A 113,647-nucleotide genomic window follows, 5' to 3' on the forward strand; every position below is an offset into this window, starting at 1 on the left:
AGTTCTCCCGCGTGGACGGCTCCCTGGCGATCCTCTTCGGCGGCCAGGCCGGCATGTTCCGCACCGTGGTCCACGCCGGCGGCAGCGAGGAGCAGCTGGCGCGGTGGGGAGCGGACATGGCGTCCTTCAGAATGACCGGCTGCTTCGCGCTGACCGAGCCGGACCACGGCTCGGACATCGCCCGCGGTGTCCAGACCGAGGCCCGGCAGGAGGGTGACGGCTGGGTCCTGAACGGGGCCAAGCGGTGGATCGGGAACGCGGCGTTCTCCGAGTACGTGGCTGTGGCTGCGAAGGACGCCGACGACGGCCAGGTCAAGGTCTTCCTGGCCCGCACTGATGATCCGGGCCTGGAGATCGCCAAGATCGAGGGCAAGACCTCCCTGCGCATGGTCCACAATGCCGACATCCGCCTGGACGGGGTGCGGGTCCCGGAGAGCCACCGGCTCCAGCGGATCAACTCGTTCGCTGACCTGAACCGCACCTTCGAGACCTTGCGGCCGGACGTGGTCTGGAATGCCACCGGGCTTCAGATCGGCCTGTATGAGGCCGTGCTGGAGTACACCAGACGGCGCGAGCAGTTCGGGCGGCCGATCGCGTCCTTCCAGCTCGTCCAGGACCACCTCGTGACCATGCTGGGCAACGCCAATGCGTCCCTTGCCCTCGCGGTCCGACTGTCTCAGCTCGCGGATGCCGGCGGTGTCAGCGGGGAGCAAGCTGCCCTGGCCAAGACGTGGGTCTGCCGCCACATGCGCCAGAGCGCGGCCCTCGGCCGGGAACTGCTCGGCGGCAACGGCATCCTGCTGGAGTACAAGGTCGCTCGATTCCATGCCGACGCGGAGTCCCTCTACACCTTCGAGGGCACCGACCAGATCAACACCCTCATCGTGGGGCGGGCCATCACCGGCCACAGCGCCTTCGTGTAGAGGTCTGCGCCGCAAGCCTGAAGAGATGATCCAGAAATCTGCCGCAGGGTGTTGCCTGGATCACAGTGAGATACCTATGCTCATAGGTATACGGCAGTTGTCACCCCTCGTTCAGGAGATCAAGTCATGTCAGACCAGAAGTCGCTGCAGCAGGCCATGGAGGCCGCGGGCAATCCCGTGGAGATGATGCGGAACTCGAAGGTGGGTGCCTACGTCTACCCGGTGGTGGCTCCCGAGTTCACCAACTGGCGGGACGAGGTCATCGCCTGGCGCGAGTCCGCCGTCATGTTCGATCAGACCCACCACATGGACAACCTGATCATCAAGGGTCCGGACGCCAAGAAGCTCGTCTCCTACACTGCGATCAACTCGCTGGAGAACTTCCCCGTCAACCGCGCCAAACAGTACGTCCCGGTCACCCCGGCCGGCCACGTCATCGGAGACGGCATCCTGTTCCACGAGGACCAGGACCAGTACACCTACGTGGGCCGCGCCCCCGCCACCAACTGGCTGAAGTTCCATGCCGAGACCGGTGGCTATGACGTCGAGCTGGTCGAGGACCGGCGCTCGCCGTCGCGTCCCATGGGCAAGGCCGTGAGTCGTGAGTACTGGCGCCTGCAGATCCAGGGCCCCAAGGCCTGGGACGTCATCGAGAAGGTCAACGGCGGTCCGGTGGAGCAGCTGAAGTTCTTCCACATGGACACCATGAACGTGGCCGGCACCCGGGTGCGGACCCTGCGCCATGGCATGGCCGGTGCCCCCGGTCTCGAGCTGTGGGGCGCCTACTCGGACTACGACCGGGTCCGCGAGGCCATCATGGAGGCCGGCGCCGAGTTCGGCCTCGCCGCCGTGGGAGCCCGTGCCTACTCCTCGAACACCCTGGAGTCCGGTTGGATCCCGTCCCCACTGCCGGCCATCTACTCCGGGGACGGCATGCTCGCGGACTACCGGGCCTGGCTCGGCGCCGACTCCTACGAGGCCAACAACGCCATCGCCGGCTCCTTCGTCTCGGAGAACATCGAGGACTACTACACGACCCCGTGGGAACTGGGCTACGGCAACTTCATCAAGTTCGACCACGACTTCATCGGCCGCGAGGCGCTCGAGAAGGTCGACCCCTCCACCCAGCGCCACAAGGTCACCCTCGCCTGGGACGATGCGGACATGGCCACCATCCACGCCTCGATGTACGGCAAGGGCGAGATCGGCTACAAGTTCTTCGACCTGCCCAACGCCAACTACGGTTCCTCGAACTTCGACTCCGTGGTGGACTCCTCCGGCAAGGTCGTGGGCCTGTCCATGTTCACCGGCTACTCGGCGAACGAGCGCACCGCGCTCTCCCTGGCCGTCGTCGACCCCTCCGTGCAGGTGGGGGACCGGCTGAAGGTCGTCTGGGGCGAGCCCGACGGCGGCTCCGGCAAGACCACGGTGGAGCGTCACCGCCAGATCGAGGTCAACGTGACCGTCTCCCCGGTGCCGTACTCCTCCGAGGTGCGGGACAACTACGAGGGCTCCTGGCGCAAGGCTGGCCAGGTCTGAGCTGAATCGTCGCTGAGCGGGTTCGGGCCAGTGTGGGCCGGACTCGTAAGGAGTCCACTTCCTGCCGGCAGCACTGAGGCCGTGCCTCCCTCCAACCTTCGAGGGAGGCACGGCCTCAGTGCTGATGCGGATCAGGCCGTGCGCAGACGGTCTTCGGGTAACGCCTCCTCGGGCCCATTGAGGGCGCGGGAGATCCTCTGTGCGGTGGAGACCAGCGGGGGGATGAGCTGGTGCGGGGTGAAGCGGTCCTTCGGTGCCGTGATGCCGACAGAGGCCACGGGGTGGCCGTGTGGTCCGACGATCGGAGCGGCCAGGGCGATCACCCCGACGGCGATCTGATCATAGGCAACGGCGACGCCGCGCTGCCGAACCTCGGCCAGAAGTTGGCGAAGCCGGTTCGGGTCCGTGTCGGTGTGGGGTGAATAGGCGGCGAGCGGCTGGCGCAGCAGGTCGTCGAGTTCGTCGGGGGGCAGGGACGCCAGCAGGACGCGGCCGGTGGCCGTGGCATGCATGGGCCAGCGCCCGCCGAAGCGGCTGGTGACCGGGGCCCCGCCCGGAGCCAGCATCGACTCCAGGTAGAGCACGTCCTGCTGCACAGAGACCGAGAGGTGGATGTTCGTGTTGGTCGCGTGGTGCAGGCCGTGGAGGTAGGGGTGGGCCAACTGCTTCAGGCGCAGGCGGTGCCCGGCGAGTGAGCCGAGTTCCAGGACCTTGAGGCCGATGGTGTACTCCCCGTCAGGCTGACGGTGGAGGGCCCCCCATGCGGTGAGCTCGCCGACGAGACGATGTGTGGTGGGGAGGGTCAGCCCCGACCGCCGGGCGATCGAACTCAAGGTCTGGCTGTCGTGCCGGTCGGTGAAGGTGTCCAGGATGGCCAGGACGCGGCCGGCGGCGGTGGGTTTGGATGGAGATGCCAAGACGACTCCTTTGGCGTGATCTGAGTCACATCAGTCTAAGGATGGATCCACTATAGGGATAGGTATGGCTTGCGTCGACCGGAGGGCGACGGTGGGTGCACTCAGACCGCGAAGGGCTGGACTGTGGACCCGGGGGCGCCTGGCGGCGAGATCCCCGAGGAGGCCGAACCCAGGGCCCGGGACAGGGCGCGCGCCGTGGCATTCAGCGCCGGCAGAACCTGGTGCACAGTCCGTGACCCGTCGATCTTCAGCGTGACGCTCAGGGCGGCCACCACCCGGTCGCTGGGCCCTCGGACGGGCACTCCCACGGCGAACGTGCCGAGGGTGATGGTCTCCGTCAGCACGGCCACCCCGGTGCGGTGCACCTCCGCCAGCATTCGGCGCAGGGTGTCCGGATCGGTGATGGTGTGGTCCGTGTAGCGCTTCAGTGGGCTGGCCAGCACGTCCTGGCGGACGGCCGCTGGCGCGGAGGCCAGTAGGACCATGCCCGTGGCGGTGGTGTGCAGGGGCCAGCGCCCGCCGAGCCGGCTGAGCACGTGGGCACCGGAGTGCCGTTGCAGCGACTCCACGTACACCACGTCATGGCCGTCCCGGACGGAGAGGTGCACGTTGGCCCGGACCGCAGCCTGGAGGTCCGCAAGGTAGGCCGGGGCCACGTCCCGCAGCTGCAGCATCTGCGGCTCGAGGCTGCCCAGTTCCAGTACCCGCAGTCCGACGGCGTACCGCCCCTCCGCGGTCCGCTCGAGTGCGCCCCAGTCCCGGAGTTCACCGACGAGTCGATGCGCCGTGCTCAAGGTCAGGTCCGCGCGGCGGCTGATCTCGCTCAAGGTCAATTCGAGATGGTCCTGGTCGAAGACGTCCAGGACGGACAGGACGCGGCCCGCGGCCGTGCGATGGTCCTCAGCGGCGAGGGCCTCGTGCAAGGCGGGGTGTTCCCCGGTTGATGGGTGCATCGAGTGGACTCCTCCCGGGATGTGATGTCCCTCACCATGGTGGGACGTCTCCGGACGATCAGACCTCGGCTTCCGTCGGGCGGAAGCCCTCGGTGCCTCAGTGCCGACCGTCTTCCGCGGGAAGGAATCCGGACTGTGGGCCGGAGGCAGAACACCTAGATTCGCTGACCATGACCGACGAGCACCACACACCACAGCGCCAGGATCCCGCGGGGCGGACGGAAGGGGCCTCGGCGAATGCGGGCGGTTCACACCGGCCCCTGGCCGGGCAGGTGGCCCTCGTCACCGGCTGCGGCAAGCCGGATGGCATGGGGCAGGGGATCGCCGGGGCGCTGGCCTCCCGTGGTGCATCGCTCGTCATCACGGACCGCGAGCCCCGCGGTGTCGCCAACGACCGCCAGCGGAGGCTCGGGCAGGTTCCATCCAGTGGCCTGGACGAGTTCGCGGGCCAGTTGCGCCGGGCGGGTGTGGATGTGGTCACCGCACTGGGGGACATCTCCCAGCGGGCCGACGTCGCCGGAATTCTGCAGACCGTGCAGGACCGCTTCGGGCGGCTGGACATCCTGGTGAACAACGCGGCGGCTCCGCAGGGCCCGGACCGCCGGGACATCGAAGAGGTGCCGGACGAGGCCTTCGACCTGCTGATCGACGTCAATGTGCGTGGTACCTACGCCATGTGCCGAGCGGCCGTACCGCTCATGCGGTCCGCGCGCTACGGGCGGATCGTCAACATCTCCTCCATGGCCGGGCTCTCGGCGGCACCGTTCTCCGTGGCCTACTCCGCCTCCAAGGCCGCAGTGATCGGCCTGACCCGCGCCCTGTCCATGGACGTGGGGCCGTGGGGGATCACGGTCAACGCGGTCTGCCCCGGTCTCGTGGCCACCAGCAGGGCCATCCTGGACCCCTCCGCGGACCTTGATGTGGACTCCACGCTGGCGCAGCGCGGCCGGAACATCCCGGTCGGCAGGGTGGGCCAACCGGCGGATATCGGCGAGCTCGTCTCCTTCCTGGCCTCGCCGGGCGCCGGCTACGTCACCGGCCAGGCCATTCCCGTGGACGGCGGCGGCCTGACCCCCTTTCCGCTCCGCCAGCCACCTTCTGACACCTGATCACCGTGATCGTCAGGGCCGCTCCCGACTCCGGGCGGTCGACGATGCGGATCTCGCAGCCGCGCACCACAAGTCGGTCCATATAGTTGCCTCAGGCAACTAGATGGGCGTAGGGTGCGGACCATGGACACCGAGGACCTGGACCTGCATCGCAGTACCCTCCGCGCGCTGACCAGGCTCATGTCGCAATGGTCCTCGCTCGAGCTGCAACGGCAGATCACCGCCGACTGTGGTGTCTCCCTGGACCCGGTCTCGGTGCGCGCCCTCTACGGCCTCGGCACCGCCGGCGGCACCTCCAGCCCCAGCGCCCTGGCCGACGAGTTGCACCTCACCCGGCCCTCCACCTCAAAGCTCATCGCGCGCCTCGTCGACGCGGGCCTCGTGGACCGCCACCCCGACGAGTCCGACGGCCGCTCCGTGCAGCTGGAGCTGACCGAGGAGGGCCGCCGGACCTTCGAGACGCTCTTCGACGCCGGCGTCGACATGCTCGTCACAACCACCGCCGGCTGGGACAGGGCCGACCTGCGGGCCCTGGCCACCCTGCTCACCCGCTTCACCGGTGGAACCACCACCGACCGCCCCACGCCCTGATCGAAAGGCCATCACCATGTCCCGCACCTACGTCATCACCGGAGCCGCCTCCGGCATCGGCAAAGTCACCGCCGAGATCCTTCGCGAGCGCGGGGAGACCGTCATCGGCGTCGACCTGAAAGACGTCGAGGTTGCCGGCGATCTCTCGAACCACGAGGGCCGCCTCGCTGCGGCCGCGGAGGCCGCGCAGCTCGCCGGTGGAACCGTCGACGCCGTCATCCCGTGCGCCGGCCTCTCCGTGATGAAGCCCGTGACCGTCGCGGTGAACTTCTTCGGCATGGCCGAGTTCCTCGAGGCACTGCTGCCCGCTCTCGGTCGGTCCGAGGCGCCGCGAGTCGCCCTGGTCTCCTCCATGGCCTCGTTACAGCCCGTCTCCACCGCTCTGGTCGACGCCATGCTCGCCGGTGACGAGGAGCAGGCCCTGTCCATAGCGGGCTCGCTCGCGGAGGCGTCGCCCGAGTCGAACCCCATCTACTCGTCCTCGAAGCGCGCCATCTCCCGCTGGGTGCGCCGAGAGGCCCCCACCGAGGCGTGGGGCGGCGCCGGCATCCCGCTGAACGCGGTCGCGCCCGGCACCGTCGTCACACCGATGACCAAGGACCTGCTGGCCAGCGAGCGGGGCCGTGCGATGACCGACGCCTACGTGCCGATGCCACTGAACTCCCATCAGGGTGCGGAGAGCATCGCCCACCTCCTGATCTGGCTGACCTCCGTGGAGAACACCCACTGCACGGGTCAGACCGTCTACTGCGACGGCGGCGCTGACACCGTGCTGCGCGGCGACGACGTGTGGTCCTGGAACGACGAGGCCATGGCCCGGAAATTCCGGGAGATCGGGGCGCGCCTGCGGGGCTGACACCTCGGGCCTACCGGGCCGGTGCGTACTGCGGTGCCGGTTTCCGGCGCTCCTCGTCATAGACGGGTGAGGACAGCAGGAACGGGATGGCGGCCTTCCGCTCCTCGTGCAGCGGCTCGTCGGGGAAGGATTCCTCGATCGCGCGGTGACGTTGCACGACCCCGGCCTTGAACTCGGGGTGCGTGAGGATGAACATGTCACCACGGCGGATCCCCTCCAGGACCCTCTCGCCGGCCTCCTCCGCACTCATGTACGGCTGTGTCAGCTGGAACGCGGTGGCCTCCGGGCCGGGAGCGGTATATCCCGAGGCGCCGTACTCGGCAGGCCGTTTGGCTACCGAGGAGGCGATGTTCGAATGAGTGGGCCCGGGACAGTAGGCCGAGACGCCGATGCCCTCGGCCAGCAACTCGATGTGCAGGGCCTCGGACAGGGCGATGATCGCGGCCTTGGACATCGAGTAGAGGCCGGCCACCACCGGCATCAGCCCAGCCATGGAGGAGGTGTTCACGATGTGCCCGCCGTGGCCATGCCGGCGGATGGCCGGCAGGAAGGTCTGGATGCCGTGGGCCACGCCCTTGATGTTCACGTCGATCAACCAGTCCCAGTCGGCGGGAGTGGCGTCCGAGACGGCTCCGGCCAGGCCGATCCCGGCATTGTTGACCAGCAGGTCCACGCGTCCCTGTTCGGCCTCGATGCGCTGAGCGGTCTGCTGCATGGCGGCCAGGTCCGTCACGTCCACCTGAAGGGTGGCGACCTCGAGACCCCGAGCGGAGAACTCCGCCTGGGTCTCGGCCAGATGGTCCGTGCTGCGTCCGGTGACGTAGACGGTCATGCCCGCGCGGGCGCAGGCCAGGGCGATACCGCGGCCGATGCCGCTGCTACCGCCGGTGATGACGGCAACGCGACCGGTGAGTTCGTGCATGGGAGATCCTCTCGATGGTGCCGGAGGTGCCGGCTGGCGGTTCAGGGGGTGGACGGAGAGCCGGATGCAGTGGCGGTGCCCGGCAGCCGGAGCAGCCGGGCGGCATTCTCCCGCAGGATCAGGGGCCTCACGGAATCCCTGAGGGGCAGCTGGTCGAAGGCCTCCATCCACCGCTCCGGGGTGATGACCGGGAAGTCCGAGCCGAAGAGCACCTTGTGCTTGAGCAGGGTGTCCGCATATTGCACCAGCTGCGGCGGGAAGTACTTGGGCGACCAGCCGGAGAGGTCGATGTAGACCCGCGGCTTGTGGAGGGCGATGGACAGGGCCTCGTCCTGCCACGGGAAGGACGGGTGGGCCATGATGATGTCCATGTCCGGGAAGTCCGCCGCCACATCGTCGATGGCCAGCGGGTGGGAGTACTTCAGCCGCACCCCGCCCCCGCCGCGGGAGCCGGCGCCCACCCCGGTCTGTCCCGTGTGGAACAGCGAGATCAGGCCGAACTCCTCGATGACCTCGTACAGGGGGTAGACCGACCGGTCGTCGGGGTAGAACCCCTGGACGCCGGGATGGAACTTGAAGCCACGCACGCCGTAGTCGCGGGCAAGGATCCGTGCCTCCCGCACGCCGGCCGCGCCCCGGGCCGGGTCGATGCTGGCGAACGGCACCAGCACGTCCGGATGCTCGGCTGCCAGTTCGGCGATCTCGCGGTTCCCAGGAACGGGCTCGTCGCCGGTGGCGGAGATCGAGTCCACGGTGAAGACGACGGCGGCCATGCGGCGCTCGCGGTAGTAGGCGGCGAGCTCGGGGACGGTGTATCCGTGCATCGTGCCGATCCCGAAGTACTCGCCCATCTGCTCGCCGGACTCGACCGGGCCGGCGTCGTCCTTCACCGAACGGTGGACGTGGACGTGGACATCGATGGCGGCCAGGTCCTGCCACTGCTGCAGGGACGGCGCGCCCGCGCCCTGCTGGGAACCGGTGCTCATGCCGGGACCGCCACGACGTAGTCGGCCTCGGTCTGCAACCGGACGTCCTCCGCGGTGACGCCGGGGGCGCACTCGACGAGCGTCAACACCCCGTCGAGCACGTGGAAGACCGCCAGGTCCGTGTAGACCCGGGTGACGACGCCGCGGCCGGTCAGCGGGAAGGTGCACTCCTGGACGAGCTTGGACTGACCCTTGCGGTCGACATGCTCCATGCAGACCCAGACCTGAGGGGTCCCGGCCACGAGGTCCATGGCACCGCCGACGGCCGGATTGCGTCCCGGCACGTACCAATTGGCCAGGTCGCCGGCCTCTGACACCTGCAGTGCTCCCAGGATGGTCACATCCAGGTGGCCGCCGCGGATGATCGCGAAGGAGGTGGCCGAGTCCACGATGGCCCCGCCGGGGATCATACTGGTCGGCTGCTTCCCCGCGTTGGTCAGATCCGGATCCTCGGCGCCGGGCTCGGGTGCGGGGCCGAGGCCCAGGATCCCGTTCTCGGACTGGAGGAAGACCTCCCGGTCCGCGGGGATGTGCTGGGGCACCGCCAGCGGGATGCCCACCCCGAGGTTGACGGTGTAGCCGTCCACCAGATCCGCGGCCAGACGCTGGGCGATCTCGTCCCGTGTGCGCCCGGTGATCCGGGGCGATGCGGTTTTGGTCATGGACATGGTCAGCCCTTCTGGAGCGAGGCGGCCCGCCGGGGCAGGTCGGCCGGGATGGGTGCTGCAGTCATCACCACGTGGTCCACGAAGACCCCGGGGAGGTGGATGTCATCCGGGTCCAGCGACCCGGTGTCCACCAGCCGTTCGACCTCCACGAAGGTCGTCCGCCCGGACATGGCTGCCAGCGGATTGAAGTTGCGGGCGGAGAGATGGAAGCGCAGGTTGCCCTTGGGATCGGCCTGCTGCGCCTTGACGAGGCCGAAGTCCGCCGTGATGCCGTACTCGAGGACGTGTGCCCGTCCGTCGAACACCCGTTCCTCCTTCGCCGGCAGCAGCTCGCCCGGGGTCCCCCCGGAATAAGAGGCCGGGAACGTCCCGTCCGAGAGCATGGTCTCCGCACCGGAGGGCGTGAAGAAGGCGGCGATCCCGGCGCCACCGGCCCGCATGCGCTCCGCCAGGGTGCCCTGCGGGATCAGCTCCAGCTCGACGCGACCCGCGAAGTACTCGTCGTAGAACTCGGGCAGCACGGGGAAGGATCCGGTCAGTCGGCGGACCCGGCCCTCCATGACGAGCCGGCCGATGCCGGTGAAATCGTCACCCACGTTGTTGACGTAGAGGTGCAGGTCCTTCTTGCCGAGATCGGACAGGGCGTTGAGCAGGGCGTCCGGGCGTCCGGAACTGCCGAAGCCGCCGACGGCGATCGAGGCACCGTCCCAGACAGCATCCAGGTGCTCGTGGAGGTCGGTGCGGAACTTGTTCATCACGGTGCGTCCTACTTCTCTTCTGGTTCTCGAGAGGGGAAGGCCGGGTCTGGCGCCGGCGGATGGTGGCATCGACCGGTGATGGTCCGGTCATGCAGTAGTCAATCCCCACTGGCCCCTGGGGGTCATCCCGGTTTCCGCGCGGTAGAAGACGGAGGTCCGGCGGGGTCCTGCAAGCTGGGATTGTGACCCTGATCACGGTGAATCCTTCCATGCGGCGGAAAGCCCGTGGCAGCGTGCCGGCGGACGGAGCACCGTGGAGGCAGCAGCACCACCGGCATCTGAATCCGGTGATGCGCCCACCTCACCCGCCGGCGCCTCGTCCTCGGCGCCACCTGCCAGAAAGGGACCCCCTGAGCATGAAGACTCGTGCGGTCGTATGCCGCGAACCCGGAACGCCCTGGGAAGTCACCGAACTCGACCTCGACGAGCCGAAGGCCAACGAGGTCCGCATCAAGATGATGGCCGCGGGAATGTGCCATTCGGACGACCACATCCAGAAGGGTGATGCCGCCATGCGCATGCCCGTGGTGGGCGGGCATGAAGGTGCCGGCATCATCGATGCGGTGGGCGAGGGCGTGACCCGCGTGCAGGTGGGAGACCACGTGGTGTGCTCCTTCATCCCGGCCTGTGGCTCCTGCCGCTACTGCTCCACGGGTCACCAGAACCTGTGTGATTCCGGGAAGAACGCCGCCACCGGCGAATTCCCGGACGGCACCTTCCGTTTCCACCAGGACGGTGTGGACTTCGGCGGCCTCTGTGTGCTGGGGACCTTCTCGCAGCACACGGTGGTCTCCGAGTACTCCGTGATCCCGATCCCGAAGGACCTGCCCTTCGACGTCGCCTGCCTGGTGGGCTGCGGTGTTCCCACAGGATGGGGTTCAGCCGTCCACGCCGCCGGTGTCCAGGTGGGGCAGACCGCGGTCATCTTCGGAGCCGGCGGGGTCGGCATGAACGCCGTCCAGGGTGCGGCCATGTCCGGCGCCAATCGCGTGGTGGTGGTGGACCCGGTGGAGTTCAAGCGGGACAAGGCCCTCGAGTTCGGGGCCACCCAGGTGTTCGCCACGGCGCAGGAGGCCACGGACTTCGTCATCGAGGCCACCTGGGGTGAACTGGCCGACCACGCCATCATCACGGTCGGCAGCCTGCATGACCAGGTCATCCATGACGCCATCAACATCGTCGGCAAATCCGGCCAGGTGACCATCACCGCCGTCGGCAACGGGTCCATCAAGGAGCACCCGGGCGCGCTGATCGGCTTCCAACGCCGGATCCAGGGCGCCATCTTCGGTGGCTGCAACCCTCTGCATGACGTGCCCCGCCTGGTCAGCATGTACCAGAACGGCAAGCTCAAGCTCGACGAGCTGATCACCAACCGCTACTCCATGGCCCAGGTGAACGAGGGCTACCAGGACATGCTCGACGGCAAGAACATCCGCGGCATCATCACCATCGACCACTGAGCCAGCGCCCGAGACGGAAGAGAACACCATGACCGCAGTCATCGATCCCCAGGCCACCCTCGACACCCCGTTACTGGCGGACAACGTCCAGCTGATCGGCGGGGACTGGGTCCCCGCCGCCTCCGGCGAGACCATCGACGTCATCAATCCGGCCGATCGCGGCCTCCTGGGCCGGGTGCCCCGGAGCAACGCCGAAGACGTGGACGCCGCCGTCCAGGCCGCCGAGCGCGCCCTGCCGGGCTGGCGTGACACGAATGCCACGGCCCGTGCCGGGCTGCTGTTGCGCTGGGCATCCCTCGTGGAGGAGAACGCCCAGGTCCTGGACCAGCTGGAATCCCGCGACGTCGGCCGCCCCCACTGGGGGCCCTCGCCCCTGGCGGGGATGATCCGCTTCATCGCCGGGCAGACGGACAAGGTCCAGGGCGTCTCGCTGCCGACCTATTCGCCGGACGTCCTCGGCTTCACCCTGCGCGAGCCCTACGGAGTGGTCGGGGCCATCATCCCGTGGAACGCCCCCGGCCCGATGTTCACCAACGAGGTCGCCGCGGCGATCGCCGCGGGCAACACCATCGTCATCAAGCCGGCCGAGGATGCTCCCCTGGCACCCCTGGCCTTGGCCCGGCTCGCCATGGACGCCGGGATCCCGGCCGGCGTGATCAACGTGGTCACCGGACTCGGATCCGAGGCCGGTGCCGCCATCCCGAGGCATCCCGGAATCCGGCGTGTGGGATTCACCGGCTCGCCGGCCACGGGCTCACTCGTGATGGAGTCCTGTGCCCGGAACCTCATCCCCCTCCATCTCGAACTGGGCGGGAAATCGCCCCAGGTGATCTTCCCGGATGCTGACCTCTCCGTGGCCGCACCTGCCATCGCCACCGGCATCACCCTCAACACCGGGCAGATCTGCGCCGCGGGCTCCCGCGTGGTGGTGCATCGCAGCGTCCACCAGGAAGTGGTCGAGCGGTTGGCCGAGGCCATGCAGAAGGTCACCGTGGGTCCCTGGCACCAGCAGGTGAACATGGGCCCGTTGATCAACGGTCGCCAGCACGAGCGGGTCATGGGATACATCGAGGCCGGTAGGGCCGGCGGTGCTGATGTGGTTGTGGGGGGTGACGCGCCCTCCGGTGCCGACTACGGTGACGGATTCTTCGTCAACCCCACCCTCTTCGACAACGTCAGCCCGGACATGAGAATCGCCCAGGAGGAGATCTTCGGTCCGGTGCTCTCCGTCATTCCAGTCGACAGCGAGCAGGAGGCCATCGAGGTGGCCAACGGCGTGGACTACGGGCTGGTCGCCTCCGTGTGGACCCAGGACGTGGGCACCGCCGTCCGGATGTCCCGGGCGCTGCAGGCCGGCCAGGTGGGCGTCAACAACGCCCTGGGCGCCGGCGTCATCGGCGGCCCCTTCGGCGGCTACAAGAGCAGCGGCTTCGGCCGGACCATGGGCGCCGACGCCGTCCTCAACTGGACGCAGATCAAGACCGTCTCGATGCGTGGCGCCACGCCCGCGGCCCACTGAACGAAAGGCAGACCGACATCATGGCTATCACCACACCCACGGCGGCCAGCGACCAGCCCACCAGCGTGCGCGCCAGCGGGGGCACCATCACCACCCGGGCGGCCGTCGCCCGGGGACCCCATGACGGCTGGCAGGTCACCGACCTGCAGCTGGACCCGCCGAAGGCGCACGAGGTCCGGGTCAAGCTCCATGCCTCCGGCCTGTGCCACTCGGACCACCACATCACCGCCGGGGACGCCCCGGTCCGCTTCCCGATCGTGGGCGGCCACGAGGGCGCAGGCATCGTGGAGTCGGTCGGCCCGAGCGTCACCCGGGTGAAGCCGGGCGACCGCGTGGTCTGCGCCTACATCCCGGCCTGCGGCTACTGCCGACCGTGCTCGACCGGGCATCAGAACATGTGCGTCAAAGGGCTCAACGCCGGGACGGGCATGTTCCTGGACGACACCTTCCGGTTCCACGACGGTGACGGACAGGACGTCGGCGGGTTCTGCACCCTGGGCACGTTCTCCCAGTACACGGTGCTCTCCGAGTACGCCGCCGTCCCGCTGCCGGATGACATCCCGTTCGAGCTCGGCGCGCTCGTGGGCTGCGGCGTCCCCACCGGGTGGGGATCCGCCGTCTATGCGGCCGAGGTCCGCGCGGGGGACACCGTGGTGATCTTCGGAGCCGGCGGAGTGGGCTCCAACGCGGTCCAGGGGGCCCGCTACGCCGGGGCCAAGAACGTGATCGTCGTGGATCCCGTGGCCTTCAAGCGGGAGTCCGCGCTCGAGCTGTTCGGGGCCACCCATGCGTTCGCCACGGCCCAGGAGGCCCATGACTTCGTGGTGGAGACCACCTGGGGGCAGCTGGCTGACAAGGTCATCATCACCGCGGACGCCGTCACCCAGGAGATGGCCAACGCCGGCATCGCGATGACCGGCAAGGGCGGCAAGCTCACCATCACCTCGGTCGGCCACCTGAACGAGCAGGCCGTGACCATCCATGCCGGACTGCTCATCAGTTACCAGCGGCAGATCCGCGGGGCCCTGTTCGGTGACTGCAATCCGTTGTATGACATCCCGAAGCTGCTGGGCCTCTACCGGACCGGAGACCTCAAGCTCGAGGAACTCATCACCCGGAAGTACACCCTCGACGAGGTGAACACGGCCTACGAGGATCTGCTGGCCGGCCGCAACATCCGCGGCATCATCGTCCACGAGCAGTAGGAGCGCGTCCATGACCCAGACCATCCTCGATCCCACCGGCAGGGGGGCCCAGCACGCGGACGCCGCCGCAGGCACTGCCGGCCAGCAGGACCGTCCGACTCCGGAGCTGGCGCCCCGGCCGGCGTCGTTGGCCGGCGCCCGGATCGGACTGCTGGACAACACGAAGCACAACGCCCTGCTGTTCCTGACCGTGGTGGGGGAGCTCCTCGTGGAGGAGCACGGTGCCGCGTCCGTCGGCATCGTGGAGACCAAGAAGAACTTCTCCATCCCCGTGGACGAGGAGATCGTCTCCCGGTACCGGGAGTCGTGCGACGTGGTGGTCACCGGAGTCGGTGACTGTGGTTCCTGCAGTGCCGCCGCCGTGGCGGACGGGATCAACTTCGAGCGTGCCGGCCTGCCGGCCGCCGTGGTCCTCACCGATGCCTTCGACATCACCGGCCGCACCATGGCCGGCGTGCAGGGGGCGCCGGACTATGAGTGGATTAGGACCGAGCACCCGATGGCCGTGCTGACTGAGGAACAGGTGCGGGAACGTGCTCGCCTGCTGCTGCCGGAGATCCTGTCCACCCTGACGGACCCGGACCAGGAGGCGCGAGCATGACAGCGGCGTCCGTGCAGCACGAGCAGCCCGTTCAGTCTCTCGATCCGGTCGCCGCCCAGAGCGCGATCGAGCACGCCTACGAGCAGGGGTGGACGGACGGGCTGCCCGTGGTGCCGGCCACCCAGGACCTCGTGGACCGGTTCCTCGCGGCCGCTGGCCGCCCCGCCGGCGAAGTGCTCAGCCACCTGAAGCAGGTCGACCGCACCGTGACGGTCGAACTGCTGGCCATCAACGCGGCCATGGCAGGCTGCCGGCCGGAGTACTTCCCGGTGGTCCTGGCCGCCTGGCAGGCGCTCTCCCAGGAGCGGACCACCGGTGGCGGCGGCTGGCAGTCCACCAGTGGACCGGCCCCGTTGATCATCGTCAACGGACCGCTGCGCCAGGAACTCGGATTCAACAGCACCGGCGGGGTGTTCGGGCCCGGCTTCCGGGCCAATGCCACCGTGGCCAGGGCCATCGGCCTCACCGTCCGCAACGTGTACGGGATCCGCCCGCACGAGCTCGAACAGGCCACGCAGGGCCTGCCCGGGCGGTGGTCCATCTGCCTCGCGGAGAACGAGGAGGAAAGCCCCTGGGCACCTCTTGCGGAAGACCTCGGGATCAGCGGCAACGCCGTGACATCCACGTTGTTGCGCACCAGCGAGTTCGTGGACAACCGGCATACGTCCGATCCGGCGCAGTTGCTCGCCGACTTCGCCGACACCATCGGCCGTTCCGGCCCGTGGATCTTCAGGAATGCCGGCGCCGGAGTGGTGCTGTGCCCCGAGCATGCCAACCAGCTGGCGAAGGCCGGGTTCTCCCGTACCGACGTGGCGGCCTGGCTCGCCGAGCACGCCGGACGCACCACGGGACAGCTCGCCGCCGTGGGCAAGGACCGGGCCAACGAGAACGGAGTCCGGTTCCCGGGGGCCACCGGGGACACCACAGACCCGGAACAGTTCCAGCGCACCATCGCCGACCCGGCCTCCATGATCGTGGCCGTGGCAGGGTCCCGCAACGCCGGGATCTCCATGGTGGTGCGGTACTTCGCCGACTGGTCCGGGAAGCCCGTGGCCATCACCACCGGAACACCGGAATCCACCGGCACGTCACCACAGAAGGACGATCGATGACCAGCACTGACGTCGAGGAACGACTGGCGGGCACACCGCTGGAGGATCCGCTGGCCGCTCAGGGCACCGCCCGGATGGCCGGGCGCCGAGCCCTCGTCACGGGGGCCGGACAGAACGGGGACCTGCCCGGCGTCGGGTACGGCATCGCCCGGCTCCTGGCGGCCCGCGGCGCCTCCGTGGTGGTGCTGGACCGCAGCGACGAGGCGGCCCAGCGCACCGTCGACCGGATCACGGCCGAGGGCGGCACGGCCCATGCCCTGACCGCGGACGTGACCACCGACGCCGCGTGTGAGCAGGCCGTGACCGAGGCCACCGGACTCCTCGGCGGATTGGACACCCTGGTGAACAACGTGGCGAGCGGGGACCGGGCGGGGATCTTCGAGGTCACCCCCGAACGGCTCGACGAACTGATGAACATCAACTTCACCTCCGCCTGGTCCGTCACCCGCCACGCGGTGCCCCACCTGCCCCCGGGCAGCGCCATCCTCAACATCTCCTCCGTGGGCGTGAGCGCTCGCGGGCCCGGAATGCCGTACTGCGTGGCCAAGGCCGGGCTGGAGAACTTCAGCGTGGGAGCGGCCTCCACGCTCGGACCGCAGGGCATCCGCGTCAACTGCATCGAGGTGGGGGCCATCTGGGGCTCCTTCGCCGCCGCCAACATGGACGAGCGCTTCCGTGAGGCTCGCCGGGAGAGCACCACCCTGAAGAAGGAGGGCAGCGCCTGGGACATCGCCCATGCCGCCGCCTTCCTGCTCAGTGACGAAGCCCGGTGGATCACCGGCCAGATCCTGGCGGTGGACGGCGGCCCCTTCGGGCGCAGCGGTCCCGCCACCCCACCCGTGGCCACCGTGGCCCGCTAAGGAGAGACTGACGATGACACAGCGTTTGCATGACCACCTGCCGGACACCGTGAGGGCCGTGGTCCAGACCGGACCCAGCGCCCTCGAGATCCGGGAGTTCCCCCGGCCGGTGATCGGACCGGACGACGGCCTGATGAGGGTTGAGGCCAACGGCATCTGCGGTTCGGACGTGGAGATCTTCCGCGGCCATCTCCAAGGCAGGTCCAGGCCGCCCTTCATCCCCGGGCACGAGCCGCTGGGCATCATCGAGGAACTCGGCGAACGTGCTGCCGAGCGGTGGGGCGTCCAGGTGGGTGACCGCGTGGCCCTCGAGGTGATCGTGCCGTGCCGGTCCTGTGCCGACTGCCTCGTGGGCCGCTACCAGGCCTGCCGCAACAAGCAGAACGGCCATGGCGTCACTCCGGTGGACGTGGAGCCGTCCCTCTACGGTGGTTTTGCCGAGTACCTGTACCTCTCGCCCAACGCGGTGATGCACAAGATCGACCCGTCCCTGCCCATCGACATCGCCGCCATGTACAACCCCCTGGGAGCCGGGGTCCGGTGGGCGGTGGACCTGGGCGAGGTCGGCCTGGGGGACACCCTGGTGGTCCTCGGGGCCGGCCAGCGAGGGCTGGCCGCCGTGATGGCAGCCAAGGCCGCTGGCGCCCGCACGGTCATCATCACCGGGCTGGAGTCCGACCGGCACAAGCTGGCGGTCGCCGAGGAGCTGGGTGCGGACCACACCGTGGTGGTGGACGGGCCGGCCGGCCGGGACATCGTCGAGGCCGTCACGGAGATCACCGGCGGCCGGATGGCGGATGTCTCACTGGACCTGACTCCCATGGCGGCCGGACCGGTCACGGACGCCCTGAAGGTCGTCCGCCACGGCGGCCGCGTGGTGCTGGCCGGGCTGAAGGGCGGGCGCGAGATACCGCTCAGCACGGACCTGCTGATCAACCGGGGACTCACCGTCCGGGGTGCCTACGGCGTGGACTCGGCGGCCAACGAGAAGGCGATCGCCCTGCTGGAATCCGGGCGCTTCCCGCTGGAACGCCTGCACACCCACACCTTCGGCCTGGAACAGGTGGCCGAGGCCATCGAGACCCTCGCCGGAGACCGTGAGGACAAGAGCGCCATCCACGTCACCGTCCAACCCCATCTCGGCCGAACCCTTGATCCGGTGGTGGCGCCGCACCTCCTGACCACGAGCCACTGAGTCATCCCCGAACGGGAGAAGGACACCCCCATGATCATTGACGCCCATGCCCACGTGCTGCCAGACGGCTACCCCGAAAACGCCCCGTCCTGCTTCCCCTCCATGGAGTCCGTGGCGGGTTCCACGGACCGCACCCTCGCCTTCGGCGAGATGCGGTTCCGGGCCAAGGACGTGTTCTTCGCCGCCGAACGGCGCCTTGAGGCGCAGGACGCCTCGGGCGTGGACCGGGAGGTGGTCAGCCCGATGCCGCCGCTGCTGAAGTACGACCTCCCTCCGGCCGACGGCCTGGCCCTGGCCCAGCACGTGAATCACTTCACCGCGGAACTGTGCGGCCATGACCCGGATCGGCTGACCGGTCTCGGCATGGTGCCGTTGCAGGACCCGGACGCCGCCACCGGCGAACTGGCCGCGATCAAGGAGGCCGGTCTGGCCGGCGTCGAGATCGCCTCGAACATCCTGGGGGACTCGATCGGGCACGAGAGGTTCCTGGGCTTCTTCCAGGAGGCTGAACGGCTCGGCCTGTCCGTATTCGTCCACGCCATGCCCGCACCCATGAACCGGCTGCCGCCGTCCGCCATGGGGACCTATGTCGTGGGGGTGGAGGGCATGTTCGCGGCCGGTTCCATGGTGCTGGGCGGCACGGCCGCCGCCTGCCCGGACCTACGCATCTCCTTCAGCCATGCCGCCGGGGGCTTCGCCATGATGCTGCCGCGGGCCAACTACTTCTGGGGCGGCGCCTGGAACGAGGGTCCGGTGGACCTGGACCGGGCCGTGATGCACGACGACGGCCCCTCGCCTCTGGAGATCGCGCGGCGGTTCTACTACGACTCGATGGTCTTCGACCACCGGGCGCTGCGCTATCTCATCGACCTGCTCGGAGCCGACCGGCTGATGGTGGGATCGGACTTCCCCGCGATGCTCCGCGAGGACCCGGTGGCCAAGACCTTGCGTGACATGGATCTGCCCGCGGAGCAGTGGGAGGACATCAGCTCACGCAACGCCCTGCGCTGGCTGGGAGAGGGCTGACCGGCCACCTGTCCTGATGGCTTCCGACTGGCTTTCACCCGATGGAATTCACCTGTGAGCGACTCTCTGACTGGGCCAGACTTCTTGCAAGCGAGATGTGCTGTAGGTCACATCCCGGTCCTGTCGTCCACCACTGTGGGGAGTCGTCATGAGCTGTAGACCACGCCAGAAGGGCCCGCGCCGCGGGGTCCTGGGAACCGTCGCCCTGGCGTCGAGCCTGGGCCTCGTCCTCGCCGGCTGCGGAGCCGGGGATGCCGGCACCAACGCCTCGGACAACGGGGAAGCCGCCGTGGGTGAACCGCAGTCCGGCGGTGACCTGACGGTGCTCCTGGACGCCGGGTACTCCGGCGGCTGGGACACCGGGCTGGACCCGGCCACCTCCAACTCGGTGGGGGCGAACCAGTCGCTGAACTCGGCGATCTTCGGAGGACTGTTCACGCTCGAGGCGGATGAAAACGGTGAGAACGCCGAGATCGTTCCCCACCAGGCCGAGAGCTATGAATTCTCGGAGGATGGCTTGACCCTGACGGTGAAGCTCCGGGAAGGCATCACCTTCTCGGACGGGACGCCCATGGACGCCGAGGCCGTCCTGTGGAACTGGATCCGCAACCTCAGCTCGGGGAGTACAGGAGCCCCGCAATTGGACCTGGCCCAGGACCTGCCGGTACCGGAGCTGGACCAGCAGTTCCTGGACGATCTCTACGCGGCCCTGCCCGAGGACGTGGACCAGGAGTTGATCGAGCAGCGGCTGGGAGCCATCCGTGCCGTGGATGACGTGACGCTGGAGATCCAGCTGGCCACGGCGAACGGCGCCCTCGTGAACGCCATGCCCTACAACAACCTGAACCTCATCGCCTCGCCGACGGCGTATCAGGAGATGGGTGCCCAGGAGTTCAGTCAGGCCCCGGTTGCGGCAGGTCCGTTCACGGTGGAGGCCAACCGCATCAGCGAACGTCTGGACCTGGACAAGAACGAGGACTACTTCAAGGACGGTCTGCCGTACCTGGACGAGCTGTCCTTCCAGTCCGTGGCCGGAGACCAGGTCATGTATCAGACGTTGCAGGCCGGCCAGGGGGATGCCATCGAAGGTCTGAGTTCCCTGACCCTGATCGAGCAGGCCCAGTCCAATCCGCAGGTCACCACCACCCTTGGGGCGCCGACCTCTCCGTACGTGATCCAGCTGAACACGCGTCAGGCGCCGTTCGACGACAAGAAGGCGCGGGAGGCGATCTACTACGCCACGGACTTCGAGGCCATCAATGAAGGACTCTTCGGAGGTCAGGGTGACATGTCGCAGTCCTTCACCGCGTCCGGCGGCCTGTTCCACCAGCCGGAGGTCGACGGGTACCGCACCTACGATCCGGCGAAGGCCCGGGAGCTGGTCGAGGAGATCGGCGGGCTCACGGTGGAGCTGGGCACCACGGACATCGTGACCGCCCGTCAGGTCACCACGGCGCTGCAGACCCAGTGGCAGGAGGCCGGGATCGACGTCACGATCGACTCCAAGCCCCTTGGCGACGTGATCACCAAGTTCGGCACCGGGGAGTGGGAGTCCATGCTCCAGACCGCGGGCGCGTGGGACCCGGCTGCCGGGATCGGCGTGGCCGTCCGCTTCGGCTCCACCTCCACGTACAGCGGCACTCCACTGCCGGAGGGAGCCAGCACCGCGGCCGAGGCCCTGGCCGGCGGGCTGCAGACCGACCTGGACCAGGTCATCCAGGACGCCGCCGGCACGGTGGACGAACAGGAACGTGAACAGCTCTACCAGCAGGCCGCGAAGATGATCTCCGACGAGGCCTATGGCCCCTTCGGCATCGCCTTCTCCCCGGCCCAGGTGGTCCGCAAGGGCGTCCACGGCCCCGGGCTCACCACCCCGATTCCTGCCCTGGCGGTCAATCCGGGGGTCATCTACGAGCGCGTGTGGGTTGAACAGTGACTGACACCGCCGTCCACCCGCACGCGGCCCGGCCGGAGGGGACTGAACCGCCAGGCAAGCAGAGACGCAGGGACACCCGGGGCACCGGCGGCGGCTCGCCCCTGCTGAGGCTGTTCGGCCGCCGCCTGCTGATGACCATTCCGCTGCTGCTGGCCATCAGCGTCCTGGTCTTCGTGCTGCTGGAGTTGATGCCGGGAGACCCGGCGCGCAACCAGGCCGGCATGGATGCCTCCGAGGAGCAGGTCGAGGCAGTCCGTCAACGGATGGGCCTGGACCGGCCCGCTCCGGAGAGATACTTCGGCTGGCTCTTCGGCCTCTTCCGCGGGGACCTCGGCCAGTCTTCCGTCAGCGGCCAGTCGGTGGCGGACATGATCGCCGATCGCGCTCCCGTCACCCTGGAGCTGGTCGTCCTCGCCTTCGTGGTCTCCCTCGGGATCGCGATCCCGGTGGCCCTGATGGCCGCACGCAAGCCCGGCGGGCTGTTCGACCGGGCCACCATGGTGGTCGCCATGACCATGTTGGCGGTTCCGAACTTCGTGCTGGCCATGCTGCTCGTCCTGGTCTTCGCCATCACGTTCCAGATGCTGCCCGCCATCGGGTTCGTCCCGCTGGAGGACGGGCTGGTGCCCAACCTGAGATCGGTCGCCATGCCGGTCCTGGCCCTGGCCGTCCCCCTGGCGGCCTTCTATACCCGTTTCCTGCGCGGCGACCTCGTCGAGCAGATGAACTCCGCCGACTACGTGGACACGGCCCGGTCCAAGGGCGTCCGCCCCGGGATGGTCCTCTGGCTCCATGCCTTCCGCAATTCCTCCTTCGGGCTGCTGACCATCGTGGGCCTGAACATCGGCACCCTGGTGGGTGGCACGGTCATCATCGAACAGATCTTCGCGATGCCGGGGATGGGCATGATGATGCTGGAGGGTGCCATGTCCCAGGACGTGGCCGTGGTGCAGATGTGCGTGTTCATCTTCGCGGCCGTGGCCGTGCTCGCCAACCTCGTCGTCGACCTGATGTATGCCGTCCTCGACCCAAGGATCCGTTATGGCAGTCACTGAAGCCCCCGCAGTCCTCGCCGCGTTGCCCGAGGTTCACGACGATTCCGACCTGCGCTGGGGCCGCCTGCGCCAACGGCTGGTGGTCGGCCTGCCGGTGGCCTTCGTCAGTCTGCTGCTGTTGGCCTGCTTCGTGGCCCCGTACGTGTTTCCCGTACCGGCCCCGGTCGGCGGCAGCATCCTGGAAAGCGCCCTGCCGCCGGGCAGCCCCGGCCATCTGCTGGGCACGGACATCAACGGCAACGACGTGCTGGCCCGGTTGCTGCACGGTGGCCAGTCGTCGCTGATCGTGGCCATCTCCGTCAACTTCATCGGACTCGCCGTCGGCGGGGGTATCGGGGCCTTGTCCGGCTATGTCGGCGGCCGGGTGGACAACCTCATCATGCGGGTTCTCGACGTGTTCATCGCCTTCCCCTCCCTGGTCCTCACCATCTTCATCGCCCAGGCCCTGGGGCCGAGTATCCCGAACACCATCCTGGCGCTGTCCGCCTTCAGCATCCCGGCCGTGGCCCGAGTGGCCCGCTCGGCCACGCTGAGGGTGATGACCATGCCGTACCTGCAGGCCGCCGAGCTCAGCGGAAGCCCGGCCTGGCGCATCCTGCTGCGGCATGTGGCGCCGAACATCACCCCGCAGATGCTGAACTTCGCCATGCTCGGCATGGGCATCGTGATCGTGACGGAGGGCGCCCTCAGCTTCCTCGGCCTCGGTATCCCACCGCCCGCACCGAGTTGGGGGAACATGATCTTCGAGGGCCAGCAGTCAATGTCCGCCACACCACTGCTGGTGCTGTGGCCCAGCCTGGCCCTCCTGGCCACGGTGCTGTCCTTCAACCTGTTGGGTGAGAACATCCGCGACGAGATGAGTGGGCGATGAGCACGACCATGACCATCACACCAGAACCGGCCACCTCCGACGGGATCGGAGACAAGCCGGTCCTCAGGGTCAGAGACCTGCAGGTCACGTTCACGCGCGCCGGCAAGCGCATCCGAGCTGCCAAGGGAGTGTCCTTCAACGTCCGGCCCGGGAAGATGCTGGCCATCATCGGTGAATCGGGCTCCGGCAAGTCCGTCACCGTCCGAGCCCTGATGGGCCTCTTGCCGCCCAGCGCCAAGGTCTCGGGGTCCGCGGACCTCGACGGCAAGGAACTGGTAGGCCTGAGCGACCGGAAGATGCGGTTGGTGCGAGGCCAGGAGATCTCCATGGTCTTCCAGGACCCGGCACGCTCCTTGAACCCGACCATGTCGGTCGGTGCGCAGATCGTGGAATCGGTCCGGACGCATCGAACCGTCAGCCGCAAGCACGCTGCCGAGAGGGCCATCGAACTCCTCAAACTCGTGCGGCTGCCGGCTCCGGAGAAGCGGTTCCACCAGTATCCGCACCAGCTCTCCGGCGGCATGCGCCAGCGCGTCATGATCGCCATCGCGCTGGCCTCCGACCCCAAGGTGCTGATCGCGGACGAGGCGACCACGGCCTTGGACGTGACCACACAGGCCCAGATCATGGAGCTGTTGGTGGACCTGCGCGAACGTCTGGGGACCGCGGTCATCATGATCAGCCACGATCTGGGACTGGCCGCCAGCTATGCCGACGAAGTGCTCGTGATGTATGCCGGCCAGGTGGTGGAGCAGGCCGAGACCTCGGAACTCTTCGCCAACGTCAGGATGCCGTATACCCGCGCCCTCCTGGAAGCCATTCCCCAGGTGTCCCGGCCCTCCCACTCGGCCTTGACCGTCATCGGCGGGCACCCGCCGGATCCCTCCCAGCGGATCGAGGGCTGCCCGTTCCGGCCGCGATGCGTCCGGGCGACCGAGACCTGCATCACGGCACCGGCACTGCTGGAGCATGACGCCGGCCACTGGTACGCGTGCTGGCATCCGGTGACCGGCGATCCCCGAGAGGAGACTGAGTCATGAACGAACCGTTGCTGTCCGTCAGGAACATCGTCCAGGAATTCGAGAGCCGTGGACCCGGGGGAGTGAAGGAGGGCGTGGTCCATGCCGTCTCCGACATCTCGTTCGACCTGATGCCCGGCGAGACCCTGGGGATCGTGGGGGAGACCGGTTCGGGTAAGTCCACCCTGGCACGTGCCGTGATCCAGGTGGACCGGCCGAAGTCAGGATCCGTCGTGTTCAGGGGCGAGGACCTCACCGGGCTCAGCCGCAAGGAACTGAAGAAGGTCTGGTCCAATTTCCAGATGGTCTACCAGGACCCCTTCAGCTCCCTGAACCCGCGATGGCGGATCGAGGACGTGGTGGCCGAACCACTGGACAGCCACCGCTCGCTGAGCCGGCCGGAACGGCGGGCGAAGGTGCGGGAGCTCCTGGACCTCGTGGGCCTGGACCCGGACACCTACCTGCGGCGCAGGCCCATGGAACTGTCCGGCGGACAGGCTCAGCGCGTCGCGATCGCCAGGGCCATCGCCCTGGACCCGGCGGTCATCATCTGCGACGAGGCCATCTCATCCCTGGATGTCCTGATCCAGGCACAGGTGATCAACCTGTTCGAGAAGCTCCGCGTCGAACTGGGGCTGTCCTACCTCTTCATCGCCCACGACCTCGCCACGGTGAAGCAGGTCAGCGACAGGGTCGCGGTGCTTTATCTCGGCCAGTTGGCGGAGATCGCCCCCTCGGACCGGATGTACGAGGCACCGCGCCACCCCTATACGCGTGCACTGCTGGACTCGGTTCCCGGTCTCGACCCGGAGACCGGCGTGGCCAAGCGGCCCATCACCCTGCCCGGTGACGTCCCGAGCCCGTTGGATCCGCCCTCGGGTTGCCGGTTCCGCACCCGCTGCCCCTTTGCCCAGGATGTCTGTGCGGCGGTGGAGCCGAAGTTGGAACCGTGTTCCGGCGGTGGCTACGTGGCCTGTCATTTCCCCCTGGACGACGACGGGCTGCCCACCAACGGGCATCCGGAGGGCACCAGGGCTGCCCTGCCCGCGTAGCACCTTTCGTCCGACGGAAGGTGCATGGTAGCCGCCGTCCACCTGGGACAGACTTCCGTGAAGCCAATGTGACGTGAGTCACTACGGCTGATCCTCCATCACCGTCCTCTTGGGAGTCGTCATGAATAGCTTGCCCCGCCAGAAGGGTCCGCGCCGCGGGCTCATCGGCACCCTGGCCCTGGCGGCCAGCCTCAGTCTCGTCCTCGCCGGTTGTGGTGGGGGAGAACCCAACGCGGAAGGCGAAGCCGGTGAAGCCGCCGCCACCATGGGCGAGCCGCAGACCGGCGGTGATCTGACGGTGCTGCTCGATGCCGGCTTCGCGGGCGGGTGGTCCACAGGTCTGGACCCGGCCACCTCCAACACGGTCGGAGCCAACATGCCTCAGAACGCGGCGATCTTCGGTGGGCTGTTCACCCTCGAAGCCGATGAGAACGGCCAGAACGCGGAGATCGTACCGAACCAGGCCGAGAGCTATGAGTTCTCGGAGGACGGGCTGACCCTGACCGTGAAGGTCCGGGAAGGCATCACCTTCTCGGACGGTTCCCCGTTGAACGCCGATGCGGTGGTGTGGAACTGGATCCGTGCGCTGAGTTCCGGCAGCACGGGTACGCCACAGCTGGACCTCGATCTCACGCGGGACATGCCGGACCTGGACCAGCAGTTCCTGGACGACCTCTACGCGGCCCTGCCCGAGGACGTGGACCAATCCGTGATCGAGCAACGGCTGGGAGCCGTCCAGGCCGTGGACGATCTCACCTTCGAGATCCACTTCTCGGTGGCCAACGGTGCCTTCGTCAACGCGATGCCATCCACCAGCCTGAACTTCATCGGCTCACCCTCGGCATACCAGGAGATGGGCGCGGACCAGTACAGCCAGGCACCGGTCGCGGCTGGTCCGTTCACCGTCGAAGCCAACCGGTTGTCCGAACGGCTGGAGCTGACGCGGAACGAGGAGTACTTCAAAGACGGCCTGCCGTACCTGGACGAGTTGTCCTTCCAGTCTGTTGGCGGCGACCAAGTGCTGTATCAGACGCTGCAGGCCGGCCAGGGCGATGCGATTGAGGGTCTGAGCTCGGTCACGCTGATCGAGCAGGCCCAGGAGAACCAGAACTTGACCACCACACCCGGCGCACCCACCTCTCCGTACGTGATCCAGCTGAACACGCGCCAGGCGCCGTTCGACGACAAGAAGGCGCGGGAGGCCATCTACTACGCCACGGACTTCGAGGCCATCAACGAGGGACTCTTCGGCGGTCAGGGTGACATGTCGCAGTCCTTCACCGCGTCCGGCGGCCTGTTCCACGAACCGGAGGTCGAGGGGTACCGTACCTATGATCCGGAGAAGGCCCGGGAGCTGGTCGAGGAGATCGGCGGGCTCACCGTTGAGCTGGGCACCACGGACATCGTGACGGCCCGTCAGGTCACCACCGCGCTGCAGACCCAATGGCAGGAAGCCGGGATCGACGTCACGATCGACTCCAAGCCCCTCGGCGACGTGATCACCAAGTTCACCAGCGGCGAGTGGGAGTCCATGCTCCAGACCGCGGGCGCATGGGAGCCCGCCGCCGGGATCGGCGTGGCCGTCCGCTTCGGCTCCACCTCTCCATTCAGCGGCACTCCACTGCCGGAAGGCGCCGAGACGGCGACCCAGGCGCTGGAGGAGAACCTGAACACCGAGCTCGATGAGGTGCTGACGAATGCGGCGTCCACCGTGGACCAGGAGGAGCGCGGCAAGCTGTACAAGCAGGCCGCGAAGATGATCTCCGACGAGGCCTACGGTCCGTTCGGGATGGCCTTCTCCCCGGCCCAGGTGGTCCGCAAGGGCGTCCACGGACCCGGACTCACCACGCCCATTCCGGCCCTCGTGGTCAACAGTGGGGTCCTGTATGACCGGGTCTGGGTGGAGCAGTGATGCCACTCCGATGAACACACCGCCACACACCGCCGGCCGGGGGCTTTGCCCCCGGCCGGCGGTGTGTTCAGACCGGAATCAGACCAGCTGGCCGTCGTCGCCGATCTCCGTGGGGTAGGTGATGTCGATGGAGTCTGCGGCGGTGCCGGTGGCGTTGGAGAGCATGGCGGCCATCAGGTTCTTCGGCACCAGGCAGTCCCCGCAGACTCCGTCCTCGGCACGGATGCGGGCCTCGAGCCGGTCGCCGGACTCGTCGATCGTCAGGATGTAGCCGTCCGCGGCCAGGGTCTGGCGCAGGTCTTCGAGGGGCTGGGCGGTCATGGTTCCTCCGATGGGTGGTGGGAGCTGAGGCTCCGGTGCCGGGTCAGCTCAATTGTGGGCATCGGACGATCCGGCCTCGGGTTGTCCTTCCGCTGTGCGGAACACCGGTCCGCCCTTCCAACCACCGGAAGCTCTCGTTGAGCAGGCGGGACCGTGCTGGTTGTGTGTGGAGTACCCGAGTATGAAACGGAGAACCGGACATGACCACCATGGAAGTGTTGATCGATCCCACGGGCGCTTCCGAGCGCGCCAGCGACATGACCCTCTCGCCCAGGCCTGGCTCCCTGGCCGGCCTGAGGGTCGCCCTGCTGGACAACACCAAGCCCAATGCCACCCCCCTGCTGGAGGCCCTCGGCCACGAGTTGCGCCAGCGCCACGGCATCGGCTCGGTGACGATGTACACCAAGGACTACTTCGGCACTCCGGTGAAGGACGAGCTGCGGGACGAGATCGTCCGCGAATGCGACCTGGTGGTCACCGCCGTCGGAGACTGCGGTTCCTGCAGTGCGGCCACGGTGCTGGACGGCATCATCTTCGAGCGGCACGGACTGCCGGCCGTCAGCATCGTCAGCGATTCCTTCCTGATGTCCGGCCAGGCCATGGCCTCGCTCCAGGGCTTCCCGGGATACGACTTCCTGGCCGCAACCCATCCCATCGCGAGCCTGTCCGCGGAGGAGCTCAAGGGCCGTGCGGAGGAGCTCATCGCCGGTGTGGAGCGCATCCTCGGCGCGGAGGTGGTCGCGTGAACGGCCCGGCGGTGGACACCCGGAGCGAGGTGGCGCTGGAGGCCGATGCCCGGGGCATCCGGGACGTGCTGGAGCGGTACCAGGAGAACGGGTGGACGGACGGCCTGCCCGTGGTGCCCGTGAGCGAGTCGATCGTCGACGAGTTCCTGGCCACCTCGCCGCTGGACCCGGACGAGGTCCTCTTCGCCACCCCGCACCTGAATCGGGAGCTGACGGTCCGTTATGCGGCCATCAACGCGGCCCTGGCCGGCTGCCGGCCCGAGTACTTCCCCGTGGTGGTGGCGGCCTGGAAGGGCATTGCGCAGGAGCCCAACCCGCGCAAGGGGATCTGGCAGTCGACCACCGGCACGGCACCCTTCACCGTGGTGAACGGTCCCGTCCGGGAACGGCTGGACATCAACTCCCGCGGCAACATCTTCGGCTCGGGCCACCGGGCCAATGCCACGATCGGGCGGGCCATCAGGCTGGCCCTGATCAACGTCTTCGGACTCCGGCCGCACCAGCTGGACCAGGCCACCCAGGCCACCCCGGCGAAGTACACCGCCGTCATCGGGGAGAACCAGGAGCAGAGCCCCTGGCCTTCCCTGCACACGGAGTACGGCTTCGCCGAGGACGACGACGTGGTCACCTCGTTCGTGATCCGTTCGGTCATGCACATCGAGGCCCGCCACACCCAGGAGGCCGAGCAACTGGCCTTGGACTTCACGGATTCGATCACCCGCACCGGTGCCTTCATCCACGAGTACACCAACGCCCTGCTGGTGCTGAGCCCGGAACACGCCCAGGTCTTCGCGGGGGCCGGCTGGGACAAGGACCAGGTGCGCCGGTTCATCTTCGACCATGCCTACCGGAGCCGGGAGGATCTGGGCCGCGTGGGCAAGGACGCCATCTCCCACCATGCCCGGTGGCGGCTGGCGGCCGGCCACCCGGACGCGATCGCGGATACCGCACAGGGGTCGCAGACCCCGGACCGGGTACCGGCCCTGGCCGCCCCGGAATCGGTCCAGATCGTGGTGGCCGGGGCCAACAACGCGGGCGTCTCCGCCGTCGTCGAGGTCTTCGGGCTGAACCCGCGGCTGCGGCCCTCGTCCTACAGCGCCGTCGAGTACCGGACGAGCTGAACACCGGAACTCCACCAGACACATCGGCCGGAACCGGCCGGAGAAAGGAGCCCCTGATGGCTACCACCACCGGACCTGAGGCACAGGTCATCGACGCAGCGTTGGCCGACTTCCGGCAGATGATGGCCAGCGACGGCTACCGGGTCCTCTGGGCTCCGGACCCCGACTCGGCCGCCGAGTCCGGAACCCGGCTCACGGTCACCATTGAGGCGGGCCCGGAGGCCTGCGCTGACTGCTTGTCCCCGACGCCGGTCATGGAGGCCATCCTCCAGAAGCAGCTCGCGGGAACCCCGTACACGGTCGGATCGGTGACCCTGCCGAGCGGCCACTGACACCCGCCCTGCCAGCTCGCCACACAGCACGGTGCCCCGTCCGTTGAGGACGGGGCACCGTGCTGTGTGGCGGTGAACCGGTGAAGCTGAGTCCAGTCAGGCGGGCAGGAGGTCGTTGGTCATCCAGGACTCCGGGGCATCCACCGGCTCGATGCGGCCCGTCGTGACCAGCTCCTCGATGGAGGCGAGCCAGATCTCCTCATCGGTGACCAGCGGATCCGGTTCCTCGTCATTGACGAAGTTCTCGACCTGCACGTCCAGGGCGGAGCGGGCCACGGAGTCGTTGTCCAGGCTGGCGAAGGAGTTCTCCTCCCGCAGCGCCTCGAGGGTCTTCGTCCGGTCGGTGTCGTCCACCATGGAGGTCACCGCGTCCTCCAGTGACGCCAGGAAGGCACGGAGCTGGTCCGGCTTCTCCTGGATGTGCTGGTCGGTGGTGACGAAGTACTGGCGGTCGGAGATGACGGGGGAGAGGTCTCCGAGCACGATGGCGTCGGCCCCCTCTTGCATGTCCAGCAGCAGGAAGCTCTGATCCGGGCTGGAGATGTAGCCGTCGATCTGCCCGCGCTGGATCATCTCCCAGGACGCGGGATTGTCCGTGACCACCTGGAGGTTGACCTGCTCGGAGTCCACGCCGGCGTTCTCCAGGGTCAGGCGGAGGTTGTTCTCCGTGCTCCCGCCCTCGGAGGGGATGCCGATGGTCATGCCCACCATGTCCTGAGCGGTGGTGATGGGGCGCTCCTTCGAGAAGTTGATGCGCTGGGCCGGTCCCCGGGCGATGGTGGCGATGTTCACCACGTCCTGTCCCTGGGCCCGTGCCGCGGCCAGGTCCACCGTGTTGCAGCGGGCCACGAGGCCGGCCCCGGCGATCATCGCCTGGAGTGATGGCGAGGTGCCGCGGGCCACCTCATAGCCGAGGTCGATGCCATGGGCGGCGTCATGGCCGGCGGCCATGGCCAGCATCTCGGCGGCGAAGGACAGGGTCTCGAACGGCAGGAAGCTGATGTAGGTCACCTCGCCCAGCGACGCCTCCCCGCCGCCGTCCGCGCCACCTCCCGTGGCGCCGTCCGTGCCGCAGGAGGCCAGGGTGCCGGTGCCGGCCACGGCCAGGACCCCGGCGCCGAAGCCGCGGAAGAGGGTGCGCCTGCTGAGGCCGCGGCCGAGCAGCCCCGTGTCGGATCGGAGTGGCCCCTGCCGGGCAAGGAGATGAGGGGTCGGGGTATCGGGCCTGGTCATGAGTGATCTCCTCCGGAGTCGGTTGCGGTGCTGCGAGGCCGGCCGGCGCCGGCATCGGCGGGCAGGGGGATGTGCTGTTCCAGGGCGGTTCGCTGGATGGAGCGCGCCGTGCTCCGGACGAGCAGTCCGTAGGGGGTGTTGGTGGTCCCCTCGGGGACCACGATGGAGATGGCGGCCACCGGCCGGCCCTGGCGGTCCAGGATCGGTGCCCCGATGCCGACGCGGGGGAAGGTCCTGTTGTTGTTGACGGAGTACCCGGTGGTCCGCGTCTCGGCCAGGGCCGCCCGGACGGCGCCGGCTGCATCGGCGCCGGTGCCCTGGCGCGCCTCCAGCCGGGCCAGGTACCGCTGCTGGGCGGCAGGGTCCTGGAAGGCCAGCAGGGCCATGCCCACGGCCACCACGTGGTAGGGGTCCCGTTGGCCGATGCGTGGACGCTCGTTACCCGGACCGCGGGGCCGCAGGCTCTCCACGGTGGTGATCTGCGGCCCGTCCGGGATGCCGAGGTGGACGGGGAATCCCGTGGTGGAGTAGAGGTCCTGCATGAACGGAAGGGCCACCCGCTGCAGGCCGTGGGTCTTGGGCGCCAGCAGACCGAAGTTCCAGAGGTCCACGCCGATGCACAGCAGGTCCTCGTCATCACGGTCGAGCATCCCCAGGGACAGCAGCTCACCGACCATGCGGTGGGTGGTGGTCAGCGGCAGCCCGGACCGTCGGCTCAGATCGGACAGGGTCAGGTGCGGGTGCTCGTGGTCGAAGGCGGAGAGCAGCCGGTGCAGGCGGCCCAGGACGGACCGCCGCGGATGATCCGCTGCCGGCCCGCGGTGCGGCGGTGGAAGGGTTCCACCGGACGAGGGCACGACGACGAGGCGCGGGTGGCGCTGGTCCTCGCCGCCCGGTGTGGTCCGGCCCGCCACGGCGGACGGTGCGCCGAGGGCAGTCATGCCACGTTCCCCTGCTGCGCGTACACGGACTCGTGCCACGGGATTAGGAAGCGCTTCAGGATGAAGACCGCTCCGTAGAGCACCAGGCCCAGGACGGCGAGCAGGACGACCACGCCGAACAGCCCGGGGGCATCCAGTTGGTTCAGGGTCCGTACCACCATGTAGCCGAGGCCCTCGTTGCCGCCGAGGTACTCGCCCACGATGGCCCCGATCACGGCGAACACGATGCCGGTCTCCATGCCCGCCAGCAGATAGGGCATCACGCTGCGGAAATCGAGGTTGGTGAAGCGCTGCATCTTGCCGGCGTTCAGGGCGGTCATGACGTCCCGGTGCCCGGGGTCGATCGACTTCACGCCCAGCAGGACGTTCAGCATGATCGGGAAGAAGGCCAGCATGGCGGCGATGATGACCTTGGAGCTCATGCCGAAGCCGAACCAGATGACGAACAACGGCACGAAGGCGACCTTCGGCACCACCTGCAGCAGGACGATGATCGGCCGGACCGTCATCTCCAGCCAGGCCACCTTGCCCAGGACGACCCCCACCAGGACGCCGAGGACCACGGCCGCCAGGAAGCCCATGATGATCTCCGAGGCGGTGATCCACGCGTGGCCCCACACCTCCGGGTCCTGGACCAGCTCGCCCAGCCGCTCGGCGATCAGGGAGGGCGGGGGCAGGATCAGGGTGGAGACATCGAAGACACGGACGCTGATCTCCCAGATGGTGCACAGCACCACGATGAGCAGGGGTGCGCCGACCCAGGGCAGGAGTCTTGCCAATCGTGACGAACTCATGATTCCTCGCTTTCCAGAGCGTGCCGGAGATCGCGGACGGTGGAGCCGAAGGCCTCGGTGGCCTGGACGTCGAGCGGGCGGGGGCGGTCGAGGCCGACCTCCACGATGGACTGGATGCGTCCCGGGCGTGGGGTCAGCTGCACCACCCGGTCCCCGATGAAGACCGCCTCGGAGATGTCGTGCGTGACGAAGACGACGGTGGCCTCGGTGGCCAGGGTGATGCGCTGGAGTTCCAGGTTCATCTTCTCCCGGGTCAGGGCGTCCAGGGCGCCGAAGGGCTCGTCCATGAGCAGCAGTTCGGGGTCCCGGCTCAGGGCTCGGGCGATGGCCACCCGCTGACGCATGCCGCCGGAGAGCTCGCGCGGGTAGGACTTCAGGAAATCACCGAGGCCCACCAGATCGGCCAGTTCGGTGGCCCGGCGGCGGCGCTCGACCTTGCCCACACCGCGGAGCTTGAGGGGCAGGGCGATGTTGTCCGTGATGTCGAACCACGGGAACAGGTGGGGTTCCTGGAAGACCACCCCGAGCTGCTCCAGCACGCCGCTTTCCACGGCATGTCCCTTCCAGAGCGGCTTTCCGGAGACGTAGACGTTGCCCTCGGTGGGCGGCAGCAGTCCGGCCATGATGCGCAGCAGGGTGGACTTGCCACAGCCGGAGCGGCCGATCAGGGAGACCGTCTCGCCCTCGGAGATGTCCAGGTTGATGTCCTGGAGTGCCTCGGTGCGCTGGGTCTTGGTCGCGAAGACCTTGGACACGGACTTGATGGAGAAGGTGGCCGGTGCCGCCTCCGGTGGGTTGTTCTCAGGCGTGGGGGCGTCTGACCTGACGCCTGCTGGGCTGGTCTGCACCACGGATGGACCTCCTACAAGGGTGAGGTGGATCACAGTCACGGTAACCGGGGTGGAAGAGGCCCAGAACGGCCCCTTCCGGAGAACGGAAGGAGGGTGGAGGCGCCGGTCCTCCACCCCCTAGGTTTCAGGCAACCTGAGAAAGGGAATCCGTATGAGCACCCCATTGACCACCCCGGTCACCGTGACCCTGGACGAGCTCCCCGGCCTGCGGGGCCGGACCCTGGGCCCGTCGGGCTGGCGGACCATCAGCCAGGAGGACATCGACGTCTTCGCGGACCTGACGGGGGACCACAATCCAATCCACGTGGACGAGGCCTTCGCCGCCAGCAGCGTCTATGGCACGCGGATCGCCCACGGACTGCTGTCCCTGAGCATCGTCGTCCCGCACCTGTCCCAGCTGTGGAAGGTGACCGGGGCCGGCGTCGGGATCAACTACGGCCTCAACAAGGTGCGCTTCCCGGCACCCACGCCGGCCGGTGCCCGGGTCCGGGCCCGGGCCGAGGTGCTGGAGGTGACGGAGCTCGACGGCGGATGGCAGGTCGTCCTGAAGGTCACCTATGAGCTCGAGGGCGGTGAGAAGCCGGTCTGCGTGGCCGAGTTCGTCCTGAGGTACTACCGATGAGCGTCGCCCCGGCCGGGGCCGCCACCCGCCTCGACGGCCAGGTCGCCGTGGTGACCGGCGCCGGCCGGAGCCTGGGCCGGGCCTACGCGCTGGCCCTGGCTGAGGCGGGGGCCGCCGTCGTGGTCAATGACCTGGACCGCTCCACGGCGGACGCCACCGCCGCGCAGATCCGTGCCTCCGGGGGCCGCGCCGTCGCCGTGGTGGCCGCGGTGGGTTCAGCGGCGACGGCACAGGAGCTCGTGGACACGGCGGTGGGGGATTTCGGCCGGCTGGACGTCATGGTGGCCAACGCCGGGGCGCTCCGGGACCGCGTGCTGTGGAAGATGTCCGACGATGATTTCGACCTGGTGATCTCCTCCCACCTCCGCGGCGCCTTCACGTGCGGCCGGGCGGCCTCCGTGGCGATGCGCGAGCAGGGTGAGGGCGGGCGGATCATCCTGATCGGTTCCCCCGCGGGGCAATTCGGCAGCTTCGGGCAGACCAACTACGCCGCGGCGAAGGCCGGGCTGGTGGCCATGGCGAGGACGTGGTCCCTGGAACTGGCCCGGGCCAACATCACGGTCAACACGGTGATCCCCACCGCCCTGTCACCGATGACGGCGACCATTCCGGCCTATGCGCAGGTCTACGAGGACTTCCTCCAGGGCCGTCCCATCCCCGCCGCTTACCGGCGAGAGCACGCCCTCGGCTCCCCGGAGGACGTGGCGCCCCTGGTCGTCTGGCTCGCCTCACAGGCCTCTGCGGGCGTCACGGGTCAGGCCATCGGACTCGGCGGGGACCGCCTGACGCTCTACTCCCACCCGGACGTGCTGCGGACCCTGGACCACGACGGCGGCTGGTCGCCGGAGGCGATCGACGGCGCCTGGCACGGGGGCCTGGACCGCCAGGCCCAGCCCTCCGGCCCGCGTTCCGCCCGGGAGAAGGCGTGAGCGGCCAGCACAGCCTCGTCTGGCAGGGGATCGCCGCGGCCGATCCGGACCGGACGGCCGTGGTGGGCGCGGACGGACGAACCTGGACATACGGTCAGCTGACCCGGGATGCCGCCGGCCTGGCCCGGGCGCTGCAGGACCACGGCGTCCGCCCCGGCGATCGCCTGGCAATCCTGCTGTACAACCGGCCCGAGTTCCTCATCGCCGTCTACGCGTGCCTGGCCACCGGGATCATCCCGGCACCCCTCAACTACCGGATCCGATCCGCTGACCTGGCGCAACTGCTGGCGGACTCGCAGGCCTCCGCCCTGGTGGCACCGGACTCGCTCGGGGAAGTCGTGGACGGAGCGCTGGAGCTCCTCGCCTCCCCGCCGGTCCTGATCCGGGTGGAGGACACGCCTGGGCGCCCCGCGGGCGGGGCCACCACGGACAGAGAGCCAGACTCCCGGACCGTCCTGTGCTGGGACCAGGCCGTGAACCGGGACGGCTCGCTCCCGCCCTCTCCTCCGGAGGACGCCGAACTCTGGATCTACACCGGAGGCACCACGGGGCGGCCCAAGGCGGCACGGTGGGTGGCCTCTGACCTGTTCGCCTCGCAACTGTTCAGCACCTACACGGTCCTGGGACTGGAGCCGCCCGGTGACGTGGCCGGAGCCGTGGCCGCCGCGATGGACGCGAGGACGCCGCACGTGGTCACCCTGCCCCTGGCCCCCTTCATCCACGGAACCGCCCTGACCGTCTCCCTCAGCACGCTGGTCCTGGGCGGGACGGTCCTCACCACCGATTCGCCCCGCCTGGACGCGGAGGCCGCGGTCCGGCTCGCCGGCGAGAGAGGGGCCACCCGCCTCGTGGTGGCCGGTGACGCCGTGGCCATCCCCGTGCTGGACGCCGCAGACAGGCTGGGCCTCCGGCTCGGCCACGTCACGTCCGTCTACAGCTCCGGGATGCGCTTCAGCCCCGAGACCAAGCGCCGGTTTCACGAACAGGGTGAGGTGTCCATCGTGGATCTTCTCGCCACCACCGAGGGCGGGGGGTTCGCCGTCACCCAGACTGACGGCGCAGACGACCTGCCGGGACGTCCGCGACTGTTCCCGACCGCCGTCGTGCTGGACGAGGGCCTCAATGAGGTCCAGGACCGCGTCGGCGCGCTGGGCATCCTGGCCTCCCACGGCGCACTGCCCCGTGGATACCACGGTGACGAGCGGAAGACGGCCGAGACGTTCCCGATGATCCGGGGGAAACAGCATGTGGTGCCCGGCGACTGGGTCCGCGTCCTGGAGGACCGCCACATCGAGTTCCTGGGCCGTGGCAGTTCCGTGGTCAACACCGGTGGCGAGAAGGTCTATCCGCAGGAGGTGGAGGAAGCCCTGCTCAGCCACCCCTCGGTGCTCGACGCCGTGGTGGTGGGGCTTCCGGATGCCCGCTTCGGCGAGATCGTGGCGGCCGCCGTCGCCGTGCAGGACGCGACGCCGGCCACGGCCATCCTGGACCACGCCGCCTCCCGGCTGGCCGGCTACAAGAAACCCCGGCACGTGATGGTCCGGCCCGTCCTGGACCGGAGCCCGCAGGGAAAACTGAACCTCGCCCAACTGCGCCAGGACATGACCCGCGACCGTGAAGCCCAGGGAAGGACACCATGACCGAGGCCGCCGTCCAGGACGGGACCGAACTGACCTATCCCGGCGACCTGCTCGGGTTCGCCGCGGACCTGACCGCCGCGGAGCGGGCCAAGCTGCTCCAGCTGAGGGCCTACCTCGACGAGCATGTCCGGCCCACCCTTCCCGACCACTGGGAGCGCGCGGCCCACCTCGGCCATCTCCGCGGGCCGCTGGCCGAGATGCGCCTCGTGGACGACCCCGCCCTGGTGGACGGTGAGGGCCGGACCCGTGCCCTGTACCGGGGATTCCGCAGCATCGAACTGTGCCGTGCCGACCTGTCCGTGTCCATGACCTACGGCGGCCAGGTCGGGATGTTCCGCACCCTCGTGCTGGAGGGCGGCAGCCCCGCGCAGGTGGCGGACTGGGATCAGGACATCATCGACTTCCGGATGACCGGCTGCTTCGCCCTCACCGAGCCCGAGCACGGATCGGACATCGCCGGCGGCCTGGCCACCACCGCCCGCCGCCAGGGCGAGGGCTGGGTCCTCAACGGCGCCAAGCGGTGGATCGGCAACGCCACGATCTCGGACCACGCCGTGGTGGTGGCCCGGGAGGAGGGCGGCGACCGCGTCCTGGCCTTCCTGGTCCCCGCGCGGGCACCGGGGGTGGAGATGTCCGTGATCGAGCACAAGGCGGCGCTGCGGACCGTCCACAATGCGGACATCACGTTGCGGGAGGTCCAGGTCCCGGACGAACTGAGGTTGCCCCGCATCACCTCGTTCGCGGACCTCAACCGCGCCTTCCGCACCCTGCGCCCCGAGATCGCCTGGAGTTCCGCCGGAATGCAGCTGGCCGCCTACGAGGCGGCCCTCGGGTATGCGCAGCGGCGTGAGCAGTTCGGCCGGCCCATCGCGTCCTTCCAGCTGGTGCAGGACAAGCTGGTGCGGATCGTGGAGAACATCGCCCAGACCCTCGCCCTGGCCGTGCGTACCACCACTCACCCCGTGGCCGATGACGTGACGCCGAGCCTGATCAAGCTGGTGGCCGGCAACCGGCTCCGGGAGTCCGCGGCCCTGGCGCGGGAGACCGTGGGCGGCAACGGCCTGCTCCTGGAGAACGACGTGGTCCGCTACTTCATGGACGCCGAGGCCATGTACACGTTCGAGGGCACCCGCGAGATGAACACGCTGATCCTCGGGCGCGCCCTGACCGGGCACAGCGCCTTCGTTCGATGAAAGGGACCATGATGAGCCACGCCATCCAGGAGCAACCCCGGGCCACACCGGTCATCGGCGAGTACGAGGTGGTGGTCGTCGGCGGTGGCCCCGCCGGTCTGATGGCTGCCGCGTCAGCTGCCCGCGAGGGCCGGTCGACCGTGCTCATCGAGCGCTACGGTTTCCTGGGCGGCGCCGGGACCATGGGCGGGTTGAGCACGTTCTGCGGGCTCCACGCCCGCGTCCGGGGCGAGCACCGGCGGGTCGTGCGCGGATACGCCGACGAGTTGCTGGACCGGCTCGACCGGATGGATGGGCTCAGCGAGCCGCACCTCAGTGTCCAGGACCGGATCCAGGCCCAGGCCTTCGACATCTCGGCCTACAAGGTCGCGGCCGACGAGTTCCTGGTCGGCAGCGGAGCGGACATCCTGTTCCACGCCACGGCCGTCGGCGCGGCCATGGCCGCCGACGAGCGGATCGATGCGGTGCTGATCGAATCCAAGTCCGGCCGGGCCGCCATCCGCGGGCAGGTCTTCATCGACGGCTCCGGGGACGCCGACCTCGTGCGATGGTCCGGCGCCCCCGTGGAGAAGTCCGCCGAGCTCCTCTACCCGTCACTGATGTTCCGCATCAACGGCGTGGACCACCGGTCGGCCGGAGAGGCCTGGCGGACCGTGGCCACGTTGATGGAGGACGCCGAGGCCCGGGGGGAACGGACCTTCCCACGTAAGAAGCCGATCGTCAGACCGCAGCGCAACCCCCTGGAGTGGCGGGCCAACCTGACCCAGCTGTCCAATGAGGACGGTTCCGCGGTGGACGGCACGGACCTGTGGCAGCTCTCCCACGGCGAACTGCAGGGCCGGCGCCAGGTGTGGGACGTCTTCGGGTTCATCCGGGACCACACCCCCGGCTTCGCGGAAGCCTACGTGGTGGACATCGCACCGCAGATCGGCATCCGTGAGACCTACCGCAGCCTCGGCGCCTACCAGCTCAGTGAGGCGGACATCCTGGGCTGCGTGGACTTCGAGGATGCCATCGGGGTCCAGGGCTGGCCCGTGGAGGCCCATGTGGAGGGGACCGTGGAGTTCAGGTTTCCGCCCGGTGGACTCGAATCCCGGGGCTTCAACCAGCTGCCGTACCGCATGCTCCTACCGCAGGGGGTGGACAACCTGCTGACCGTGGGGCGCTCCGCCTCGATGACCCAATGGGGTCAGTCCTCGGCCCGCGTCACCGGCCCCTGCTTTGTCATGGGACAGGCCGCCGGGACCGCGGCACACCTCAGCCTCACCGAGGGGACAGCGGTGGGCGGCATCGACGTGGCTCGCCTCCAGGGGCGGCTGGCTGACGCCGGGGCATACCTGGGGACCGACCTGCCACCGGACGACTGAAGGAAGGCACAACCATGAACACCACCCCCATGATCCCGCCCTGGCCACCGCTGCGGAGCAACTTCCCCGTGGACTCCATGCGCTCCCTGGCCCGGCGGGCGGAATGGAAGCCTCTGGGGATCGACCCCGAGCACCTGGACCGGCCCAAGGTCGCCATCGTCAACACCTCGAACGACCTGGCGGCGTGCTTCGCCCACCTGGACGGGATCGTGGTGGTGCTCAAGGAGGAGCTGCGGAGCCTGGGGGTGCTTCCCCTGGAGATCCGTACCTCCGCACCCTCGGACTTCATCACGAGCGTCGGCCGGGCCGGCCGGTACGTGCTCCCGGCGCGGGACCTGATCACCAACGACATCGAGGTGATGGTCGAGGGGGCCCAGCTGGACGGGATGATCTGCCTCAGTTCCTGTGACAAGACCACTCCGGCCCACCTGATGGCCGCCGGACGGCTCAACGTGCCCACGGTGGTCATCCCCTGCGGCTACCAGCACTCCGGGCTGGCGGAGGACGGCGGCGCGGACATCGAGGAGGTGTTCCTCCAGGCCTCCTACCACTCCATCCGCGGCGGCGACCAGGGAGAGATGGAGGCGATGGCGGACACCGCCATCCGCGGCCCGGGAGTCTGTGCCGGGCTGGCCACCGCCAACTCCATGCACATGATCGCCGAGGTCCTCGGCATGGCCGTCTCCGGGGCGGCACCCGTCCGGGCGAACAGCGAGCGGATGTGGGACTCCGTCCGCCGCTCCGCCGCGGCGATGGCCCACGCCCTGCGGCACGACGTCCGCCCCCGGGACATCATCACCGCCGGCGCCATCCATGATGCGGTCACCGTGATGCTCTCCGTGGGAGCCTCGGTGAACACCATCAAGCACCTGCAGGCCGTCGCGGTCGAGGCGGGACTGGACGTCGACGTCTGGGAGGCCTTCCGCGCCCAGGGCCGCCGGGTGCCGCTGCTGGCCTCCATCCGCCCCAACGGCCCGCACCTGGTGGAGGACCTTGAGGACGCCGGGGGAGCGGCCACGATCCTCCGGGAGCTGGCACCCCTGCTGTCCACCGACCGGATCACGGTGACGGGAGAGACGCTCGCCGCACGCATCGGCGCTGCGCCACCGGCGGACGGCACGGTCATCCGCGGCCTGGGGGATCCGTACTCCACCCAGCCCTCCATCGTGGTGCTGCGGGGCAGCCTGGCTGCCACCGGCTCGGTGTCCAAGCGGCCCATCCCAGACCCGGGGCCCTATACCTTCACCGGCCCCGCGCGGATCTTCCACTCCCGGGAGGAGGGGATCGAGGCGGTGGCCGCGGGCCGGGTCCAGGCCGGCGACGTGGTGGTCCTGCGCGGCCTCGGCCTGGAGGGCGGCCCGGGGATGGGGTTCGTCTCCGGCCTGATCTTCGCGCTCGAGGGTGCCGGCCTGGCCGGTCGGGTCGGCTTCGTCACCGACGGTCAGTACTCCGGGCTGGCCAACTCCGGGGTCATGGTGGGGGAGGTCTCTCCCGAGGCCGCCACTGGCGGTGCCATCGGACTGATCCAGGACGGGGACCCCATCGCGATCGATCTCCAGGCCGGCACCATCGACGTCCTGGTGGACCCGGCGGTGCTCCAGGTCCGGCCGCCCTTCCGGCGCCCGGAAGAGCACCAGCCCGACGCCGGCCCCGTCGGCTACCTGGACCTGTACCGCAGTGCCGTCCAGCCCCTGGCCTGCGGCGCGGTGCTGTGTCCGCGCCCGGGAACCGCGGGCCAGGGGGCCTGCGCCGCGGAAGCCGGCCGGCCGGCGTCGTGAGCTGTGCCCAGTTACCGCGAGCTCTCCCAGGAGGCATCGAAGCGGCCGGTCCTCAGCGGCAGGATGGTCACCAGCGCCAGCACGCCGAGAGCCAGGATATACAGCGAGATCGGCCAGGAGGCGCCGAAGCTGGCATAGAGGCTGGTGGCGATCAGCGGGGCGAACCCACCGCCGACGATCGAGCCGATCTGGTAGGCCGTGGAGGCGCCCGAGTACCGGACATTGGCGGGGAACAACTCGGCCACCAGAGCCGCCTGCGGACCGGCCATGAGCGACTGGGCGATCAGGAGGACGGCGAACCCGAGCAGGATCAGCACCGGCTGCGCCGTGTCCACGAGCCAGAAGAACGGGAAGGCGCCCAGGACCACGAGCGCCGCGCCGGCCACGAAGACGGACTTCTGCCGGAAGCGATCCGCCAGCATCGCTCCCAGCAGCACCGTGACCAGGTGGACCACCGCACCGCCGACGATCAGCCAGAGCATGGTGGGCTGGGGGAGGCCCAGCGCCTCGGTGCCGTAGGAGAGCATGTACACGGAGTAGAGGTAGCCGATGGCCGGGGAGGCGGCGGAGGCCAGGCCGGCGAGCAGGGTGGTGCCGCCGTGGTGGCGCAGCAGCTCGCCGAGGGGGAAGCGGTGTACCTCGTCGTTCTCCTGCGTCTGCTGGAAGACCGGGGAGTCCTCGACCTTGAACCGCAGGTAGAGGGCCACGATGATCAGCAACGCGGAGACCAGGAATGGCACGCGCCAGCCCCAGGCCTGGAAGGCCTCCGGTGCGAGGGTGGCTGTGACGAGGATGAAGACCAGGTTGGACACGATGATGCCGACGGGCAGCCCCATCTGCGGGAAGGCGCCGAACAGGGCTCGCCGGTTCCGCGGGGCGTACTCGACCGCCATGAGGACGGCGCCACCCCACTCGCCGCCCACGCCGAGGCCCTGGACGAAGCGCAGCACCACCAGCAGGATCGGCGCCCAGACGCCGATCGTCGCGAAGTTCGGCAGCAGGCCGATGCCCACGGTGGCGCCGCCCATCACGAGCATGGTGATCAGCAGCATCTTCTTGCGGCCGATCTGGTCGCCGAAGTGGCCGGCGAGCAGTCCGCCGATCGGCCGGGCGATGAACCCGACCGCGAAGGTGGCGAAGGCCGCGAGCGTCCCGGCAATCGGGTCCTCGCTCGGGAAGAACTGTGGTCCGAAGATCAGGGCTGCCGCCGAGCCGTAGATGAAGAAGTCGTACCACTCGATGGCGGTGCCCACGAAGCTGGCGCCGAGGACCTTGCGCTGTTCGGCGGGGGTGGGGGCCACCGCACCGGCTGGGGGCGTCGGGGAGTGGGGCGTCTCTGCGGCTGGAGCGGCGGAGTGGTTCGAAGGCAAGGATCGAAACCTTTCTCGGATCTGGTCACGGGGGCGTCGGTTGAGGTCGTCGTGCGGTGATCTGAAACACATGTCACTATCCCCGTAGGCAGTTGGATTGTCAACAATTTTGTTGGCAGTCTCGCTGATTCCTGTCTACGCTGGGGGCAAGAGTGAGCCTCCAGCACCGGTGCACCGGCGCTGACCCCCGAAAGGAACCCCACCATGACCAGCAGTTCTCCCTCCGACCGTTCCGCAGGCCGCCTCCTGGTGGTCGGGGCCCATTCCGCCGATTTCGTCTGGCGTGCGGCCGGTGCCGTCGCCACGTTCGTCCAGGCCGGCGGTGAGGCCAAGGTCGTCGCCCTGACCTACGGTGAGCGCGGCGAGTCCGGGGTCCTGTGGCAGGAGGAGGGCCAGACGGAGGAGAACGTCAAGCGCATCCGGCATGGGGAGGCCGAGCGCGCATCGCAGCACCTCGGCGCCTCCTTCGAGGCTTTCGATCTGGGCGACTACCCCCTGGTCAACGACCACCCGGACATCGAGCGGCTGGCAGACCTGATGCGCGAGTTCGCCCCGACCGTGGTGCTGACCCACCCGGACAAGGACCCCTTCAACCCGGACCACCCGGTGGCCTACGAGATGGTCCAGAAGGCTCGCCTGATGACCTCGGGGGCCGGCGTCGAGTCCGGGTTCAAGACCGCCCCGCCGAGTGAGTTCCTGGTCTTCGAGCCCCACCAGCCCGAGTTGTGCGGCTTCGTGCCGTCCGTCTTCGTGGACATCACCGCGGTCTTCGAGCAGAAGAAGGCGGCCATGGCCGAGATGAAGGCGCAGGCCTACCTGCAGACCTACTACGCCGAGCGAGCCGAGCACCGTGGCAACCATGCCCGCAAGGTCACCGGGAACAAGGAGATCCGCCAGGCCGAGGCGTTCATGCGCCTAGTGCCGAACGTGGTGGGGTCCCTGTGAGCGAGCTGGCTGAGTTGACCGAGGCAGAGCTGATCGGACGCTTCGCCGCCCTGCCGGTAGCCAACGTCGGTGACGCCATGGACCGCCTCAACGTGGTCGATTCCGGCATCCAGTCCGTGTGGCCTTCCGCCGGGATCCGGATGGTCGGCCGGGCCGTGCCCGTGACGGTGGCGGGCGGGGACAACCTTGGCATCCACGAGACCATCGACTCCCTGCAGCCCGGCGACGTGCTCGTGGTCAACGGCCAGGGCGCCACCCACCGCGCGCTGATCGGGGAGCTGATCGCCGGCCGGGCCATGGCCCGCGGTTGCGTCGGCTTTGTCCTGGACGCCTGCGTCCGGGACGCGGTGGATCTCGAGCAGATGCGGTTCCCGGTCTTCGCCCGAGGCACGACGCCGGCCGGCCCCTACCGCAACGGGCCGTTCGTGGGCGGGGTGGCGGCCGCCGTCGGGACCGTGGTGGTGCACCCGGGCGACCTGGTGCTCGGTGACGACGACGGGGTCGCGATCGTTCCCCGCGACCGTGCGGCAGAGGTCCTGGTCAAGGCCGAGGCCAAGCACGCTGCGGAGACGAAGCAGCGCGCCGAGATCGGGTTCTGAGGCGGGCCGCCCTCACGTTGAGTCTGGAGTGATTCACGCTTTCGGCCGCCGAAAACGTGAATCACTCCCGACTAAACCGGGGCGGCCGTCAGGGGAGCGGGTCCGCGGCCTCGGTGACGAGCTCGAGTTCCTCGGGGTCCGGCCAGGCGGTGATCGATTCGATGGCTGCCTCGTGGTCCACCGGGCTGTCCGGCCCGAACATCTCGTCGGCCAGCATGAGGGACACCGAGTCCAGCTGTCCGCCGTGGACCTGCAGCTCGATCTCGAACAGGGCGTCGCCGCGTTGGAACCGGGCCTTGACCGGCCAGGTCTGCGTCCGCGGGGTGATCCGCGGGGTGTCCGGGTGGACCACCAGGAAGGCGTCCGTCATGAACTCGGCGTCCTGCTGTATTGCCGTGCCCTGCTGCTCTGCCGTCTCCAGTTGAAGCCGCAACGCCTCGGTCCCGGGGATACCGGGCTGCAGCAGCACGTCCAGGATGGCCGCGACGGCGGGGTCGACGGGGCCGTGGCCGCCGTCCTCGGTGTACTCATCCGCGCCCCGCTGCAGCGCGCGCTGCAGGGCGCGGGCCTCGGCCCGGTCGGAGGCCCAGCCGGCCGCCACCATCGCCACCCCGACGCCGGCCATCCACCAGCGCGGGCGGCGCACCCCGCGATCGGCGAGCCAGTCCGTGATACGGGCGTCCAGTGCCTCGAACGGTTCGGCCAGGCCCAGAGAGAGGCCGCCGGCGGCCAGCGCCGCCGAACCGCGCCCAATGTCGACCAGGGGAATGAACTGTCCGCGGGGACCGTCGGTGTAGCGAGCGGGCATCCCCACCGTGGTGCCGACGGGCAGGGTGGCGGCGGTGTACGCGCCGGTGAGCGCCGCCGTCGTGATCCGGTAGGCGGCCTGGGCGCCGGGCCCCAGGTGCCGCGGCTCGATGAGCGTCAGCCCGCCGATGGCGGCGGCCGACGCCACGGCGAACGCGGAGCTGGTGGCCAGGCGGTTCACCGGGGCGCCGGCGACGAAACCAAAATCTCGGGACATGGTCCGAGCCTATGTGGTACGGGGTGGGTCAGGACTCCAGCCCCTCGTCCTGGTTCGGGGCGCCGTGCGGGTTGGCGGTGGTATCCGCGTCGTCGACCACGGGAGTGCCGTGGGTGTGGAAGGTGGGGATGGTCTTCATGCCCCAGGCCTGGCCCTTGGCGCGCTCGCCCTGGGACCAGGGGATCGGCTTCCAGTCCGGGGCAAGGATCAGGCGGGAGCCCTGGTTGGCCAGCTCGATCCGGTTGCCGCCCGGCTCCCACACGTAGAGGAAGAAGCCCTGTTGGATGGCGTGCTTGTAGGGGCCGTATTCGATGAAGATGCCGTTCTCCAGGAAGATGTCCGCGGCTTTGAGGATGTCCTCGCGCGTATCGGAGGCGAAGGCGAGGTGGTGCAGGCGGCCCGAGGTGCCCGTCCAGTCATCGGAGTAGACCATGTCGTAGGACTTCTGGCCGAAGGTGAACCAGTGGCCGCCCACGTCGCCGTCGTCAAGTTGGATGAACTCGGTGGTGTAGCCACCCATCACGTTCTCGGTGAAGTCGCAGACGCCGGCCATGTCCGCGGTCAGGTAGTTGATGTGGTCCAGGCGGCGGGCGTTGGCGCCGAAGCCGGGGAACTTGGCGGCCTGGTTCTTCAGGGCCGGCCGGTCGGTGTCATCGGCCTCGTACCACTCGGTGTCGAAGTAGACCTCCATCAGGTGCTGGTCCGGGTTGCGGTAGCGGAAGGTGCGGCCGCGGCCCATCTCGCCGTCCACCCAGCCCTCGCCCAACCCGGTCGCCTCGATGCGGGCCACCACGCGCTCGAGCGCCTCGGGGCTCTGGGCCCGCCAGGCGACGCGGCCCACGCCGGCGTGGGACTTGGCGGTGAGCTTGATGGAGTAGGGCTCGTAGTCGTCCCAGCAGTGCAGGTAGGCGGATTCCTCGCCGTTCTCGGTGGTGCGGCCGACCTCGCGCATGGCCAGCAGGTCCCGGAAGAACCCGAGGGACTCCTCGAACTTCGGGGTGTAGAGCTCGACGGTGGAGAGGTGGGCGATGTCGCGGATGCGTTCGGTCATGGACGGGCTCCTGTGGGGACGCGGTGCTGTGCGGATCGTGCTTCACGGATTTTGAACAAGATTGTCAACAAAATCATAGACAGTTTGTGTGGCTATGGCTACGGTCATAGGTATTCGACTCCATTGTGACCCATTCCACACTCGATCCAGGAGTAGCCGTGAAGTCATCTCGCCTGAGCCTGCTGTCCGCCCTCGCCGTCGCAGGGCTCGCCCTGACCGCCTGTTCCTCCGGGTCCCCGTCCGGGACGGGCGACACTCCGGCCTCCGGATCCGATGCGGCGGCCGGTGAACTCACCCAGGTCACGGTCGGGCTCGTTCCGCTGGCCGCCTCGATCGCCGTTGAATACGGCATCCAGGAGGGCATCTTCGAGAAGCACGGCCTCGACGTCGAGATCGCCCTCGCCAATGCCGGCGCCGCCATGCTGCCCGCTGTGTCCAACGGGCAGATGGACTTCGGGGTCGGAAACCCCTTGTCCGTCCTCACGGCCGTGGACCAGGGCCTGGACATGAAGATCGTGGCCGGATACTGCAACTCCGCGGACGAGGGGGAGGACACCTCGGGAGTCGTCACGCGGGTGGACTCCGGGATCGAGGACTACGGAGATCTGGCCGGTAAGACTACCTCTATCAACGCCCTGAGGACCTTGGGCGACCTCACGCTCATGGACCTGGCCGAACAGGGCGGCTCGGACCCCGCCGACGTGAAGTTCGCCGAGATGCCCTTCCAGGACATGCCGGCGCAGCTCGAGCAGGGCAACACGGACGCGATCTGGATCCCGGAGCCGTTCCTGACCACCGCGCTCGAGGATCCGGACAACGAGCTGCTCGGCTACTCGTTCCGTGATTCGATCGAGGGCATGCCGACCATGGTCACGTTCACCTCGGGCACCTTCGCCGAGGAGAACCCGGAGACCGTGGAGCAGTTCCAGGAGGCCATCACCGAGGCGCTCGCCGCCACGGACGAGAACAACGACGAGGCCAAGAAACTTCTGCCGGATTTCATGAACCTCCCCGAGGACGTGGCCACGGCCCTCAAGCTTGATGAGCTTGGAGGAGAGGTCCGCGAGGACCAGATCCAGGCCATCGGCGAGTTGGCCGTGAAGTACGGGTTCATCGACCAGGAACCCGATCTGGACGCCATGATCATCCAGTAGGACCGAGCACTCTCGACCAGCGCGGATATGGAAGAATAAGGGGTCGTTCGAACGCCACCCGGGGCAGCGGGTGAGCGCGGGGTCGTTGAGGCCGTCAGTCGCCGCGTCCGGACCACAGTGAGTGTTAATACAGCCGGGTCTCCTCCGCACCCACCGGCGCGGGAGCATCGGCGAACCACCGCCCAAGGATCCCACGTGAACTCTTCCGCACCTGCCCCTCAGCACGCCCCCGACCGTTTCGCTCCCACCGGCACCGGCCTCTATGCCATCTTCACGGCGATCATGGCCGTCGTGCTGATCCTGTCCAACCTCGGAGCCTCCAAGGGCGTGACCTTCGGACCCATCGTCACGGACGGCGGATTCTTCCTCTTCCCGTTGGCGTACATCATCGGGGACGTGGTCTCCGAGGTCTACGGATTCAAGGCCTCCCGGCGCGCCATCGTCACCACGTTCGCCCTCTCTGTCTTCGCCGCGCTCTGCTTCTGGGTCATCATCGCCCTGCCCGGCGCCGAGTGGTACGACGGCCAGGACGCCCTCGTCCGTACCCTGGCGCCCGTGCCCCTGATCGTGTTGGCTTCCCTGCTCGGCTTCCTCGTCGGTCAGCTGGCCAACTCCTGGCTCATGGTCCGCCTCAAGCGCCGCTCCGGCGAACGCCTGCTCTTCGGCCGGCTGGCAGTGTCGACGTTGGTCGGTGAGTTCCTGGATACCCTCGTGTTCTGCTCCATCGCCGCCGGCGTCATCGGGATCACGGACCTGCCGACCTTCCTCAACTACGTGCTGGTCGGCTTCGTGTTCAAGTCCGTCGTCGAGATCGTGCTCTCCCCGGTGACCATCTGGGTCATCGGCCGGGTCAAGAGGGCCGAGCCGGCCTACGCCACGGTTCCCGAGGCGTAGGGAGCCGAGACTTCACGCTGCCTCGGTCGCCGGGAAAACTGGGCTCATGGCCCACGCGAAGATGTACGACGACGGCGACCTCCACTTCCAGCGCGTCCGCGCCTTGGCCTTGACCCTCCCGGCGGCGGACATGAAGGTCTCCCACGGGAGGCCGGCGTTCTTCACCCAGAAGGTCTTCGCCTACTACGGGGCCTCGGTCAAGGACACGGGCAGCGCCCAGGAACGATCCGGTTCGACAGCCGCCGGGGACGGCTACGTCCAGCACCCGCAGGTGGTGGTGATCAGACCAGAGGAGGCCGACGTCTCGTTCCTGGAGCAGGATCCACGGGTCTTCCGGCCGGCCTATCTGGGGCCAGCGGGCTGGTTCGGCATCGACCTGGACGGGCTCGATCCGGCCCGGGACGAAGGATGGGATGAGATCGCCGAGTGGCTTGAGACGAGCTACCGGCTCACCGCAGCGGTGAAACTGGTCAGGGAACTTCCTCGGCGGGAATGAGCGCAGGGACGTCTCACCGCATCCCGCACGGGGAGTGAGGGAGATTTCGCGGCCCCGTGCAGGAACGGAAACACCGCAGAAACGCACTCTTCCTAGGTTGGGGGTATGCCCGGCCCCTCGCCCTTGGAGTGATGTCACATGTCCTATGTCAGCCCGCCAGACTTCGTGAAGCACATGGTGGACGCCGGTGAGTCCAAGGTCTTCATGTCCACCCGGGACACGCTGATCCGCTCGTTCATGGCCGGTGCCATCCTGGCGCTCGCCGCCGCGTTCGCCATCACCGTCACCGTGCAGAGCGGCAACGCACTCGTGGGTGCGTTGCTGTTCCCGGTCGGTTTCATCCTGATCTACCTGCTCGGCTTCGACCTGCTCACCGGTGTCTTCACCCTGGTCCCACTGGCGTGGATCGACAAGAGGCCCGGCGTGACCATCGGCGGCCTGCTGCGCAACTGGGGCCTGGTTTTCGTCGGCAACTTCGCCGGTGCCTTCTTGGTGGCCGTCATGATGGTGGTGACCATGACCTACGGCTTCCAGACCCCGCCGAACGAGGTGGCTCAGCAGATCGGCTCCATCGGCGAGGGAAGAACCGTCGGCTACGCCGAATACGGCGCGGGTGGCATGCTGACCCTCTTCATCCGTGGCGTGCTCTGCAACTGGATGGTCTCGACCGGTGTGGTCGCGGCCTTCCTGGCGAAGGACGTCGTGGGCAAGGCACTGATCATGTGGATGCCGGTCATGCTCTTCTTCTACATGGGATTCGAGCACTCCATCGTCAATATGTTCCTCTTCCCGGCGGGCCTCATGCTGGGCGGAGAGTTCTCCATCATGGACTACCTCGTCTGGAACGAGATCCCGACCGTGCTCGGCAACCTCGTGGGCGGCCTCTCCTTCGTGGGCCTGACCCTGTACGCCACTCACTACCGCACGGCAGCCAAGCGTCAGCCGAAGCTGCCGACGCTGTCCGACCATGTCGTGAGCCGCTGACCATGGACCCGATCATGCCCAAGGCGTACGCTGCCGATCTCGTCAACGCCGCCCGCATCCGTGCCGGCCTCACCTGGGCGGACCTCGCCGGCGCCCTCGGCGCCGCCCCGGTGTGGACCACGGCTGCGCTGCTGGGACAGCACCCGATGACGGCGGCCCAGGCCGACGTCGTGGTCGAGATGCTCGGTCTGGGGGACGACGTGGCCGAGAGCCTGCAGCAACAGCCGAACCGGGGCAGCGACCCGGCCGTGATGAACGATCCCACGATCTACCGGCTGATGGAGGCCCTGTCGGTCTACGGGCCGGCGCTGAAGGCGCTGATCCACGAGGAGTTCGGGGACGGCATCATGAGTGCCATCAACTTCAAGGTCAATCTCCACCGCCGTGCCGATCCGGATGGCGACCGCGTGGTCATCACCTTGGACGGCAAGTTCCTGGACTACCGCTGGTGACCGGAATGTCCCGGTCCGTCACCGGCCGTCACAGTCCGTCATCTGGGGCGGCCTCCAGCCATCGGGGCGGCATATCGGCAGTGAAGCGGGCCCAGATGACGCCAGTCCGCTGAACATGACCCGAGGCTTGGCGGCCGCGTGCTGACTGCCTAGGGTCAAGAACAGAATCACGAGATCCGGTGCTAAGCCCTGGCTGGCCGGACGGCAACCCTCTCACCGTAGTGGGGTGCTCCAGGTGATGATTCGGCCTCCGGGGACCACCGCGGGGCAAGTACGGCACCACCGTGAATGCAGATCTCGGCCACCAAGCCATGACGACGCAGTGTTCCGGGCCAACGCCATTCCGGTGTGCCATGGCTGACGGGGACACCCATGACGGACACCACCCACCTCGAACACCGCTCCGCGCTGACCAGACTGCCCACCTTCGAGGAACTGAGGGCGGCCATCGGCCCCTCCGGGCCCACGGACGCCCAGCTCGCCGAGCACTTCGCCCCGGTCTTCGCGGCCGTCGCCGCGGGAGCCGCCCAGCGTGAACTGGACCACGAGCTGGCCTTCGCGGCCATCGAGCACCTGCGCGGCGCGGGGTTCACGCGGGTGCGCCTGGGCCGGCGCTACGGCGGGATCGGGGCGAGCCTGCCCCAGCTGGCGGACCTGCTGGTGGACCTGGCCGCCGCGGACCCCAACCTGCCCCAGGCCCTGCACGGGCACTTCATGTTCACGGAGCAGCACGAGAACGAGTCCCAAGGGGCGGTCTCCGAGTGGTGGCTGGCCGAGGTGGCCGCCGGCAGGATCTTCGGCAACGCCCTCGTGGAACTGCCGCCGGCCGCCGGCAAGCGCCCCGTGCACTGGATCGACGCGGACCAGGACACCGTGCAGGCGGCCGCCGCCACGGGCACCACGGAGGTGGCCCGGATCAGCGGGGACAAGTTCTACTCCACCGGCGCGATCTTCGCGGACTACCTGCTGGTCTCCGCGGTCCGGCCCGGGCTCGAGGAGGATGGACCGGTCTTCGCGATCATCGACGCCCGTGATCCTGGTGTGCAGCGCATCGACGACTGGAACGGCTTCGGCCAGCGGCTCACCGCCTCCGGCACCACCATCCTGGACCACGTCCCCGTGCGGGCCCAGCGGACGCAGGAGTTCAACGTCCCCACGGGCGTTCTGGCCTACACCGTCCTGTGGATCGTGCTGGCGGCCACCCAGGCGGGGATCGGCGCCACCGCGCTGGCCGAGGTCACCGCGTTCGTCCGCGGCCGGCGTCGTACCTATGACCACGCGGTGGCGGAGACGCCGGCGGAGGACCCGCTGGTGCACCAGGTCATCGGTTCGGTCTCCGCGAAGGTGGGCTCGGCCCGGCACATCGTGCGGGGCGCCGCGGCCGTGGTGGAGGAGTCCTTCCTCCAGGTCAGGGGGCATACCGACCTGGAGGACCCGGTGGTGCTCCAGGCCCACGCCCGGGCCAACGTCGCGCTGTCCGAGGCGTCGCTCGTGGTGTCCGATCTGATTCTGGAGGCCACCAACCAGATCTTCGAGTCCGGCGGCGCATCGGCCACGGATGCCAGCCGGCAGCTGCACCAGCACTGGCTCAACGCCCGGACGATCGCCAGCCATACCCCGCTGATCTACCGCACCCAGGCCGTGGGCGACTACCGGATCAACGGCGTCATCCCGCCGTTTCACTCCACGGCCCGCAACTCCGCCGCCGCGGAGGCCGCCACCACGTCCACCACAGAAGGAGCATGATGACCACCACCGCCGAGCGCACCACCGCCTCCACCGGAAGCGAACCGTCCGGACAGGCATACCGTGCCGTCCGGGAGCAGCTGGCCCCGGTGTTCGCGGCCATCGCAGGCAGCGCCGCCGAACGGGAGGCCGAGCACATCATCGACCGCGACGCCGTCCGGCGGCTGGCCGCGGCGGGGTTCACCTCCCTGCGGGTGCCGGCGGAGTACGGCGGCGCCGGACTCTCCTTCGCGGAGCAGGCACACCTGATCGTGGAGCTGGCGGCGGCGGACTCAAACCTGGTCCAGGCCCTGCGTGCGCACCTGATCAACCAGGAGAACGTGCTGGGGCACCCGGACCCGGTGTCCCGGGATCGGTGGCTGCGCCGCCTCGGCGAGGGGGCCGTCGTCGGGAATGCCGTCACGGAGATCAACAACGCCGTGGGGGAGGGGACCACCACGCTGGTCCAGGACGCCGAGGGCACCTGGCGGCTCAACGGCACGAAGTACTACTCCACCGGAACGCTCTACGCCGACTGGATCATCGTGGCGGCCGTGGACGCCCACGGTGAGGAGATCGCCGCCACGGTGTCCGTGAACGCCCCGGGGATCACGAGGCTGGACGACTGGGACGGCTTCGGCCAGCAACTCACCGCGTCCGGCACCACGGTGTTCGAGAACACGCCGGTCGAGGCCGAGGAGGTCTACACCGGCGGCCTGGATGACGGCACCCGCGTTGCCACCGGCCAGGCCAGCTGGCAGTTCCTGCACCTCGCGGCGTTGACCGGCATCGCCGAGGCCATCGTGCGGGACGTCAGCGAGTACGTCCGCGGCCGGCGTCGTTCCTTCAGCCACGGGACCGCGGAGCTGCCGCGGGATGATGCCCAGGTGCTCCAGGTGGTCGGCGAGCTCTCCTCCGCCGCGTTCGCCGCGCGGGCCGCCTTCGACTCCGTGGTCTCCGCGCTGGGCGGCGTCCTCGAGCGGGAGGCCGCCGGTGAGGACCTGCCGGAGGAGGACACCAACGCCCTCTATGTCCGCGTCTACCAGGCCCAGCAGGTCATCGCGAAGAACGTCCTGGCCGCGGCCACGCACCTGTTCGAGGTGGGTGGCGCCTCGGCCCTGAGCCAGTCGAAGCGGCTGGACCGGCACTGGCGCAATGCCCGCGTGCTGGCCAACCACAACCCCCTGATCTACCGGTCCCGCCTCATCGGGGACTGGGAGGTCAACGCCACCCCGCCGGCCCGTTCCTACCGCATCGGCTCCGTGCCGAACGCCCAGTGAACCCGATCCCCGATCAGCATCCAGGAGACCCCATGAGCACCGAGAACACGCCCTCCCACACCGCCCCACGCCCCCTGCGCTTCAACGCGTTCGTCATGAACACCACCAGCCACATCCACCACGGCCAGTGGCGCCGCGAGGACGCCGGCCAGACCGAGTTCACGGACGTCAACACATGGATCAACCTCGCGAAGACCCTGGAGGCGGCCAAGTTCGACGCGATGTTCTTCGCGGACGTGGTGGGCCACTACGGCGACGCCGACGCGGACTACTCCGTGTACGTCAACGAGGGCCTGCAGATCCCGTCCAATGATCCGACCGTGCTGCTCGGGGCGCTCGCCGTGGTCACCGAGCACATCGGCCTGGCCACCACCTCGAACGTGTTCCAGTCCCACCCGTTCCAGTTCGCCCGCCAGCTCTCCACGCTGGACCACCTCTCCGGCGGCCGCATCGCCTGGAACATCGTCACGGGCACGCAGGACAACGGTTCGCGCAACTTCGGCCTGCCCCGGCTGACCGACCACGCCGAGCGCTACCGCTGGGCCGCGGAGTACATCGACGTCACCTACAAGCTGTGGGAGGGATCCTGGGACGAGGACGCGGTGGTGAAGGACCGCGCGGGTTCGCGCTACTCGGACCCGGAGAAGGTGCACAAGATCCACCACGTGGGCGAGCGCTACTCGGTGGAGGGCCCGCACCTGCCGTCTCCGTCCCCGCAGCGCACACCGGTGCTGTTCCAGGCCGGTTCCTCGGCCTCCGGCCGTGACTTCGCCGCCCGCAACGCCGAGGCGGTGTTCATCATCGCGGCCACCCCGGACGTGGCCCGCCAGCAGATCGAGGACACCCGGCGCCGCGCCGTCGAGGCCGGACGGTCCCCGGAGGACATCACGTTCTACCAGGGCGTGAGCTTCGTCATCGGGGACACCGAGGAGGAGGCCCAGCGCAAGCTGAAGGAGTATGAGGAGTACGCCTCGGTGGACGGCTACCTGGCCCATGCCGCCCTCGTGGACCCGGATGGCCGGGTCTATCCGCCCGAGACCCCGCTGAAGGACCTGGAGACCAACACCCAGAAGGGCTTCGCCGAGTGGACCTCCAAGGCCATCACGGACCGAGAGCCCGTGGTGGCGGACATCGCCTGGCGCAGCCATCGCAACAACCGCATCGTCGGCACCCCGGAGCAGATCGCCGACCAGCTGGAGGAATGGCAGGCGGCCGGCGTGGACGGCATCAACGTCATCAACTGGGTCATCCCCGGCTCCTTCGAGGAGTTCGCGGAGAAGGTCCTGCCGGTACTGCGCGCACGCGGCCTGGCCCAGTCCGAGTACGCTCCGGGCACCCTGCGCCAGAAGCTCTTCGGCCGCGACCGGCTCCCCGAGACCCACCCGGCCGCCCAGTATCGAGGTGCCTTCGCCCGCCTGGAAGAGACCGTGCCCGCCGGCGCCTGACCCCCGCGCCTCCTGGACACGAGAGCCGCCCACCGGCCCGAAAGGAACCCCATGAACACCCCACCCTCCCCGAACGCGCCCGAAAACCGTCCAGTCTCGGCGGGGCAGTCGGCCACCACCACGGCCAGGACCAAGACCAGAACCACGGCACGACGCCGGCCGGGCGCCCGCACCGCCGGTCTCGCCCTGGCCGTGGCGTCGGCCTTGGCCCTGTCCGCCTGCTCTTCCGGGGCAGGGGTGCCGGAGGAGCAGGCGGCGCTGACCGGCTCCGCCGCGGAGCCGGTCCAGGGCGGTGTCCTCGAGTACGGGCATCTCCAGGAGCCCAATTGCATCTTCGGCGGCTGGATCCAGGAGAACTTCACGGCCCGCCAGGTGCTGGACAATCTGGTCTCGGCCACGGAGGACGGCTCCGTGGTGCCGTGGATCGCCACCGACTGGTCGATCTCCGAGGACCGGACGGTGTGGACCCTGAACCTGCGCGATGACGTCCACTTCACGGACGGCACACGGTTGGACGCGGAGGCAGTGGCCTACAACTTCGACTACTGGTTGGACGGCGGCAACGGCACGGCGGCGGCCCATCTGGGCGGGTTCTACGACCACTCCGAGGTGGTGGATGCTGACACGGTGGAGATCCACCTCTCCGCCCCGTTCGCCCCGTTCCTGTCCACCCTCTCGCAGTCGTACTTCGGCCTGCAGTCGCCGACGGCGCTGCAGACCCGGACGGTGGAGGAGAACTGCACCGAACCGATCGGCTCCGGCCCCTTCACCGTCAAGGACTGGAAGCGGGGCGAGTACATCGAGTTCGAGCGCAATGAGGACTACGACTGGGCCCCGGAGAACGCGCGGCACCAGGGCCCGGCCCACCTGGAGGGCATCCGCTGGAACATCGTGCCGGACGGCACCTCGCGCTACGGCTCGCTGCTCGCCGGAGAGATGGACGCGATCGGCGAGATCCCCGCCGTCAACATCGCCGAGGCGCGCCAGCGGTATGACTTCACGCAGTACATCACCCCCGGCCGGCCCGTGGTCATCAACCTGAACACCGAACGGGGCATCTTCACCGACCAGGCGGTCCGCCAGGCCCTGAGCCACGCCACGGACCGCGAGGCGAACATCGAGTCGGCCTTCCTGGGCACCGTCCCGTTCGAACCCAGCGGGTACCTCTCCCAGTCCACGCCCGGCTATGACGCGGACGCGGCCCAGCAGTACCCCTTCGACCTGGAGAAGGCGAACGAGCTGCTGGACGGGGCCGGGTGGACCGGTCGCGCCGAGGACGGAACCCGGCTCAAGGACGGGCAGCGGCTGCAGGTGAAGATCGTCTACGGCCTGAACACCATCGTCACGCCGGACGGCAACACCGCCATCCAGAACTTCCAGGAACAGGCCCGGGCCGCCGGATTCGACATCGAACTGCGTCCACTCACCCCCTCCGAGAACTTCTCCGGTGCCTACTCCACCCCGGACAGCTATGACGGCAGCGTCGGGTACTGGACCAGCCCGCACGCCGGGATCCTCAACATCAACTACCGGCCCTCCACTGAGGAGGCGCCCAACGGGGCCAACACCACGTTCTTGGACAACGAGCAGGTGTTCACCACCATCCAGGAGGCCCTCCAGGCGCCCACGGCCGAGGAGGTCTCCGCGAAGTTCTCCGAGGCGCAGTATCAGCTCAGTGAGCTGGCCCCCGCGATCGGCCTGTATACGCAGACCAACACCCTGGCGGTCTCGGACCGGGTCAGCGGCCTGTGGCTCGAGCCCGCCCAGGGTGGGCCGATCTTCCACGACGCCCACTTCACCTCGGACGAGGCCCGGGACTCCTCCCAGGGCTTCTCCGCAGAGCACGCAGAGAACGAAGGCTGAGCCATGTCCGTCACCACCGGCACCCTCGACACCACTCTCGCCCCGCCCTCAAGTCCGGAGCCCGGCCCCGGGTCCGGCCCCGTCCGGCGCGGGCGCCCGGTCGCCTCGACCGCCGCGCTCATCGGGAAGAAAATCCTCGGCGCGCTGTTCGTCATCTGGGCCGCGGCCTCGATCACGTTCCTCATCCAGTCCCTGCTGCCCGGCGACCGCGCCACCCTCCTGTTGAACCAGCAGACGGGCCAGGTTCAGGAGCGCTCCGCCGAGGAACTGGCGCCGATCAACGAACAGTTCGGCTTCGACGATCCACTGCTCGTCCAGTACGTCACCTTCCTGGGCGGCCTGCTGCGCGGAGACCTGGGCACGTCCTACACCCTGTACCAGCCGGTCACCACCGTGATCGGGGACCAGATCGTCCCCACCCTGGTCCTGACGTTCACCGCCCTCGCCGTGGCCTGGGCCCTGGCGATCGTGCTGCTGCTGCTCACGGCCCGCCGCGCTCCCTGGGTGTCCCGGATCTTCTCCGGCCTCGAGTCCGCGGCGGCCGCCCTGCCGCAGTACTGGCTGGGCATCATCCTGCTCGTGGTGTTCTCCCTGTGGCTGGGACTCTTTCCCGTGGTCTCGGGCAGTGGCACGGCCGGCCTGGTGCTGCCGGCGCTGACCCTCGGCATCCCGCTGGCCGGCTTCCTCGCCCAGGTGATGCGCGCCGAGTTCGAGCGGACCTTGGATGAACCGTTCGTCCTCACCGCCCGGGCCCGCGGCATGTCCGACGGCGGCGTGCGGCTGCGCCACGTGCTGCGCCACTCGCTGTTGCCCGGTCTCAGCCTGACCGGCTGGGCGGTGGGAGCCCAGTTCTCCGCCGCCGTGATCGCCGAGAACGTCTTCGCCCGGCCCGGCCTCGGCCGGGTCCTGGTCACCGCCGTCAACGGCCGTGACCTGCCCGTGGTCTGCGGCGTGGTCATGCTCGTGGCCCTCGTCTACGTGATCACCAACCTGATCGTGGACACCGCCTACATCCTCGTGGACCCCCGACTGAAGGAGGCAGCATGACCGCCCAGACCCAGCCCCACATCACAGCGGACGCCGGCCCCACCGGTGGGGTGCCCACCGCGCCTCACCCGGCCGGGCCGTCGTCGTCCATCACCGGGCCGGTCGGGGGCCGTCCCTCGGTCTGGCGACGGGTCCCGGTCACCGTGTGGATCGCCGGGGTGTTCGCGGGACTGCTGGTCCTCGCCGCGTTCGCCCCCGGGGTCCTCGCCACCCATGATCCGCGCGCCATCACCTTGGACAGCCCGCTGGCCGCACCCAGCTGGGAGCACTGGTTCGGCACGGACCAGTCGGGCCGGGACCTGTACTCGAGGATCGTGCACGGCACCGCCCAATCCCTGTTGATCGGACTGGGTTCCGCGGCCGTGGGCGTGGGGCTCGCCGTGGTCTTCGGGTCCTGGGCGGCACTGGGCGGACGCTGGGCGGACGCCGTGATCGGCCGGGCGATCGAGGTCCTCTTCGCCTTCCCCATCCTGCTGCTGGCCATGGTGTTCATCGCCGTCTACGGGCCCTCGGTGCAGACTTTGATCCTTGCGGTCGGGCTCGGGATCGCCCCCGGCTATGCACGCATGGTCCGGGCCCAGGTGATGAGCGTCCGGCGGTCCGGCTACGTCCAGGCGGCACAGGCCCTGGGGCACCACCCCGGCCGGGTCCTGGCGCAGCACATCCTGCCGAACGCCCTGCGGCCCCTGTTGGCGGTCCTCACCCTCGGCATCGGCCAGTCCATCGTCTGGGCTTCCGGCCTGGCGTTCCTCGGCTTCGGGGTGGCCCCGCCCTCGCCCGAGTGGGGTGCCCTGCTGGAGGCCGGCCGGCCCTACATCATCGAGGCCTGGTGGCTGGAGATCATCCCGGGCCTGGCCGTGTTGGCCACCGCCCTGACCGCCACCGTCCTCGGCAAGTTCGTGGAGTCCACCCTAGAAGGAGAACGCTGATGACCACCTTGACTCACACCGCCACGCCCCTCCTGACGGACCCGGCCTCTGAGGCCGGCGCCGCCGGAGCAGCTCCCCGCCCCCTGGCCGAGGTGGAGAACCTCAACGTCTGGTTCTCGGACGCCCACGGCCGCCGCAGCCACGTGGTGCATGACGTCTCCGTGCAGATCCAACCCGGCGAGTGCGTGGCGATCATCGGCGAATCCGGCTCCGGGAAGTCCGTCACCGCCCGGACCCTCATCGGCCTGACCGGGCCCAGCTCCCACGTGCAGGCGGACACGGCCACCGCCCTGGGCCGGGACATCCAGACACTGCGGGACACGGACTGGCGATCCATCCGTGGCAAGGACATCGGCTTCATCCTGCAGGACGCCCTCGTCTCCCTGGACCCACTGCGCACCGTGGGAGCGGAGATCGGTGAATCCCTGCGCCTGCACGGCGTGCTGGACCGTGCGGAGCGGGCCTCCCGGGTGGAACAGCTGCTCGCGGAGGTCGGCGTCCCGGAGCCGGGCCTGGTGGCAGGCCAGCGACCGGACCAGCTCTCCGGTGGCCTGCGCCAGCGCGCCCTGATCGCCTCGGCCATCGCCAACCACCCGTCCCTGGTGGTGGCGGACGAACCGACCACCGCCCTCGACGTCACCGTCCAGGCCCAGGTCCTGGACCTGCTGGCCCAGCGCAAGGCGGACGGCACCGCGATCCTGCTGATCAGCCACGACTTCTCGGTGGTGGGACGGCTGGCCGACCGGGTGCTGGTGATGCAGGGCGGCTGGATCGTGGAGTCAGGGACCGCGGCCGAGGTCCTGGAGAACCCGCAGCACCCCTACACCCGCCAGCTGCTGGACGCCGTGCCATCCGGGCACACCCGCGGCGAGTACCTCACCGAAGAGGGCCGGGCTCGGGCCGCTGAGCGGTCAGGGGCCGGTGCTGCGGCCGTGACCGGAGAAACGGTACCGGCGGCTGAGGCTCCGGCCGTGCTGTCCGCCCGCGGGCTGACCAAGTCCTACCGGGGGCCGGACGGCCGGGACCGCACCGTGGTGCGGGACGTCTCCTTCGACGTGCGCGCCGGGCGGACCCTCGGGATCGTGGGGGAGTCCGGCTCCGGCAAGTCCACCACGGCGTCCATGGCCCTGGGCTTCATCGCCCCGGACGCCGGTACCGTCCTGCTGGACGGCCAGCCTTGGAGCGAGCTGTCCCTGGCCGGGAGGAGGTCCCGCCGCCGCGAGGTGACCGTGGTCTACCAGGACCCGCTGAGCTCCTTCGACCCGCGGTGGAGCGGCGAGCGGATCCTCACGGACGCGCTCGACGCCGGCGCGGCCCCCGGGGCGTTCGCCTCGTCGCGGGCGCGGCGGGCCCACCGGCAGGAACAGTCCGAGCGGGCGGCGCAGCTGGCCCGCGTGGTCGGACTGGCCCCGGAGCACTTGGCCAAGCACCCGCTGCGTCTCTCCGGGGGCCAACGGCAGCGGCTCTCGATCGCCCGGGCGCTGGCCCCGGAGCCGAAGGTCGTGGTGCTGGACGAGGCCGTCTCCGCCCTGGACGTCTCGGTGCAGGCCCAGGTGCTGGACCTGCTCTCCGAACTGCAGGAGACCCTCGGGACCACCTACCTGTTCATCTCCCACGACCTCGGGGTGATCCACCACATGAGTGACGAGATCCTGGTGATGAAGGACGGGGTTGCCGTGGAGCACGGAGACGCCGACCGCGTGTTCGAGGCCCCGGAGCACGACTACACGAGGACCCTGCTGGGCTCCCTGCAGGCGCTTTCGACCAAGGTCCTCTGAAGCGTTCAGTCGATCCGGGCGGAGACGTTCCAGATGTCGATGGTGGACACCTCACCGGGCTGCTTGCCGGTGATCGCATCGATGCGCGCCAGCTCCTCGTCCGTGAACGCCGTGTTGGCCAGGGCGCCCAGGTTCTCGTCAAGCTGGCCCGTCGAGGAGGCGCCCAGCAGCACCGAGGTCACGCCGCCCTCGCGCAGCAGCCACGAGATCGCGAGCTGGGCCAGGGACTGCCCGCGCTCGCCGGCCAGCTCGTTCAGCGCCCGGGCCGTCGCGAGGTTCTCCTCCGTCAGGTGACCACTCAGGGAGGTGCGGCCGCCGGAGGGGACGGCGCCGTCGCCCCGCAGGTACTTGTCCGTCAGCAGGCCCTGGGCCAGCGGAGTGAAGGCGATGGACCCCATGCCCTGCTCCTGCAGGGTCTGCAGGAGGCCGTCCTCCACCCAGCGGTTGAGCAGGGAGTAGGCGGGCTGGTGGATCACCAGCGGGGTGCCCAGCTCCCGGGCGATGCGCTGGGCCTCGACCGTGCGCTCGGGGGAGTAGGAGGACAGGCCCACGTAGAGCGCCTTGCCCTGGGTGACCAGGGTGTGCAGGGCGCCGATGGTCTCCTCCAGGGGCGTGTCCGCGTCCGCGCGGTGGGAGTAGAACAGGTCCACGTAGTCCAGGCCCATCCGCTGCAGGGAGGCGTCCGCGGAGGCCAGGATGTACTTGCGGGAGCCCAGGTTGCCGTACGGCCCGGGCCACATGTTCCAGCCCGCCTTCGAGGAGATGATCAGCTCGTCCCGGTAGCGGCCCAGGTCCTTGGCCAGGACCCGGCCGAAGTTCTCCTCGGCGGATCCGGCGGGCGGCCCGTAGTTGTTGGCCAGGTCGAAGTGCGTGATGCCGCGGTCGAAGGCATGGGTCAGGATCTCCCGCTGGGTGGAGAAGGGACGGTTGTCCCCGAAGTTCCACCACAGTCCCAGGCTGATCGGCGGCAGCGCGAGGCCCGTGGCGCCGACCCGGCGGTAGCCGGTGGACTCATAGCGGTCCGCCGCCGCCACGTAGGGGGCGTGGTGTTCGGGCGTGGGCACGGGGCGGATCTCACCGGTGTTCATGCAGTTCCTCCAAGACGTTGGTCGGTCCTCTACCGTGGAGCACTGTACGCCCCGGATGGCAGGCTGGGGACATGAGCGAAACACAGGGCCATCCGGCCGTCATCGGTGAACCCTCTGCCCGGTTCGAGCGGGACGGTCCGGGCTGCTGGGCCATCGTGGAGGTGGCCGTCCCCGGAACCGCCGAGGAGGTCTGGGAGTCCGTCGCCACCGGCCCCGGCTACCGCCGCTGGTTCGTCGAGGCGGAGCTGGAGCCCCGCTTGGGCGGCGCCCTGGTCACCCACCATGGCGACTTCGGCGACTCCGAGGGCACCATCACCGCCTGGGATCCGCCCCACCGCTACGCGTACGTGGAACCCGACTGGATGGGCGAGGGCACCCCGGTCCCGGACTGGGCCACCGAGGTCACCCTTCAACCCGTGCCCGACGACGGCCCGCCGGCCACCCTCGTCCGGCTCACCAGTGGCGTGGCCACCGAGGCGGACACCTGGGGCGAGGACATCGAGGGCACGCTGCCCGGCTGGCGGTCCGCGCTGCGGCTGCTCGCCGAGTTCCACGCCCATTTCGCCGGGCGGGAGACCGCCCAGGCCCTGGTGATGCGCGAGGTCCCGGCGGGGCACCGGCTGACGGTGCTGCTGGGACTGGACCGGGCCGTCGTCGGGAAGCAGGCCACCGCCCGCGCCGAGGCCGGCGGCCGGCACCTCGCGGTGACCGGCACGGTGATCGAGGCGAGCAGCGGCCCGGACGGGGAGGGGCCGAGCCAGCAGGACTCGGTGGTGCTGCGGGCGACCGACGGGTCCGGCGGGATCACACCGGGCGTCTACGAGTTCGGCACCATGCAGTATGGCGAGACCCGGATGTCCGTGGTGCGCGCTTACCTCCACGTCCCCGCCGGTGCGGGCCCGGATGCCGCGGCGGCGGCCCGGGCCGTAGAGCACGACTGGGCCGCCGCCCTCGACGCGCTCCTGGCGTGAGCGCCGGTCAGGCCTTCGGCGCGTAGTAGCGGCCCAGCACCTCGTCTTTGAGTTCGTAGAACGTGCCATCGCCGATCGAGACGCGGATCCGGTCCACCAGGCGCACGGTGAAGCGCTCGTTGTGGACGGAGATCAACGTGTGCGCAACCATCTCCTTGGCCTTGATGAGGTGGTGGATGTACGCCCGCGTGTAGTGGGCGCAGGTGTAGCAGTCACAGCCCTCCTCCAGCGGGGAGAAATCGCGTTTGTACCGGGCCCCGGGCAGGTTGAAGCGGCCTTCGGAGGTGTAGAAGGCGCCGGTGCGGGCTACACGGGTGGGGGAGACGCAGTCGAAGGTGTCCGCTCCGTTCTCCACCGAGGTGAACAGGTCGTCCGGTTCGGAGATGCCCAAGAGGTGGCGTGGCTTGTCCTCCGGCAGTTCCTCGGCGCACCAACTGACGATCTTGCCCAGGTTCGCCTTCTCCAGTGCCCCGCCGATCCCGTAGCCGTCGAAACCGTGCTCGAGGGCCTGACTGTCACCGTGGCCGCCACTGCCGTCGGCGAACCCGGTGCGCATGGCGGCCAGGTCACCGCACGCCTTGCGCCGCAGGTCCTCGTACTGTGCCCCCTGGATGACCCCGAACAGGGCCTGGTAGGGCCTGGCCGTGCGCTCGCCGGTGAGGCGGGCGTGCTCGTCGAGGCAGCGCTGGGCCCAGCGGCGGGTCCGCTCGAGGGCCTCCTCCTGGTAGCCGCGGGAGTTGTGCAGGGTGGTGAGCTCGTCGAAGGCGAACATGATGTCCGCGCCGAGCTGGTGCTGGATACCCACGGAGACCTCCGGGGTGAACCGGTGCTGGTCCCCGTTGAGGTGGGACTTGAACCAGACTCCGTCCTCGTCCACATTGGCCAGGCGCTCCTTGCCCGGTGCCACGGCGTCGTCCGCGCCCTGGCCGGAGGGGGCCTTGGGGCCGGCCATGTCGATGACCTTCTTGAACCCCGAGCCCAGGCTCATCACCTGGAAGCCGCCTGAATCGGTGAACGTCGGTCCGTGCCAGTTCATGAACTGCCCCAGGCCGCCGGCCTCGTCCAGCAGATCCGCTCCCGGCTGCAGGTACAGGTGGTAGGCGTTGGCCAGCAGGGCCTGCGCGCCGAGCTCCGCCATGGCCTCGGGGAGCACGGCCTTGACGGTGGCCTGCGTGGCCACCGGGATGAACGCCGGCGTCTGGATGGTCCCGTGCGGGGTGGTGATGGTTCCGGTGCGGCCCGGACGCGGCTGCCCGTCCGGTCCGGTCAGGCGGGAGTCGACGGCGAAGGAGAAGTCCCGCGGGGTGGCCGGGGCGTGCGCTGGGTTACGGGGGGACGTCTGATGGGTCACGGTGGGCGGGGTTCCTTCGCTCGGGGGTCTGCCATCAATGGTATGTATCAGGGGGGAGAAGCATGACCACAGGAGAATGAGGCGGACGGTGGCGGACAGCACGGAGGAGGCCGGGGGCCGGACGAGGTCTCGGCTCGCGGACATCAACCCGATCCCCTCGTTGTTCACCATGGCACCGGCCGACCGGGACCACGAGGTGGCGGTCCGCTGCGGGATCACGGTGCTGGTCCCGCTGCTGACACTGCTGTTGATCGACCGGATCGACCTGGCCGTCTTCGCCTCCTTCGGCGCCTTCACCGGGATCTACGGGCGGAACCTGGCGCACGGCGCCCGGTTGCAGATGCAGTCCCGGGCCGGCGCCCTCATGGCCGTGGTGCTACTGCTGGCCACCCTGGCCGGGCGCAACGGCCTGTCCGGTTCCGAGCAGCCCTGGGCCCTGGTGGGGCTGACCACCCTCGTGGCCGGGGCCTGTGCCGTGGCGGCCGCCTACTGGAACCTGCGCCCGTCCGGGTCCCTGTTCCACATCTTCGCTTTCGCGGCAGTGTCCTCCGTGCCGTTCCAGCCGCCCCTGGGCGAGGCGATGCTGACGGCGGTGCTGACCATCGCGTTCGCGCTGCTGGTCGGGATCTCCTCCCGGGTACTGCCCCGGAACCGGCACCGCATCGAACGGCCCGCCGGCCAGCCGATCACCGGTCGGCACCGGCTGGTCTGGTCCGAGGCGGCCTGGTACGTGGTGGCCGCCGGGGTCGCCGGTTCGCTGGCGACGGCACTGGGTCCGGTGCTGGGCATCGATCACAACTACTGGGCCATGGTCGCCGCCGTGGTCCCGCTCGTCGGCCACTCCACGCGCTACCGCGTGAACCGCGGCCTGCAGCGCATCCTGGGCACGTTCGTGGGCCTGCTGGTCCTCGCCGGGGTGCTGTGGATCCACCCGCCGCTGTGGGCCATCGTGCTGATCATCGCCCTGCTGCAGTGCACCGCCGAGCTCTACATCGCCCGCCAATACGTACTGGCGCAGATCGCCGTCACCCCACTGGCCCTGCTCTCCACCGTCCTGGCCATGAGCGCCTCCACCGCCGCTGTGGACACCACCGGGCTGATCTACGACCGCTTCGTCGAGACCGTGATCGGCGCCGTCGTGGGCATGGCCTGCGTCATGACGCCCTGGGCCTGGCGCAAATGGGTGCTGCGCCTGGAGAACCCCTCGAAGGCCACCCCCGCCGGCGGCGGGAGTTGAGCGAGCGGGACAACGGCAGTAGCTTGACCTGTACCAACCGGTAACGAGAGCGAGACCTGACATGGAACGCAGAAACGACAACCCTCAGGACGGGCAGCCTCCCGTGACCGGACCCGGCGCCGTGGAACCGGCGCATCGAGGAGAGACCGAGCTGGAGTACGAGGTCGAGGCCGATCCGGTCGGGTCACCGGGGCCGAACCGTGAGCTGGACACCGTCCCAGAAGGCACCTCCCCGTCCCGTGTGGAGACGGATCCCTCCCTGGACCAGCCGGCCCGCACGGGCCTCAGCGGCGGGACCTGGATCGCGCTGATCCTCGGTGCCGTGGTGCTCGTGATGCTGTTGATCTTCATCCTGCAGAACAACGTGGAGGCGGACTTCGCCTACTTCGGCTGGACCTTCAGCCTGCCCCTGGGTATCGCGATGCTGTTCGCGGCGATCGCGGGCGTGCTCGTGATGGGGCTCTTCGGCTCCGTGCGGCTCGTCAAGCTCGGCCACCGGGTGCGCAAGCTGGAGAAGGAGCGTAAGGCCATCAAGGCCCAGCTCCGGTAAAAGCCCGGGCCGTCCGTCCCGCGGAGCCGGCCCTCAGTCTTCGCCGGACTCAGCGAGCCGGTCGGCCAGGGCGCGCAACGCCGCGACCTCACGGCGCACGCGCCGGTCCAGCTCCTCTTCCGTGAAGGTCTCCGAGCCACCGCGGGCGCGCAGGTACATCAGCGTGGCCAGACGGGACTCGCGCCACCCGCGTTCGCCGATCGGATCGCCGTTGGCCTCAGCGCGGAGCACCTCCCGGTCATACAGGTTCGGCTCGTTCATCTGCCGCTGGCGGATCTCGGCGGCCCGCTGGGCACGGATCGGATCCCCTTCGTCCTGGTCCGGCTCGGCCAGGCGGGCACCGGCCGCCCGGCCCTCCGCCTCCTCTCCGCGGTGGAAGTGGATGTTGGCGGCCAGGGCCAGGGAGGACTCGATGGACTTCCACCGCCCCATCGCCCCGTCATAGGGCAACTGGGTCAGCAGGGTCGTCAGCCGCAGGGCGCCGTCGGAGTCGTCCAGGTCGATGAACAGGTGCCGGGCCAGCGTGTCGATGTCCTCGAGCTGAGCGCCCGAGCGCAGGTTGATGCCCCGGGACAGCTTCGAGGCCACGGCCAGCACGTGCTGGTTGTCCGGGTGCAGCTGGGCGACCTCCACGACCGTGGCCTCCGGGCTGCCTTCCTCCACGGGGGAGAGGTCCGTGCTGACGTCCAGGGCCGGTGCAGGACGGTGCGTGCGCACGCGGATCGTGGAGCCGTAGGCGATTCGCACCTCGCGGCCGTCGGACAGTGTGGCGACCACGAGCGCCGGGGTGCCGAAATCGTCACGGGTCGTGCGGATCTGGGCCACCGGGGTCGACGGCTCACCCTGCCGGGTCAGGAACCGGTCGCCCGGACCGACCTGCTGGGCCTTGACGGAGCGCAGGTAGTCTCCTGCGGCGTCGTGCGTTCCGGTGTTCTGAGGGTTCGGGGAGGTCATGGCTCAGCGCCCCCAGCCCACGTGGGCGAGCGCCTGGCGCACCAGGTTCCCGCGGCCACCGATGAACTCGGACTGGATCGCCTCGCTGACCGCCTCCTCCGGGGTCAGCCAGGACAGCTCAAGGGCATCGCCGCGAGGCTGGCACTCACCCGTCACGGGGACCAGGTACGCCAGCGCCACGGCGTGCTGGCGATCGTCCGTCAGCCCGGTCTCAGAAGGGCTCGGGAAGTACTCGGCCACCGTGAACGGGGTGATGGACGGCGGCAGCTGCGGCAGCGCGAGCGGGCCGAGGTCCTTCTCCAGATGACGCATCAGGGCGGCACGCACGGTCTCCCGGTACTGCACGCGGCCGGAGACCAGGGTACGGCGCAAGTGACCGTCACCGTCGGCCAGGTACAGCAGCCCGATCTCCGACACGTATCCGAGGGGGTCCAGGCGGACCGGAAGGGCCTCCACGTAGACCATGGGCAGGCGGCGGCGGGCCTCGTACAGTTCCTCTTCCGACAGCCACCCGGGATTCGGGTCGGGGGTGCGAACGCTCATGCCCTCAGTTCTACCCGAGTCCGGTGCACCGGTCACGCCGACGGACCGTGGACCGCCCGACACAGGGGAACGATCGTCCCGTCGGGCATGGGGAGTTCTCCCCAAGCCCGCAGGTGGCGGCGAGGGATGGGAAGCCCATAGTGTTCCTGCTGACCCAGGTGAGATCGTCTCCCGGGGCCTGGAGCGGGGGCTGCGCCCCGGACATCGGAACGGTGAGGACAACGTGGCCATACCGGATTGGACGGTGTACGAGGGGACAGCGCAGACCGTGGTGGACAACACGCTGGAGCAGGCCAATGAGTTCGACAGCCTGGAGACCACCGCGGGCAACGCCTTCGAGGCGGCGATCGGCACCTGCAAGTCGGCCCTGATCACCGGAGCCCTGCAGTCCACTCATGACGAGTACATCGGCAAGCTCATCACGCTGGCCAAGTGGCGCGGCCTGAATGTCGGCAACGAGGGCCAGAAGATCATCAACGCCTGGGTGAACGGCTCGGAGACCATGGCCGAGGACGCCCGCTACGCGATGGATGACGTCGTGACCAGTGACGAGGAGGCCAACTGATGGCGGTTGACCTCTCCGGGCTGCCGGAACTCCCGGATACCTCCGCGCTGCGTTCCGACGCCACCCAGATCAAGACGGTGGGCAACGACGTGGACCAGAACTGCATCGACACCCGCAATGCCTGGACCCCGGTCGACGCCGCCATCATCAGCCCCACCGGCCAGGAACAGATGGTCAATGCCCTCGAGGTGATGTTGGATTACGGCGACGGGGTCAGCCTGTCCACGCAGGCCATCGAGCAGGCGCTCTCGGACTACTGCGACGGGATCGATGCACTCAAGTCGCGTTACGACGCGGCGGTCGGCCAGGCCCAGATGTGTTGGGCTGAATCCACCCCGGAGGACCCCAATTACCGGGAGAACAAGGAACAGGCTGCACAGACCGAGGTCAACGCCGTGGCGGACTTGCTGCTGGAGCTGGAGCAGACCTGCGCCGATTCCATCAAGGCCGCCAACCCCTCCGCTCCTGGGACCGGTGCCGCCGGCCACCCCGCCACGGGGGCCGCAAGTTCCAGCGTCCAGGACGTGCTGGAACGGCTGCGCGTGGACCAGTACTCCTTCGAGATCCTTGACAGCGTCACCATCGAGACCAGGGTCTCGGCCTTCCATCTGGAGATCCAGATGGCAGACGGCATCGAGAACCCGGACATGACCGAGTCCGAGCGGCGGGGCAGTGCTATCGAGTCTGCGGCCTGGGGTGCTGGTGGTGCAGCCGCTGGGGGCGCGGTCGGAGCATTCCTGGGCAGCTTCATTCCGATCCCCGTTGTGGGCACGGTCGTCGGTGGTGTGGTCGGGGGCTTCGTCGGTGAGCTCGCAGGCAACACCATTGACAACATGCGTGACGGTGATGGCTTCGGCGACGCCATCGGCGACGCATGGAATAGTCTGTGGGGCTGAGCGACCTCCTTGGTGCGGTGGCCAAGGCTGAAATGTATGAGCTCTGAAGGACGGTGGTTATGGACGTGGAAGCCGCGGCTGTCGGGGCCTTGCTGATTGCCGTGGGGGCTGTGCTGATCGGCATCTCCGTGGTCTCATACCGGGGCAGTTATCTGAAGTGGGTGCTGTTCCGTCCGGTCGGGGCGCCTTTCGGCCCCCATTGGGCTCTGCTGCCCATGGCTGTGCTTGGCTCGGCGGTCATCTACAGCGGAGTGCACGTCTGGTACACGCTGTCCTTGGCCAATCCGGAGTCCCGACCGCCTCTCCCAGAGAGAGTGTGGCTGACGGTGGTTGCCGTGGCGTTCGTGGCCACATTCGTTCTCAGTCACTGGCAACCGGATGCTCTGAAACCGGGTTGGTACCGCGAGTGGGAGAACCGGGGGCGGCCCGAAGCGGAGATCCGTGAGGTCATGAGGGCTCGGAAGGCTCAGAAGAAGCGTCGTCGAAACGAAAAGGGTTGATATGAACCACCCTGGCAATCCCCACCATTTCTCAGGTGCAATGTGGCGAGCCGAGCAGTCCGGCGGAGTGACAGTGAGCTTCCCCGCGGAATGGACTCTTCTCGAGGGATTCACCGTAGCCCGGGGAAGCCACGGTGTCTGGACCGAGCAGTCGTCCGCTGACGGGGCGGGCACCGCCGGCTTCATTGCCAACGCCGTCCTCACCTCGAACCGATTCGAGGGGACGGTGACTCAGCTGTCCACCGTGCTGATGGCCGCGGTCACGGTCACGCAGGCGATGCCGCGGTTCCTGGCGGTGGACGAGCTTGACCCCTTCCGCCACGGCGGCCTCACTGGCCGCCGACTGGAGTACACCTACGCCGCGGACCGGCACCTGGTCCACGTGGTGCAGTATGCCTTCCTGGTTTCAGGGGCGTCCGTGGTGCTGACCCTGTCCTGCGCCGAGGCTGAGATCGCCGAGTGGGACGCCCGCTTCCGGCGCATCGCCGAAAGCGTCGCAGTGGACCCGGCGGACTTGAACGAATGGATCGGTCCGGAGTTCTCTTTCACGCCGGACCGGGAACCGGCATTGGAGGAGTTCGTCTCAGTGCGCGGGCAGCGACCCCTGGAACGGCTGGGCCAATTGGCCAAACGCCAGCCCTACCGCAGCGCCGCTCCGTGGCTGGGGGCCGAGGAGATCAGGTTGCTCGAGCGGCTGTCCGCCACCACGACCATGGCTCCGGATTCCGGCGGCGTCCGGATCACGAGTGGCCTCGGCCGGCTGGAGATCGGGGCCGCGGGACCGGAGCTGAGCCGACTGGTCCAGAACGGGCTGGCGGAGGCCGGAGGACGGCTGACGGAGCAGGGGGCCGTGTTCACCGCCGCCTGGCGGGACACGGCCGCGTCGTTCCGGATCACCGCCCAGACCGAAGCGCGGAATTCGATGTACCAGATGTGGTTCGGGCAACGTGGCGAGGCCCTCGTGCTGGCCGGACCCTCCTTGACCACTGACGTCGACGACGACGCTCCCGCTGGCGCACTGCGTCCGGAATTACTGGACCAGGCCGAGGTGGCTCATGACGTGGCAGCCTGGTTGGGGCTGTCCCCGGCCTGGGGCCTGGACGTCGGGGCCGCACCGCTGGACCGGGGTGCCGTGCTGGCCCGAATCGATGCGCGGACAACACCTCCGGAGGCCGCCAGCCCGGAACTCGTCCGGGTCTGGGAGGAGCCCTGGCTGGTCTGGACGATTCACCACGCGGATGAGCGCCCCCCAGCGACCTACCTGCGGGCGGGGATTCACGGCCAGTACCGCATGGTGTCCACCGGGGAGGGGATCATCCTGGAGGCCACCGCCACCCGGAACGTCTACCGTGACCTCTTGGTCCGGCTGACGCCCGAGGGACTGGAACGGTCCGCCGTTCAGAGGTGATCGTAGAAGAGCGAGGGAGCCGTCGTGTCTGATCTGATGATCGGTGTCGTGGTAGGCGCCGTGGTGGCCCTGGTCGGTGCGGGCTTCCTGCTGACGGCGTGGCTGTCCTACAGCGGACGGTTCCGGAGCTGGGTGCTGGTGCGGCCACCGCTGACCCTGACGGGACGGTACTGGGGCCTGCTGTCCATGGCTCTGGCCGGGATCGCCGTGCTGTTCGTGGCTGTCTTCGGTGGCCTCATCCTCGCCGCCGGTGGCACCGGCTCGGCCCCAGGTGGATGGTCGCTCACCCTGACTGTGGGCCTGGTCGCCAGCCTGGTGGCCGCCGTGTGGACCAGCCATCGACTGCCCCGCGCCCTGAAGCCAGCGTGGTACCGGGACTGGGAAGACGGGGGGATCACCGAGCAGGAGGTCACCGCCTGGCTGCAGGAGCGGAAGTCCGGCCGCACCTCTCGCTAGCCGGTCAGCGCGCGTACCGACAACGGAAGTTCGCCAGGACCTTCTGCGGCTCGGTCACCGTGGCCGCCCGCACGCGGGTGAAGAGCTCTTCCGTCTCGGCCGGCTCGTAGTAGCCGTGTCCCGCGTAGGTCTCCAGGCGGAACAGCAGTCCGGGCAGGTCCAGTTCGGGGTGGAACTGGGTGGCGTACTGGTGCCGCCCGATCCGGAACATCTGCACCGGGCAGGACTCGCCGGTCACCAGCACCTCGGCGTGGGGCGGCAGGAGGCGGACGGCCTCCTTGTGACCCACAAAGGCGGTGAACTCCGCGGCCACGCCGGCCAGCAACGGATCCCGCCGCCCGGCCTCGGTCACACGCACGACGGCGGCCCCGGCCGGTTCCCCATAGGTCCCGTCCACTGTGGCCCCCTGGTGCAGGCCGAGGGTACCGACGCCGTAGCAGGCACCGAGGAACGGGATATCCCGGTCCAGCACCACATCCAGCATCCGCCGCAGCTCAGCCTCGACGGCGACCTGCAGGTCGGACTTCAACTCCTCCGGGTCGGAGGAATTGAACGGGCCGCCGCCGACCACCACCCCGGAATGGCGGACCAGGAGGGCCTCCCAATCGAGGTCCGGGGTGCCGCCCGACGACGGCCGGGCGGCCGCGACGAGGCGGTCCAGTCGCAGCGGGGTCAGCTCGCCGTCGGCGAAGCCGCCGAGTGCGGTGGTGGAGCGGACCTCGTCCGCCGCGACGGCATCGTCCGCGCGGGTCTGGATCAGTAAGAAGGGCAGCACCCGGTCAGGTCAGCCCGCCACGCCTGCGGCCGCCGCTTCCCGCTGGCGCACCGGGGTGGACAGCCGGCCCCAGGAACCGCGGTGATAGGCCGGGGCGAGCAGCTGCCGCCACCGCTCGTCGCCGAGCGACTGGGCGGCCTCCACGGGCCAGTTGGGGCGGACCAGGGCGGCCCGGCCGATGTCGACGGCATCCGCCCGGCCCTCGGCGAGCACGGACTCGGCGAGCTCGGGATCGGTGATCGCCCCGACGGCCGAGACGAACAGGCGGCGGGAGGCTCCGTCGTCGGACACCGGCATGCCCTGCCCCGAGGCCAGGGCGAGGTCTGCGGTGCCGGCGAGGACGGCGTCGGCCAGGGGAACCTGGTAGGCGGGACCCTTGGGGCCCTGGTAGACGTCCCCGATGCCGCCGGAGGAGACATCCACCCAGTCCAGGCCCAAACCTGTGAGCTCGCGGACGAGGCGGACGGTGTCCTGCTCGCCCCAGCTGTCCTCGAGCCAGTCGGAACCGGAGAGCCGGATGCCGAGGATCTTCTCCGCCGGCCACACCTCCCGGACGGCCTCCACGATCCGGCGGGCCAGGCGGGTGCGGTTCTCGAAGGAGCCGCCCCACTCGTCGGTCCGGCGGTTGGTGACGGGGGAGAGGAACTGGTGGATGAGGTAACCGTGGGCCCCGTGGATCTGCACGGCGCCGAATCCGGCCTCGTCAGCACGGCGGGCGGACGCGGCGAAGGCCTCGATGACCTGCTCGATCTCGGCGCCGCTCAGCTCCCGGGTGGGGCCGACGGCGGAGACGGCCGGGACACCGGAGGGGGAGGCGGTCTCCCAGCCGCCCTCGTCCAGCGGGATGGCCTCATCCGGGTAGCCCGGGTGGGCCGGCCAAGTGGAGGCCTTGGAGCCGGCATGGGCCAGCTGGATGGCCGGGACGGCGCCCTGGGAGCGGATGAAGTCGACGATCGGGGCCCAAGCATCACGCTGGGCCTCGTTCCAGAGCCCGGTGTCCTGGTCCGAGATGCGTCCCTCGGGGAGCACCGAGGAGGCCTCGGCCACCACCATCCCGAAGCCACCGGTGGCGCGGGCACCCAGGTGCGCCAGATGCCAGGGCCCGGGGACGCCGTCCTTGGCGGTGACGTTGTACTGGCACATGGGCGGCAGGATCAGCCGGTTGCGCAGGGTGAGGCCGGACACGGTCACGGGATCGAAGAGAAGACTCATGTCAGGCACAACCACGGGGTGGTCCGGGAGTATTCCTAGACTGGCCCCATGCCGTCCTTCCGCGCCCGACTCCAGATCGGTGACCTGTTGCCAGGCCATGCCCCCGAAGAGGTGATGGACCGGGCCGAGACGGCCCTGGCCGCCACCCACAACGTGGAGGCCAAGGACCTGGAGGTCGTGGCACGGGTCCCGCGCATCGTCCTGCGGTTCACGGTGCCCGACTCCACCTGGGACTCGGAGAACCGCGCCGCCGTGGCCGCGGCCAGCCGGATGCGCGAGGGTGTCCGGGACGTGGCCACGACCGGTCGGCTGGACGTGCTCCGCCGGGACCGCGGCCGGTGGGCGCCGGTCGGCTAGAACTCGTCGACCTCGTGGCCCAGGGCGGCCCGGTGCTCGGCGTGGTTGATCCGGTAGCGGCGGTTCTCGGTGGCCAGGAGCACCATGAAGAGTCCCATGGCGGCCACGATCGCGACCCAGACGGAAGACATGGAACCGATGAGCCGGGGCACCAGGATCGCTGTCAGGCCCCAGGAGAGGCCGAGGGCAATGCTGATGCGGCCACGCTCGGTCATGGACATCATGGAGGTGCCCCAGACCACGACCACCAGGGTGAGCACGGCCCAGACCGAGCCGGGGATCCAGAGCAGGTTGACCCCGAGGGACTGCAGCCAGACGGACGCGTTCGTGGCGGCGAAGATCAGGGCCCATCCGGTGAACAGCCCGATCATGCCGTCCGTGATGGCCCGCTCCACGCGGTTTCGCGCGGTGTAGAGGTTCAGCTGGTGGACGCTGTCCACCAGGAGATAGCCCAGGGCCAACCAGACGACCAGCTCGACGCCGAGCATGACCCCGGTCCGGGCGAGGACGAACCACACCACCGTGGCCACCAGGGCCGTTGCCACGCGCCAGCCGGTGGCGCGTTGCCGGTCCGCTGAGGCCTGGCTCGGCAACCACTGATGCACCGTGTAGATGCCCAGGGCCACCCACAGCACCGGCCAGATGAGCTGGTGCCAGAAGGCCATGGACAGCATGGAGAAGCCGCCGGCGAACCGTCCCTGATGCAGGTCGTGCAGCCACGGCCCGGTGGCGTCCTCGCCCAGGAAGCCGAGGCCGTAGACGCCGCCGAGCACGAACACCAGGTAGGCCACGGTCACGGTGACCCGGCGGAGCAGGTCCAGCGCGGTCGGCTTCGGGTCCGGTTCCCGGGAGGGCAGGTTGTAGGGCGGGATGTAGCCGCGCGGTGCGGGCGCCGGCACCGGTCCCGTGGCGGCGACCGCCGGCCGGGTGCGGCGGACCGTGGAGGCCTCGATGGCCTGGGCCTTCTCCACGATCCGGTCTCGGTGACGCCATTCCGGCAAGGAGGCCCGGGCCCGCTCCAGCAGTTGGGCATCGGTCAGGTTCTCGCCGCGCTCCTCGAGCATGGCGCGCCGGTCCGCAGGCGGCACCCAGTCGGTCCCATCGGACTCGCGGGCCGCGACCTGCAGGGCCCACGTCTCGCGTTCGCGCTGGCGGGCCAGCCACTCCTCGTGTTCCTGGCGTTCCATCTCCAGGCGCAGAGCTTCTTCTTCGGCGCGCTGGAGTTCCAGCAGCCGTTCCTGCTCGAGGAATGCCTCCTCCTCGGCCTGGCGTCGGACTTCGCGTTCGGCCTCTTCGGCGGCCAGCCGTTCGGCTTCGAGCCGGTCTGCCTCGGCCTCCTCGGCGGCACGCTGGCGTTCGATCTCCGCCTGCCGCTCGGCCTCGGCCCGTTCGGCGGCGGCTTTCCGCTCGGCCTCGGCCTTCTCCTCGGCGCGGCGTTCGCGTTCCGCCTCGCGGTGTGCCTTCTGCCGTTCGTAGGCGGCCTTCATGGTGCTCGGCGACTCATAGATGGACTGGGAGACCTTGTCCCAGTCGGGCTCGCCGAGGGAATCGAGCCAGTCGTTGAAGGACTCGAGGGGACCCTGGGTCTCCTGGGGGTTGGCGTGCCGCAAGCGCGGTTGGTCCGCGGCGGGCTTCCGAGGGGATTCCGAGGTGGGTTCAGCGGCGCTTTCGGCACTTTGGGCGCTGTCAGCCGCGCGATCGGGGCGTGATCCGTCACCCGCCCCGGTGGCTGCCGGACCGGACGACTTCTCCGCCGCGGCCTTCATCCGTTCCAGCGCAGCAGAGGACGACGACTCAGCGTTCACCCATCACCTCTCCCCGGAGCGCCGCCGGATGGCGACGATCCCCGCAATGATCAACCCTGCAAGGGTACCCAATCCCATGCCCACCACCGCGCTGGCCCAGAACGGCAGGCCTGTCGCGCTGCCGGTGAACCAGCCGAGCCCCACCATGTAGACGGACCACACGGCAGAACCGATGCCTGACAGGGTCAGGAACGGACCCCAGGGGATGCCGGCGATCCCAGCGGCGGCCATGGACGCCGTCCGGCCGCCCGACACGAAGCGCAACACGAACAGGGAGGCATACCCCGGCGCCGGGCCAGCCTTGTTCAGCAGCCTCAGGATGCCGCGGTGGATGCGCTGGCCCCACGAGGCGCGGTCGAGCAGTCCGGTCAACTGGAACCGGAACAGGGCATACAGTCCGATGTCCCCGGCCCAGCACCCCAGCCACGCCGCCAGCACTGAGGGCACCAGCGCTACGCTGCCCAGCTGGGACATGGCTCCCGAGCCGATGACGAACAGCTCGCTCGGCACGGGCGGCACCGGCGCATCGACGGCCACCAGGAGCGCGGTCAGCAGGTGGAACCACCCGCCCAACGACTCGACCCAGGCGGTGTCCAGACCCGGCTGCATGTCAGTCACGCCCCCGGCCTCGGGCGTTCGGCCAGCGCCAGCTGGGAGCTGAACTGCCGGGGGGCACCGGTCAGCGGGTCCGTGAACCCGATCGTCTGGGCCAGCAGCTGCAACGGCCGGTCATAGTCGTCAGGGGCGGCGTCCAGCAGAACGGGATAGAACGGGTCGTTGAGGATGCCCAGCCCGAGGGCGGCCAGGTGCACGCGCAGCTGATGGGTGCGGCCGGTGCGTGGGTGCAGGCGGAGGTGGGCGACGCCGGCGCCCGCCCAAGTGCCCGCGGAGACGCCCGTTCCGATCAGCTCGATCCGGGTCTGGGCATTGGCCCCCACGGTCGGCCGGTTCGTCTTCCGGCCCGGTCGGGTGGCCTGGCCCAGGCAGCGGCCCGACTCCCGGGGGCCGTAGTCCAGCGTGCGGGCGGTGAGCACCCCCTTCACCTTGTCCATCCGGTTGCGGTAGGTCAGCGGGAACCGGCCTGCCGCGCCGCCGCCGGGAAGCGCCGAGACGGCCTCGTAGACCTTCCAGATCTGACGCCGTTCGAAGAGCACCTGGTAGGCGCCCCGCGTGTCCGGGTTGGTGGAGAACATCACCACGCCGGCGGTCGCCCGGTCGAGGCGGTGCATGGGCACGAGGTGGTCCAGCCCGAGTTGGTTGCGCAGCCGCACCAGCGCCGACTCCTGCACGAAGCGTCCCCCCGGTGTGGTGGGCAGGAAATGCGGCTTGTCCGCCACCAGCAGGTGCTCGTCCTGATGGAGCACCGTGATGGGGAAGGGGATGGGCGCCTCCTGCGGAACGCTGCGGTAGTACCAGACGAAGTCGTGGGCGCTCAGAGGGGTGTGCTCGGTGACCGGGGTGCCGTCGGCGGCGCGGACCTCGCCGGTGCGGAAGCGTTCGAGGATCCCCACCGGGTCCACATGGCCCCACCGGTGCAGCACGTAGGCCAGGATGGTGTCCCAACCGCTGTCCGGGACAGTGAGACGGGTGGCGTTCACGCCGTCACGGACGGGCAGGGGCGGTTGCTGGGACACGGCCCCAGTCTTCCAGACCGCGGAGCCGCGGACGGACGGAGGCTCAGGCGGGAGATCAGCTCCCGGTGGTCTCGTCCGCGCTGGCGGGCCCGCGGTCGGCCGGCACGAGGACGGTGATGTTGCCGGGCCCGGGTTTCGTCCGGCCGGAGCGTCCGGCGGGGATCTTCGCGCCGACGTCCGCGATGACCGACTCCAGTTCGGCTCCTGCGGGGACCACGCAGTCGCCGAGCAGGACCGACCGGGACACCCGGGCGCCGGCTTCCACCACCACGCCGGGTCCGACGACGCTGTGCTCGACCTCGCCCCTGATCCGGCAGCCGGCCGTCACGAGGGACGCGGACACCGTGGCCCGGGTGTCGATCCAGGCCGGCGGGGCATGCTTCGGATTCGTGATCAGGGGCCAGCCGGGCCGGTCCAGGTCCAGGCCGCTGCCGTCCAGCAGTTCCATGTGCGCCTTGAAGTAGGCGTCCACGGTGCCGACGTCCCGCCAGTACCCGTCCAGCCGGTAGGCGTGGGTTCTCCGGTGGTCCACGAAGTGCGGCACGATCGACTCCCCGTAGTCGCCCAGGGAGGCCCCGTCCGCGTCCCCCCGCTCCGCCGTGAGCCGGCGGGTCACCTGCCCGAGTGCGGCGACGTCGTAGATGAAGATCTCCGTGGCCACCAGGCTCCCGTCCGGGTCGTCGGGCTTGTGGTCATAGCGGGTGACCGTGTGGTCCGCGTCCACCTGCACCACCCCGAAGCGGGAGGGGTCCTCGTCCGTCTGCGTGGTCACCACGGTCAGCTCTGAGCCGCGGGCGCGGTGCTGCTCCAGGGCGGGCCGCAGGTCGAGCTGGTACAGGTGGTCCGCGCTGAGCACCACCACGGTGTCCGCGCCGAAGGCCTCCAGCAGGGGCATCTGCTGGTGCAGGGCGTGCCCGTTGCCGGCGGCGAAGCCCTCCTCGGTGCGCCCCTCGGCCGGGGGCAGCAGACGCAGCCCGTGGCGGGTGCCGTCCAGGTCCCACGGCCGGCCACCGGCCAGGTGCTGGTTGAGGGTGAAGGGCCGGTACTGCTCCACGATCCACACGTCCCGCAGGCCCGAATTGGCCAGGTTGGACAGGACCACGTCGATCAGTCGGTACTGGCCGGCCACCGGGACGGCCGGTTTGGACCGGGCATCGGTCAGCGGGGACAGCCGGCTGCCCTGGCCTCCGGCCAGGACGAAGGCCACGGTGGAATGGGCACGGTCCTGCGGGAATGGATCGGCCATCTCAATCTCCTCGGGATCGGACGTGCCGCGGCGCCGGGACGGTCACCGCTGACACTGCCTGCACCAGTACAGGGTACGTTCCACGGTCTCGTCTCCGAGAGCCCCGACCGTGACCGGCCCGCCGCAGCGCAGACAGCCCTCGCGTTGGCGGCCGTAGACCCAGTACGGCGGCGTGTTCCGCCGTTCCGGACGGGCCGTGGGGAGTGTGACGCGCACGCCGTAGGGGGCACCGTCGTCGGGCACCACGCCCGTGGTGGTGCGCCGGGGTGCCGGTCGGCCGGGCAGGGCCGGCACGGTGTTGGCACGCATCAGGTCCCGGGCCAGGTCCACCAGGCCCGGCAGGTCGGGGACGGAGGAGACCGGACGGTGCGGGTCCAGCCGGGCCAGCAGGAGGGCCTCGCAGCGGTAGATGTTGCCGATGCCGGAGAGCAGCCGTTGGTCCAGCAGGGCCAGGCCAATGGGCCGCTCCGGGTCCGCGAGCAGCCGCCGGACCGCTTCCGCCCTCAGCTCGCCGGCGCGGTCCGGGACTTCCCACTCCGGGTCCAGCAGGTCGGGACCGAGGAAGCCCAGCCGGTCCGGGACCTCAGCGGTGGGCAGGACCTCGAGCAGTCCCAGCTGGAATCCGACCACCTGGTGACGGGCCGTCTCCAGCACGCACCGGGCCTGCCAGCCGGGATGGCGCCAGCGCGGCGTGACGGGGGATCCGGCGCCGTCCACCCGGGAGTACGTCTCCCAGCGTCCCTCCATCTTGAGGTGGGAGAGCACGGTCAGTCCCTCGGCGGCATCGACCTCGAGCAGGAGGTACTTGGCGCGGGGCCGCACCGAAAGCACCGTCGTCCCCGCAAGGTCCACGGTGGCCAGCCGGGGGACGCGGAAGTCGGTGCGGACCAGTTCCCGGCCTTCCAGCACCGGCCGCAGCCGGTCGGCCAGCCGGACGAGGGAGTCACCTTCGGGCATGGCTCACGACCTGAACCTCAGCCCGGACGGGGACGAATAGAACCCCACCTCAGCCAGCGCCGTGGCCAACGGGGTGCCGTTGAGCGGCACGCCGTTGACCTTCTCCAGGGACATCTTCTCCACCCGCGCGGTCCGCAGGGCCCACGCCAACGCCGTGGCCGTCGCTCCGAGGGCCGCGGGGTCCTCCGAGAACAGCAGCAGGGTGCGCCCGCCCCGTTCGACATACAGGGCCAGTTCGCCGGCCACGAGGACGACGACGGCGCCCGCCTTCCGCCCGGGCCGTTGCCCGGTCGGCCGCACCCCGTCCGGACCGGCGGGGAGTTCGGGCCAGGGCAGGGCCGCGCCGTAGGGGTTGGCGGGGTCGGTGGCCGCCAGCGCGATGGCCTGCGGGGCGGGCGCGGCACGGTCATCCTGCCAGGGCGACGGGGCCCCGGCGTGCTGGGGCTGGAGCGCCGGCAGATCCTGCTGGGCGAATCCGCGCAGCCGGTCCACGGTGGCCCCCGTGGAGAACTGGGCGGCGCCGAGGTGCTCCACGTAGTAGCCGCGGCGGACCTGCCCGGCCTCCTCCATGCGGGTCAGCAGCCGGTACTGGGTTGCGAAGCCGCCGGGGACCTCCTCGGTCATCACGGAGCCGCGGGTGATGACGCCGTAGCGGTCCAGCAGATATTCGGCGGTGGCGTGGGCCCGGAGGGTCGGATCGGCCGAGGGCTCGGGCAGCAGGGACCAGCGGCCGGCAGCCCGGGCCACATCCATCGGCCCGAGGTCCGAGGGCAGGCCACCGGCCGGACGTGCCAGTGAGTCGGTCCGTCCCGCATCGGAGCCAAGACTGCCGGAGGCCTCCTCGAGCCGCTTCAACCGGGACAGTCTCGCGCCGCGGCCGGGACGCACCGGCCTCGCCCGCGGCGAACGCGACCTGGACTTGTGCGCGGTGCGGCCCTGGCCCAGCAGCCCGCGGACCGGGGCGAAGGTGTCGTTGCCCACGAGCCCGGCCCACACCAGGTCCCACAGAGCGCCGAGGAGGTCCCCGGAGGAGACCCGCGGTGCCGGCTCGTCGCGCGTGACCTCCGCGGCAGCGAGGACGGTGCGTGCCCGCTCGGCGAGCTGGCCGAAGAACCAGGCACCGCCGCCGTCGAGCACCTCCAGCAAAGCCCGGTGCGTGGGACCGAGCTCGACGTTCTCGGTCCGGGCCAGGGACAGGTCCGCGGACTCGGCGCTGTGGAAGGCGATCCAGCCGTCGTTGCCGCTGGCGGCGGCCGTGCCGGACCAGAGGAACTCGCCGCTGGCCAGCAGCTCGTCCAGGAGGGCCGGCGTGTAGTCGCGGACGCGGGAGGGCAGGACGTGGCTCTCCCACCCGCTGGCGGGCACCGGGACGCCGGAGAGCTGGTCGAGCACGGTGGCCACCCCGTCGATCCCGGTCAGCGTGGCCGGTGATCCGCCGCCGGAAGCCGGGGACAGGTGCTGCCAATCGGCGAGGAACCGGGCATAGGCGGACTGTTCGACGGGCTCCACCTCCGCCCGCAGTACCGCCAGGGAACGCCGCCGGATGCGCCGCAGCACCTCGACCTCGCACCACTCGGTCTCGTGCGGGCCGGAGGCCCGGGAACCATCCCCGTCAGCACCGTGGCCGGCCGTGGGGCGGAACTGCCCCTCGGTCACGCGGTGCTCGGCGGCGAGCCGCTGCAGGACCTGGAGCACGACGGCGGCGCCCAGTCCCAGCGCCACCCCGGCTTCGGCGGCGGTGAAGGGCCCGTGGGTGCGCGCGTAGCGGGAGACGAGGTCTCCGAGCGGATCCTCGACGGGCTCGATGAAGGCCAGCGGGATGCCCATGGGCACGGCCACACCGAGGGCATCGCGCAACCGGGCCGCATCCTCCACGGCGGCATACCGGGTCTCGCCGTTGATCCGGACCCGCAGGGCCCGGTTCGCGGTGACGAGCTGGTCCAGCAGGCTGGTCTCGTCCTCGTCCGTCTCCTCCGCGGGACGTAATCGGGCCGCGGCGCCCTCGGCGGTCAGGGGGCCGAGCAGGCGGAGGAGGTCCGCGAGCCCCTCGGCGCCCTTGACCCGGCGGTCCGGGGAGAGCCGTTGCAGGTCGGCCTCCACCGTGGCCATGACGTCCGGATCCAGGAGATCGCGGAGTTCGGCCCGTCCCAGCAGTTCGTTGAGCAGGCCGGGGTCCAGGGACAGGGCGGCGGCCCGGCGCTCGGCCAGCGGGGAGTCGCCCTCGTAGATGAACTGGGCCACGTAGCCGAACAGCAGCGACTGGGCGAAGGGCGAGGGGGTCTGCGTGGTGGTCTCCACCAGCCGCAGGGACTTCGCCTCGATCCGGGTGGCGAGGTCCTTGAGGGCCGGAAGGTCGTAGACGTCCTGCAGGCATTCGCGGACGGTCTCGAGGATGATCGGGAATTGCGGGTACTTCCGCGCGACCTCCAGCAGCTGTGCCGAGCGCTGGCGCTGCTGCCACAGGGGGGTGCGCTTGCCGGGATCCCGGCGGGGGAGCAGCAGCGCCCGGGCGGCGTTCTCCCGGAACCGGGCGGCGAACAGCGCCGAACCGCCCACCTCGGCGGTGACCAGTTCCTCGAGTTCCTCCGCCGAGAAGAGGAACAGGTCCGCCCCGGGCGGCTCGTCCTCCATCATCGGCACGCGCAGCACGATGCCGTCGTCGGCGGCCATCGCCGAGCCGTCCATGCCGTACCGCGCCTGCAGCCGGGCCCCGACGGCCAGCGCCCACGGCGCGTGCACCGGCAGGCCGAAAGGAGAGTGCAGCACCACGCGCCAGTCCCCGAGCTCGTCATGGAACCGCTCCACCACGAGGGTCTTCTCCGTGGGCAGCTGCCCGGTGGCCTCGCGCTGCTCGGTCAGGTACGCGCTCAGGTTGTCCTGGGCCCACTCGTCCAGTCCGGCCGCCGCCAGGCGCTCGGCCATCGGGTTCTCGACGCCGGCCCCGTCACCGCCCAGCCCGGCCGACACCTCGCGGCGGAAGGCCCCGACCGCCTCGCCGAGTTCGACGGGGCGGCCCTCGGCATCGCCCCGCCAGAACGGGAGGCGCCCCGGCTGCCCGAAGGCGGGGATCACGAGGACCCGGTCGTGGGTGATGTCCTGGATCTGCCAGCTCGTGGCGCCGAGGACGATCACGTCTCCCACGCGGGATTCGTAGACCATCTCCTCATCGAGTTCGCCCACGCGCCGCCCGCCCGTGCGCGCGGTGCCTGACGTGGCCTTCGCGTCGCCGGTCTTCTCGTCCTCGGTGCCGGCGAGGAAGACGCCGAAGAGGCCGCGGTCCGGGATGGTCCCGCCGGAGGTGACCGCCAGCCACTGCGAGCCGTTGCGTCCCGTCAGGGTGCCGGCCTCCCGGTCCCAGACCACGCGTGGTCGCAGCTCGGCGAATTCGTCCGAGGGGTAGCGGCCGGAGAGCAGGTCGAGTACCGACTCGTAGGCGGAATGCGGCAGGGTCGCGAAGGGCGCGGAACGCCGGAGTAGGTCGAACCAGGTCTCGACGTCGAGCTCGTCCAGGGCACAGGCGGCCACGGTCTGCTGAGCCAGGATGTCAAGCGGGTTGGCCGGGATGGACATCGACTCGATCCGGCCGGAGAGCATGCGCTCGACCACCACGGTGGTGTCCACCAGGTCCCCGCGGTGCTTGGGGAAGAACCAGCCGGTGGACGTCTCACCGACCTGGTGGCCGGCCCGGCCCACGCGCTGCAGTCCGGAGGCCACCGAGGGCGGTGACTCGACCTGGATGACGAGGTCCACCGCGCCCATGTCGATGCCGAGCTCCAGCGAACTGGTGGCGACCACGCAGCGCAAATGGCCGGACTTGAGCGCGTCCTCGATGAGGGCGCGTTGTTCCTTGGAGACCGAACCGTGGTGCGCTCGGGCGAACTCGGTGCCGGTTCCCTGCGAGGCATGGCCGGCAGACTGGCCCGCGCCGCCCATCAGCTGGGCAGGAGGACCGGACCGGCCGGCGTCGGGCACCTCCGGGGGCGGGTCCGCGCCCTGCCGTTCCTCCCAGATCTCGTTGAGTCGGCCGGTGAGCCGCTCGGCGAGACGGCGGGAGTTGGCGAAGACGATGGTGGAGCGGTTCGCCTCGACCAGGTCGACGATCCGCTCCTCCACGTGGGGCCAGATCGAGGCGTTCGTCTGCAGCCCGGAACCGGGTCCCAGATCGTGGGCGGAGGAGGCCGAGGGCAGCTCGGTCATGTCCGGTACCGGGACGGTGACGTGCACGTTCCAGGACTTGGTGGAGGCCGGGGCCACGATCCGGACCGGTTGAATGCCGCCGAGGAAGCGGGCGACCTCCTCCTTCGGCTCCACCGTGGCCGAGAGCCCGATGCGTTGGGCCGGCTTCGCCAATAGCGAGTCGAGCCGTTCGAGGGAGACTGCGAGGTGGGCGCCGCGCTTGGTTCCGGCCACGGCATGGACCTCGTCCACGATCACCGTCTGAACCCCCGCCAGGGTGGACCGGGCCTGTGAGGTCAGCATGAGGTAGAGGGATTCCGGGGTGGTGATGAGGATGTCCGGAGGATGACTGGCCAGCTGCCGGCGCTCGCGGGCAGGGGTGTCCCCGGACCGCACGCCCACGCGGACGTCCGGGGCGGCCTCCCCGAGGCGCTGGGCCGTCTGGGTGATGCCGATGAGCGGCGCCCGCAGGTTGCGCTCGACGTCCACGCCCAGGGCCTTGAGGGGGGAGATGTAGAGGACACGGGTCTGTTTCGTGGCCGAGGGCGCGCGCAGGAACCCGTCGAGGGCCCAGAGGAAGGCCGAGAGCGTCTTGCCCGAGCCGGTGGGCGCGACGACCAGCGCGTGCTGGCCGGAGGAGACGGCGTCCCAGGCGCCGAGCTGCGCGGTGGTCGGCGCGGCGAAGGCCCCCTCGAACCACTCGCGGGTGGCAGGGGTGAAGCGGGCAAGCACCTCGTCCGCAGCAGGTTCTGCGGAGACGCGTCGGGAGTCTCGGGCCATCGCGGCCATGCTACGCCGGGACCCAGACGTCTTAGCCCATGTCCCACCGCCCTACACGTGGTGGTACGGCCGGCCGCCGGCGATCTCCTGAGCGCGGTAGAGCTGTTCGGCCACGACCAGGCGGACGAGCTGGTGGGGGAAGACGAGCCGGGACAGTGACCAGACCGTGTTGGCGCGGGAATGCACGGAGCCGTCCACACCGTAGGCGCCGCCGATGACGAGGGTGACGCTCTGTCCGGCGTCGAACCGGCCCTGGAGGTGGCGGGACAGGCCGGGGGAGTCGAAGTTGGTGCCGCGTTCGTCGAGCAGCATCAGGTGATCGCGCTCGCCGACCTTGGCCAGGATGCGGGTCGATTCCTCCTCGCGGGCCGCGTCACCCTCGCGGGAGGAGTGGGGAAGCAGCTGCCACGTGACGTCGAAGGGCTTCTTGAGTCGTTTGACGTAGCGGTCGATGCCCTCGGACACCCAGGATTCGTGCTTCTTGCCGATGGCCAGGACCTTCACGCTCATGGGACCATCCTGTCAGGACACCGAACCGAGAGTGAGCAGATGCTATGACGGAACCCCGCCCGCCGTTCCCGCCCTTCACCGAGGAGACCGCCCGGCAGAAGGTCCAGGCCGCCGAGGACGCCTGGAACACCTGTGACCCGCACCGGGTCTCTCTGGCCTACACATCCGACTCCGCCTGGCGCAACCGGGACCGGTTCCTCACGGGCCGGCAGGAGATCGTCGAGTTCCTCACGGCGAAATGGGAGCGCGAACAGGAGTACGCGCTGCGCAAGAATCTGTGGAGTTACTCCGGGAACAGGATCGCGGTCCGGTTCCAGTACGAATCCCGTGACCGCGACGGCCAGTGGTGGCGCAGCTACGGCAACGAGCTGTGGGAGTTCGATGAGAACGGGCTGATGTGCCGGCGGGAGGCCAGCATCAACGACCTGGCCATCGACGCCCTCGAGCGCCGGATCCGGGGGCCTCGGACGGAATCGGAGCGGGGCTTGGAGCTCCCCCTCCAGTAGCGTTCCCGGCTCTCGCTCGCACCCTGGGGGAACGCCTCAACCCCCTCAACCTCCTCAGTGGGGCGCGCCGGGGTCCCGAGCGCCGATGGAGGAGAACTCACCGGGGTCCCCTCGCAGGGCCTGCAGCACGGTGCTGTGGAACCAGTCGAGGGCCGCGGTGTGCTGGCTGGTGGTCCGCTTCAGCAGGGAGATCTCGACTCCCGGCAGGTCGAAGGGCAAGTCCCGCAACACCACGGGCCAGGTATCCGCCCACCCCCGCGCGATCGACTCGGGAACCGTGGCAATCAGGTTGTCGTGGGCGGACAGCAACGGCGGCAACGAGGCGAAGTGGTGCACCGAGGCCGCGGGATGGATCGGTACTCCCAGCCGCCGGAGCGCCGCGTCGAGGGCTGGCCGGCCGGAATCACTGGCCACCACGGCATGATCGGCCCCGAGGTAGTCGGCCATCGTCAGGGCCGGGGCCGCCCTGTCCGCTGCCAGCGGGTGCTCCTGGCCCGTGAGCACGGCGTAGCGCTCCGTCTTCAACATCTGGTGCTCGAAGGACCCGGAGATCGGCAGGGACGTCACGGCCAGGTCCACCGTTCCCCGGGCCAGCCAGTCGGGAAGCAGATCGAGGTCCAGTGAGACCACATCGATGCCGATGTCCGGAGCAGCGGAACGGACGGCGGCGAACAGCGCTGGGAAATAGCCGATCTCGCCCAACTCGGACATGGCCACGGTGAAGCGGCGGTCCGAGGTCGCCGGGTCGAAGGAGTGGACCGCGTCCAGGGCCCGGTCGATGGTGATCAGGGCGTCGCGGAACGAGGGGTAGATCGACTGGGCCGCCGCGGTGGGCTCCATGGTCCGCCCCACCCGGTGGAACAGCGGATCATCCCACTGGCGTCGCATGCGCGTCAGGGCCTGGCTCACGGCGGGCTGGGTGACGTAGAGCCGAGTTGCGGCCGAGGTGAGGCTCCGCGATTCGTACACGGCCACAAAGGTCCGCAGGAGGTTCAGGTCCATGGCTCAGCGACTCAATCTGCGAGATCTATGGATAAGCAATTCTTATGCTTACTTCGCAGAACTATACGTAGGCTGACGGTGACATCGCCACCCGAGTACCGACGTCCACCGAGGAGTCCCTCATGTCCCAGCATCCCGAATCCCTGGCCGCGGCCATCGCCCGCGCCGGCTCGCCCGTCGAGTACCTGCGCCATGCCCCGTCGAAGCCCACCGTCTTCCCCGTGCAACCGGAGTTCACGAACTGGCGCTCGGAGCAGCAGTCCTGGCGCAACTCCGTGGCGCTGCTGGACCAGTCACACCACATGACCGACCTGTTCATCACCGGCCCGGATGCGCTGAGGCTGCTCTCCGACGTGGGAGTCAACAGCTTCGCGAAGTTCGCTCCGGACAAGGCCAAGCAGTTCATCGCCGTCAACCATGAGGGCTACCTGATCGGCGACGCCATCCTGTTCTACCTCGAGGAGGACTCCTTCGACTTGGTCGGCTGGCACATGGTCTTGGACTGGGTTCAGTACCACGGGGAGACCGGTGACTATGACGTCACCTTCGAGCGTGATGCCAGCTCAGCCGTGCGCCAGGGCGAGCCGAAGCAGTACCGATTCGAGGTCCAGGGCCCCCGTGCCCTCGAACTCATGGAGAAGGCCACGGGTGCCGCCGTCCCGGAGACCCGGTTCTTCGGCATGGCCACCTTCGAGATCGACGGCCTCCAGGTCCGCTCCCTGCGCCACGGCATGGCGGGACAGCCGGGCTTCGAGCTCTTCGGTCCGTGGGCCGACGGTGAGCGGGTCCGGGCCGCCTTGGTGGACGCCGGGGAAGGGCTGGACCTGGTGCAGGTCGGCTCGAAGGCCTACTCCTCCTCCAACCTGGAATCCGCCTGGGTCCCCTCTCCGTTTCCGGCGATCTTCAGCGGCGAGGGCACCGAGGCCTACCGCGAGTGGTTGCCGGCCAGCCGGGCCGGTTCCCTGGCGGGCAGCTTCGACTCCGCGGCGGTGGAGGACTACTACCTGACGCCGTACGACCTGGGTTACGGACGGAGCGTGTCCTTCGACCACGAGTTCATCGGCAAGGCTGCCCTGGAGCGACACGCGGCCGAGCAGAAGCGCCAGAAGGTCACCCTGGTCTGGAAGCCGGAGGACGTCGCCGCCGCGATCAAGACGCAGTTCGAGCCGGGGGTCCCGGCGAAGTACATCGACGTGCCCAAGGCGCGTTACGGCCAGTACCAGGTGGACCGGGTCCTGGTGGACGGCCGGGACGTCGGGATCTCGCACGACGCCGGCTACCTCACCAATGAGCACGCGTTCGTCTCGCTGGCGAGCCTCGACCTTGACGTGGCCACTCCCGGCACCGAGGTCACCGTGGTGTGGGGCGAGACGACGCCCTCGGCCAAGCCCTCGGTGGAGGACCACCGCCAGGTGCGGATCCGGGCCATCGTGGAGCCGGCCCCGTACTCCGCCTTCGCCCGGGAGAACTACCGCAAGAACTAGCGGACTTCGGCCTCCACGAGGGCGTGTTCGGCGGCGACCCAGCCGAGCATCGCGCACTTCACCCGGGCCACGTAGCGGGACACCCCGCCGAGGGCCACGGCGTCGCCGAGCAGTTCCTCGTCCGGGGCGATCTTGCCGCGGGACTGCATGGCAGTACGGAAGGCATCGATGCGGGTGCGCAGGTCCTCCACCGTCAGCCCCTCGGCGAGCTCGGTCAGCAGCGAGGCCGAGGCCTGCGAGATCGCGCAGCCGTGGCCCTCCCAGCGGACCCGCTCGACCAGCCGGTCGGCACCCTCGCCGCTCAGGTGCACCTCGAGGGTGATCTCATCGCCACAGGTCGGGTTGAGCTGGTGCGACTGCCCGGCCGCACCGCCCAGCAGGCCGACACCGTAGGGGTTCTTCGAGTAGTCGAGGATGACCTGCTGATACAGGTTCTGCAGTTCGGACGAGCTCACGCCTTCACTCCAAAGAAGTTCGCGGTGGCGGCCACTCCGTCCAGGAAGCGGTCCACCTCCTCGGTGGTGTTGTAGAGGTAGGTGCTGGCACGGGTGGAGGCCGTGATCCCGAGGCGCCGGTGCAGGGGCTGGGCGCAATGGTGGCCCACGCGGATGGCGATGCCCTGATCGTCCAGGAACTGGCCGACGTCGTGGGCATGCACCCCGGCGAGGTCGAAGCTGGCCGCGCCCACGCGCGGTCCGGGAGCGGACCCGCCCAGTACCGTCACGCCGGGGATCTCGGCGAGCCCGGCCAGCAGGCGCGCGCCGAGTTCGTCCTCGTGGGCGGCGATGCGGTCCATGCCGATGCCCTTCAGGTACTCCACGGCGGCGGCCAGGGCGATGGCCTGCGAGACCTTCTGGGTGCCGGCCTCGAAGCGCTGCGGGGGCGGCAGGTACTCCGCGGCGTCCATGGTGACCGTGGTGATCATGGAGCCGCCGGTGAGGAACGGGGGCATGGCGGCCAGCAGCTCGCGGCGGCCGTAGAGGGCGCCGATGCCCGTGGGGGCGAGCATCTTGTGGCCGGAGAACGCGGCGAAGTCCACATCGAGTGCCTTCAGGTCCACGGGCAGGTGCGGGACGGACTGGCAGGCGTCCAGCACCACGAACGCTCCGACGGCGCGCGCCCGGGCCACGAGTTCCTCGACCGGATTGATGAGCCCCAGGACGTTCGAGACGTGGGTGAAAGCCAGCAGGCGGGTGCGTGGGGTGATGACCTCGTCCACAGCCTCCATCCGCAGGGCGCCGTCGTCGCCCACCGGGATGTAGCGCAGCGAGGCGCCGGTGCGGAAGGCAAGCTCCTGCCAGGGGATGAGGTTGGCGTGGTGCTCCATCTCCGTCACCACGATCTCGTCCCCGGCGCCCAGCCGGAACCGCTCGGCCCCGGCGCCGCCGCGGCCCGCGCTGGCATTGGAGAACGCATAGGCCACCAGGTTCAGGGCCTCGGTGGCGTTGGAGGTCCAGACGATCTCGTCCTCCTCCGCGCCCACGAATCCGGCGACCGTGGCCCGGGCGTCCTCGAACAGGAGGGTGGCCTCCGCGGCCAGCGTGTGGGCGCCGCGGTGGACGGCGGCGTTGAGGTTCTCGTAGTAGTGCCGCTCGGCATCCAGCACGGCTCGCGGCTTCTGTGACGTGGCGCCGGAGTCCAGGTAGGCCAGCGGATGGCCGTTCACCTCGGTGGCCAGCAGCGGGAAGTCCTCACGCCAGAGATTGATCTCGGCCGCCGTGGGGGCGTGGGTCGTCTCGGAGGTTCCGGTCATCTGCGCTGCCTTTCGACGGGGTCGTCTGCCGTGTGCACCACTGGCATAGCACCGGGGGGCCTTGATTTGTTCCTCGTGTTCCGCCTCGGGCTGACATGCGAGAAGGCCTCCACCTCCCGGGGATCCCGGGCCGTGGAGGCCTTCTCAACTGGCGGTGACGGTGGGATTTGAACCCACGGTAGGGGTGAACCTACACAACATTTCGAGTGTTGCACCTTCGGCCGCTCGGACACGTCACCAGACCGCACCACTGTACCGGAGGGGGCCAGCCCGGCCCAAACCACTCGGTTAGCGCGCACGGCTCAGGAGCGGTGCTCCCGGAAGAAGTCGGTCAGGAGCCCGGCGCACTCCTCCTCGCGGAGGCCGGCGTGGACTTCCACCCAGTGGTTCAGCCGGGGTTCGCGCACCACATCGAATACGGATCCACACGCTCCCGCCTTGGGGTCCCAGGCACCGAACACCAGGCGCGGGACGCGCGCCAGCACCAGGGCCCCGGCGCACATGGCACACGGTTCCAACGTGACCACCAGCGTGCAGTCGGCCAATCGCCAGCCGTCGCCATCGCCTGCTTCACGACGCGCGGACGCGGCCTCGCGCAGCGCGAGCACCTCGGCGTGGGCGGTGGGATCCCCGGTCGCCTCGCGCTCGTTGCGTCCGGTCCCCAGGATGCTCCCGTCCGGGCCCACGACGACGGCGCCGATCGGCACGTCGGAGGTCTCCAGTGCGGCACGGGCCTGGTCCAGGGCAGCACCCATCCACTCGTGGTGCGAGGTCTTCATGGGCCGACCCTAGCCTTCCCGTGGTCTTCCCGTGCTGGATCCGCTGCCTGACGGCCGATGACGGAACCCGTGCGCCCGGTAGGGTTGTGCCCATGCGCGTACAGCTCGTGGAACATCCGCTCGTCAGCCACAAATTGACCGTTCTCCGCAAGAAGGAGACACCGTCGATGATCTTCCGGCAGCTCACTGAGGAGCTCGTCATGCTGCTGGCCTATGAGGCCACCCGGGACGTGAAGGTCCAGCCCGTGGAGATCGAGACGCCGGTGGCGAGGATGACCGGCGTCGCGCTGGCCAAGCCGACCCCGCTGGTGGTGCCCATCCTGAGGGCCGGGCTGGGCATGCTCGAGGGCATGGTGCGGATGGCGCCCTCGGCCGAGGTCGGGTTCCTGGGCATGGCCCGCAACGAGGAGACCCTGGACATCGTCACCTACGCGGAACGGCTGCCGGCGGACCTGACAAACCGCCACGTCTTCCTGTTGGACCCCATGCTGGCCACCGGGGGCACCCTGGTGGAGGCGGTGAGGTTCATGTACGCCCGCAACGCGCAGCGCGTGACCTGTATCTGCCTGCTGGGCGCTCCGGAGGGGATCTCCCGATTGGAGCGCGAGCTGGCGGACGTGGAGGTGGACATCTACCTGGCCGCGATCGACGAGCGGCTGGACGAGCAGTCCTACATCGTCCCCGGACTGGGCGATGCCGGAGACCGCCTCTACGGCCTGGCGGAGTAGTTCGAGGCGGCCAACGGCGCAGTAACAAAAGTGCGGACCCGGGAGGTTCGCAGTAAGTTGCCCCAAAGTGCCGAAATGGGTCTTTCACAACCGGGAATCGGTGTGACCTTGCTCACGAACCGGCGCTTTCGTCTCACATAGTGAGACCCTCGTCCCATTGTTACTTGCAAGGAACGAATGTGACGACCGAGTGTTGTCACATGAACTTCCGCGACTCGGCGGTCCCCTCGGGGGCGACGATTGTTCGGCGATGGTGCCGGCGGTCTGGCCGGGCCGGCTCCTGTCCGGAGTGTCTGCAGCGGGGAACGGCCGTGATCCGGCCTGACTCGCAGCCCGCACGCCGAACAGGACACTGACGCAAGGATTCATCGACATGACAACCAGCCCCCAGGGATACGTCCACATCTCGGTCCGCAACGCCCAGCGCCGTGCGGCACGGGTCCGCAGTTACCGTGAGCACGGCGGTACCTATGGGACGCCGGCCAGCCGGCAGCTCCACTCGGTCGAGAATGTCGTGGAGCCTGCCGGGGAAGCCGAGCAGCAGGCGCCCCAGACGGCGCCGATGCCGGTCCTGGCCCCCAATGGGATCCCCGGCCCTCAGGCTGTGGCCACTGAGACCGAGGCCCGTGGCTTCGTGATCTACGTGGGCATGGACGAATCGGCAGCCTCGGCCGCCGGGACCTCGCTGACCCGGCTGGCCAACGAGCTGCGCCACTATGTCGAATCCCTGGTGCCGGGCTCCCAGTCCGCCGCGGCCGTGGCGATCGCCCCGGCAGGCGCTCCCGGCTCCGACCTCGAGGTCGTCCGCCAGGTCCTCGGGGATCCGACCATTCAGCAGGGCATCCGCCCGGACCTGCTCCAGGCCCCGGCCCCGGTCTCGACCCGCCAGCCGGGCGTCCTGATCGATCTCGCCCGCCGGGAGGTCCAGCTGGACGGTGAGGGCCTGAACCTCACCTACAAGGAGTTCGAGCTGCTGAACTACCTCGTGGAGAACGGTGGCCGCACCGTGGGCCGGGACGAGTTGCTCGAGTCCCTGTGGAGGAACTCGGACGAGGTGCCGAACGAGCGCACCATCGATGTCCACATCCGCCGGCTGCGCTCCAAGCTGGGCCGGCTCTCCGGCACCGTCCGGACCGTGCGCGGGCAGGGCTACCGCTTCTACGAGCACCCCGAAGTGGTCGTCTGGGCGGCACCCGAATACAGCATCTGAGCCGTGGCGGGCACGTAGGCTGGCCGTATGCCAGCCGACGCCGCGACACCAGACCGTATCGACACCTCCGGTGACAAGACGCTGATCCTCCTGCGCCATGCCAAGTCGGACTGGCCGGACGGCGTGAACGATCACGACCGCCCCCTGGGCGGCCGCGGCAATCGCGAGGCGCCCGCCGCAGGGCAGTGGCTGGTGGAGCAGGGCCTGTACCCGGATATGATCCTGTGCTCTGATGCCGTGCGCACCCGCCAGACCTGCACCTGGGTCTGCAGCGAGCTGGGGGAGAAGGCACCGACCCCTTACTTGGATTCCCGTCTCTATGAGGCGGATGCCACCCGTGCCCTGGCCGTGATCAATGAGACCGAGGAGCGGGTGCGGACCCTGATGGTCATCGGGCACATGCCGTGGGTGCAGGACCTGGGCATGCGGATCGCCTCCGTGGACTCGGACGAGGAGGCCGTGGTCTCCATGGCGGAGCGCTATCCCACGTTGGGCCTGCAGGTCTTCAAGGTCCCGGGGGACTGGGCGTCACTGGACGGGCGCGACGCGCGGATGACCCACTTCGTGGTGCCCCGCCCCTGACCTGGAAGCCGGGGCGCGCAACAAAAAACCCGGATCCGCAGTGGATCCGGGTTGAGCTGGTCTGACAGGTCCAGCGGATATGGTGCGCCCTAAGGGATTCGAACCCCTGACCTTCTGTTCCGTAGACAGACGCTCTATCCAGCTGAGCTAAGGGCGCATCGACCGCGATCGGCCTTGAAAGACTATACCGGCCCCGTGGCCGTTCACCAAATCTTGGTTTCCGGTCGGTGCCGAGTGTGCGCACCGGGCGCGCCGCCGTCGTCCGCCGGGCCGGAGTGCGTGGATGTCAGGTGGCGTCACCGAAACGTCTGCGAAATCTCCGTGGGTAGAATGAGTCGTGGAGACGGTGTACGCACAATGGAGTGCCGGCCGCTGACGGCCGCATTCCCCTGTGCCCAACCGGAATGCACCCGCAACCCAATGGAGGACCCCCATGGCCAAAAACTCCTCACTCGCGTTCGCAGATCGCGCTGTGGCGGAAGCGCCGACCAGTTACGGCAAGCTTCTCGACTGGGTGAAGGAGGTTGCCGAGCTCACGGAGCCCGACTCCGTGTATTGGGTGGACGGCTCCCAGGAGGAGTACGACCGCCTGGCCGGCGAACTGGTCGAGGCGGGCACCTTCGTCAAGCTCTCCGAGGACAAGTTCCCGAACTCCTACGCCGCCTTCTCCGACCCTGCCGATGTGGCACGCGTCGAGGACCGGACGTTCATCTGCTCCGAGAAGGAGGAGGACGCCGGCTTCACCAACAACTGGATGGACCCCTCCGAGATGAAGGGCATCCTCAAGGACACCTTCGCCGGGTCCATGCACGGCCGCACGATGTACGTGATCCCCTTCGTGATGGGCCACCTCGAGGCCGATGACCCGAAGTTCGGCGTCGAGATCACGGACTCCGCCTACGTCGTGAACTCCATGCGCATCATGGCCCGCATCGGGACGGACGTGCTGCAGAAGATGGAGGAGACCGAGGCGTTCTTCGTCCCGGCCCTGCACTCAGTCGGCGCCCCGCTCGAAGAGGGCGATGCCGATGTGGCGTGGCCCTGCAACGAGACCAAGTGGATCGTGCACTTCCCCGAGGAGCGCTCCATCTGGTCCTACGGCTCCGGCTACGGCGGCAATGCCCTGCTGGGCAAGAAGTGCTACGCGCTGCGCATCGCCTCGGTCATGGCCCGGGACGAGGGCTGGCTGGCCGAGCACATGCTGATCCTCAAGCTGACCAACCCGGAGGGCAAGTCCTACACGATCTCCGGCGCGTTCCCCTCCGCCTGCGGCAAGACCAACCTCGCGCTGATCGAGCCGACCATCCACGGCTGGAAGGCGGAGACCCTGGGTGATGACATCACCTGGATCCGCCCCGGCAAGGATGGCGAGTTCCGGGTGGTCAACCCGGAGGCCGGCTACTTCGGTGTGGCACCCGGCACCGGCTGGTCCACCAACCCGAACGCCATGAAGGCCATCGCCCAGGGCAACTCGATCTTCACCAACGTGGCCCTCACCGATGACGGCGGCGTGTGGTGGGAGGGTATGACGGACGAGGTCCCGGCCCACCTGACCGACTGGCAAGGCAATGACTGGACTCCCGAGTCCGGTACTCCCGCCGCCCATCCGAACTCACGGTTCTGCACCCCGATCGACCAGACGGAGATGCTGGCCGACGAGTACCACGAGCCCAACGGGGTCAAGCTGGACGCCATCCTCTTCGGTGGCCGCCGAAAGACCACCATCCCGCTGGTGACCGAGTCCTTCGACTGGGAGGACGGCATCTTCAAGGGCGCCACCCTCTCCTCCGAGACCACGGCCGCCGCCGTCGGCGCCGTGGGCGTGGTCCGTCGCGACCCGATGGCCATGCTTCCGTTCATCGGCTACGACGCGGGCGACTACCTGGAGCACTGGGTCAAGGTCTCCGGCGAGGTGGACCAGGCCAAGCTGCCGAAGATCTACCTGGTCAACTGGTTCCGCCGCAACCGGGACGGCGGCTTCGCCTGGCCCGGCTTCGGGGAGAACTCCCGCGTGCTGAAGTGGGTCGTGGGACGCCTCGAGGGCACGGCTGACGCCGCCGAGACCCCGGTCGGCTATGTGCCCACCGCGGACGCTCTGGACCTCTCCGGCCTGGACCTGTCCGCCGCCGACCTCGAGGACGCCCTCCGGGTGGACACCGAGGAATGGAAGGACGAGGTCGCCTCCATCGAGGAATGGTTCGCCCGCTTCGGTGCCTCCCTGCCGGCCTCGATCGCCGGCCAGCTGGACGGGTTGCGCCAGCGCGTCAACGGCTGACCACGCTGATTCCGCTGGCCACGCCGCCGCCCGGTACCGATTCGGTGCCGGGCGGCGGCGTTTAACCGAGCCGGACCACGCCGGTCGCCTCCTCCACAGGGCACGACGACGGCGCCCTCCTCCACCGTTCGGCGCACCGGGCGCTGGGGTGTCCGTCCCGGCTGGAATACTGGCCGCATGGCGCACAATGACAACGACGGTGACTTCCCTGGCGAGACCTCGACGGCGCGGGAGGCTCTGCGGGCTGAGGCCCGTGAGGTCCTGTGCCGGCTGGTGGGCCGCGAGGACGCCGACTTCCACCCCGGCCAGTTCGAGGCGATCGAGGCCCTGGTGGCGGATCGGCGCCGGGCCCTGGTGGTCCAGCGCACCGGCTGGGGCAAGTCCGCGGTGTACTTTGTGGCCTCCCTGCTGCTGCGTGCACGGGGTGCGGGTCCCACGCTGATCGTCTCCCCACTGCTGGCGCTGATGCGGGACCAGGTCTCGGCTGCGGCCCGCGCCGGGGTGCGCGCCGAGGCCATCAACTCCGCGAACGCCACCGAATGGGACCAGATCCGGGAGCGGCTCGCGGCAGACGCGGTGGACGTGCTGCTGGTGTCCCCCGAGCGGCTCAACAACCCGCAGTTCCGGGACGTGCAATTGCCGGACCTCATCCGCCGGACCGGGATGCTGGTGGTGGACGAGGCACACTGCATCTCGGACTGGGGCCATGATTTCCGTCCCGACTACCGGCGGATCCGTGACCTCATCGCCCAACTGCCCGGTGCTGGGGACCGCCGTGTGCCGGTGCTGGCCACCACGGCCACGGCCAATGAGCGGGTGGTCCAGGACGTCGCCGAACAATTGGGCGTGGCCGGCGCAGACGGTTCCGGGGAGGTCTTCGTCCTGCGCGGCCCGCTGGCCCGTTCCTCCCTACGGCTCGGGGTGCTGCGCATGCCGAGCCCGGCCAGCCGGCTCGCCTGGCTGCTGACCCACCTGGACTCGCTGCCCGGCTCGGGGATCGTCTACTCGCTCACCGTCTCGGCCGCCGAGGACACCGCGCGCGCCCTGCGGGACGCCGGCCATGAGGTGGTGTCCTACACCGGGCGAACCGATCCGGAACAGCGGGCTGAACTGGAGCAGGCCCTGAAGGACAACCGGGTCAAGGCCCTGGTCGCCACCTCGGCCCTGGGCATGGGCTTCGACAAGCCTGACCTGGGCTTCGTGGTCCACCTCGGCGCACCCAGCTCCCCGGTGGCCTACTACCAGCAGGTTGGCCGCGCCGGCCGTGCCACGGAACACGCCGATGTGCTGCTGCTGCCCGGCACCGAGGACCGCGAGATCTGGCGCTACTTCGCCACCACGTCCATGCCGGACGAGCACCGGGCCCGGGCCGTACTGGGAGAGCTGGAGGCCGCCGGGAAACCGCTGTCCGTCCCCGCCCTGGAGACCCGGGTGGACCTGAAGCGCACCCCCCTGGAACTGCTGCTCAAGGTTCTGGCCGTGGACGGGGCCGTGGAACGCACCCAGGGCGGCTGGCAGCGGACCGCGCAGCCGTGGACGTATGACGGCGAACGCTACGGCCGGGTGGCCCAGGCCCGGCTGGCCGAGGAGAAGCTCATGCTGGACTACGAGAACACGTCCGGATGCCGCATGGAGTTCCTCTCGCACGTCCTGGATGACCCGGATGCGGCACCCTGCGGCCGGTGTGACAACTGCGCCGGCCCGTGGTTCCCCACGGGCATCGACGAGACGGCCAAGGGCAGTGCCTCGAAGGCGTTGGGCCGGGTGGGGGTGCCCATCGAACCGCGCCGGAGCTGGCCCAGCGGTATGGACCGGCTGGGGGTGCCGCTGAAGGGCCGCATCCCGGAGGAGTCCCAGGTGGCCGAGGGGCGCGCCGTGGCCCGGCTGACGGACCTGGGCTGGGGAGGACGGCTGCGCACCCTGTTCACGGTCACGGAGGGGGGTGTCCAGGATGCCCCCGTGGAGCAGGACCTGTTGCAGGGTGCCGTCCAGGTCCTGGCGTCCTGGGAATGGGCAGAACGGCCCATCGCGGTGGTCTCGGTGCCGTCCCGCTCGCGCCCCCAGCTGGTGGGTTCCTTCGCGGAGGGCATCGCCCGGATCGGCCGCCTGCCGTACCTGGGCTCCCTCGAGCTCGTGGACGGAGGGCCCCGGGGGGAGTCAGGGGGCAACAGTGCCTTCCGGCTGGCCTCGGTCTGGCGGATGTTCTCCGTCCCGGAGGAACTGGCCTCCCAGTTGGCCTCGGCCAGGGAGGCCGGGCAGCACGGCCCGGTGCTCCTCATCGACGATCGCACGGACAGCCGCTGGACGTTGACCGAGGCCGGCCGCGTGCTGCGCGAGGCTGGGGCCAGTGGGGTGCTGCCCTTTGTCTTGGCCCTGAATGGGTAGACAATCCAGCGGGGGAGATAACGTGGTCCCATGGACCTCAACACCTTGTTGAATGTGGCCCTCGTGGTGCTCTTCGTACTCATCGGCGGTGTGTTCGCCGGCACGGAGATGGCCATCGTCAACCTGCGGCAATCCCAGATCCAGTCGATCGAGGACAGGGGACCGCGGGGCGCCAAGACAGCGGCCCTGGTCCGTGACCCCAACCTGTTCCTCTCTGCCGTGCAGATCGGCGTCACCGTCGCCGGCTTCTTCTCCTCGGCCTACGGGGCCTCGACGATCGCACCCGACCTCGCGCCAGTCCTGGCCGGTTGGGGGCTGGGGGAGCAGACCGCCAGCACGGCGGCACTCATTGGCATGACGCTGGTCATCGCCTACCTCTCCCTCGTCTTCGGCGAGCTGGTCCCGAAACGTCTGGCCATGCAGAACGCCGTCAGGTTCACGAAGGTCCTCGCCCCGCCGTTGGGCGCCTTCGCCATCTTGATGCGCCCGTTCATCTGGTTGCTCTCGGTCTCCACCAACCTGGTGGTCCGCCTGCTCGGCGGCGATCCGAAGGCCCACCAGGAGGCGGTCTCCGCCGAGGAGATCCGATCGATGGTGTCCACGTCGGAAGCCCTCGAGGACACGGACCGGCACGTGCTGCAGTCCGTGTTCGACGCCGCTGACCGCACGGTGGTGGAGGTGATGCGGCCTCGGCCCGAGGTGAACTTCCTGGCCGGGGACACCAGCGTGGCCGAGGCCATGCGGCAGCTGACGGACCTGCCCAACTCGCGCTATCCCATCACCGGGGAGGACTCGGATGACATCCTCGGCTTCATCCACATCCGCGACCTGTTGCGGGTGCCGGACCCGTCAACGACGTTGGCCGGGATCGCCCGGGAGATCACCGTGCTGCCCGGCACGGTGGACGTGTTGCACGCCCTGAGCCGCATGAGGTCCAGCGGCAACCAGATCGCCTTGGTCATCGACGAATACGGTGGCACCGACGGGATCGTCACGCTGGAGGACCTGCTGGAGGAACTCGTCGGGGACATCTACGACGAGTTCGATGACAGCCTGGCCGCGGAGGACACCGCCCTGGAGCGGGGAGAGGATGCCGAGGTGGACGGCGGGCTCATCCTGCAGGAACTGGCCCAGCAGACCGGCGTCGAACTGCCGGACGACGGCTCCTACGAGACCGTCGGCGGCTTCGTCATGGCCCGGCTGGGGCGCGTCCCCGAGGCGGGGGACCGGGTGGAGGCCGAAGGAGCCGGCCTGGAGGTCCTGGACATGGACGGCCACCGGGTCGGACGCGTCCAGATCACCCGCACCTCGGACCCCGAACGCGTGGAGGGCAGAGAGTAGTCCTGATCTCCGCCCGCACAGCGGATCAGGCGTTCAGGCGTTCTGGCGGACGAGGGTGAGGACGGTGTCGCGGATGCTGGCCATGGTGCCGGCCTCGTGGGCCTCGCCGTTGTAGCGCAGGAACGGCTCGGTGTTGGACGGGCGCAGGTTGAACCACCAGGTGCCGTCCACCGCGGTCACGGTGGTGCCGTCCATGCGGTCCACGAGCACCCCGGTCCCGGCCAGGTCCTCGGCGTCGACGGCCGCGGACACCGAGTCCTCGCCGGCTGCGGTGGCGTCGGCGGCCAGTGACGGGGCGAAGGCCTGGAGCACGCGCGCCACAGCGCCGGCCTTGTCCTCGACCTCGGAGTTGATCTCCCCGGAGGCGGTGTACGGATCGTACTCGGCGGCCAGCTCGGACAGCGGCAACTCCTGGGTGCCCAGGGCAGCCAGCACGTGCATGGCTGCGAGCATGCCGGTGTCCGCGTTGTAGAAGTCGCGGAAGTAGTAGTGCGCGGAGTGCTCCCCGCCGAACACGGCCCCCTCAGCGGCCATGACGGCCTTGATGAAGGAATGGCCCACCCGGGTCTTCACGGGGCGGCCCCCCTGGGCTGCGACGAGTTCGGGCACGGCATGGGAGGTGATGAGGTTGTGGATGATCACCGGCTCGGGCTCGGGGGCCTGCACGGCCCCGTTGACGGTGTCCCCGGCCTGGGCCCGGGCGATCTCGCGGCGGGCCACCAATCCGGTCACGGCGGAGGGCGAGACCGCGGCCCCCTTCTCGTCGATCACGAAGCAGCGGTCGGCGTCGCCGTCGAAGGCCAGGCCGATGTCCGCTCCGTGGGCCAGGACGGCCCGCTGCAGATCACGCAGGTTCTCCGGTTCCAGCGGGTTCGCCGGATGATTGGGGAAGGTGCCGTCCAGCTCGAAGTACAGCGGCTCGATCCGCAGCGGCAGTCCCTCCAGCACGGTGTCGCCGAGGACGGCCGGAGTGGTCTTGCCGGCCATCCCGTTGCCGGCGTCCACCACAACCTTCAACGGGCGGATCCCGGACAGGTCCACCAGGGAGCGCAGGTAGGAGGCATACGCGGTGAGCATGTCCTGCTCCGTCACGGCACCGGCGGCCTCCACCGCCGGGATCTCACCGGCATCGAGGTAGCGCTGGGCCACATCACGGATCTCGTACAGCCCGGTGTCCGAGGACACCGGGACCGCGCCGGCCTTCGCCATCTTCATGCCGTTGTAGGCGGCAGGATTGTGCGAGGCGGTGAAGACCACCCCGGCGGCCTGCTCCACGCCACAGGCGTAGTACAGCATGTCCGTGGAGATCAGCCCGAGCATCACCACGTCCGCCCCGCGGGAGGTGGCCCCCTCGGCGAAGGCCCGGGCGAACTCGGGCGAGGACGGGCGCATGTCCCCGCCGATCAGCACCCGGGAGCCAGCCAGGCCCAGCACGTCCACGAAGGCCGCGCCCACGGCCCTGACGGATCCCTCAGTGATCGATTCCCCGACGATGCCGCGCACATCGTAGGCCTTGAAGGACTGGCTCAGATCCACAGAAGTCGTCATGGGAGACAATCCTAGGCCAGCTCGCGCGGCCCCGCCGCCCTGGTCACGGCGCTAGAGTCGGGCCCGTGGAGACAGGCACGCCAGGACCGTGGTCCGGACATATCCCCGGGACCCCCGGTTACCGCCGCCTGCTGCTGGGACTGTTCCTGGCCGGCGTCGCGACCTTCGCCCAGCTGTACTCCCCGCAGGGCCTGCTCCCGCTGATCAGCGGGGACCTCGGCATCACCGCCTCCGATGCCGCTCTCATGGTCTCCTTGGCCACCCTGGGACTGGCCATCGGCGTGATCCCGTGGTCCTACGCCGGTGACCGTTTCGGCCGGAAGTGGGTCATGGGGTGGGCCATCATGGCGGCCTGTGCCTTCTCGCTGGTGGCCGTCGCGGTGCCGGACCTCGAGGCCATCCTGGTCTTCCGCCTCCTCGAGGGTTTCGCCTTGGGCGGCGTCCCGGCACTGGCCCTGGCCTACCTGAACGAGGAGGTCAGCGCCGCCTCCTCGGCGCTGGCGGCCGGGACGTACATCTCCGGGACGACCCTCGGCGGGCTGGCCGGGCGCCTCCTGGCCGCGCCCATCGGGGAGCTGACGGACTGGCGGCTCGGCATGCTTGCCGTCACCGTGCTGTCCGTGGCCTGCGCCATCGCCTTCCTGCTCCTGGCCCCAGCCGCCCGGGGCTTCACTCCGCACCGCACCACCTTCCGGCAGGCGGTCCGGGCGCTGGCGGGCAACCTGCGGTCCCCGGCCCTGCTGATCATCTACGCCCAGGGGTTCCTGCTGATGGGCGGATTCGTGGCGATGTACAACTACCTCGGATTCCACCTGGCCGGTGACCCGTTCAACCTGCCCATCGGGGTGGTGTCCCTGGTCTTCGTGGCCTACCTGGCCGGGACGTGGACCTCGCCCCTGGCGGGCCGACTGGCCGGGCGTCACGGGCGCCGGCCCGTGCTGCTGGTGTCCACGGCGGCCATGATCGCCGGGGTGCTGCTCACCCTGGTCCCCTCCCTGTGGGTGGTGCTGCCGGCCACGATCATCTTCACCGGCGGTTTCTTCGCCGCTCATGCGGTGGCATCCGGCTGGGCGGGGGCGGCCGCGGTGGCCGGCCGGGCGCAGTCGGTCTCGCTCTACAACTTCGGCTACTACGCGGGATCCAGCCTGTTCGGCTGGCTCGGCGGGGTGTTCCTGGCGGGTGCCGGCTGGCTCGGGACCGTGCTCATGACGGCAGCCCTCGCGGCGGTGGCGGCCATCCTGGGCTGGTTCATGCGCAGTAGATGAGAAGGCTCTCATTCCGGACTCATGCACCCCTCATGGGGTGTTGGTTCCATGGTTTCTGAGGCCGGCGGAACACCCCGAACGGTCACTGAAACACAGCGAGAGGCCACGCCATGACCATCGAAATGACTCAACCAGGCAGCGCACTGACCATCGTTGACACCGCCGGCGCCACCTACCAGCGCGCCGAGTTGCCCACCCGCATCCAGGACGCCTACACCACCCGGTTCGTGGGCGCGGCCCTGGAGGCAGACCGCTCCGCCTTCCACCTGGCCACCGGCCCCACCGTCACCCCTCAGGCCGGCGACGTCGTCGTGGCCCGTGTGAGCGAGATCCTCAGCCACAAGCGCGTCGAGACCCCGGAGTCCCGCAAAGCCATCCTGTTCCCCGGCGCGATCGTCCTGCTGGCTTACGGCCACCGCTACGCCGCGGACCAGTTCCTGGCTCACGTGCCGGACTCCCTGGAACCCTGCCACCTGGTCGCTGCCGGCGGCGTGGCCGGCACGGTCACCGAGCAGCACGCCGACATGGACGATCCGACGAGGATCGAGCCGTTGGGCCTGCTCGCAGACGCGTCCGGTGTCGTCAACCTCTCCCGCTTCGCCCCGTACTCGTTGAACCCGGTCCCGGCCCTCGGGGCTCCAACGGAGGAGCTGGACGCCGCCCTGCCGGGCCGCCCGACCGTGATCGCGGTGCTCGGCACCTCGATGAACTCCGGCAAGTCCACCGCCATGGCCACCCTCGTCAACGGGCTGACCAACGCCGGCCTGAAGGTCTCCGCCGGCAAGTCCACCGGCACCGGTGCCGGCAACGACCCGATGATCTACGTGGACGGAGGCGCCGCCAAGGTCCTGGACTTCACCGACTTCGGGTATCCCACGACCTTCAAGCTCGACTTCGAGCAGGTCCGCTCGCTGACGGTGAATCTGGTGGATGCCCTGGCGGAGCCCGATACGGACGTGGTGATCGTCGAGATCGCCGACGGCGTGTACCAGGGCGAGACCGCCCGGTTGCTGCGCGATCCCCTCTTCCAGTCCGTGGTGGACCGCGTGGTCTTCGCCGCCGGTGACGCCCTCGGCGCCGTGGGCGGCGTCCGCGAACTGCAGGACGCGGGCCTGGACGTGGCCGCGGTCTCGGGGGTGCTGACCTCCTCCCCGCTGGCCACCGTCGAGGCCAACGAGGTCCTGGCCTGCCTGGGGGTTCCCGTCATCGACACCTACGAACTCACGAACGCAGCCGTCTCGACCGCACTGCTGCCCCAGGCCGGGAGGACCTCCTGAACCCGGATCGCTCCCAGCGCCGGTTCCGGCTGTCGGCTGACGCCACCGCCGAGACCCTGGCCGACGGCCCCCTGGAGAACCCCGCTGAGGAGCCCACCGTCAGCGCTGTCGGTGCCACGGACCAGGAGGACGAGGGCACGGCAGAGGCCACCGGCCGGGGGGAGCGGATGCCGACCGTCTGGGCGGGACGACGGCGCTATCTCCTGGTGATCCTGTTCCTGCTCGGCATCTTCCAGGCGATCATGGCCCTGGTCATGTCCTTCACGGTGGACTCCCTGCTGGGGATGCCCGCCCAGGTCAATGCCGCACTCAATGCCGGGACGGCCCCGGACGGATCCGCCCTGGACCCGGCTGCCGTGGCGGAGGCGGGAACCTACGTGCCGTGGCTGCAGCTGTCCGTCCTGGCTCTCACGGTGGTGTCCATCTTCGGCGCACGCTGGGGAGAGAGGGTGGTGGGGGAGGACCTCGGCCAGGACTACGTCTACGAACTGCGCCGCAAGCTGATCGGCACCACGCTGGCCGGTTCCGGCAACCCGTCCCTGGGTGTGACCATCACCCGTGCCTCCAATGATCTGACCTCCGTGCGCAACTGGGTCTCCCAGGGCATGGTGCCCCTGTTGACCTCGCTGCCGCTGATCGTGGTGGTGCTCGGCGTGCTGGCCATCTCCAACTGGCAGGTCGGCCTGGCCGTCGGCATTCCGATTGTGCTGCTCGGGCTGGCCGTTCCGCCCCTGGCCAAGGCGACCTTCACCCGAGCGAGGTACCTGCGCCGGCGTCGTGGCCGGATGTCCGCCCGCATCGCGGACACCGTCCGCGCCGGGGAATCCATCCAGGCCGCGGGCGGCATCAACCGCGAGCTCAACGCCCTGGACCGAGACTCGGGCAAGGTGGTCAACGCCGCCGTGTCCCGGGCCCGGATCACGGGACTGGTCCGTGCCTCCGCCATCACGGCGGCCTCCCTGGCCACCGCCGCCGTGGTGGTGCTCGGCACCCTCGGCATGATCGACACCGCCGGGGTGGCCTCCGCCATGACCCTGGTGGGTGTGATGTCCACCCCGCTGGGGGACCTGGGCCGCGTGGTCGAGTACCGGCAGAACTACAAGGCCGCCCGCCGCATCCAGGCACCGTTGCTCGCCCAGGCCGAGGTGCTCCGGAAGGCCGAGAAAAACCGTGAGGAGAATTGGAAGGAGGTGGCGGGGGAGCGTTCGGACACCGGCCGCAACGGGCTGCGGATCCGCCGCCTGGTGGTCCAGGGCCAACGCGTCCCCCTGCTCCAGGCCGGTGCCGGTGAGGTCATCCAGATCACCTCCCGTGACCCGGGGCGGATCCAGCCGTTCCTGGTGAACCTCCTGGCCGGCCAGAACACGGCCGCGGAGCCGGGCGGTGAGGTGCCCGGTCTCGAGATGGTCGTGGACGGCTACGACTACACCCGGGCGCCTGGCCGCCAGCGGCGCAAGCTGCTCGGCCACGCCTCCGTTCGCGTGCCGCTCGAGCGGGGCACCGTGTCCCGTGCCATCACCTACCGGAATCCCCAGGCCACGGACGAGCAGACTCGGGAGGCCATCGCCCGGGTGGGCCTGGACCGCGTCCTGGAGGCGTTCCCCCGTGGTGAGGACACGCGGCTCAAGAACGGGGGCCAGCCGCTGACGGGCTCGCAGGTGGCCCGGCTCAAGCTGGGGCGCGCCCTGCTGGACAACCCGCCGCTACTGGTGCTGGACGGCATCGACGCAGACCTGGACGGGGACGGCCTGCGCCTGTTGCGGGCCGAGCTGGAGGCCTATCCGGGCGTGGTCCTGTTCACCTCGCAGAACCCCGGAAGGATGGCCCCGGGACACCGGGTCTGGACCGTCGACGCACCCTGAGGGTCTCGCCCTAGACTGGGACCATGGAGTACCTCGTTCCGGTGTTGATCCTGGTGGTCGTGGCCGTCCTCGTCGGTGGCGGCGCCTGGGTGCTGTCGCGCCGTTCCGCCTCCGGTTCCACCCCTGCCGGTACCTCCTCCGGGAAGTCAGGCCACCGCCCGCGGCGGGGATCACTGGCCGGCCGCATCAGCTCAGAGAACGCCAAGGTCGCCTCGAACCGGATGGACCAGGCCGCGCACCGCGAGGTCTATCGGCTGATCGCCGCCGGCCGCACCGCCGAGGCCGTCACCGCCTACCGCCGCTCCACCGGCCTCGGCACCTTCGAGGCCATGATGGACATCCAAGCCCTCGCCACTTACCCGCAGATGTGGACCAAGCCGACGGCCGAGGGCACGGGGGCCGAGAGCACGACGCCGGCCGCGCCGCCCGCCGCTGTCGATCCCGCTGAGGACTCTGGCACCCGGGTGCCCCCGGCGGACATCGCTGACGCCACCGACCTCGTGGTCCCGGAGGACTGGCTGGAGGAGAGCCTGCCGGCCGACCGGCCCTTCGAACTCCAGGTGGTGCGGGACGAGACCACCGTCCGCGTGTCCTCGGACGACTTGCCGCCGCACCTGCGGGATCAGCTGACGGCCCTGGTCCGTGACGGCCGGGTGGAGGACGCCGCCCTGGAACTCTCCGCACACACGGTGCTCACCGCCGAGGAGGCCCTGCAGTTCCTGCACATCCTCCAGCGCGAGCAGGGCCAGGACGACTGACGACTCCACCCGCCATGGCGTTAATCACTTGACAACGCCAGCGGCGCCTGACCCGTGATGGGTCAGGCGCCGCTGGCGTGTGAGGGTGGCGTATGGGGGTGGGTCAGCCGCGGCGGGCATCCCGGCCGGTGGTGGTGTCGTCACCGTCGACCTCGACGCCTTCGCGCTGCACGGTCCCGCTGACCCGTTCGGTGTCCCGGACGGTGTTCTTGTCCACGGTCACCTTCTCAGCGGTCGCGGTCTTGTCCACCACGGGGACCTCCTCGTGGGTGGTCACCACCACGTCCTCGTCCCCGGCATCGCGCAGGGCCTCGGGAGAGGCGGGATCGATCGGCTCACGCTCGACGACGACTTCTTCCCGGCTCACCGGCACCTCCACGGTCTCCGTGTCCGTGTAGGTGTGCTTGCGCAACCGGACGTGGCCGGATTCGCGGCGCTCCGTGCCCACGTTGAGGTGCTCGTCGCGGGCAACCACGGTTTCGCGGTCATGTCCGGCAGCACCCGGTACGTGGCCGTCAGTATTGACGTCGCGGTCCAAGCCGGCGGCCGTGCGGTCCGCCCCGCCACGCTGGGTGCCGAGGCCCCCCACGCCGGCGGCAGCGGTGCCGCTGGCGGCGGCGAGTCCGGCGTCGTGCTCTGCATTGCGGTCGGTACCGGCACCGCCGGTGCCCTGGTAATCCATGGAGTAGTACTCGTAGAGGCGGCGCTCCTCCTCGGGAGTGAGCGAGCCGTCAGCGTCGATGTTCGGTGCGTTCTTGACGAACGTCTTGTCGAAGGGGACCTGGAGCCCGTCCTGCGTCCGGGTGGCCTCGGAGACGGGGATGAACGTCTCCTTCATCCCGAACAACCCGGTCTTCACCGTCACGAACGTGGGCTGGTTGTTCTGATCGTCGAGGTAGACCTGGCCGATCGTTCCGATCTTGTCACCGTCATTGCCGAAGACGGTCGCGTCCTGAAGTTGGTCGACTGATGTGAAGTCCTGCATGTTGTGCGCTCCTTCGTCATGGGGTGACCGGCGAGCGGTTGGCCCAGCCGGCATCACGTTTTCGACCCTAGACCCTGAGGTATCTGAACGACAGCCGAGACGTCCGTCTTCAGCGCATTCAGAGCGGACCATCAGGCGGCGCCCACAAAAAAAGTCCTGAGTCGCGACACCGTCAGCAAACGGTGTCGCGACTCAGGACAACTGCGGAGACGGGGGGATTTGAACCCCCGGTCCGACTTTCGCCGGACCCTTCATTAGCAGTGAAGTCCATTCGGCCGCTCTGGCACGTCTCCACTGTCGCCATCCTTCAGATGGTAACCCTGACATGGTAGCCGCCGAGGGGCCCGGAGTTCAAAGCGAGTCGTCCGCGACGCTCCTCCACAGGAACTCCAGGGACCGCGCGTGCAGAGCCGCGGCCTGACGGTTGTCCGAGGCGCCGGCGTGGCCGCCCTCGAGATCCTCGTGGAACCAGACGTTCGGCACGCCCAGCCGCATCATCCGGGCCGCCATCTTGCGGGCCTGGACCGGGCCGACCCTGTCGTCTGAGGTGGCCGTCCACACCAGGAGGTCCGGGTAGCCCGTGCCTGGGCCCTCGGCGTCACGTCCGGCCTCGGCGCCGGGAACAGGCCGCTCGAGCAGCAAGTGGTAGGGCGAGAAGGTGCGGAGATACTCCCACTGCTCGGGATCCTCCGGGTCACCGTACTCGGCGATCCAGCTGTGGCCGGCGGAGAGCACCGTGTACCGGCGCATGTCCAGCAGGGGTACGCCGCAGCTCAGAGCCCCGAACAGTTCGGGGTAGGTGGTGGCCATGTTGCCCATGAGCAGGCCGCCGTTGGAGCGGCCGGTGGCAGCCAGGTGGGACCGGTCCGTCACACCGCGCCGGATGAGGTCGCGCGCCACGGCGGCGAAATCCTCGTAGGCGCGGTGCCGGTTCTCCTGCAGAGCCGCCCGGTGCCAGTCGGGCCCGTACTCGCCGCCACCGCGGATATTGGCGATCACGTGGATGCCCCGCCGGCCGGCGGAGTTCCGGCGGCTCAGCCAGCCGCGGCCGTACACGCCGGAGTAGCCGGGCAGCTTGGAGGCGAGGAACCCGCCGTAGCCGTCCATCACCACGGGGTTGGCCCCGTCGTTCTCGAGGTCCTCGGGACCGATCTGGAAGTACGGGACCCGGGTGCCGTCGTCGGACACGGCGAAGTGCTGGCGCACGGCCAGCCCGCTGGCGTCAAACTGCTCCGGCCCGGTGCGCACGGTCACCAGATCGGGAACGACGCCGTCCAACCGGCTGCTCTCCTCCAGTTCCGCCGGGAGCGTGGCCCGCAACAGGGTGGGCGGGGTGAGAGCGCCGGTGGCGGTGATCCACAGGTCGTTGCCGCAGTCCGGATCCTCGTCATCCACGGCGCTGACCCCCAGGGTCAGGAAGGGGTCTGCGGGATTCGGGTGCGCCAGCCGGATCCGGCGGGTGGCCCCCAGCGCCGGTGGTCGTCCGGCCGTGGACTGCGGGGTCCCGCGGGGATCGTGGGCCGCCAGCGCGGTCTGGGGCAGGGCATACAGGGTGGAGGCCACGTCCTGCAGCACGGTCAGCACCAGGTGGGCGGCGGTCCACGTCCACGCGGAGAGAGTCCGGTCCGGGGCGGGCAGGAACGCCGCCCGTGGCTCTTCGGAGCCGTCCAGGAAGCCGTCCACCGTGCAGACGAGCAGGGAGCCGGCCGGGTGTACGGCGGTCGGCAGCTCCCACTCGGACTTCAGGAAGACTGTCAACCACTGCCGGTGCACGTCCACCTCGGCATCCAGGGGCACCTCCAGCAACCGCCAGCCGGGGCGCTCGCCGGGACTGTCTATCGACTCGGGCTCCCGCAACCACGTGGTGGAGCGGTAGAAGTCCACGGCATCGATCGCGACCGTCCGCTCCCAGCCCGGTGTGGAGTCGTGCCCTCCGAACGCGGCCACGTGCGCGGCATCCACCTCGAACACGGTGGGTGCCTCGGTCAGCGTCTGCCCGCGCTGCAGGACCCGCAGGGTCCGGGCGTAGGAGGACCGGGTGGCGTCGCCGTCGGCCGGATCCGGGTCCGTCACCGTGCCGACCAGCAGCCGGTCACGGTCGATCCACGAGGCCTGGGTCTTGGCCACCGGCAGGTCGAAGCCCTCGGGTGCCGGCACGAAGGCCCGGGTGGCGAGGTCGAACTCACGCACGGCCACGGCGTCACCGCCATCAGGGGAGAGCCGCAACAGGGCGCGGTCCCAGTCGGGGCGCAGCAGCCGGGCTCCGGCGAACACCCAATCGGTGCCCTCCTGGGCGGCCAGGGCGTCCACGTCCAGGAGGACCTCCCACTGGGGGTCTCCGGCCAGGTACGGCTCCCAGCGGGTCCGGCGCCACAGCCCGCGCGGGTGCTCGCCGTCCCGCCAGAAGTTGTAGTACCAGTCGCCGCGCTTGGTGACGTGGGGGATCCGGTCCGGGGAATCGAGGATGGCGGTGAGGTCCCGCTGCAGCGCATCGAAACCATCGGAGGCCAGCAGTGCCTCCGTGCGGGCATCCTGCTCCCGGACCCAGTCCAGGGGGCGCTCGCCGTGGATGTCCTCGAGCCAGAGGAACTCGTCCTCGGCCTCCGTGGCGAGGCCGGTGGATGTGACGGTGGGAACGGAGTGTGGGTTCTGCTGCATGCCACCATCGAAGCACACGTCCCCGCACCGGCCGTAGGCTGATGACCACGAACACGCCGCACCGCGAGAGGACCCCCGCCATGACCCCAGCCGTCCCCGGAGACCGGTTCACGATCGCCGTGGTGGGAGCCGGGCCGCGGGGGACCTCGTTCCTGGAGCGGTTGCTGGCGGTGGTGGAGGAGGCTGGAGAGTCGGCGCCGGTGCAACCGGTGGACATCGTGGTGCTGGACCCGGAGGAACCGGGACCGGGCCACGTGTGGCAGACCGGCCAGTCAGAGCTGTTCCTGATGAACACCCCGTCCTTCTTCCCGACCGTGGCGGCCGCCGGCACCCCCGGCCTGCGGCCCTCGTCGGCGGCCTTGACCTTCGACCAGTGGCGGATGGCCCACCCGGACCGGGCCCAGGTCCTTGACCGCACCGACTACCCGCCGCGGGCGGTCTACGGCCGCTATCTCGCCGAGATGTACCGCGAGGTGACGGACGCACTGGCCGCGTCGGCCGCCGTCGGGACCCTGGAATGGCGCCAGGCCGAGGTGGTGCACCTGGAGCCGGCGCGGACGGTGACCCCGGTGCACGGGGCCCACGGCGCCGCGCCCCGGAAGGCGATCCTCACCCTGGGTGACGGGGGCACGCTGGCCGCGGACGCCGTCGTGCTGGCCGTGGGGCACGTCCCCGCCCGCCTGACGAGCGAGCAGCACCGCCTGGCCGCCGCGGCGGCCGAGCTGGGACTGGAATACCGCGGGCCGTCCATCCCCTGTGACCTCGATTGGGACGCGGTGCCCGCCGGAGCCGACGTGCTGGTGCGCGGGATGGGGTTGAACTTCTTCGACGCGCTCGCCCAGCTGACCCTGGGCCGGGGCGGCTGCTTCGTGGACACCGGCCAGGGCCCGGGCCGGGCGCTGCGCTACGAACCCTCCGGCGCCGAGCCCGTGCTGCACCCGGCCTCGCGGCGGGGCGTCTGCTATCTGCCGAAGGCCGAGCTGGATTCGTTCGTCCCCCATGCGGTGGCCCTGAAGTACCTGGTGCCGGAGGTGGTGGAGGCGCTGCAGGCCGAGCACGGTCCGCTCGACTTCATGATGCACCTGTGGCCGCTGATCCACCGTGACGTGGTGCGCGCGTACTACAACGCCCTGGTGCACAACCGGCCGGAGATCCTCGGCGGCTCGGGTCCGGCCACCGAGTTCCTGGCCGCCCTGGTCGGGCTCCTGGAGTCTGCCGGGCGCGGCGAACCGGTCACGGCGCACCAGGCACAGGAGCTGCTCCACGCATATGCCCCGGGCATGCCGTTCCTGGACATCCGGACCCTGGCCCGCCCCTTCGAGGGCCGGGTGTACGACTCGGGCGAGGACTACCAGCGGGAGGTCGCCGGTTTCCTGGAGGGGATCAGCGCCGAGGCCGCTGCCGGCGAGGACTCCCCGCTCATGGTGGCCATCGGGACCCTGCATGCCGCGCGGCTGCTGGTGAAACAGCTGGTGGCGGAGCAGCGGCTCACCGATGCCTCCCGGCGGCGGGACGTCTCCGGCTGGTTCGAGACGCTCGTGGAGGGCCTGGCGTCCGGTCCGCCGCTGACGCGCGTGGAACAACTGCTCGCCGTGGCCCGAGCGGGCCTGGTCCGGTTCGTGGGCCCGGATCCGCAGTTCGAGCCCGACGCCGGCCGGTCCCGGTTCACGGTGTCCTCCCCGCAGGTGGGTGGTGCGGACGAGGCCCAGGACGTGCACCGGGGGACCTGGATGATGGAGGCGATGATGCCACCGAACCGCGTGCTGCTCTCCACCTCAAACCTGGTGTCCTCGCTCCTCGCCGACGGCACCGCGGTGCCGTACACCGTGGAGGACGAGGAGGGTGACCCGGTGCCGGGCCGCGGCTTCGACGTGACCGGGCGTCCCCACCGGTTGAAGGGGGCCGGGGGAACGGTCCAGGAGGGGGTGTTCGTCCTGGGGCTCCAGCTGGCCTCCGTCCAGTGGGGCACGGCGATCGCCGCGGAGGCTGGCCGCGATCCGGACGGTCGGGCCCGCACCTTGGGCGATGCCGACGCTGCGGCTCGGGCGGTCTGGAAACGAAGTCTGGAAATCGATGAGTGAACTCAGATCAGGATTCCGCCCGAACGAGACCGGGGCCGGTCCCGCCGCGTTGGTGGGACCGGCCCCGGTGCTTGGAGGCTGACGGTGTCAGTCTTGGGTGGCGATCATGGTCTCGTAGCGGTAGAGGAGGGTGGCGACCTCGGCCCGGGTGATGCTTCGGTCGGGCTGGTAGGTGCCGTCGTGGTAGCCCACGGACAGTCCCTCGCTGGCGAGCCAGGTGATGGCCTGGTAGGCGGCGTCACTGGTAGGGACGTCGGTGAACTCGGTGTCCTCAGGGCCTATATGTTCTGGGTCGATCGCCCGGTATAGGAAGGAGGCGAACTCACTACGGGAGATGTGACGGGTCGGCTTGAACTCTCCGTCCTGGTAGCCGTGGGTGATCTCGTGGTCCCTCGCCCAGGAGATCGGCTCGTAGTGAGTGTGTTCAGCGGCGACGTCGGGGAACGGCTTGCTCTCGGGCGTGTATTCCGGGTCCAGGTAGCGGTAGAGGAAGGCCAGGGACTCGCCGCGGGAGATCTCCCGGTCCTTGCCGAAGGACCCGTCACTGTAGCCGTGGGTCAGGCCGGTCTCCTGCATCCACCGTACGGGGGCGAAGTGCCTCGAACCGGGCTGATTGTCCGAGAAGTCCTCCACCGGCTCCTCCGGGCTGCCGGGCTCGTCCCCACCGTCCACCTGCACGCCGACCAGGATCGGGTTGTGGTCGGAGGAACGCCACTGATCGGGGGTGTAGAGCTGCTCCGGGGTGTAGTTGTAGCGGGAGTACTCCATGGCCACGGACTCATTGGCGTTGATCATCCAGATGTCACTGCCCGTGACCGTCTCATCGGCGGCAGCGGAGGCGAAGATCCCGTCCAGCGAGCCGACGCCGGCATCGTAGGCGTAGGAGTACTCGCCCTCGGCCTTGGCCCCCTGGCTGACGTAGCCGGCGGCTTCGAGGACCTTGATCGGGTCCTCCTTCTCGTAGGCGTTGAAGTCGCCCATGAGGAACACCTGGTTGGTATCCTCGGAGGCCTTCAGATTCTCGGCGAAGTCGACCAGGGACTCGGCCTGGGCCACGCGGTCCGCATTGGACGCACCCTGGCCGTCATCCGAGTCCTCATTGCCGGGACCGGAACCGGAGCCCTTGGACTTGAAGTGATTGGTGATGGCCACGAACTCGGTGCCCTCGATGCTGCCGTCCTCGCCGAGGGCGCGGAAGGTCTGGGCCAGCGGCTCGCGGGCATTGCCGAAGGCGGGATCACCGGTCAGGATGGTGGATTCGCCGACGGTCTCCACCGTGGCCGGCTGGTAGATGAAGGCGTTGCGGATGTAGTCCTCGTCCGCGGCGGCGGGACGCTCGGCCGGTGAGGCGGCGTAGGCCCACTTCTCCGAGCCGGCCTCGGCATTGAGAGCCTGCACGAGTGCGGCCAGGGACTCGTCACGGTCCTTGCCGAACTTCACGGGGTTCTCGATCTCCTCGAGGGCCACCACGGAGGCGTCAAGCCCATTGATGGCGGCGACGATCTTCTCCTGCTGGCGCAGGAAGTTCTCCTCGTTGTAAGCACCGCGCGGATCGCAGTAGTCGGTGGCGATCGGGTTGCCCTCATGGTCCAGGTACGCGTCGCAGTCCTCGAACTCGTCTCCCAGGGTGGTGAAGTAGTTCAGCACGTTGAAGGAGGCCAGCTGCACGTTGCCGCCCACGTCCTCCGGGCTGGCCTCCGACTCACGGGTGTTCTCGAAGGTGGCGGGCTGGACCTCCTCGGCGTTCTCGTGGGTGAGGTGCTGGGTCGGCTGGAAGTTCCAGGCATCGTAGCGGTAGTCGAGGATGACCGGGTCGGTGAAGGCCACGGCGGAGCCCACCCGAACCGGGTCGTCGATGTCCAGGTACGGCAGCTTGTTCTGATTGCCGGGGGAGCGCATGAAGTTCGTCGAGGCACCGTCGTCCAGAACGATGAGCTTCTCGGCGTTCTCTGCCATCACAGCCTGCGCTTCGGCACCCGGGTTGGCGACCGACGTCGGGTTCGGCAGCGGGTCGGAGCCTGGGGCAAGGCCCAGGGAGCCGTACGCGTTGACGTCGTAGTTGTCCGTGATCGTCCACTCCAAGCCGGAGGGGTCGATCAGCATGCCCTCGTGGGCTTCCTTGGTCGCCTCGTCGGCGGGGAACTCCACGGCGGTGGGCTTGACGGCCTCTGCGGCTTCCTCAACCTGCTCCACACCGCCGGCGCGGACCGTCAGCTGGGTTCCTGTGTAGTACTCGCTGACCTCACCGGTGACCTGCACGTGGTCGCCCAGGGCCACGTCGCCCACGGTGTCGGCTGAGTAGATGAAGATGGCGTCCGAGGCACCCGGGGTGGCGTCCTCGCCGCCACCGGAGCCGGCGGTCTGGAGGTAGTAGCCGTTGAAGCCGCCGGTCGAGTAGACAGCGGTCACCACACCGTGGGTCATGACGTTCTTGCCGACCATCTCTGAGGCGGATCCGGTGCCCTGGATCTCGGCGATCGGCGTCACCTCGGTGGGGACCTCGGGCTCGGGCTCCGGCTCACCGGTGCCGCCCCCCGCGGTCTCGCCCGCGGCGTTGGTGGGGGTCACCGCGCCGGTAGCCGTGAAGTCGGCGGAGTTGTCATCCGTGTCCACACCGTCCGCGCGGGTCATGGACTTCGGGTCGTTGTTCGCCGAGGGGCCGGTGGCGGCGGCGGTCTCGAAGGTGTTCGAGGTGCCGTAACCCAACAGGTCGACGACGCCGGCCGCCTCGGTCTCAGCGGTCACGGAACCGACTGGCAGGGAGACCCGTTCGGTCTGGTTGGCCAGGACGATGGTCCCGTTGGTGCCAGCGAAGGCCACGCTGGTGCCGATACCGGCATCGGCGGCTGGCAGGGCCTCACCGTTCGGCTCGTTGCCATTGGCGTTGCCCTGGACCAGGTAGTAGCCGCCGGCCTTGATGGTGCCCGAGAGCTCGATGACCCCGGTCGGTTCGCCGGTGCCGCCCGAGGAGCGGTACTGGATGGACCAGCCGTCCAGGGAGACGTCGGCATCGCTCGGGTTGTAGAGCTCCACGAACTTGTGGGTGAAGACGGCGTTGGCCGAACCGCCGTTGGTGTAGGCCTCGTTGATGATGACCGGGTCGTCGGAGGGAGCCGCCGTGGCGGCCTGCGCCGGGACCACGAGGGTGGCGGACAGCAGCGCCATCGAGGCGCCGACTGCTGTCAGGCGTGAAGAGAACGTCAAGGTGACTACTTTCAGTGAGGGGTGGGCGCGGTGACGACATCAGG

Annotated in this window: 99 protein-coding genes, 3 tRNA genes and 1 riboswitch (1 of these 103 running past the window's edge); of the genes, 64 read left to right on the top strand and 38 right to left on the bottom strand. The window is 69.5% G+C overall.

Annotated features, from left to right (window positions below; translation table 11 throughout):
- Positions 1-923, top strand: partial view of an acyl-CoA dehydrogenase family protein gene (locus BOSE125_RS00755; protein WP_159548691.1) — the 3' portion only. It extends 277 nt beyond the left edge of the window; 923 of the gene's 1,200 nt are visible here — the last part of the coding sequence; its start codon lies beyond the left edge, outside the window; the stop codon is at positions 921-923.
- A 126-nt stretch (positions 924-1,049) separates the two neighbouring features.
- Positions 1,050-2,462 carry an aminomethyl transferase family protein gene (locus BOSE125_RS00760; protein ID WP_159548693.1) on the top strand — a complete coding sequence of 471 codons (1,413 nt, stop codon included), beginning with the start codon at positions 1,050-1,052 and terminating at the stop codon, positions 2,460-2,462.
- A 131-nt stretch (positions 2,463-2,593) separates the two neighbouring features.
- Here the strand turns inward: BOSE125_RS00760 and BOSE125_RS00765 are convergent, their stop codons facing one another.
- Complete coding sequence (locus tag BOSE125_RS00765; RefSeq protein WP_159548696.1) at positions 2,594-3,379, bottom strand: IclR family transcriptional regulator; 786 nt, start codon at positions 3,377-3,379, stop codon at positions 2,594-2,596.
- Positions 3,380-3,480: 101 nt separating this feature from the next.
- Complete coding sequence (locus BOSE125_RS00770) at positions 3,481-4,332, bottom strand: IclR family transcriptional regulator (protein WP_159548699.1); 852 nt, start codon at positions 4,330-4,332, stop codon at positions 3,481-3,483.
- Positions 4,333-4,502: 170 nt separating this feature from the next.
- Between BOSE125_RS00770 and BOSE125_RS00775 the strand changes: the two genes are divergently transcribed.
- The 3 genes from BOSE125_RS00775 (at position 4,503) to BOSE125_RS00785 (ending at position 6,888) form a co-directional block, all read left to right on the top strand.
- On the top strand, positions 4,503-5,441 hold the full coding sequence (locus BOSE125_RS00775) for an SDR family NAD(P)-dependent oxidoreductase (protein ID WP_159548702.1): 939 nt from the start codon (positions 4,503-4,505) through the stop codon (positions 5,439-5,441).
- 123 nt (positions 5,442-5,564) lie between these two features.
- A complete protein-coding gene (locus tag BOSE125_RS00780; protein WP_159548705.1) occupies positions 5,565-6,032 on the top strand; it encodes a MarR family winged helix-turn-helix transcriptional regulator in 468 nt (155 codons plus the stop codon).
- A 16-nt stretch (positions 6,033-6,048) separates the two neighbouring features.
- Entirely contained in the window at positions 6,049-6,888 is an 840-nt protein-coding gene (locus BOSE125_RS00785) for an SDR family oxidoreductase (RefSeq protein ID WP_159548708.1), read from the top strand.
- A 10-nt stretch (positions 6,889-6,898) separates the two neighbouring features.
- Here the strand turns inward: BOSE125_RS00785 and BOSE125_RS00790 are convergent, their stop codons facing one another.
- From BOSE125_RS00790 to BOSE125_RS00805, 4 genes are read right to left on the bottom strand one after another with little or no spacing between them, the layout of a single operon-like run.
- On the bottom strand, positions 6,899-7,810 hold the full coding sequence (locus BOSE125_RS00790; protein WP_159548711.1) for an SDR family oxidoreductase: 912 nt from the start codon (positions 7,808-7,810) through the stop codon (positions 6,899-6,901).
- Between the two features lie 41 nt (positions 7,811-7,851).
- Entirely contained in the window at positions 7,852-8,796 is a 945-nt protein-coding gene (locus BOSE125_RS00795) for an amidohydrolase family protein (RefSeq protein ID WP_159548714.1), read from the bottom strand.
- Complete coding sequence (locus BOSE125_RS00800; protein ID WP_201301100.1) at positions 8,793-9,464, bottom strand: 3-oxoacid CoA-transferase subunit B; 672 nt, start codon at positions 9,462-9,464, stop codon at positions 8,793-8,795. The genes BOSE125_RS00795 and BOSE125_RS00800 overlap by 4 nt, the downstream gene beginning before the upstream one ends.
- Positions 9,465-9,466: 2 nt before the next feature.
- Entirely contained in the window at positions 9,467-10,219 is a 753-nt protein-coding gene (locus BOSE125_RS00805; RefSeq protein WP_236558094.1) for a CoA transferase subunit A, read from the bottom strand.
- A gap of 359 nt (positions 10,220-10,578) precedes the next feature.
- Between BOSE125_RS00805 and BOSE125_RS00810 the strand changes: the two genes are divergently transcribed.
- From BOSE125_RS00810 to BOSE125_RS00875, 14 genes are all read left to right on the top strand, one after another.
- The gene (locus tag BOSE125_RS00810) at positions 10,579-11,682 is read left to right on the top strand and encodes an NDMA-dependent alcohol dehydrogenase (protein WP_159548723.1); all 1,104 of its coding nucleotides are present in this window, start codon (positions 10,579-10,581) and stop codon (positions 11,680-11,682) included.
- A 28-nt stretch (positions 11,683-11,710) separates the two neighbouring features.
- Positions 11,711-13,201, top strand: a complete 1,491-nt coding sequence (locus tag BOSE125_RS00815; protein WP_159548727.1) for an aldehyde dehydrogenase — start codon at positions 11,711-11,713, stop codon at positions 13,199-13,201.
- A gap of 20 nt (positions 13,202-13,221) precedes the next feature.
- On the top strand, positions 13,222-14,406 hold the full coding sequence (locus BOSE125_RS00820; protein WP_159548730.1) for an NDMA-dependent alcohol dehydrogenase: 1,185 nt from the start codon (positions 13,222-13,224) through the stop codon (positions 14,404-14,406).
- 10 nt (positions 14,407-14,416) lie between these two features.
- Positions 14,417-15,007, top strand: a complete 591-nt coding sequence (locus tag BOSE125_RS00825) for a UGSC family (seleno)protein (protein WP_159548733.1) — start codon at positions 14,417-14,419, stop codon at positions 15,005-15,007.
- Positions 15,004-16,119, top strand: coding sequence for a hypothetical protein (locus BOSE125_RS00830; RefSeq protein WP_159548736.1), 1,116 nt, complete (start codon positions 15,004-15,006; stop codon positions 16,117-16,119). Before BOSE125_RS00825 ends, BOSE125_RS00830 begins: the two co-directional genes overlap by 4 nt.
- On the top strand, positions 16,116-16,979 hold the full coding sequence (locus tag BOSE125_RS00835) for an SDR family NAD(P)-dependent oxidoreductase (protein ID WP_201301101.1): 864 nt from the start codon (positions 16,116-16,118) through the stop codon (positions 16,977-16,979). The genes BOSE125_RS00830 and BOSE125_RS00835 overlap by 4 nt, the downstream gene beginning before the upstream one ends.
- Before the next feature lie 13 nt (positions 16,980-16,992).
- Entirely contained in the window at positions 16,993-18,174 is a 1,182-nt protein-coding gene (locus tag BOSE125_RS00840; RefSeq protein ID WP_201301102.1) for a zinc-binding dehydrogenase, read from the top strand.
- A gap of 30 nt (positions 18,175-18,204) precedes the next feature.
- The gene (locus BOSE125_RS00845) at positions 18,205-19,200 is read left to right on the top strand and encodes an amidohydrolase family protein (RefSeq protein ID WP_159548739.1); all 996 of its coding nucleotides are present in this window, start codon (positions 18,205-18,207) and stop codon (positions 19,198-19,200) included.
- A gap of 148 nt (positions 19,201-19,348) precedes the next feature.
- Positions 19,349-21,136, top strand: a complete 1,788-nt coding sequence (locus tag BOSE125_RS00850) for an ABC transporter substrate-binding protein (protein ID WP_159548742.1) — start codon at positions 19,349-19,351, stop codon at positions 21,134-21,136.
- Positions 21,133-22,191, top strand: coding sequence for an ABC transporter permease (locus BOSE125_RS00855; protein ID WP_201301103.1), 1,059 nt, complete (start codon positions 21,133-21,135; stop codon positions 22,189-22,191). The genes BOSE125_RS00850 and BOSE125_RS00855 overlap by 4 nt, the downstream gene beginning before the upstream one ends.
- Positions 22,178-23,062, top strand: coding sequence for an ABC transporter permease (locus BOSE125_RS00860; RefSeq protein WP_159548745.1), 885 nt, complete (start codon positions 22,178-22,180; stop codon positions 23,060-23,062). Before BOSE125_RS00855 ends, BOSE125_RS00860 begins: the two co-directional genes overlap by 14 nt.
- A gap of 8 nt (positions 23,063-23,070) precedes the next feature.
- A complete protein-coding gene (locus tag BOSE125_RS00865; protein WP_159548748.1) occupies positions 23,071-24,102 on the top strand; it encodes an ABC transporter ATP-binding protein in 1,032 nt (343 codons plus the stop codon).
- Positions 24,099-25,133, top strand: coding sequence for an ABC transporter ATP-binding protein (locus BOSE125_RS00870; RefSeq protein ID WP_159548751.1), 1,035 nt, complete (start codon positions 24,099-24,101; stop codon positions 25,131-25,133). Before BOSE125_RS00865 ends, BOSE125_RS00870 begins: the two co-directional genes overlap by 4 nt.
- A gap of 121 nt (positions 25,134-25,254) precedes the next feature.
- Positions 25,255-27,045 (top strand): ABC transporter substrate-binding protein, encoded by a 1,791-nt coding sequence (locus tag BOSE125_RS00875; RefSeq protein WP_159548754.1) that lies wholly within the window; start codon positions 25,255-25,257, stop codon positions 27,043-27,045.
- A 78-nt stretch (positions 27,046-27,123) separates the two neighbouring features.
- On the opposite strand, the gene BOSE125_RS00880 is transcribed toward BOSE125_RS00875, so the two are convergent.
- Positions 27,124-27,366, bottom strand: coding sequence for a hypothetical protein (locus BOSE125_RS00880; RefSeq protein WP_159548757.1), 243 nt, complete (start codon positions 27,364-27,366; stop codon positions 27,124-27,126).
- A gap of 200 nt (positions 27,367-27,566) precedes the next feature.
- On the opposite strand from BOSE125_RS00880, the gene BOSE125_RS00885 reads away from it, so the two are divergent.
- From BOSE125_RS00885 to BOSE125_RS00895, 3 genes are read left to right on the top strand one after another with little or no spacing between them, the layout of a single operon-like run.
- Entirely contained in the window at positions 27,567-28,112 is a 546-nt protein-coding gene (locus BOSE125_RS00885) for a UGSC family (seleno)protein (protein ID WP_159548760.1), read from the top strand.
- Entirely contained in the window at positions 28,109-29,233 is a 1,125-nt protein-coding gene (locus BOSE125_RS00890) for a hypothetical protein (RefSeq protein WP_159548763.1), read from the top strand. The genes BOSE125_RS00885 and BOSE125_RS00890 overlap by 4 nt, the downstream gene beginning before the upstream one ends.
- A gap of 56 nt (positions 29,234-29,289) precedes the next feature.
- Positions 29,290-29,565, top strand: coding sequence for a hypothetical protein (locus tag BOSE125_RS00895; RefSeq protein ID WP_159548766.1), 276 nt, complete (start codon positions 29,290-29,292; stop codon positions 29,563-29,565).
- A 96-nt stretch (positions 29,566-29,661) separates the two neighbouring features.
- On the opposite strand, the gene BOSE125_RS00900 is transcribed toward BOSE125_RS00895, so the two are convergent.
- Genes BOSE125_RS00900 through BOSE125_RS00915 form a run of 4 tightly spaced genes read right to left on the bottom strand, consistent with a single transcriptional unit; the run spans position 29,662 to position 33,384 of the window.
- Positions 29,662-30,798: an ABC transporter substrate-binding protein gene (locus tag BOSE125_RS00900; RefSeq protein WP_159548769.1), complete on the bottom strand. Its 1,137-nt coding sequence runs from the start codon at positions 30,796-30,798 to the stop codon at positions 29,662-29,664.
- The gene (locus tag BOSE125_RS00905; RefSeq protein WP_159548772.1) at positions 30,795-31,739 is read right to left on the bottom strand and encodes an IclR family transcriptional regulator; all 945 of its coding nucleotides are present in this window, start codon (positions 31,737-31,739) and stop codon (positions 30,795-30,797) included. Before BOSE125_RS00905 ends, BOSE125_RS00900 begins: the two co-directional genes overlap by 4 nt.
- Positions 31,736-32,533, bottom strand: coding sequence for an ABC transporter permease (locus BOSE125_RS00910; protein ID WP_159548775.1), 798 nt, complete (start codon positions 32,531-32,533; stop codon positions 31,736-31,738). The genes BOSE125_RS00905 and BOSE125_RS00910 overlap by 4 nt, the downstream gene beginning before the upstream one ends.
- On the bottom strand, positions 32,530-33,384 hold the full coding sequence (locus BOSE125_RS00915) for an ABC transporter ATP-binding protein (protein ID WP_201301104.1): 855 nt from the start codon (positions 33,382-33,384) through the stop codon (positions 32,530-32,532). Before BOSE125_RS00915 ends, BOSE125_RS00910 begins: the two co-directional genes overlap by 4 nt.
- Positions 33,385-33,535: 151 nt before the next feature.
- Here BOSE125_RS00915 and BOSE125_RS00920 point away from each other — a divergent pair, with 151 nt between their 5' ends.
- From BOSE125_RS00920 to BOSE125_RS00945, 6 genes are read left to right on the top strand one after another with little or no spacing between them, the layout of a single operon-like run.
- On the top strand, positions 33,536-34,006 hold the full coding sequence (locus BOSE125_RS00920) for a MaoC family dehydratase (RefSeq protein WP_159548778.1): 471 nt from the start codon (positions 33,536-33,538) through the stop codon (positions 34,004-34,006).
- Positions 34,003-34,935 carry an SDR family oxidoreductase gene (locus BOSE125_RS00925; RefSeq protein ID WP_159548781.1) on the top strand — a complete coding sequence of 311 codons (933 nt, stop codon included), beginning with the start codon at positions 34,003-34,005 and terminating at the stop codon, positions 34,933-34,935. The genes BOSE125_RS00920 and BOSE125_RS00925 overlap by 4 nt, the downstream gene beginning before the upstream one ends.
- Positions 34,932-36,575 carry an AMP-binding protein gene (locus BOSE125_RS00930; RefSeq protein ID WP_159548784.1) on the top strand — a complete coding sequence of 548 codons (1,644 nt, stop codon included), beginning with the start codon at positions 34,932-34,934 and terminating at the stop codon, positions 36,573-36,575. Before BOSE125_RS00925 ends, BOSE125_RS00930 begins: the two co-directional genes overlap by 4 nt.
- The gene (locus BOSE125_RS00935; RefSeq protein WP_159548787.1) at positions 36,572-37,768 is read left to right on the top strand and encodes an acyl-CoA dehydrogenase family protein; all 1,197 of its coding nucleotides are present in this window, start codon (positions 36,572-36,574) and stop codon (positions 37,766-37,768) included. The genes BOSE125_RS00930 and BOSE125_RS00935 overlap by 4 nt, the downstream gene beginning before the upstream one ends.
- Positions 37,769-37,776: 8 nt before the next feature.
- Entirely contained in the window at positions 37,777-39,135 is a 1,359-nt protein-coding gene (locus tag BOSE125_RS00940) for an FAD-dependent oxidoreductase (protein WP_201301105.1), read from the top strand.
- Positions 39,136-39,149: 14 nt separating this feature from the next.
- Positions 39,150-40,913, top strand: coding sequence for a dihydroxy-acid dehydratase (locus tag BOSE125_RS00945; RefSeq protein WP_201301106.1), 1,764 nt, complete (start codon positions 39,150-39,152; stop codon positions 40,911-40,913).
- 11 nt (positions 40,914-40,924) lie between these two features.
- Here BOSE125_RS00945 and BOSE125_RS00950 read toward each other — a convergent pair whose 3' ends face one another.
- Positions 40,925-42,283, bottom strand: coding sequence for an MFS transporter (locus tag BOSE125_RS00950; RefSeq protein WP_236557749.1), 1,359 nt, complete (start codon positions 42,281-42,283; stop codon positions 40,925-40,927).
- A gap of 204 nt (positions 42,284-42,487) precedes the next feature.
- Between BOSE125_RS00950 and BOSE125_RS00955 the strand changes: the two genes are divergently transcribed.
- Positions 42,488-43,228 carry a PIG-L deacetylase family protein gene (locus tag BOSE125_RS00955; protein WP_159548793.1) on the top strand — a complete coding sequence of 247 codons (741 nt, stop codon included), beginning with the start codon at positions 42,488-42,490 and terminating at the stop codon, positions 43,226-43,228.
- Entirely contained in the window at positions 43,225-43,827 is a 603-nt protein-coding gene (locus BOSE125_RS00960) for an RraA family protein (protein WP_236557750.1), read from the top strand. The genes BOSE125_RS00955 and BOSE125_RS00960 overlap by 4 nt, the downstream gene beginning before the upstream one ends.
- An 88-nt stretch (positions 43,828-43,915) precedes the next feature.
- On the opposite strand, the gene BOSE125_RS00965 is transcribed toward BOSE125_RS00960, so the two are convergent.
- Together BOSE125_RS00965 and BOSE125_RS00970 are read right to left on the bottom strand one after the other, a co-directional pair.
- Positions 43,916-44,851, bottom strand: a complete 936-nt coding sequence (locus BOSE125_RS00965; RefSeq protein ID WP_159548796.1) for a hypothetical protein — start codon at positions 44,849-44,851, stop codon at positions 43,916-43,918.
- A 28-nt stretch (positions 44,852-44,879) separates the two neighbouring features.
- Positions 44,880-45,902 carry a VOC family protein gene (locus BOSE125_RS00970; RefSeq protein ID WP_159548798.1) on the bottom strand — a complete coding sequence of 341 codons (1,023 nt, stop codon included), beginning with the start codon at positions 45,900-45,902 and terminating at the stop codon, positions 44,880-44,882.
- 158 nt (positions 45,903-46,060) lie between these two features.
- Here BOSE125_RS00970 and BOSE125_RS00975 point away from each other — a divergent pair, with 158 nt between their 5' ends.
- The 12 genes from BOSE125_RS00975 to BOSE125_RS01030 all read left to right on the top strand — a co-directional run bounded on the left by BOSE125_RS00975 (position 46,061) and on the right by BOSE125_RS01030 (position 59,949).
- On the top strand, positions 46,061-47,056 hold the full coding sequence (locus BOSE125_RS00975) for an ABC transporter substrate-binding protein (protein ID WP_159548801.1): 996 nt from the start codon (positions 46,061-46,063) through the stop codon (positions 47,054-47,056).
- Positions 47,057-47,251: 195 nt separating this feature from the next.
- A complete protein-coding gene (locus tag BOSE125_RS00980; protein WP_159548804.1) occupies positions 47,252-47,950 on the top strand; it encodes a queuosine precursor transporter in 699 nt (232 codons plus the stop codon).
- 46 nt (positions 47,951-47,996) lie between these two features.
- The gene (locus tag BOSE125_RS00985; RefSeq protein ID WP_159548807.1) at positions 47,997-48,446 is read left to right on the top strand and encodes an MmcQ/YjbR family DNA-binding protein; all 450 of its coding nucleotides are present in this window, start codon (positions 47,997-47,999) and stop codon (positions 48,444-48,446) included.
- A gap of 138 nt (positions 48,447-48,584) precedes the next feature.
- Positions 48,585-49,430 (top strand): formate/nitrite transporter family protein, encoded by an 846-nt coding sequence (locus tag BOSE125_RS00990; protein WP_159548810.1) that lies wholly within the window; start codon positions 48,585-48,587, stop codon positions 49,428-49,430.
- Between the two features lie 14 nt (positions 49,431-49,444).
- Positions 49,445-49,882, top strand: coding sequence for a cyanase (cynS, locus tag BOSE125_RS00995; protein WP_236557751.1), 438 nt, complete (start codon positions 49,445-49,447; stop codon positions 49,880-49,882).
- A 165-nt stretch (positions 49,883-50,047) separates the two neighbouring features.
- Positions 50,048-50,162, top strand: a riboswitch (SAM riboswitch).
- Positions 50,163-50,254: 92 nt separating this feature from the next.
- Positions 50,255-51,628 carry an acyl-CoA dehydrogenase gene (locus BOSE125_RS01000; protein WP_159548816.1) on the top strand — a complete coding sequence of 458 codons (1,374 nt, stop codon included), beginning with the start codon at positions 50,255-50,257 and terminating at the stop codon, positions 51,626-51,628.
- Positions 51,625-52,887 carry an acyl-CoA dehydrogenase family protein gene (locus tag BOSE125_RS01005; RefSeq protein ID WP_159548819.1) on the top strand — a complete coding sequence of 421 codons (1,263 nt, stop codon included), beginning with the start codon at positions 51,625-51,627 and terminating at the stop codon, positions 52,885-52,887. The genes BOSE125_RS01000 and BOSE125_RS01005 overlap by 4 nt, the downstream gene beginning before the upstream one ends.
- 32 nt (positions 52,888-52,919) lie before the next feature.
- Complete coding sequence (locus tag BOSE125_RS01010) at positions 52,920-54,332, top strand: LLM class flavin-dependent oxidoreductase (RefSeq protein ID WP_159548822.1); 1,413 nt, start codon at positions 52,920-52,922, stop codon at positions 54,330-54,332.
- A 51-nt stretch (positions 54,333-54,383) separates the two neighbouring features.
- Entirely contained in the window at positions 54,384-56,195 is a 1,812-nt protein-coding gene (locus BOSE125_RS01015; RefSeq protein WP_159548825.1) for an ABC transporter substrate-binding protein, read from the top strand.
- A 3-nt stretch (positions 56,196-56,198) separates the two neighbouring features.
- Positions 56,199-57,242, top strand: coding sequence for an ABC transporter permease (locus tag BOSE125_RS01020; protein ID WP_159548828.1), 1,044 nt, complete (start codon positions 56,199-56,201; stop codon positions 57,240-57,242).
- Complete coding sequence (locus BOSE125_RS01025) at positions 57,239-58,171, top strand: ABC transporter permease (protein ID WP_159548831.1); 933 nt, start codon at positions 57,239-57,241, stop codon at positions 58,169-58,171. Before BOSE125_RS01020 ends, BOSE125_RS01025 begins: the two co-directional genes overlap by 4 nt.
- Positions 58,171-59,949, top strand: a complete 1,779-nt coding sequence (locus BOSE125_RS01030; RefSeq protein ID WP_159548834.1) for an ABC transporter ATP-binding protein — start codon at positions 58,171-58,173, stop codon at positions 59,947-59,949. Before BOSE125_RS01025 ends, BOSE125_RS01030 begins: the two co-directional genes overlap by 1 nt.
- 5 nt (positions 59,950-59,954) lie before the next feature.
- On the opposite strand, the gene BOSE125_RS01035 is transcribed toward BOSE125_RS01030, so the two are convergent.
- Entirely contained in the window at positions 59,955-61,037 is a 1,083-nt protein-coding gene (locus BOSE125_RS01035; protein WP_159548837.1) for an aldo/keto reductase, read from the bottom strand.
- A 71-nt stretch (positions 61,038-61,108) separates the two neighbouring features.
- Here BOSE125_RS01035 and BOSE125_RS01040 point away from each other — a divergent pair, with 71 nt between their 5' ends.
- The gene (locus BOSE125_RS01040) at positions 61,109-62,008 is read left to right on the top strand and encodes an SRPBCC domain-containing protein (RefSeq protein WP_159548840.1); all 900 of its coding nucleotides are present in this window, start codon (positions 61,109-61,111) and stop codon (positions 62,006-62,008) included.
- 7 nt (positions 62,009-62,015) lie between these two features.
- On the opposite strand, the gene tgt is transcribed toward BOSE125_RS01040, so the two are convergent.
- Positions 62,016-63,359, bottom strand: a complete 1,344-nt coding sequence (gene tgt / locus BOSE125_RS01045) for a tRNA guanosine(34) transglycosylase Tgt (protein WP_201301107.1) — start codon at positions 63,357-63,359, stop codon at positions 62,016-62,018.
- Positions 63,360-63,447: 88 nt separating this feature from the next.
- On the opposite strand from tgt, the gene BOSE125_RS01050 reads away from it, so the two are divergent.
- Positions 63,448-64,596 carry an FUSC family protein gene (locus tag BOSE125_RS01050; protein WP_371300552.1) on the top strand — a complete coding sequence of 383 codons (1,149 nt, stop codon included), beginning with the start codon at positions 63,448-63,450 and terminating at the stop codon, positions 64,594-64,596.
- Positions 64,597-64,699: 103 nt separating this feature from the next.
- Positions 64,700-65,146: a lipopolysaccharide assembly LapA domain-containing protein gene (locus tag BOSE125_RS01055; protein ID WP_236557752.1), complete on the top strand. Its 447-nt coding sequence runs from the start codon at positions 64,700-64,702 to the stop codon at positions 65,144-65,146.
- Positions 65,147-65,179: 33 nt separating this feature from the next.
- Here BOSE125_RS01055 and BOSE125_RS01060 read toward each other — a convergent pair whose 3' ends face one another.
- Positions 65,180-66,100, bottom strand: coding sequence for a DUF6707 family protein (locus tag BOSE125_RS01060; RefSeq protein ID WP_159548846.1), 921 nt, complete (start codon positions 66,098-66,100; stop codon positions 65,180-65,182).
- 3 nt (positions 66,101-66,103) lie between these two features.
- Positions 66,104-66,643, bottom strand: a complete 540-nt coding sequence (locus BOSE125_RS01065) for an NUDIX hydrolase family protein (protein ID WP_159548849.1) — start codon at positions 66,641-66,643, stop codon at positions 66,104-66,106.
- A gap of 223 nt (positions 66,644-66,866) precedes the next feature.
- Between BOSE125_RS01065 and BOSE125_RS01070 the strand changes: the two genes are divergently transcribed.
- The 5 genes from BOSE125_RS01070 to BOSE125_RS01090 all read left to right on the top strand — a co-directional run bounded on the left by BOSE125_RS01070 (position 66,867) and on the right by BOSE125_RS01090 (position 70,468).
- Positions 66,867-67,208, top strand: coding sequence for a DUF6507 family protein (locus BOSE125_RS01070; RefSeq protein WP_159548852.1), 342 nt, complete (start codon positions 66,867-66,869; stop codon positions 67,206-67,208).
- Positions 67,208-68,104, top strand: a complete 897-nt coding sequence (locus BOSE125_RS01075) for a glycine zipper domain-containing protein (protein ID WP_159548855.1) — start codon at positions 67,208-67,210, stop codon at positions 68,102-68,104. Before BOSE125_RS01070 ends, BOSE125_RS01075 begins: the two co-directional genes overlap by 1 nt.
- A gap of 59 nt (positions 68,105-68,163) precedes the next feature.
- Complete coding sequence (locus BOSE125_RS01080; protein WP_159548858.1) at positions 68,164-68,604, top strand: hypothetical protein; 441 nt, start codon at positions 68,164-68,166, stop codon at positions 68,602-68,604.
- A 73-nt stretch (positions 68,605-68,677) separates the two neighbouring features.
- Positions 68,678-70,012 carry a hypothetical protein gene (locus BOSE125_RS01085; protein ID WP_159548861.1) on the top strand — a complete coding sequence of 445 codons (1,335 nt, stop codon included), beginning with the start codon at positions 68,678-68,680 and terminating at the stop codon, positions 70,010-70,012.
- 24 nt (positions 70,013-70,036) lie between these two features.
- On the top strand, positions 70,037-70,468 hold the full coding sequence (locus tag BOSE125_RS01090; protein WP_159548864.1) for a hypothetical protein: 432 nt from the start codon (positions 70,037-70,039) through the stop codon (positions 70,466-70,468).
- A 4-nt stretch (positions 70,469-70,472) separates the two neighbouring features.
- Here BOSE125_RS01090 and BOSE125_RS01095 read toward each other — a convergent pair whose 3' ends face one another.
- A complete protein-coding gene (locus tag BOSE125_RS01095) occupies positions 70,473-71,243 on the bottom strand; it encodes a glutamine amidotransferase (RefSeq protein WP_159548867.1) in 771 nt (256 codons plus the stop codon).
- Positions 71,244-71,252: 9 nt separating this feature from the next.
- Positions 71,253-72,455 (bottom strand): NADH:flavin oxidoreductase/NADH oxidase, encoded by a 1,203-nt coding sequence (locus tag BOSE125_RS01100; protein WP_159548870.1) that lies wholly within the window; start codon positions 72,453-72,455, stop codon positions 71,253-71,255.
- Between the two features lie 48 nt (positions 72,456-72,503).
- Between BOSE125_RS01100 and BOSE125_RS01105 the strand changes: the two genes are divergently transcribed.
- Positions 72,504-72,812, top strand: a complete 309-nt coding sequence (locus BOSE125_RS01105; RefSeq protein ID WP_159548873.1) for a hypothetical protein — start codon at positions 72,504-72,506, stop codon at positions 72,810-72,812.
- Here BOSE125_RS01105 and BOSE125_RS01110 read toward each other — a convergent pair.
- The 7 genes from BOSE125_RS01110 to BOSE125_RS01140 are packed head-to-tail and all read right to left on the bottom strand — an operon-like array spanning position 72,809 to position 83,920.
- Positions 72,809-74,617, bottom strand: a complete 1,809-nt coding sequence (locus BOSE125_RS01110; protein WP_159548876.1) for a hypothetical protein — start codon at positions 74,615-74,617, stop codon at positions 72,809-72,811. The genes BOSE125_RS01105 and BOSE125_RS01110 overlap by 4 nt on opposite strands.
- A gap of 3 nt (positions 74,618-74,620) precedes the next feature.
- Positions 74,621-75,226 carry a DedA family protein gene (locus BOSE125_RS01115; RefSeq protein WP_159554525.1) on the bottom strand — a complete coding sequence of 202 codons (606 nt, stop codon included), beginning with the start codon at positions 75,224-75,226 and terminating at the stop codon, positions 74,621-74,623.
- Between the two features lie 5 nt (positions 75,227-75,231).
- Positions 75,232-76,251, bottom strand: a complete 1,020-nt coding sequence (locus BOSE125_RS01120; protein ID WP_159548879.1) for a pseudouridine synthase — start codon at positions 76,249-76,251, stop codon at positions 75,232-75,234.
- A gap of 55 nt (positions 76,252-76,306) precedes the next feature.
- Positions 76,307-77,497 (bottom strand): glucose-1-phosphate adenylyltransferase family protein, encoded by a 1,191-nt coding sequence (locus tag BOSE125_RS01125; RefSeq protein ID WP_159548881.1) that lies wholly within the window; start codon positions 77,495-77,497, stop codon positions 76,307-76,309.
- Positions 77,498-77,539: 42 nt separating this feature from the next.
- Complete coding sequence (locus BOSE125_RS01130) at positions 77,540-78,454, bottom strand: DNA-formamidopyrimidine glycosylase family protein (protein WP_159548883.1); 915 nt, start codon at positions 78,452-78,454, stop codon at positions 77,540-77,542.
- Positions 78,455-78,457: 3 nt separating this feature from the next.
- Complete coding sequence (locus BOSE125_RS01135; RefSeq protein ID WP_159548885.1) at positions 78,458-83,410, bottom strand: ATP-dependent helicase; 4,953 nt, start codon at positions 83,408-83,410, stop codon at positions 78,458-78,460.
- A 51-nt stretch (positions 83,411-83,461) separates the two neighbouring features.
- Complete coding sequence (locus tag BOSE125_RS01140) at positions 83,462-83,920, bottom strand: 23S rRNA (pseudouridine(1915)-N(3))-methyltransferase RlmH (RefSeq protein WP_159548887.1); 459 nt, start codon at positions 83,918-83,920, stop codon at positions 83,462-83,464.
- Positions 83,921-83,964: 44 nt separating this feature from the next.
- On the opposite strand from BOSE125_RS01140, the gene BOSE125_RS01145 reads away from it, so the two are divergent.
- Positions 83,965-84,426, top strand: coding sequence for a nuclear transport factor 2 family protein (locus BOSE125_RS01145; RefSeq protein ID WP_159548889.1), 462 nt, complete (start codon positions 83,965-83,967; stop codon positions 84,424-84,426).
- 54 nt (positions 84,427-84,480) lie between these two features.
- Here BOSE125_RS01145 and BOSE125_RS01150 read toward each other — a convergent pair whose 3' ends face one another.
- Complete coding sequence (locus BOSE125_RS01150) at positions 84,481-85,428, bottom strand: LysR family transcriptional regulator (RefSeq protein ID WP_159548891.1); 948 nt, start codon at positions 85,426-85,428, stop codon at positions 84,481-84,483.
- A gap of 122 nt (positions 85,429-85,550) precedes the next feature.
- Here BOSE125_RS01150 and BOSE125_RS01155 point away from each other — a divergent pair, with 122 nt between their 5' ends.
- A complete protein-coding gene (locus BOSE125_RS01155) occupies positions 85,551-86,912 on the top strand; it encodes an aminomethyl transferase family protein (RefSeq protein WP_159548893.1) in 1,362 nt (453 codons plus the stop codon).
- Here the strand turns inward: BOSE125_RS01155 and sufU are convergent.
- The 4 genes from sufU to tadA all read right to left on the bottom strand — a co-directional run bounded on the left by sufU (position 86,909) and on the right by tadA (position 89,444).
- A complete protein-coding gene (sufU, locus tag BOSE125_RS01160; RefSeq protein ID WP_159548895.1) occupies positions 86,909-87,367 on the bottom strand; it encodes a Fe-S cluster assembly sulfur transfer protein SufU in 459 nt (152 codons plus the stop codon). The two genes, BOSE125_RS01155 and sufU, sit on opposite strands and share 4 nt — an antisense overlap.
- Positions 87,364-88,665 carry an aminotransferase class V-fold PLP-dependent enzyme gene (locus BOSE125_RS01165; RefSeq protein WP_159548897.1) on the bottom strand — a complete coding sequence of 434 codons (1,302 nt, stop codon included), beginning with the start codon at positions 88,663-88,665 and terminating at the stop codon, positions 87,364-87,366. Before BOSE125_RS01165 ends, sufU begins: the two co-directional genes overlap by 4 nt.
- A 149-nt stretch (positions 88,666-88,814) precedes the next feature.
- Positions 88,815-88,904: transfer RNA gene (locus tag BOSE125_RS01170), tRNA-Ser, on the bottom strand.
- Positions 88,905-88,967: 63 nt separating this feature from the next.
- The gene (gene tadA, locus BOSE125_RS01175; RefSeq protein WP_159548899.1) at positions 88,968-89,444 is read right to left on the bottom strand and encodes a tRNA adenosine(34) deaminase TadA; all 477 of its coding nucleotides are present in this window, start codon (positions 89,442-89,444) and stop codon (positions 88,968-88,970) included.
- 92 nt (positions 89,445-89,536) lie between these two features.
- Here tadA and upp point away from each other — a divergent pair, with 92 nt between their 5' ends.
- The 3 genes from upp to BOSE125_RS01190 all read left to right on the top strand — a co-directional run bounded on the left by upp (position 89,537) and on the right by BOSE125_RS01190 (position 91,964).
- Positions 89,537-90,172: a uracil phosphoribosyltransferase gene (gene upp, locus BOSE125_RS01180; protein ID WP_159548901.1), complete on the top strand. Its 636-nt coding sequence runs from the start codon at positions 89,537-89,539 to the stop codon at positions 90,170-90,172.
- A gap of 373 nt (positions 90,173-90,545) precedes the next feature.
- Positions 90,546-91,382 (top strand): winged helix-turn-helix domain-containing protein, encoded by an 837-nt coding sequence (locus BOSE125_RS01185; protein WP_159548903.1) that lies wholly within the window; start codon positions 90,546-90,548, stop codon positions 91,380-91,382.
- 27 nt (positions 91,383-91,409) lie between these two features.
- A complete protein-coding gene (locus BOSE125_RS01190) occupies positions 91,410-91,964 on the top strand; it encodes a histidine phosphatase family protein (protein ID WP_159548906.1) in 555 nt (184 codons plus the stop codon).
- 80 nt (positions 91,965-92,044) lie between these two features.
- Here the strand turns inward: BOSE125_RS01190 and BOSE125_RS01195 are convergent.
- Positions 92,045-92,121: transfer RNA gene (locus BOSE125_RS01195), tRNA-Arg, on the bottom strand.
- Positions 92,122-92,397: 276 nt separating this feature from the next.
- On the opposite strand from BOSE125_RS01195, the gene BOSE125_RS01200 reads away from it, so the two are divergent.
- The 3 genes from BOSE125_RS01200 to BOSE125_RS01210 all read left to right on the top strand — a co-directional run bounded on the left by BOSE125_RS01200 (position 92,398) and on the right by BOSE125_RS01210 (position 97,965).
- Positions 92,398-94,239 carry a phosphoenolpyruvate carboxykinase (GTP) gene (locus BOSE125_RS01200; RefSeq protein WP_159548909.1) on the top strand — a complete coding sequence of 614 codons (1,842 nt, stop codon included), beginning with the start codon at positions 92,398-92,400 and terminating at the stop codon, positions 94,237-94,239.
- 177 nt (positions 94,240-94,416) lie between these two features.
- Entirely contained in the window at positions 94,417-96,624 is a 2,208-nt protein-coding gene (locus BOSE125_RS01205) for an ATP-dependent DNA helicase RecQ (RefSeq protein ID WP_159548912.1), read from the top strand.
- 30 nt (positions 96,625-96,654) lie between these two features.
- Positions 96,655-97,965 carry a hemolysin family protein gene (locus BOSE125_RS01210; RefSeq protein ID WP_159548915.1) on the top strand — a complete coding sequence of 437 codons (1,311 nt, stop codon included), beginning with the start codon at positions 96,655-96,657 and terminating at the stop codon, positions 97,963-97,965.
- Positions 97,966-97,998: 33 nt separating this feature from the next.
- On the opposite strand, the gene manB is transcribed toward BOSE125_RS01210, so the two are convergent.
- Positions 97,999-99,513, bottom strand: coding sequence for a phosphomannomutase/phosphoglucomutase (manB, locus tag BOSE125_RS01215; protein WP_201301108.1), 1,515 nt, complete (start codon positions 99,511-99,513; stop codon positions 97,999-98,001).
- 65 nt (positions 99,514-99,578) lie between these two features.
- On the opposite strand from manB, the gene BOSE125_RS01220 reads away from it, so the two are divergent.
- The 4 genes from BOSE125_RS01220 (at position 99,579) to BOSE125_RS01235 (ending at position 104,675) form a co-directional block, all read left to right on the top strand.
- On the top strand, positions 99,579-100,778 hold the full coding sequence (locus BOSE125_RS01220; protein ID WP_236557753.1) for an MFS transporter: 1,200 nt from the start codon (positions 99,579-99,581) through the stop codon (positions 100,776-100,778).
- 110 nt (positions 100,779-100,888) lie between these two features.
- On the top strand, positions 100,889-102,055 hold the full coding sequence (locus BOSE125_RS01225; RefSeq protein WP_159548921.1) for a DUF1611 domain-containing protein: 1,167 nt from the start codon (positions 100,889-100,891) through the stop codon (positions 102,053-102,055).
- A 167-nt stretch (positions 102,056-102,222) separates the two neighbouring features.
- Complete coding sequence (locus BOSE125_RS01230) at positions 102,223-103,917, top strand: ABC transporter ATP-binding protein (RefSeq protein WP_159548923.1); 1,695 nt, start codon at positions 102,223-102,225, stop codon at positions 103,915-103,917.
- Positions 103,918-103,940: 23 nt separating this feature from the next.
- Complete coding sequence (locus BOSE125_RS01235; protein WP_159548926.1) at positions 103,941-104,675, top strand: hypothetical protein; 735 nt, start codon at positions 103,941-103,943, stop codon at positions 104,673-104,675.
- A gap of 103 nt (positions 104,676-104,778) precedes the next feature.
- On the opposite strand, the gene BOSE125_RS01240 is transcribed toward BOSE125_RS01235, so the two are convergent.
- The 3 genes from BOSE125_RS01240 to BOSE125_RS01250 all read right to left on the bottom strand — a co-directional run bounded on the left by BOSE125_RS01240 (position 104,779) and on the right by BOSE125_RS01250 (position 108,318).
- Entirely contained in the window at positions 104,779-105,660 is an 882-nt protein-coding gene (locus BOSE125_RS01240) for a DUF2382 domain-containing protein (RefSeq protein WP_159548929.1), read from the bottom strand.
- 204 nt (positions 105,661-105,864) lie between these two features.
- A tRNA-Ser gene (locus BOSE125_RS01245) sits at positions 105,865-105,953 on the bottom strand.
- 58 nt (positions 105,954-106,011) lie between these two features.
- A complete protein-coding gene (locus BOSE125_RS01250; RefSeq protein ID WP_159548932.1) occupies positions 106,012-108,318 on the bottom strand; it encodes a prolyl oligopeptidase family protein in 2,307 nt (768 codons plus the stop codon).
- A gap of 80 nt (positions 108,319-108,398) precedes the next feature.
- On the opposite strand from BOSE125_RS01250, the gene BOSE125_RS01255 reads away from it, so the two are divergent.
- A complete protein-coding gene (locus BOSE125_RS01255; protein WP_159548935.1) occupies positions 108,399-110,399 on the top strand; it encodes an FAD/NAD(P)-binding domain-containing protein in 2,001 nt (666 codons plus the stop codon).
- An 87-nt stretch (positions 110,400-110,486) separates the two neighbouring features.
- Here BOSE125_RS01255 and BOSE125_RS01260 read toward each other — a convergent pair whose 3' ends face one another.
- Positions 110,487-113,603, bottom strand: a complete 3,117-nt coding sequence (locus BOSE125_RS01260) for an ExeM/NucH family extracellular endonuclease (RefSeq protein WP_236557754.1) — start codon at positions 113,601-113,603, stop codon at positions 110,487-110,489.
- Between the last annotated feature and the right edge of the window lie 44 nt (positions 113,604-113,647).

The organism is Citricoccus sp. K5 (genome assembly GCF_902506195.1).
GTDB lineage: Bacteria > Actinomycetota > Actinomycetes > Actinomycetales > Micrococcaceae > Citricoccus.

What these genes read in the sequence shown, in the direction of transcription:
- BOSE125_RS00785 (WP_159548708.1), top strand. Translation starts at nt 6,049, where the DNA reads ATGTCCCGCACCTACGTCATCACCGGAGCCGCCTCCGGCATCGGCAAA.
- BOSE125_RS00840 (WP_201301102.1), top strand. Translation starts at nt 16,993, where the DNA reads ATGACACAGCGTTTGCATGACCACCTGCCGGACACCGTGAGGGCCGTG.
- BOSE125_RS01100 (WP_159548870.1), bottom strand. Translation starts at nt 72,455, where the DNA reads ATGAGTCTTCTCTTCGATCCCGTGACCGTGTCCGGCCTCACCCTGCGC.
- BOSE125_RS00770 (WP_159548699.1), bottom strand. Translation starts at nt 4,332, where the DNA reads ATGCACCCATCAACCGGGGAACACCCCGCCTTGCACGAGGCCCTCGCC.
- BOSE125_RS00870 (WP_159548751.1), top strand. Translation starts at nt 24,099, where the DNA reads ATGAACGAACCGTTGCTGTCCGTCAGGAACATCGTCCAGGAATTCGAG.
- BOSE125_RS00835 (WP_201301101.1), top strand. Translation starts at nt 16,116, where the DNA reads ATGACCAGCACTGACGTCGAGGAACGACTGGCGGGCACACCGCTGGAG.
- BOSE125_RS00860 (WP_159548745.1), top strand. Translation starts at nt 22,178, where the DNA reads ATGGCAGTCACTGAAGCCCCCGCAGTCCTCGCCGCGTTGCCCGAGGTT.
- BOSE125_RS00850 (WP_159548742.1), top strand. Translation starts at nt 19,349, where the DNA reads ATGAGCTGTAGACCACGCCAGAAGGGCCCGCGCCGCGGGGTCCTGGGA.
- BOSE125_RS00805 (WP_236558094.1), bottom strand. Translation starts at nt 10,219, where the DNA reads ATGAACAAGTTCCGCACCGACCTCCACGAGCACCTGGATGCTGTCTGG.
- BOSE125_RS00955 (WP_159548793.1), top strand. Translation starts at nt 42,488, where the DNA reads ATGACCAGCAGTTCTCCCTCCGACCGTTCCGCAGGCCGCCTCCTGGTG.
- manB (WP_201301108.1), bottom strand. Translation starts at nt 99,513, where the DNA reads ATGACGACTTCTGTGGATCTGAGCCAGTCCTTCAAGGCCTACGATGTG.
- BOSE125_RS00820 (WP_159548730.1), top strand. Translation starts at nt 13,222, where the DNA reads ATGGCTATCACCACACCCACGGCGGCCAGCGACCAGCCCACCAGCGTG.
- BOSE125_RS00800 (WP_201301100.1), bottom strand. Translation starts at nt 9,464, where the DNA reads ATGTCCATGACCAAAACCGCATCGCCCCGGATCACCGGGCGCACACGG.
- BOSE125_RS01040 (WP_159548840.1), top strand. Translation starts at nt 61,109, where the DNA reads ATGAGCGAAACACAGGGCCATCCGGCCGTCATCGGTGAACCCTCTGCC.
- BOSE125_RS01145 (WP_159548889.1), top strand. Translation starts at nt 83,965, where the DNA reads ATGACGGAACCCCGCCCGCCGTTCCCGCCCTTCACCGAGGAGACCGCC.
- BOSE125_RS01250 (WP_159548932.1), bottom strand. Translation starts at nt 108,318, where the DNA reads ATGCAGCAGAACCCACACTCCGTTCCCACCGTCACATCCACCGGCCTC.
- BOSE125_RS01200 (WP_159548909.1), top strand. Translation starts at nt 92,398, where the DNA reads ATGGCCAAAAACTCCTCACTCGCGTTCGCAGATCGCGCTGTGGCGGAA.
- BOSE125_RS01205 (WP_159548912.1), top strand. Translation starts at nt 94,417, where the DNA reads ATGGCGCACAATGACAACGACGGTGACTTCCCTGGCGAGACCTCGACG.
- BOSE125_RS01015 (WP_159548825.1), top strand. Translation starts at nt 54,384, where the DNA reads ATGAACACCCCACCCTCCCCGAACGCGCCCGAAAACCGTCCAGTCTCG.
- BOSE125_RS00810 (WP_159548723.1), top strand. Translation starts at nt 10,579, where the DNA reads ATGAAGACTCGTGCGGTCGTATGCCGCGAACCCGGAACGCCCTGGGAA.
- BOSE125_RS00970 (WP_159548798.1), bottom strand. Translation starts at nt 45,902, where the DNA reads ATGACCGAACGCATCCGCGACATCGCCCACCTCTCCACCGTCGAGCTC.
- BOSE125_RS00900 (WP_159548769.1), bottom strand. Translation starts at nt 30,798, where the DNA reads ATGACCAGGCCCGATACCCCGACCCCTCATCTCCTTGCCCGGCAGGGG.
- BOSE125_RS00920 (WP_159548778.1), top strand. Translation starts at nt 33,536, where the DNA reads ATGAGCACCCCATTGACCACCCCGGTCACCGTGACCCTGGACGAGCTC.
- BOSE125_RS01230 (WP_159548923.1), top strand. Translation starts at nt 102,223, where the DNA reads ATGCCGACCGTCTGGGCGGGACGACGGCGCTATCTCCTGGTGATCCTG.
- upp (WP_159548901.1), top strand. Translation starts at nt 89,537, where the DNA reads ATGCGCGTACAGCTCGTGGAACATCCGCTCGTCAGCCACAAATTGACC.
- BOSE125_RS00905 (WP_159548772.1), bottom strand. Translation starts at nt 31,739, where the DNA reads ATGACTGCCCTCGGCGCACCGTCCGCCGTGGCGGGCCGGACCACACCG.
- BOSE125_RS00845 (WP_159548739.1), top strand. Translation starts at nt 18,205, where the DNA reads ATGATCATTGACGCCCATGCCCACGTGCTGCCAGACGGCTACCCCGAA.
- BOSE125_RS00965 (WP_159548796.1), bottom strand. Translation starts at nt 44,851, where the DNA reads ATGTCCCGAGATTTTGGTTTCGTCGCCGGCGCCCCGGTGAACCGCCTG.
- BOSE125_RS01020 (WP_159548828.1), top strand. Translation starts at nt 56,199, where the DNA reads ATGTCCGTCACCACCGGCACCCTCGACACCACTCTCGCCCCGCCCTCA.
- BOSE125_RS01130 (WP_159548883.1), bottom strand. Translation starts at nt 78,454, where the DNA reads ATGCCCGAAGGTGACTCCCTCGTCCGGCTGGCCGACCGGCTGCGGCCG.
- BOSE125_RS01080 (WP_159548858.1), top strand. Translation starts at nt 68,164, where the DNA reads ATGGACGTGGAAGCCGCGGCTGTCGGGGCCTTGCTGATTGCCGTGGGG.
- BOSE125_RS01035 (WP_159548837.1), bottom strand. Translation starts at nt 61,037, where the DNA reads ATGAACACCGGTGAGATCCGCCCCGTGCCCACGCCCGAACACCACGCC.
- BOSE125_RS01060 (WP_159548846.1), bottom strand. Translation starts at nt 66,100, where the DNA reads ATGACCTCCCCGAACCCTCAGAACACCGGAACGCACGACGCCGCAGGA.
- BOSE125_RS01155 (WP_159548893.1), top strand. Translation starts at nt 85,551, where the DNA reads ATGTCCCAGCATCCCGAATCCCTGGCCGCGGCCATCGCCCGCGCCGGC.
- BOSE125_RS01030 (WP_159548834.1), top strand. Translation starts at nt 58,171, where the DNA reads ATGACCACCTTGACTCACACCGCCACGCCCCTCCTGACGGACCCGGCC.
- BOSE125_RS00775 (WP_159548702.1), top strand. Translation starts at nt 4,503, where the DNA reads ATGACCGACGAGCACCACACACCACAGCGCCAGGATCCCGCGGGGCGG.
- BOSE125_RS00945 (WP_201301106.1), top strand. Translation starts at nt 39,150, where the DNA reads ATGAACACCACCCCCATGATCCCGCCCTGGCCACCGCTGCGGAGCAAC.
- BOSE125_RS00910 (WP_159548775.1), bottom strand. Translation starts at nt 32,533, where the DNA reads ATGAGTTCGTCACGATTGGCAAGACTCCTGCCCTGGGTCGGCGCACCC.
- BOSE125_RS01105 (WP_159548873.1), top strand. Translation starts at nt 72,504, where the DNA reads ATGCCGTCCTTCCGCGCCCGACTCCAGATCGGTGACCTGTTGCCAGGC.
- BOSE125_RS00935 (WP_159548787.1), top strand. Translation starts at nt 36,572, where the DNA reads ATGACCGAGGCCGCCGTCCAGGACGGGACCGAACTGACCTATCCCGGC.
- BOSE125_RS00830 (WP_159548736.1), top strand. Translation starts at nt 15,004, where the DNA reads ATGACAGCGGCGTCCGTGCAGCACGAGCAGCCCGTTCAGTCTCTCGAT.
- BOSE125_RS00885 (WP_159548760.1), top strand. Translation starts at nt 27,567, where the DNA reads ATGACCACCATGGAAGTGTTGATCGATCCCACGGGCGCTTCCGAGCGC.
- BOSE125_RS00760 (WP_159548693.1), top strand. Translation starts at nt 1,050, where the DNA reads ATGTCAGACCAGAAGTCGCTGCAGCAGGCCATGGAGGCCGCGGGCAAT.
- BOSE125_RS00815 (WP_159548727.1), top strand. Translation starts at nt 11,711, where the DNA reads ATGACCGCAGTCATCGATCCCCAGGCCACCCTCGACACCCCGTTACTG.
- BOSE125_RS00875 (WP_159548754.1), top strand. Translation starts at nt 25,255, where the DNA reads ATGAATAGCTTGCCCCGCCAGAAGGGTCCGCGCCGCGGGCTCATCGGC.
- BOSE125_RS00790 (WP_159548711.1), bottom strand. Translation starts at nt 7,810, where the DNA reads ATGCACGAACTCACCGGTCGCGTTGCCGTCATCACCGGCGGTAGCAGC.
- BOSE125_RS01240 (WP_159548929.1), bottom strand. Translation starts at nt 105,660, where the DNA reads ATGCAGGACTTCACATCAGTCGACCAACTTCAGGACGCGACCGTCTTC.
- BOSE125_RS01065 (WP_159548849.1), bottom strand. Translation starts at nt 66,643, where the DNA reads ATGAGCGTTCGCACCCCCGACCCGAATCCCGGGTGGCTGTCGGAAGAG.
- BOSE125_RS01000 (WP_159548816.1), top strand. Translation starts at nt 50,255, where the DNA reads ATGACGGACACCACCCACCTCGAACACCGCTCCGCGCTGACCAGACTG.
- BOSE125_RS00895 (WP_159548766.1), top strand. Translation starts at nt 29,290, where the DNA reads ATGGCTACCACCACCGGACCTGAGGCACAGGTCATCGACGCAGCGTTG.
- BOSE125_RS01005 (WP_159548819.1), top strand. Translation starts at nt 51,625, where the DNA reads ATGATGACCACCACCGCCGAGCGCACCACCGCCTCCACCGGAAGCGAA.
- BOSE125_RS01140 (WP_159548887.1), bottom strand. Translation starts at nt 83,920, where the DNA reads ATGAGCGTGAAGGTCCTGGCCATCGGCAAGAAGCACGAATCCTGGGTG.
- BOSE125_RS01125 (WP_159548881.1), bottom strand. Translation starts at nt 77,497, where the DNA reads ATGGCCGATCCATTCCCGCAGGACCGTGCCCATTCCACCGTGGCCTTC.
- BOSE125_RS01115 (WP_159554525.1), bottom strand. Translation starts at nt 75,226, where the DNA reads ATGCAGCCGGGTCTGGACACCGCCTGGGTCGAGTCGTTGGGCGGGTGG.
- cynS (WP_236557751.1), top strand. Translation starts at nt 49,445, where the DNA reads ATGCCCAAGGCGTACGCTGCCGATCTCGTCAACGCCGCCCGCATCCGT.
- BOSE125_RS01165 (WP_159548897.1), bottom strand. Translation starts at nt 88,665, where the DNA reads ATGACCGGAACCTCCGAGACGACCCACGCCCCCACGGCGGCCGAGATC.
- BOSE125_RS00880 (WP_159548757.1), bottom strand. Translation starts at nt 27,366, where the DNA reads ATGACCGCCCAGCCCCTCGAAGACCTGCGCCAGACCCTGGCCGCGGAC.
- BOSE125_RS01210 (WP_159548915.1), top strand. Translation starts at nt 96,655, where the DNA reads ATGGACCTCAACACCTTGTTGAATGTGGCCCTCGTGGTGCTCTTCGTA.
- BOSE125_RS00825 (WP_159548733.1), top strand. Translation starts at nt 14,417, where the DNA reads ATGACCCAGACCATCCTCGATCCCACCGGCAGGGGGGCCCAGCACGCG.
- BOSE125_RS00940 (WP_201301105.1), top strand. Translation starts at nt 37,777, where the DNA reads ATGATGAGCCACGCCATCCAGGAGCAACCCCGGGCCACACCGGTCATC.
- BOSE125_RS01225 (WP_159548921.1), top strand. Translation starts at nt 100,889, where the DNA reads ATGACCATCGAAATGACTCAACCAGGCAGCGCACTGACCATCGTTGAC.
- BOSE125_RS01075 (WP_159548855.1), top strand. Translation starts at nt 67,208, where the DNA reads ATGGCGGTTGACCTCTCCGGGCTGCCGGAACTCCCGGATACCTCCGCG.
- BOSE125_RS01235 (WP_159548926.1), top strand. Translation starts at nt 103,941, where the DNA reads ATGGAGTACCTCGTTCCGGTGTTGATCCTGGTGGTCGTGGCCGTCCTC.
- BOSE125_RS00925 (WP_159548781.1), top strand. Translation starts at nt 34,003, where the DNA reads ATGAGCGTCGCCCCGGCCGGGGCCGCCACCCGCCTCGACGGCCAGGTC.
- BOSE125_RS00990 (WP_159548810.1), top strand. Translation starts at nt 48,585, where the DNA reads ATGTCCTATGTCAGCCCGCCAGACTTCGTGAAGCACATGGTGGACGCC.
- BOSE125_RS00780 (WP_159548705.1), top strand. Translation starts at nt 5,565, where the DNA reads ATGGACACCGAGGACCTGGACCTGCATCGCAGTACCCTCCGCGCGCTG.
- BOSE125_RS01185 (WP_159548903.1), top strand. Translation starts at nt 90,546, where the DNA reads ATGACAACCAGCCCCCAGGGATACGTCCACATCTCGGTCCGCAACGCC.
- tadA (WP_159548899.1), bottom strand. Translation starts at nt 89,444, where the DNA reads ATGAAGACCTCGCACCACGAGTGGATGGGTGCTGCCCTGGACCAGGCC.
- BOSE125_RS01135 (WP_159548885.1), bottom strand. Translation starts at nt 83,410, where the DNA reads ATGGCCCGAGACTCCCGACGCGTCTCCGCAGAACCTGCTGCGGACGAG.
- BOSE125_RS01190 (WP_159548906.1), top strand. Translation starts at nt 91,410, where the DNA reads ATGCCAGCCGACGCCGCGACACCAGACCGTATCGACACCTCCGGTGAC.
- BOSE125_RS01255 (WP_159548935.1), top strand. Translation starts at nt 108,399, where the DNA reads ATGACCCCAGCCGTCCCCGGAGACCGGTTCACGATCGCCGTGGTGGGA.
- BOSE125_RS01025 (WP_159548831.1), top strand. Translation starts at nt 57,239, where the DNA reads ATGACCGCCCAGACCCAGCCCCACATCACAGCGGACGCCGGCCCCACC.
- BOSE125_RS01150 (WP_159548891.1), bottom strand. Translation starts at nt 85,428, where the DNA reads ATGGACCTGAACCTCCTGCGGACCTTTGTGGCCGTGTACGAATCGCGG.
- BOSE125_RS00985 (WP_159548807.1), top strand. Translation starts at nt 47,997, where the DNA reads ATGGCCCACGCGAAGATGTACGACGACGGCGACCTCCACTTCCAGCGC.
- BOSE125_RS00795 (WP_159548714.1), bottom strand. Translation starts at nt 8,796, where the DNA reads ATGAGCACCGGTTCCCAGCAGGGCGCGGGCGCGCCGTCCCTGCAGCAG.
- BOSE125_RS00865 (WP_159548748.1), top strand. Translation starts at nt 23,071, where the DNA reads ATGACCATCACACCAGAACCGGCCACCTCCGACGGGATCGGAGACAAG.
- BOSE125_RS01010 (WP_159548822.1), top strand. Translation starts at nt 52,920, where the DNA reads ATGAGCACCGAGAACACGCCCTCCCACACCGCCCCACGCCCCCTGCGC.